The sequence below is a fragment of the Rhodovulum sp. 12E13 genome, assembly GCF_003340565.1.
Classification (GTDB): domain Bacteria; phylum Pseudomonadota; class Alphaproteobacteria; order Rhodobacterales; family Rhodobacteraceae; genus HLUCCA09.
Genome location: NZ_QPLK01000001.1, coordinates 1 through 110,310, shown reverse-complemented (window position 1 = coordinate 110,310; position 110,310 = coordinate 1). Strand labels below are relative to the sequence as shown.

General features: G+C 71.4%; 103 protein-coding genes and 1 pseudogene (1 of these 104 only partly in view). 60 read left to right on the top strand and 44 right to left on the bottom strand.

The features are described 5' to 3' along the window. Window positions 1-3,775: the 3' portion of a translocation/assembly module TamB domain-containing protein gene (locus DLJ49_RS00515; protein ID WP_115391556.1), read on the top strand. The gene continues 791 nt to the left of window position 1, outside the view; only the last 3,775 of its 4,566 coding nucleotides appear in the window; the start codon falls outside the window, past its left edge; the stop codon is at window positions 3,773-3,775. Window positions 3,776-3,894: 119 nt separating this feature from the next. Here DLJ49_RS00515 and DLJ49_RS00510 read toward each other — a convergent pair whose 3' ends face one another. From DLJ49_RS00510 to DLJ49_RS00495, 4 genes are all read right to left on the bottom strand, one after another. After that, complete coding sequence (locus DLJ49_RS00510) at window positions 3,895-4,659, bottom strand: heparan-alpha-glucosaminide N-acetyltransferase (RefSeq protein ID WP_115391555.1); 765 nt, start codon at window positions 4,657-4,659, stop codon at window positions 3,895-3,897. Continuing rightward, window positions 4,610-6,430 (bottom strand): ABC transporter transmembrane domain-containing protein, encoded by a 1,821-nt coding sequence (locus DLJ49_RS00505; RefSeq protein WP_115391554.1) that lies wholly within the window; start codon window positions 6,428-6,430, stop codon window positions 4,610-4,612. The genes DLJ49_RS00510 and DLJ49_RS00505 overlap by 50 nt, the downstream gene beginning before the upstream one ends. 132 nt (window positions 6,431-6,562) lie before the next feature. Next, window positions 6,563-6,946, bottom strand: a complete 384-nt coding sequence (locus DLJ49_RS00500) for a phage holin family protein (protein ID WP_115391553.1) — start codon at window positions 6,944-6,946, stop codon at window positions 6,563-6,565. Window positions 6,947-7,111: 165 nt separating this feature from the next. Next, window positions 7,112-7,975, bottom strand: coding sequence for a dienelactone hydrolase family protein (locus tag DLJ49_RS00495; RefSeq protein ID WP_158547356.1), 864 nt, complete (start codon window positions 7,973-7,975; stop codon window positions 7,112-7,114). A gap of 127 nt (window positions 7,976-8,102) precedes the next feature. On the opposite strand from DLJ49_RS00495, the gene DLJ49_RS00490 reads away from it, so the two are divergent. Genes DLJ49_RS00490 through DLJ49_RS00475 form a run of 4 tightly spaced genes read left to right on the top strand, consistent with a single transcriptional unit; the run spans window position 8,103 to window position 10,898 of the window. Continuing rightward, window positions 8,103-8,468, top strand: coding sequence for a potassium channel family protein (locus tag DLJ49_RS00490; protein ID WP_115391551.1), 366 nt, complete (start codon window positions 8,103-8,105; stop codon window positions 8,466-8,468). Then, window positions 8,452-9,009 (top strand): alpha/beta-hydrolase N-terminal domain-containing protein, encoded by a 558-nt coding sequence (locus DLJ49_RS00485; protein WP_115391550.1) that lies wholly within the window; start codon window positions 8,452-8,454, stop codon window positions 9,007-9,009. Before DLJ49_RS00490 ends, DLJ49_RS00485 begins: the two co-directional genes overlap by 17 nt. After that, a complete protein-coding gene (locus DLJ49_RS00480) occupies window positions 9,006-9,818 on the top strand; it encodes a fructosamine kinase family protein (RefSeq protein ID WP_115391772.1) in 813 nt (270 codons plus the stop codon). The genes DLJ49_RS00485 and DLJ49_RS00480 overlap by 4 nt, the downstream gene beginning before the upstream one ends. Window positions 9,819-9,866: 48 nt before the next feature. Next, window positions 9,867-10,898 (top strand): AbrB family transcriptional regulator, encoded by a 1,032-nt coding sequence (locus DLJ49_RS00475; RefSeq protein ID WP_115391549.1) that lies wholly within the window; start codon window positions 9,867-9,869, stop codon window positions 10,896-10,898. 249 nt (window positions 10,899-11,147) lie between these two features. On the opposite strand, the gene DLJ49_RS00470 is transcribed toward DLJ49_RS00475, so the two are convergent. Both DLJ49_RS00470 and DLJ49_RS00465 read right to left on the bottom strand, forming a co-directional pair. Then, complete coding sequence (locus tag DLJ49_RS00470) at window positions 11,148-11,825, bottom strand: GntR family transcriptional regulator (RefSeq protein ID WP_115391548.1); 678 nt, start codon at window positions 11,823-11,825, stop codon at window positions 11,148-11,150. Between the two features lie 46 nt (window positions 11,826-11,871). Continuing rightward, window positions 11,872-12,573, bottom strand: a complete 702-nt coding sequence (locus DLJ49_RS00465; RefSeq protein WP_115391547.1) for a M48 family metallopeptidase — start codon at window positions 12,571-12,573, stop codon at window positions 11,872-11,874. 248 nt (window positions 12,574-12,821) lie between these two features. On the opposite strand from DLJ49_RS00465, the gene DLJ49_RS00460 reads away from it, so the two are divergent. Both DLJ49_RS00460 and DLJ49_RS00455 read left to right on the top strand, forming a co-directional pair. Continuing rightward, complete coding sequence (locus DLJ49_RS00460; RefSeq protein ID WP_115391546.1) at window positions 12,822-13,145, top strand: TIGR02300 family protein; 324 nt, start codon at window positions 12,822-12,824, stop codon at window positions 13,143-13,145. A gap of 158 nt (window positions 13,146-13,303) precedes the next feature. Beyond that, entirely contained in the window at window positions 13,304-13,729 is a 426-nt protein-coding gene (locus DLJ49_RS00455) for a tellurite resistance TerB family protein (protein ID WP_115391545.1), read from the top strand. Window positions 13,730-13,893: 164 nt separating this feature from the next. Here DLJ49_RS00455 and dacB read toward each other — a convergent pair whose 3' ends face one another. The 3 genes from dacB to DLJ49_RS00440 all read right to left on the bottom strand — a co-directional run bounded on the left by dacB (window position 13,894) and on the right by DLJ49_RS00440 (window position 16,892). Continuing rightward, a complete protein-coding gene (gene dacB, locus DLJ49_RS00450; RefSeq protein WP_115391544.1) occupies window positions 13,894-15,507 on the bottom strand; it encodes a D-alanyl-D-alanine carboxypeptidase/D-alanyl-D-alanine endopeptidase in 1,614 nt (537 codons plus the stop codon). Window positions 15,508-15,748: 241 nt separating this feature from the next. Next, the gene (locus DLJ49_RS00445) at window positions 15,749-16,141 is read right to left on the bottom strand and encodes a hypothetical protein (protein WP_115391543.1); all 393 of its coding nucleotides are present in this window, start codon (window positions 16,139-16,141) and stop codon (window positions 15,749-15,751) included. A gap of 115 nt (window positions 16,142-16,256) precedes the next feature. Continuing rightward, window positions 16,257-16,892, bottom strand: coding sequence for a nicotinate-nucleotide adenylyltransferase (locus DLJ49_RS00440; protein WP_115391542.1), 636 nt, complete (start codon window positions 16,890-16,892; stop codon window positions 16,257-16,259). Between the two features lie 326 nt (window positions 16,893-17,218). On the opposite strand from DLJ49_RS00440, the gene DLJ49_RS00435 reads away from it, so the two are divergent. The 5 genes from DLJ49_RS00435 (at window position 17,219) to DLJ49_RS00420 (ending at window position 22,295) form a co-directional block, all read left to right on the top strand. Continuing rightward, window positions 17,219-18,151: a serine protease family protein gene (locus DLJ49_RS00435; RefSeq protein WP_115391541.1), complete on the top strand. Its 933-nt coding sequence runs from the start codon at window positions 17,219-17,221 to the stop codon at window positions 18,149-18,151. A gap of 327 nt (window positions 18,152-18,478) precedes the next feature. Then, window positions 18,479-20,131: an energy-dependent translational throttle protein EttA gene (ettA, locus tag DLJ49_RS00430; RefSeq protein WP_115391540.1), complete on the top strand. Its 1,653-nt coding sequence runs from the start codon at window positions 18,479-18,481 to the stop codon at window positions 20,129-20,131. Window positions 20,132-20,135: 4 nt separating this feature from the next. Next, on the top strand, window positions 20,136-21,479 hold the full coding sequence (locus DLJ49_RS00425) for an AAA family ATPase (protein WP_158547355.1): 1,344 nt from the start codon (window positions 20,136-20,138) through the stop codon (window positions 21,477-21,479). Further along, window positions 21,479-21,916 (top strand): hypothetical protein, encoded by a 438-nt coding sequence (locus tag DLJ49_RS21395; protein WP_147277245.1) that lies wholly within the window; start codon window positions 21,479-21,481, stop codon window positions 21,914-21,916. The genes DLJ49_RS00425 and DLJ49_RS21395 overlap by 1 nt, the downstream gene beginning before the upstream one ends. A 172-nt stretch (window positions 21,917-22,088) precedes the next feature. Continuing rightward, a complete protein-coding gene (locus DLJ49_RS00420; protein WP_115391538.1) occupies window positions 22,089-22,295 on the top strand; it encodes a cold-shock protein in 207 nt (68 codons plus the stop codon). A gap of 100 nt (window positions 22,296-22,395) precedes the next feature. Here DLJ49_RS00420 and DLJ49_RS00415 read toward each other — a convergent pair whose 3' ends face one another. Further along, window positions 22,396-22,599 carry a dodecin family protein gene (locus DLJ49_RS00415; RefSeq protein ID WP_115391537.1) on the bottom strand — a complete coding sequence of 68 codons (204 nt, stop codon included), beginning with the start codon at window positions 22,597-22,599 and terminating at the stop codon, window positions 22,396-22,398. Window positions 22,600-22,765: 166 nt separating this feature from the next. Here DLJ49_RS00415 and DLJ49_RS00410 point away from each other — a divergent pair, with 166 nt between their 5' ends. Next, window positions 22,766-23,350 (top strand): transglycosylase SLT domain-containing protein, encoded by a 585-nt coding sequence (locus DLJ49_RS00410; RefSeq protein WP_115391536.1) that lies wholly within the window; start codon window positions 22,766-22,768, stop codon window positions 23,348-23,350. Window positions 23,351-23,548: 198 nt separating this feature from the next. Here the strand turns inward: DLJ49_RS00410 and DLJ49_RS00405 are convergent, their stop codons facing one another. The 4 genes from DLJ49_RS00405 to DLJ49_RS00390 form a co-directional block, all read right to left on the bottom strand. Then, window positions 23,549-24,154: a LolA family protein gene (locus DLJ49_RS00405; protein WP_115391771.1), complete on the bottom strand. Its 606-nt coding sequence runs from the start codon at window positions 24,152-24,154 to the stop codon at window positions 23,549-23,551. Window positions 24,155-24,295: 141 nt separating this feature from the next. After that, a complete protein-coding gene (locus DLJ49_RS00400) occupies window positions 24,296-27,151 on the bottom strand; it encodes a DNA translocase FtsK (protein ID WP_115391535.1) in 2,856 nt (951 codons plus the stop codon). Further along, window positions 27,151-28,365: an aminotransferase class I/II-fold pyridoxal phosphate-dependent enzyme gene (locus DLJ49_RS00395; protein ID WP_115391534.1), complete on the bottom strand. Its 1,215-nt coding sequence runs from the start codon at window positions 28,363-28,365 to the stop codon at window positions 27,151-27,153. The genes DLJ49_RS00400 and DLJ49_RS00395 overlap by 1 nt, the downstream gene beginning before the upstream one ends. 134 nt (window positions 28,366-28,499) lie before the next feature. Further along, window positions 28,500-29,828 (bottom strand): amidase, encoded by a 1,329-nt coding sequence (locus tag DLJ49_RS00390; protein ID WP_115391533.1) that lies wholly within the window; start codon window positions 29,826-29,828, stop codon window positions 28,500-28,502. A 106-nt stretch (window positions 29,829-29,934) separates the two neighbouring features. On the opposite strand from DLJ49_RS00390, the gene DLJ49_RS00385 reads away from it, so the two are divergent. Continuing rightward, entirely contained in the window at window positions 29,935-31,161 is a 1,227-nt protein-coding gene (locus DLJ49_RS00385; protein ID WP_115391532.1) for a UbiH/UbiF/VisC/COQ6 family ubiquinone biosynthesis hydroxylase, read from the top strand. A gap of 21 nt (window positions 31,162-31,182) precedes the next feature. On the opposite strand, the gene DLJ49_RS00380 is transcribed toward DLJ49_RS00385, so the two are convergent. From DLJ49_RS00380 to DLJ49_RS00360, 5 genes are all read right to left on the bottom strand, one after another. Further along, on the bottom strand, window positions 31,183-31,500 hold the full coding sequence (locus DLJ49_RS00380) for a hypothetical protein (RefSeq protein WP_115391531.1): 318 nt from the start codon (window positions 31,498-31,500) through the stop codon (window positions 31,183-31,185). Window positions 31,501-31,617: 117 nt separating this feature from the next. Next, the gene (locus tag DLJ49_RS00375; RefSeq protein WP_233488609.1) at window positions 31,618-31,770 is read right to left on the bottom strand and encodes a Trm112 family protein; all 153 of its coding nucleotides are present in this window, start codon (window positions 31,768-31,770) and stop codon (window positions 31,618-31,620) included. A gap of 71 nt (window positions 31,771-31,841) precedes the next feature. Then, window positions 31,842-32,492, bottom strand: coding sequence for an LON peptidase substrate-binding domain-containing protein (locus DLJ49_RS00370; RefSeq protein WP_115391770.1), 651 nt, complete (start codon window positions 32,490-32,492; stop codon window positions 31,842-31,844). Between the two features lie 38 nt (window positions 32,493-32,530). Then, window positions 32,531-33,460, bottom strand: a complete 930-nt coding sequence (gene trxA / locus DLJ49_RS00365; RefSeq protein ID WP_115391529.1) for a thioredoxin — start codon at window positions 33,458-33,460, stop codon at window positions 32,531-32,533. Window positions 33,461-33,632: 172 nt separating this feature from the next. Continuing rightward, a complete protein-coding gene (locus tag DLJ49_RS00360) occupies window positions 33,633-34,088 on the bottom strand; it encodes a DsrE family protein (protein ID WP_158547354.1) in 456 nt (151 codons plus the stop codon). 200 nt (window positions 34,089-34,288) lie between these two features. Here DLJ49_RS00360 and DLJ49_RS00355 point away from each other — a divergent pair, with 200 nt between their 5' ends. After that, complete coding sequence (locus DLJ49_RS00355; protein WP_115391527.1) at window positions 34,289-34,624, top strand: c-type cytochrome; 336 nt, start codon at window positions 34,289-34,291, stop codon at window positions 34,622-34,624. A gap of 147 nt (window positions 34,625-34,771) precedes the next feature. Beyond that, window positions 34,772-36,052 (top strand): PQQ-dependent sugar dehydrogenase, encoded by a 1,281-nt coding sequence (locus tag DLJ49_RS00350; protein ID WP_233488569.1) that lies wholly within the window; start codon window positions 34,772-34,774, stop codon window positions 36,050-36,052. A 58-nt stretch (window positions 36,053-36,110) separates the two neighbouring features. On the opposite strand, the gene DLJ49_RS00345 is transcribed toward DLJ49_RS00350, so the two are convergent. Beyond that, window positions 36,111-36,893 carry an exodeoxyribonuclease III gene (locus tag DLJ49_RS00345; protein ID WP_115391526.1) on the bottom strand — a complete coding sequence of 261 codons (783 nt, stop codon included), beginning with the start codon at window positions 36,891-36,893 and terminating at the stop codon, window positions 36,111-36,113. Between the two features lie 252 nt (window positions 36,894-37,145). Next, window positions 37,146-37,910, bottom strand: a complete 765-nt coding sequence (locus DLJ49_RS00340; protein WP_115391525.1) for a hypothetical protein — start codon at window positions 37,908-37,910, stop codon at window positions 37,146-37,148. A 150-nt stretch (window positions 37,911-38,060) separates the two neighbouring features. On the opposite strand from DLJ49_RS00340, the gene DLJ49_RS00335 reads away from it, so the two are divergent. The 3 genes from DLJ49_RS00335 to DLJ49_RS00330 all read left to right on the top strand — a co-directional run bounded on the left by DLJ49_RS00335 (window position 38,061) and on the right by DLJ49_RS00330 (window position 40,604). Beyond that, on the top strand, window positions 38,061-38,609 hold the full coding sequence (locus tag DLJ49_RS00335; protein WP_115391524.1) for a hypothetical protein: 549 nt from the start codon (window positions 38,061-38,063) through the stop codon (window positions 38,607-38,609). A 534-nt stretch (window positions 38,610-39,143) separates the two neighbouring features. Next, a complete protein-coding gene (locus DLJ49_RS21390; RefSeq protein ID WP_147277244.1) occupies window positions 39,144-39,515 on the top strand; it encodes a hypothetical protein in 372 nt (123 codons plus the stop codon). A 342-nt stretch (window positions 39,516-39,857) separates the two neighbouring features. After that, window positions 39,858-40,604, top strand: a complete 747-nt coding sequence (locus DLJ49_RS00330) for a sulfite exporter TauE/SafE family protein (RefSeq protein WP_115391523.1) — start codon at window positions 39,858-39,860, stop codon at window positions 40,602-40,604. 30 nt (window positions 40,605-40,634) lie between these two features. On the opposite strand, the gene DLJ49_RS00325 is transcribed toward DLJ49_RS00330, so the two are convergent. Then, window positions 40,635-41,015 carry a VOC family protein gene (locus tag DLJ49_RS00325; protein ID WP_115391522.1) on the bottom strand — a complete coding sequence of 127 codons (381 nt, stop codon included), beginning with the start codon at window positions 41,013-41,015 and terminating at the stop codon, window positions 40,635-40,637. Between the two features lie 110 nt (window positions 41,016-41,125). On the opposite strand from DLJ49_RS00325, the gene DLJ49_RS00320 reads away from it, so the two are divergent. Then, window positions 41,126-41,686, top strand: a complete 561-nt coding sequence (locus DLJ49_RS00320) for a nuclear transport factor 2 family protein (RefSeq protein ID WP_115391521.1) — start codon at window positions 41,126-41,128, stop codon at window positions 41,684-41,686. Window positions 41,687-41,746: 60 nt separating this feature from the next. Here the strand turns inward: DLJ49_RS00320 and DLJ49_RS00315 are convergent, their stop codons facing one another. Together DLJ49_RS00315 and DLJ49_RS00310 are read right to left on the bottom strand one after the other, a co-directional pair. Then, a complete protein-coding gene (locus DLJ49_RS00315) occupies window positions 41,747-42,652 on the bottom strand; it encodes an isocitrate lyase/PEP mutase family protein (RefSeq protein ID WP_115391520.1) in 906 nt (301 codons plus the stop codon). Beyond that, entirely contained in the window at window positions 42,649-43,347 is a 699-nt protein-coding gene (locus DLJ49_RS00310; protein WP_115391519.1) for a GntR family transcriptional regulator, read from the bottom strand. The genes DLJ49_RS00315 and DLJ49_RS00310 overlap by 4 nt, the downstream gene beginning before the upstream one ends. A gap of 134 nt (window positions 43,348-43,481) precedes the next feature. On the opposite strand from DLJ49_RS00310, the gene DLJ49_RS00305 reads away from it, so the two are divergent. Further along, window positions 43,482-44,891, top strand: coding sequence for a dihydroorotase (locus DLJ49_RS00305; protein ID WP_115391518.1), 1,410 nt, complete (start codon window positions 43,482-43,484; stop codon window positions 44,889-44,891). On the opposite strand, the gene DLJ49_RS00300 is transcribed toward DLJ49_RS00305, so the two are convergent. Next, entirely contained in the window at window positions 44,872-46,332 is a 1,461-nt protein-coding gene (locus DLJ49_RS00300; RefSeq protein WP_158547353.1) for a nitroreductase family protein, read from the bottom strand. The two genes, DLJ49_RS00305 and DLJ49_RS00300, sit on opposite strands and share 20 nt — an antisense overlap. 243 nt (window positions 46,333-46,575) lie before the next feature. Between DLJ49_RS00300 and DLJ49_RS00290 the strand changes: the two genes are divergently transcribed. From DLJ49_RS00290 to DLJ49_RS00280, 3 genes are read left to right on the top strand one after another with little or no spacing between them, the layout of a single operon-like run. Further along, complete coding sequence (locus DLJ49_RS00290) at window positions 46,576-47,595, top strand: C4-dicarboxylate TRAP transporter substrate-binding protein (protein ID WP_158547352.1); 1,020 nt, start codon at window positions 46,576-46,578, stop codon at window positions 47,593-47,595. A gap of 51 nt (window positions 47,596-47,646) precedes the next feature. Continuing rightward, the gene (locus tag DLJ49_RS00285) at window positions 47,647-48,180 is read left to right on the top strand and encodes a TRAP transporter small permease subunit (RefSeq protein WP_115391514.1); all 534 of its coding nucleotides are present in this window, start codon (window positions 47,647-47,649) and stop codon (window positions 48,178-48,180) included. 16 nt (window positions 48,181-48,196) lie between these two features. After that, window positions 48,197-49,507 (top strand): TRAP transporter large permease, encoded by a 1,311-nt coding sequence (locus tag DLJ49_RS00280; protein WP_115391513.1) that lies wholly within the window; start codon window positions 48,197-48,199, stop codon window positions 49,505-49,507. Window positions 49,508-49,509: 2 nt separating this feature from the next. Here DLJ49_RS00280 and DLJ49_RS00275 read toward each other — a convergent pair whose 3' ends face one another. From DLJ49_RS00275 to DLJ49_RS00260, 4 genes are read right to left on the bottom strand one after another with little or no spacing between them, the layout of a single operon-like run. Continuing rightward, complete coding sequence (locus tag DLJ49_RS00275; RefSeq protein ID WP_115391512.1) at window positions 49,510-50,898, bottom strand: MmgE/PrpD family protein; 1,389 nt, start codon at window positions 50,896-50,898, stop codon at window positions 49,510-49,512. An 11-nt stretch (window positions 50,899-50,909) separates the two neighbouring features. Then, window positions 50,910-52,271, bottom strand: coding sequence for an FAD-dependent oxidoreductase (locus DLJ49_RS00270; protein ID WP_115391511.1), 1,362 nt, complete (start codon window positions 52,269-52,271; stop codon window positions 50,910-50,912). Further along, window positions 52,268-53,659 (bottom strand): MmgE/PrpD family protein, encoded by a 1,392-nt coding sequence (locus DLJ49_RS00265; RefSeq protein WP_115391510.1) that lies wholly within the window; start codon window positions 53,657-53,659, stop codon window positions 52,268-52,270. Before DLJ49_RS00265 ends, DLJ49_RS00270 begins: the two co-directional genes overlap by 4 nt. Then, window positions 53,656-54,345 (bottom strand): isochorismatase family protein, encoded by a 690-nt coding sequence (locus DLJ49_RS00260; protein ID WP_115391509.1) that lies wholly within the window; start codon window positions 54,343-54,345, stop codon window positions 53,656-53,658. The genes DLJ49_RS00265 and DLJ49_RS00260 overlap by 4 nt, the downstream gene beginning before the upstream one ends. Window positions 54,346-54,436: 91 nt before the next feature. On the opposite strand from DLJ49_RS00260, the gene DLJ49_RS00255 reads away from it, so the two are divergent. The 3 genes from DLJ49_RS00255 to DLJ49_RS00245 are packed head-to-tail and all read left to right on the top strand — an operon-like array spanning window position 54,437 to window position 56,087. After that, window positions 54,437-55,324, top strand: coding sequence for a polysaccharide deacetylase family protein (locus DLJ49_RS00255; RefSeq protein ID WP_115391508.1), 888 nt, complete (start codon window positions 54,437-54,439; stop codon window positions 55,322-55,324). After that, complete coding sequence (locus DLJ49_RS00250) at window positions 55,321-55,707, top strand: nuclear transport factor 2 family protein (protein WP_158547351.1); 387 nt, start codon at window positions 55,321-55,323, stop codon at window positions 55,705-55,707. Before DLJ49_RS00255 ends, DLJ49_RS00250 begins: the two co-directional genes overlap by 4 nt. After that, window positions 55,704-56,087 carry a nuclear transport factor 2 family protein gene (locus tag DLJ49_RS00245; RefSeq protein ID WP_115391507.1) on the top strand — a complete coding sequence of 128 codons (384 nt, stop codon included), beginning with the start codon at window positions 55,704-55,706 and terminating at the stop codon, window positions 56,085-56,087. Before DLJ49_RS00250 ends, DLJ49_RS00245 begins: the two co-directional genes overlap by 4 nt. 90 nt (window positions 56,088-56,177) lie before the next feature. On the opposite strand, the gene DLJ49_RS00240 is transcribed toward DLJ49_RS00245, so the two are convergent. Together DLJ49_RS00240 and DLJ49_RS00235 are read right to left on the bottom strand one after the other, a co-directional pair. After that, window positions 56,178-57,116: an N-carbamoyl-D-amino-acid hydrolase gene (locus DLJ49_RS00240; RefSeq protein ID WP_115391506.1), complete on the bottom strand. Its 939-nt coding sequence runs from the start codon at window positions 57,114-57,116 to the stop codon at window positions 56,178-56,180. Next, window positions 57,116-58,483, bottom strand: coding sequence for an MmgE/PrpD family protein (locus tag DLJ49_RS00235; RefSeq protein ID WP_115391505.1), 1,368 nt, complete (start codon window positions 58,481-58,483; stop codon window positions 57,116-57,118). Before DLJ49_RS00235 ends, DLJ49_RS00240 begins: the two co-directional genes overlap by 1 nt. Window positions 58,484-58,550: 67 nt before the next feature. Between DLJ49_RS00235 and DLJ49_RS00230 the strand changes: the two genes are divergently transcribed. The 9 genes from DLJ49_RS00230 to DLJ49_RS00190 are packed head-to-tail and all read left to right on the top strand — an operon-like array spanning window position 58,551 to window position 68,619. After that, window positions 58,551-59,315: an aspartate/glutamate racemase family protein gene (locus DLJ49_RS00230; protein WP_115391504.1), complete on the top strand. Its 765-nt coding sequence runs from the start codon at window positions 58,551-58,553 to the stop codon at window positions 59,313-59,315. Between the two features lie 32 nt (window positions 59,316-59,347). After that, window positions 59,348-60,223, top strand: a complete 876-nt coding sequence (locus DLJ49_RS00225) for a GntR family transcriptional regulator (RefSeq protein ID WP_115391503.1) — start codon at window positions 59,348-59,350, stop codon at window positions 60,221-60,223. Next, a complete protein-coding gene (locus tag DLJ49_RS00220; RefSeq protein ID WP_115391502.1) occupies window positions 60,220-61,494 on the top strand; it encodes a 3-isopropylmalate dehydratase large subunit in 1,275 nt (424 codons plus the stop codon). Before DLJ49_RS00225 ends, DLJ49_RS00220 begins: the two co-directional genes overlap by 4 nt. Continuing rightward, a complete protein-coding gene (locus DLJ49_RS00215; RefSeq protein WP_115391501.1) occupies window positions 61,491-61,991 on the top strand; it encodes a LeuD/DmdB family oxidoreductase small subunit in 501 nt (166 codons plus the stop codon). The genes DLJ49_RS00220 and DLJ49_RS00215 overlap by 4 nt, the downstream gene beginning before the upstream one ends. Next, window positions 61,988-62,848, top strand: a complete 861-nt coding sequence (locus DLJ49_RS00210; RefSeq protein WP_115391500.1) for an isocitrate lyase/PEP mutase family protein — start codon at window positions 61,988-61,990, stop codon at window positions 62,846-62,848. Before DLJ49_RS00215 ends, DLJ49_RS00210 begins: the two co-directional genes overlap by 4 nt. Further along, entirely contained in the window at window positions 62,845-64,572 is a 1,728-nt protein-coding gene (locus DLJ49_RS00205) for a hydantoinase B/oxoprolinase family protein (RefSeq protein ID WP_115391499.1), read from the top strand. The genes DLJ49_RS00210 and DLJ49_RS00205 overlap by 4 nt, the downstream gene beginning before the upstream one ends. Then, on the top strand, window positions 64,569-66,611 hold the full coding sequence (locus DLJ49_RS00200) for a hydantoinase/oxoprolinase family protein (protein ID WP_115391498.1): 2,043 nt from the start codon (window positions 64,569-64,571) through the stop codon (window positions 66,609-66,611). Before DLJ49_RS00205 ends, DLJ49_RS00200 begins: the two co-directional genes overlap by 4 nt. After that, entirely contained in the window at window positions 66,608-67,225 is a 618-nt protein-coding gene (locus DLJ49_RS00195) for a cysteine hydrolase family protein (protein WP_115391497.1), read from the top strand. The genes DLJ49_RS00200 and DLJ49_RS00195 overlap by 4 nt, the downstream gene beginning before the upstream one ends. Further along, window positions 67,225-68,619, top strand: coding sequence for an FAD-dependent oxidoreductase (locus DLJ49_RS00190; protein WP_115391496.1), 1,395 nt, complete (start codon window positions 67,225-67,227; stop codon window positions 68,617-68,619). Before DLJ49_RS00195 ends, DLJ49_RS00190 begins: the two co-directional genes overlap by 1 nt. 88 nt (window positions 68,620-68,707) lie before the next feature. Here DLJ49_RS00190 and ade read toward each other — a convergent pair whose 3' ends face one another. Next, window positions 68,708-70,402 carry an adenine deaminase gene (gene ade / locus DLJ49_RS00185; RefSeq protein WP_115391495.1) on the bottom strand — a complete coding sequence of 565 codons (1,695 nt, stop codon included), beginning with the start codon at window positions 70,400-70,402 and terminating at the stop codon, window positions 68,708-68,710. 179 nt (window positions 70,403-70,581) lie between these two features. On the opposite strand from ade, the gene DLJ49_RS00180 reads away from it, so the two are divergent. Both DLJ49_RS00180 and DLJ49_RS00175 read left to right on the top strand, forming a co-directional pair. Next, window positions 70,582-71,622 (top strand): mandelate racemase/muconate lactonizing enzyme family protein, encoded by a 1,041-nt coding sequence (locus tag DLJ49_RS00180; protein WP_115391494.1) that lies wholly within the window; start codon window positions 70,582-70,584, stop codon window positions 71,620-71,622. Then, window positions 71,615-72,649 (top strand): N-acetyltransferase DgcN family protein, encoded by a 1,035-nt coding sequence (locus DLJ49_RS00175; RefSeq protein WP_115391493.1) that lies wholly within the window; start codon window positions 71,615-71,617, stop codon window positions 72,647-72,649. The genes DLJ49_RS00180 and DLJ49_RS00175 overlap by 8 nt, the downstream gene beginning before the upstream one ends. 145 nt (window positions 72,650-72,794) lie before the next feature. Here the strand turns inward: DLJ49_RS00175 and DLJ49_RS00170 are convergent, their stop codons facing one another. The 8 genes from DLJ49_RS00170 to DLJ49_RS00135 form a co-directional block, all read right to left on the bottom strand. Then, window positions 72,795-73,880: a flagellar basal body P-ring protein FlgI gene (locus tag DLJ49_RS00170; protein WP_115391492.1), complete on the bottom strand. Its 1,086-nt coding sequence runs from the start codon at window positions 73,878-73,880 to the stop codon at window positions 72,795-72,797. A gap of 152 nt (window positions 73,881-74,032) precedes the next feature. Next, on the bottom strand, window positions 74,033-75,040 hold the full coding sequence (locus DLJ49_RS00165; protein ID WP_115391491.1) for a flagellin: 1,008 nt from the start codon (window positions 75,038-75,040) through the stop codon (window positions 74,033-74,035). Window position 75,041: 1 nt separating this feature from the next. Next, window positions 75,042-76,529: a FlgK family flagellar hook-associated protein gene (locus DLJ49_RS00160; RefSeq protein WP_115391490.1), complete on the bottom strand. Its 1,488-nt coding sequence runs from the start codon at window positions 76,527-76,529 to the stop codon at window positions 75,042-75,044. Between the two features lie 23 nt (window positions 76,530-76,552). After that, window positions 76,553-77,998 (bottom strand): flagellar hook protein FlgE, encoded by a 1,446-nt coding sequence (locus DLJ49_RS00155; protein ID WP_115391489.1) that lies wholly within the window; start codon window positions 77,996-77,998, stop codon window positions 76,553-76,555. Between the two features lie 120 nt (window positions 77,999-78,118). Further along, a complete protein-coding gene (locus DLJ49_RS00150; protein WP_115391488.1) occupies window positions 78,119-78,931 on the bottom strand; it encodes a flagellar motor protein MotB in 813 nt (270 codons plus the stop codon). 67 nt (window positions 78,932-78,998) lie between these two features. Next, on the bottom strand, window positions 78,999-79,670 hold the full coding sequence (locus tag DLJ49_RS00145) for a CpsD/CapB family tyrosine-protein kinase (protein ID WP_158547350.1): 672 nt from the start codon (window positions 79,668-79,670) through the stop codon (window positions 78,999-79,001). 308 nt (window positions 79,671-79,978) lie between these two features. Next, the gene (locus tag DLJ49_RS00140; protein ID WP_115391486.1) at window positions 79,979-81,517 is read right to left on the bottom strand and encodes a GumC family protein; all 1,539 of its coding nucleotides are present in this window, start codon (window positions 81,515-81,517) and stop codon (window positions 79,979-79,981) included. Next, entirely contained in the window at window positions 81,514-82,368 is an 855-nt protein-coding gene (locus DLJ49_RS00135; RefSeq protein WP_233488568.1) for an ExeA family protein, read from the bottom strand. Before DLJ49_RS00135 ends, DLJ49_RS00140 begins: the two co-directional genes overlap by 4 nt. A 292-nt stretch (window positions 82,369-82,660) precedes the next feature. Between DLJ49_RS00135 and DLJ49_RS00130 the strand changes: the two genes are divergently transcribed. The 16 genes from DLJ49_RS00130 (at window position 82,661) to DLJ49_RS00055 (ending at window position 100,454) form a co-directional block, all read left to right on the top strand. Beyond that, on the top strand, window positions 82,661-83,362 hold the full coding sequence (locus DLJ49_RS00130) for a sugar transferase (RefSeq protein WP_233488567.1): 702 nt from the start codon (window positions 82,661-82,663) through the stop codon (window positions 83,360-83,362). Between the two features lie 234 nt (window positions 83,363-83,596). Beyond that, on the top strand, window positions 83,597-86,107 hold the full coding sequence (locus DLJ49_RS00125; protein ID WP_115391483.1) for a tetratricopeptide repeat protein: 2,511 nt from the start codon (window positions 83,597-83,599) through the stop codon (window positions 86,105-86,107). Window positions 86,108-86,179: 72 nt separating this feature from the next. Further along, window positions 86,180-86,794: a polysaccharide biosynthesis/export family protein gene (locus DLJ49_RS00120; protein ID WP_115391482.1), complete on the top strand. Its 615-nt coding sequence runs from the start codon at window positions 86,180-86,182 to the stop codon at window positions 86,792-86,794. Window positions 86,795-86,801: 7 nt separating this feature from the next. Further along, complete coding sequence (locus DLJ49_RS00115; protein ID WP_115391481.1) at window positions 86,802-88,226, top strand: porin family protein; 1,425 nt, start codon at window positions 86,802-86,804, stop codon at window positions 88,224-88,226. A 56-nt stretch (window positions 88,227-88,282) separates the two neighbouring features. Next, the gene (locus tag DLJ49_RS00110; RefSeq protein WP_233488566.1) at window positions 88,283-88,957 is read left to right on the top strand and encodes a rhomboid family intramembrane serine protease; all 675 of its coding nucleotides are present in this window, start codon (window positions 88,283-88,285) and stop codon (window positions 88,955-88,957) included. Continuing rightward, window positions 88,954-89,721, top strand: coding sequence for a metallophosphoesterase (locus tag DLJ49_RS00105; RefSeq protein ID WP_115391480.1), 768 nt, complete (start codon window positions 88,954-88,956; stop codon window positions 89,719-89,721). The genes DLJ49_RS00110 and DLJ49_RS00105 overlap by 4 nt, the downstream gene beginning before the upstream one ends. Before the next feature lie 148 nt (window positions 89,722-89,869). Then, entirely contained in the window at window positions 89,870-91,300 is a 1,431-nt protein-coding gene (locus tag DLJ49_RS00100) for a mannose-1-phosphate guanylyltransferase/mannose-6-phosphate isomerase (protein ID WP_115391479.1), read from the top strand. A gap of 119 nt (window positions 91,301-91,419) precedes the next feature. Then, the gene (locus DLJ49_RS00095; RefSeq protein ID WP_115391478.1) at window positions 91,420-91,761 is read left to right on the top strand and encodes a DUF2853 family protein; all 342 of its coding nucleotides are present in this window, start codon (window positions 91,420-91,422) and stop codon (window positions 91,759-91,761) included. 330 nt (window positions 91,762-92,091) lie between these two features. Next, window positions 92,092-93,240, top strand: a complete 1,149-nt coding sequence (locus DLJ49_RS00090; protein ID WP_115391477.1) for a LacI family DNA-binding transcriptional regulator — start codon at window positions 92,092-92,094, stop codon at window positions 93,238-93,240. After that, window positions 93,237-94,592, top strand: coding sequence for an ABC transporter substrate-binding protein (locus tag DLJ49_RS00085; RefSeq protein ID WP_199533250.1), 1,356 nt, complete (start codon window positions 93,237-93,239; stop codon window positions 94,590-94,592). Before DLJ49_RS00090 ends, DLJ49_RS00085 begins: the two co-directional genes overlap by 4 nt. Before the next feature lie 58 nt (window positions 94,593-94,650). Continuing rightward, window positions 94,651-95,958 carry a sugar ABC transporter permease gene (locus tag DLJ49_RS00080; protein ID WP_115391476.1) on the top strand — a complete coding sequence of 436 codons (1,308 nt, stop codon included), beginning with the start codon at window positions 94,651-94,653 and terminating at the stop codon, window positions 95,956-95,958. A 103-nt stretch (window positions 95,959-96,061) separates the two neighbouring features. Continuing rightward, window positions 96,062-97,264: a carbohydrate ABC transporter permease gene (locus tag DLJ49_RS00075; RefSeq protein WP_115391475.1), complete on the top strand. Its 1,203-nt coding sequence runs from the start codon at window positions 96,062-96,064 to the stop codon at window positions 97,262-97,264. Between the two features lie 25 nt (window positions 97,265-97,289). After that, window positions 97,290-98,561 (top strand): MGH1-like glycoside hydrolase domain-containing protein, encoded by a 1,272-nt coding sequence (locus tag DLJ49_RS00070; RefSeq protein WP_199533248.1) that lies wholly within the window; start codon window positions 97,290-97,292, stop codon window positions 98,559-98,561. Window positions 98,562-98,563: 2 nt separating this feature from the next. Beyond that, window positions 98,564-99,607 (top strand): ABC transporter ATP-binding protein, encoded by a 1,044-nt coding sequence (locus tag DLJ49_RS00065; RefSeq protein WP_115391764.1) that lies wholly within the window; start codon window positions 98,564-98,566, stop codon window positions 99,605-99,607. 440 nt (window positions 99,608-100,047) lie between these two features. After that, window positions 100,048-100,266: a hypothetical protein gene (locus tag DLJ49_RS22000; protein ID WP_199533246.1), complete on the top strand. Its 219-nt coding sequence runs from the start codon at window positions 100,048-100,050 to the stop codon at window positions 100,264-100,266. Further along, window positions 100,263-100,454, top strand: a complete 192-nt coding sequence (locus DLJ49_RS00055) for a hypothetical protein (protein ID WP_115391474.1) — start codon at window positions 100,263-100,265, stop codon at window positions 100,452-100,454. Before DLJ49_RS22000 ends, DLJ49_RS00055 begins: the two co-directional genes overlap by 4 nt. A 112-nt stretch (window positions 100,455-100,566) precedes the next feature. Here DLJ49_RS00055 and DLJ49_RS00050 read toward each other — a convergent pair whose 3' ends face one another. Next, on the bottom strand, window positions 100,567-102,924 hold the full coding sequence (locus DLJ49_RS00050; RefSeq protein WP_115391473.1) for a Tex family protein: 2,358 nt from the start codon (window positions 102,922-102,924) through the stop codon (window positions 100,567-100,569). Window positions 102,925-103,190: 266 nt separating this feature from the next. Here DLJ49_RS00050 and DLJ49_RS00045 point away from each other — a divergent pair, with 266 nt between their 5' ends. From DLJ49_RS00045 to DLJ49_RS00020, 6 genes are read left to right on the top strand one after another with little or no spacing between them, the layout of a single operon-like run. Next, window positions 103,191-103,673 carry a hypothetical protein gene (locus DLJ49_RS00045; protein ID WP_115391472.1) on the top strand — a complete coding sequence of 161 codons (483 nt, stop codon included), beginning with the start codon at window positions 103,191-103,193 and terminating at the stop codon, window positions 103,671-103,673. Window positions 103,674-103,708: 35 nt separating this feature from the next. Further along, entirely contained in the window at window positions 103,709-104,017 is a 309-nt protein-coding gene (locus DLJ49_RS00040) for a hypothetical protein (protein ID WP_147277243.1), read from the top strand. Window positions 104,018-104,074: 57 nt separating this feature from the next. Then, window positions 104,075-105,202, top strand: coding sequence for an MlaE family lipid ABC transporter permease subunit (locus DLJ49_RS00035; protein ID WP_115391470.1), 1,128 nt, complete (start codon window positions 104,075-104,077; stop codon window positions 105,200-105,202). A 38-nt stretch (window positions 105,203-105,240) separates the two neighbouring features. After that, window positions 105,241-105,990, top strand: a complete 750-nt coding sequence (locus tag DLJ49_RS00030) for an ABC transporter ATP-binding protein (protein ID WP_115391763.1) — start codon at window positions 105,241-105,243, stop codon at window positions 105,988-105,990. 9 nt (window positions 105,991-105,999) lie between these two features. Beyond that, window positions 106,000-107,736, top strand: coding sequence for an MlaD family protein (locus DLJ49_RS00025; protein ID WP_115391469.1), 1,737 nt, complete (start codon window positions 106,000-106,002; stop codon window positions 107,734-107,736). Window positions 107,737-107,744: 8 nt separating this feature from the next. Beyond that, window positions 107,745-108,350 (top strand): ABC-type transport auxiliary lipoprotein family protein, encoded by a 606-nt coding sequence (locus DLJ49_RS00020; RefSeq protein WP_158547349.1) that lies wholly within the window; start codon window positions 107,745-107,747, stop codon window positions 108,348-108,350. A 208-nt stretch (window positions 108,351-108,558) separates the two neighbouring features. On the opposite strand, the gene DLJ49_RS00015 is transcribed toward DLJ49_RS00020, so the two are convergent. From DLJ49_RS00015 to DLJ49_RS22265, 3 genes and pseudogenes are all read right to left on the bottom strand, one after another. Beyond that, window positions 108,559-109,629 (bottom strand): 5-(carboxyamino)imidazole ribonucleotide synthase, encoded by a 1,071-nt coding sequence (locus DLJ49_RS00015; RefSeq protein ID WP_115391467.1) that lies wholly within the window; start codon window positions 109,627-109,629, stop codon window positions 108,559-108,561. Beyond that, window positions 109,622-110,107 (bottom strand): 5-(carboxyamino)imidazole ribonucleotide mutase, encoded by a 486-nt coding sequence (gene purE / locus DLJ49_RS00010; RefSeq protein ID WP_115391466.1) that lies wholly within the window; start codon window positions 110,105-110,107, stop codon window positions 109,622-109,624. Before purE ends, DLJ49_RS00015 begins: the two co-directional genes overlap by 8 nt. A gap of 76 nt (window positions 110,108-110,183) precedes the next feature. Next, window positions 110,184-110,310, bottom strand: a pseudogene (locus tag DLJ49_RS22265) (IS5/IS1182 family transposase); the annotation flags it as partial.

Here is a 110,310-nt window from a genome sequence, read left to right as displayed (position 1 = left end):
CACCGACGCGGGCGGCCTGCGCTTTTCGGCGGACGTGGGCGGCGACGTCACGCCGCTCGTGGCGCCCTCCTACACCGAGTTCTTCGGCCCCGACGTGCAGCTTTCGCTCGACGGGATGCGGGGCGAGGACGGCGCGCTCGACATCGACACCCTGTCGCTTCGGGCGCGAAGCCTTGCGCTCGACGGTGCGCTCGCGCTCTCGGCGGGCGGCGTGCCCGAGAGCTTTTCGCTGACGGGGCGGCTGGCCGACCCGGAGAACGGCCCGGTGCGCCTGCCCGTCGCCGCGCCGCTGACCATCGGCGCGGCCGACCTCGCCGCCCGCTACGACGCGGCCGAAGGCGAGCGGTGGACGCTCGACCTCGAGGCGCGCGACGTGACCGCAGAGGCGGCCGATATCGGCGCGCTGACGCTCGCGGGCGGCGGCACCATCTCGGGCGGGCCGGGCGACCTGCGCGTGACCGCCGCGCTCGACTACGCCGCATCCGGCCTCGACCTGGCCGACGAGGCGCTCGCCGAGGCGCTGGGCGCGCGGATCGGCGGCGAGGCGCGGATTGCCTGGGCCGCCGACGCGCCGCTGTCGGTCGAGCGCTTCACCCTCGGCGGGTCGGATTACGGCCTGACCGTGCAGGGCGACGCCACCACCGCCGAGCGCACGCTGTCGCTCGACGGCGCGGCCGCGCTCACTGCCGACGACCTGTCGCGCTTCGCCGCCCTCGCCGGGCGCCCGCTGGAGGGGGCGGCCGAGCTGCGCGTCGAGGGTCAGGGCGACGTGCTCGGCGGCACCTTCGACCTCGCGCTCGACGTCGCGGGCGAGGGGCTGGCCATCGGGCAGGAGGTGGCCGACCGCTTCCTCGAGGGGCCGGTGACGATCTCGGCCGCCGCGCGGCGCGATCTGGAGGGCACGTCGCTGGAGCGTTTCAGCCTCGACAGCACCGGGCTCTCGGCCAGTGCCGCTGGCCGCGTGGGCGGCGCCGACGGCACGCTGACCTTCGACGCGACGCTGGCCGATCTGGGCCTGATCCGCGACGACCTGGAAGGGCCGCTCGACGTGACCGGCGAGGCGACCGAGAGCGCGCCGGGCCTCTGGACCGGCGCGGTGGACATCGCCGGCGCCTACGGTCTTGAAGGGCGCATCGCGGGCGAGGTGGGCGTCGGCGACGCTGCGGGCGAGAGCGCCGTGACGCTCGACGTCGCGCTGCCGGACATCGCGCCACTCGTTCCCGCGCTCCAGGGCGGCGTCGCCGTGACCGGCTCTGCCGAAGAGGCGCGCGGCGGCCTCTGGCAGGTCGATCTCGAGATCGACGCGCCGGCCGGCGCTCGGGTGGCGGTCGAGGGCCTGATCGGCGGCGAGGAGACCGACGTCGACCTGCGGGTCGAGGTGCCCGATGTCGCCGCCTTCGCCCCCGGCGTGCCGGGTGCGGCGGTGCTCCAGGGCAACGCCGCGGCCTATGCGCCGGGCGGCTTCGCCGTGACCTTCGACGCCCAGCTGCCCTACGGCGCGACGGCCGATATCGCCGGCCGCGTCGGCGCCTCGCGCTCGGCAGTGACCTATGCGCTGCGGGTGCCCGACCTGTCGGCGATCTCGCCCGCCCTCTCTGGTCCGGCCACGGCCGAGGGCCGCGTGGTGCAGCAACCCTCGGGCCAGATCGCCGTGACGGCCGATGCATCGGGGCCCTACGACGCAACGGCCGACATTCGCGCCCTCGTCGGCACTGCGGCCGACGGCGCGCGCACCCGCGCCGAGGCGACGATCCGCCTGCCCGACACCGGCGCGCTGGCGCCGCAACTCTCCGGCCCCCTCGTGGCCGAGGTCGCGGCGGCGCAGCGGGAGGACGGCGGCTGGGCCGTCGATCTCGACGCGGATGGCCCCTACGGCGCGAGCCTCGCCGCCGAGGCCCGGCTTGCCGAGACGACCGAGGTGCGGGCCCGTCTCTCCGTGCCCGACGTTCAGCCGATCGTTCCCGCGCTGTCGGGCGGGCTGACGGCGACCGTGGCCGCCACCCGGCAGGGCGACGGCCCGTGGCAGCTCGACCTTGCGGGCGACGGCCCCTACGGCGCGACATTCGCCGCCGAGGCGCAGGCGGGCGCGGGGCCGCTCTCGGCCGACCTGCAGGCGCGCCTGCCCAATGTCGCCCCCCTCGTGCCGCGCTTCTCGGGCGCCGTCGCGCTCGACGCCAGCATCCAGCAGCCAGAGGCGGGCGCGCCCCTGCAGGTGACCGCCGACGCCGCCCTGCCCTACGGCGCGAGCGCCGAGGTGACGGGCCAAGTGGGCCAGGGCGCGGGCCGGCTGCGCTTCGCCCTCGGCGTTCCGAACATCGCGCCCCTCGCCCGCGGCCTCTCGGGCAGCCTGCGCGTCACCGGCACGGCGACGGAGCGGCCGGAGGGCTGGGCCCTCGACGTGCAGACGGCCGGGCCCGGCGCGGCGGCGGCCTCGGTCATCGGCGTGCTCGCACCGGGCGGGGCGACCTCGCTCCGGGCGCAGGGCACCGCGCCGCTCGGCCTTGTCAACGGCATCCTCGCGCCGCAGCGCCTCGACGGCGACCTGCGGTTCGATCTCGCCTTCGACGGCACGCCGTCGCTGCAGAACCTCTCGGGCACGCTCTCGACCAGCGGCGCGCGCCTCTCGATCCCGGCGGCCAACCTCGCGTTCCAGAACATCGACCTGACGGCCGACATCGCAAGCGGCCGCCTGCGGCTGAACGGTCAGGCGACCTCGCCCGAGGGCGGCTCGCTCTCCGTGTCGGGGCCGATCGACCTCGGCGCGCGCTTTCCCGCCGACCTGACGCTGACACTGAACGGGCTGACCCTGACCGACCCCTCGCTCTACAGCACCACGCTGAACGGCCAGGTCAGCGTGTCCGGCCCGCTGACCGGCGGCGGCGGCGCCATCGCGGGCCGGATCGACGTGGGCGAGACCGAACTGCGCATCCCCTCGGGCGGCGTCGGCTTCGGCGCCAACATCCCGCGGGTGACCCATGTGGGCGAGGCGGCGGCGGTGCGGCAGACGCGCGTCCGGGCCGGCCTCGTCAACGAGCGGCGCGACGAGCGGATCGCCGAGGGACGGCCCGGCAACGTCTTTTCGCTGGACCTCGCGATCAACGCGCCCAACCGGATCTTCGTGCGCGGCCGAGGGCTCGACGCCGAACTCGGCGGCGCGTTCACCGTGGGCGGCACCACGCGCAACCCCGCGCCGGTGGGCGGCATCGAGGTGATCCGCGGGCGGCTCGACATCCTCGGGCGGCGGCTGGAGCTGGCCGAGGACGGGCGGATGACCCTGGGGGGCGACCTCGTGCCCTTCCTCGATCTCGCGGCGACCTCGGACGACGCGGAGGACTTCACCATCATCATCCGCATCGAGGGGCCGGTGAACGAGCCGACCTTCGCCTTCGAATCGCAGCCGCCCCTGCCGGGAGACGAGGTGCTGGCACGCTTCTTCTTCGGCAAGGGCCTCGCCAACCTTTCCGCGCTGGAGGCCGCCCAGCTCGCGGCGTCCGTAGCGCGGCTGACCGGGCGGGGCGGCAACGGGCTGCTGGGCGGGCTGCGCGAGAGCCTCGGAGTGAGCGACCTCGACCTGGTGACCGACGACGAGGGCGACGCGGCGCTGCAGATCGGCACCTACCTGTCGGAGAACATCTATACCGACGTGACCACGTCGACCGGCGGCGAGACCGAGTTGAACATCAACATCGACATCACCGACGACGTGACGGTGCAGGGCAGCGCCGACAACGAGGGCGAGACCTCGATCGGCATCTTCTACCAGCGCGATTACTGAGCGTCGGCGCCCCCGGCGCGGGGCGGAGGGGGGCCGTCTGCCCCCCGCGCGCCGTCGGCGCGCCCCCCCGAGAGTATTGCGGCCAAGATGATGGACCGGGCGATGGCGGGTCGCGCGGCTCAGACCAGCCGGCCGGCGGCCCAGATCGCCCCGATCAGCACCGGCTGGTGGACGAGGTAGACGGCCAGGCTGTGGCGCCCCGGCCACGCCAGGGCACGCAGGACGGGCCCGTGGGGCTCGGCCCGGGCGAGGCGATCGAAGAGGCCCGCGCGCTCGGCCACTCGCGCCGCGGCGATGCCGGCAAGGCACGGGGCGAGCCAGGGAAAGAGCGGCACGAAATCCATCGAGAGCGGCGTCCAGGTGGACAGGCCCAGCCAGAGGAGCGGCCGGGCGTCGAACGCACCGGTCGAGAAGAGCGACGGCGCGGCGAGGGCGAAAGCGGCGGCCGCCAGCGTGACGGCCGCCGGCAGGCGGAGGAAGGCGAGGCCCACCACGCTCGCCGCCGCGATGGAATGCAGGATGCCGAAGAACACGTAGCGGTCGGGCATGGCCGCCCACGTGGCCAGGCTGATACCCGCCGCAGCCACCGCCAGCACCGCCAGCCGCCGCAGGAACGGGCGCCAGCGGATGCCGTGGCCATGCGCGAGCCACAGGCTGACACCCGCGACGAAGAGAAAGCTGCCGGCGACGAGGCGCGCCAGCACCACCCAGCCGCCCGACAGGGACGTGCCGGGCGGCACGTGGCCGAAGAGCTCGAGATCGACGACGAAGTGGAACACGACCATGCCCGCCAGCGCCGCCGTGCGGGCGAGGTCGACCGTGGCGAGGCGCGCGCTACTCGGCCGCGACGCCGTCGGTGAACTGGAGGCGGGCGAGCCGGGCATAGAGGCCGCCCTGGGTGACGAGCTGGTCATGACTCCCCTCCGCCACGATGCGCCCCTCCTCGAAGACGAGGATGCGGTCTGCCTGCTTCACCGTGGCGAGCCGGTGGGCGACGATGATCGTCGTGCGGTCGGCCGCCATCTCGGCCACGGCGTGCTGCACGGCCTGCTCGCTCTCGGCGTCGAGGGCCGAGGTCGCCTCGTCGAGCAGCAGCACCGGCGCATCGCGCAGGATGGCGCGGGCGATGGCGATGCGCTGCTTTTGCCCGCCCGAGAGCATCACCCCACGCTCGCCGACGAAGGTATCGTAGCCCTGCGGCAGCCTCGCCACGAAGTCGTGGGCGGCGGCGGCGCGGGCGGCGGCCTCGACCTGGGCGTCGGTGGCGTCGGGCCGACCGAAGCGGATGTTCTCGCGCGCAGTATCGCCGAAGATCACCGGGTCCTGCGGAACGAGGGCGAGCGTCCTGCGGAAGTCGGACCGCGCCATCGCGTCGATCGGCATGCCGTCGAGCGTGATGCGCCCCGCCTGGGGATCGTAGAAGCGCAGGAGCAGCTGAAGGATGGTCGACTTGCCCGCGCCGGAGGGACCGACGAGCGCGACCGTCTCGCCGGGTCTGACGGTGAACGAGACATCGTGCAGCGCAGCCGTTTCGGGACGGGCGGGATAGCGGAACGTCACACCGTCGAAGGCGAGTGCGCCCTGCACCGGCGTCGGCACGGGCTGCGGCACCGGCGGGTCCTGCACGCTGTCCACCGCGCCCAGCAGCTCCACCAGGCGCTCGGTCGCGCCCGCGGCGCGCTGCAGCTCGCCCCAGATTTCCGACAGCGCGGCGACCGAGCCCGCCATGATCCCGGCATAGATGACGAACTGCACCAGCTCGCCGGGGCTCATGCCGCCCGCGCGCACGTCGCGCGCGCCCATCCACAGCACGCCGAGGATGCCCGAGAACACCACGAAGATGATGATCGCCGTCATCGCCGCCCGCACCGTGATCCGCTTCTTGGCGCTCTCGAAGCTCTTCTCGGTGACGTCGGCAAAGCGCCCCATCGAGGCTGCCTCATGGGTATAGGCCTGCACCGTCTGCACCGACAGCAGCGCCTCGGAGGCGTTGCCCGACGATTGCGCGATCCAGTCCTGGTTCTCGCGCGAGAGGCGCCGCAGCCGGCGGCCGAGAGCGAGGATCGGCACGATCACCACGGGGATCAGCGCCAGCACCATGCCCGTCAGCTTGGCCGAGGTGACCAGCATCATCGCCAGCCCGCCCACGAACAGCAGCACGTTGCGCAGGAACCACGAGACCGACGACGAGACGACCGACAGGATCAGGGTCGTGTCGGTGGTGATGCGCGACAGCACTTCGCCGGTCATCAGCCGCTCGTAGTATTCCGGCGACATGCCGATCATCCGGTCGAACACGGACTTGCGGATGTCGGCCACCACGCGCTCGCCCAGCCGCGTCACCATCCAGTAGCGCGCCGCCGTGCCGAGGGCGAAGACCCCGGCAAGAAGGATCGCCCCGAAGAAGTAGCGGTCGAGCAGTTCCACCTCTCCGGTGGCGAACCCGTCGACCACCCGGCGCGCGGCGATGGGCAGCGTCAGCGAGACGGCGGCGGTCAGCACCAGCGCGAAGGCGGCGAAGGCCACCCAGCCGCGATAGGGCACGAAGAACGGGAACAGCGCCCGCAGCGCGCCGATGCGCTTCGACCCCGCCCGCTCGGACGGCGAATGCGTGGGCGCCGGCTGCGGCCCTGCCTGCGCCTCGGCGTCGGCCATGGCTGTCGTCTCCTCCTGTTCCGCTTGGGCTTAGCGCCCGGGGCGAGGGCGGGCAACCCGGCCGCCCGCGCCATCTGCCGCAGGCCCGGCGCCGCGCCGCAGGGGGGTTTGGAAGACCAGGGCCGCGGCCGGTCAGGCGTGCGGCGGCTTGAGCTCCTTGAAGACGTAGATCGGCAGGAGGATCTGCGCGAGCAGGCTGCCGAGCCAGACGAGAAGCGTCGCCGCCAGCCAGTTGGCGATGCCGCCGATCTCCATCCCCGGCATGATCAGCGCGGTGACGAGCAGGCCCAGCGCCACCACGGCGAGCGCGATCCCGCCGGCAAGCTGCGGCACATAGCGCTGCGACAGCTTCTCCACCAGGGGCGTGAGCAGCGCCGTGGCGACGGAGAATACGAGCACGGCGAGCAGGAACGCCATGAAATCGATCCGGAAGCCTTCGAGCAGCAGGAGTGCAAGAAGCAGCCCCACCGAACTCGCGACCAGATAGGCCAGAATGGAAATGGCACGCTTTCGCATCTGTCGTCTCCCTTGCCGCCGGGGTGCCTCCGCCCCGGCTCTCTCCTACCAGACATGCAGGACGATGGCACCAGTGCAGAGGGCGGCGCCCGGGCGGCGCGGGTGGGCGGGTGGGGCGACGGCCGGGCGCCGGCCCGGGTGCCGAAGGCGCACCCGGCGCCCGGCTCAGCGTCCGATGGCGCGGTCGAGAAAGGCGGTGCCGCGCGCCAGCGCATCCGCCGTCACATCGGGGAAGTAGCCGAGCGTCGAGAGCGGCGCCTTCTCCTGCTGGTCGAAGCCGTGGGTGACGCCCGCGTAGACATGCGTGTCGATCGGCAGGCCCCGCCGCGCCTCCCGGGCCGCCACCTCGAGGCACGGCTTCTCCGAGGCGATGCTGTCGCCCTCGGCCAGAAGGAACAGCACCGGCAGCGCCGTCTCCCAGCCACGTCGGCTCGCCCGCGACAGACCGCCGCAATAGGGGTAGAGCAGCAGCGCGGCCTGCACCCCGTCGAGCGGCGCGGGGCCCTCGGGCCAGCCGGTCAGCGTGAGCGGCACCTGCCCGTGATCGGCCATCGACAGGTATTCGAGGATCGCCCATCCCCCATGCGACGCCCCGATCAGCGCCAGCCGCGTCTCGTCGACCTGCGGCATCGCGCGGGCGTCGGCGAGCGCCACGGCGATGTCGCCGGCCCGCTCGGCCCCGGTGAGCAACTGCCCCGCACAGACCAGCCGCCACAGCTCGAACTCGGTGAAGCCGCGCGGCCCGTGACTGTCCACCGAGAGCGAGGCCCAGCCCGCCTCCGCCAGCGCCTGCGCCCATGTCTCGAGATTGTCGCGCGGCCCGTCGCAGCCCGACAGCAGCAGCGCGGTCGGAAACGGCCCCTCCCCCTCGTCGGGCACTGTCAGCCGGTAGGCGGGGCGCAAGAGCGACGACAGCGTCTCGGGCGGCATCCGCGGCACGGTCAGCCCGGTATACCGGCCCACGGTATTCGCCGCGACGAGCAGGACGAGCCCCGCCACGACACCGCCCGCCACCAGCCATCCGATCATGCGCAATCCCATCCGCCTGCCTTTCGCCGCGCGCGCACCCTGCCACGGGCCGCCGCCCCGCGTCTTGACCTTTCCGGCGCGGATTGGCCACCTCGCGCAAGGGAAACGGCGCGGAAGGGAAGACGGCATGGCGCGGACGCGGCTGGGTCCCCTCTGGCTGATCGTGGGCGGCGTCGCCGCGGCGCTGCGCAACCGGCGGGTGCGGTGGCTGCTTCAGCTCGCCGGCTCGGCCATCCTGATCGCCACGATCTTCTACCGCTGGGTCGAGGGGTGGGGCTGGCTCGACGCGCTGTTCTTCTCGGTCGTCACGATCTCGACCGTGGGCTACGGCGACCTCGTGCCCGAGACCGCGGCAGGCAAGATCTTCACGATGGTGTACATCTTCTGCGGCATCGGCCTGTTCGTGGCGGCGGCGGGCGCGATGGCCGACGAGCTGATCCGCCGCACCCGCGAGCGTGCGGAAGAGGGAGGGGGCGATGAGCCCGACGCTTGACGATCTCGAAGACGAGAGACGTGGCCTGGCCGAGCCGCGCTGGTGGCGGCTCTCGGGATTCGCGCTGGCGGTGGGGGCGCTGTTCTTCGTGGCCTCGCTCACCCTCTCGCTGATCCCGCGGCCCGCCGCGCGGCAGGGGGCGCTGTCGGGCGCCTCGGCGGCGCTCGGCTACGCGGCGGGGGCGGTGCTGCTCTGGCTGTGGCCGATCATGCGCCTGCCCGAGGCCGACGACGACGACGCGCGCCGCTTCCGCACGGCGTTTGTCGTCATCGCTCTGGCGCTGTGCGGCCGGGGCCTCTGGCAGGCGGCCGACTGGCAGAACGCGACGCGCCGGTCCATGGAGCTGCCGCCGGTCGACACCATCCACCCCCTCGTCGTCGCGCCGACCGCGGCTTTGGTCTTCGCGCTTCTGTGGCTCGTGGGCAGCACCTTCACGATGGTGGTGCGCCGTGCGGGGCGGGCGCTGTCGCCGCCCGGCTGGTCGGATGCGCGGGCGGCCGAACTCAAGGCGCTCTGGTCCACGCGCCCGCTCCCGTGGTGAGCGCGGCGCGCGCCGCCCGACTCGCCGCCGGCCTGCTCGGCGCAGAAGTCGCCGAGGCTCGCCCCCTCCACGGCGGCGACCTGTCCGAGGTGGTGCGCCTGCGCATGGCCGACGGGCGGCGTGCCGTGGCCAAGACCGGCGCGACCGCCCGCGCCGAGGCCGAGATGCTCGAGGCCATCGCCGCCGCAGGCGCCCCGGCCCCGGCCGTGCTCGCCGTCGCCCACGACCTTCTGGTCCTGGAGGATCTCGGCGACGAGACCGGCCTTTCCGGCGCCTGGGAGGCCCTGGGCAGGGTGCTCGCGACGCTGCACGCCGACACCGGCGACGCCTATGGATGGCCGCGCGACCATGCCTTCGGCCCGGTCGCCATCCCCAATGCGGCGACCGACACCTGGCCCGCCTTCTGGGCCGAGCGTCGGCTGCTGCCCTCGGTGCCGCACTTGCCCGCGCCCCTGGCGCGGCGCGTCGAGATGCTTGCCGCCCGCCTGCCCGACCTGCTGCCCGAGCGGCCGCCCGCCGCGCTGCTGCACGGCGATCTCTGGACGGGGAACGTCATGGCGCGGGGCGCGCGCCTGCTCGGCCTGATCGACCCCGCCTGCTATCGCGGCCACGCCGAGGTCGACCTTGCCATGCTGCACCTGTTCGGCCGGCCCGGCCCCGCCTTCCACGTCGCCTACGGGCAGCCCGAGCCGGGGGAAGACACGCGGCGGCCGATCTACACGCTCTGGCCTGCGCTGGTGCACCTGCGCCTGTTCGGTCCGGGCTATCGCGGCCTCGTGGAGCGCTGCCTCGACGCTGCCCGGGGGTGACCCCGGCGCTCTCTTCCCCTTTTCACGGGGGGCGGCTATGCCCACGCCATGACACCACGCGCCCGCGACGCCGCCGGCTTCGCCGTGGCCTGCGCCGGGGCCGTGGCAGGCGGCGGGGCAGCCCATGCGATCGGCTTTCCCGCGCCGTTTCTCACCGGCTCGGCCACCGTCGTCACCCTGCTGGCGCTCGCGGGGGCGCCGCTGCACGTGCCAGGCCTCGTGCGTCAGGCCGCCTTCCTCGTGCTGGGGATCGGCATCGGCACGGGCGTGACGCCCGAGGTCGTCTCGTCTCTCGCAGAGTGGCCGCTCTCGCTCGCGGTGCTGACGGCCTCGCTCGCGGCCTCGCTGCTGGCAGGCAGCGTGCTCATGGAGAGGATGGGCTTCGACCGGCTGTCGGCCGTGCTCGCCGCCACGCCGGGGCATCTGAGCTACGTCATCGGCTACGCGACCGAGCGCGGCCTCGACGTGCCGCGCATCGCCGTGGTGCAGGCGATGCGCGTGTTGCTGCTGACGCTTCTCGTGCCGCCGTTGCTGGTGCTGTGGGGCGAACCCGGCGACGCGGCGGTGGCCGCGCTGCCCCCCATGTCGCCGCTCTCGCTCGCCGCGCTGGCCGGGCTGGGCGCGGCGGCGGGCCTCGTGCTGCTGCGGCTGCGGGTGCCGGCGGCGCTGCTGTTGGCGGGCATGTGCGTCTCGGCGGTCGGTCACGCCGCGGACCTGACACCGGGCGTGCTGCCGCCATGGCTGGCGCTGTCCGCCTTCGCCCTGCTCGGCACGCTCGTCGGCATCCGGTTTCGCGGGGTGCCCCTGCGGATCGTGCAGCGGGCGCTGGCGGCCGGGCTCGCCGTCACCGCGTTGACCTGCGCGATCACCGTGGCCGCGATGGCGCTCGCCGTGGCCCTCACGGGCCTCGCGCCGACGCTGCTGCTGGTGGCCTACGCGCCGGGCGGTGTCGAGGCGATGGCCGCGATGGCCGTGCAGCTCGGCCTCGCGCCGGCCTTCGTGGCGGCTCACCACGTCGCGCGGCTCCTGGTGTTGACCGTGATCGTGCCCGCGTTTCTCGCCCGGCGGGCGCGCTCCTGACGGTGGCGGCGCCGCGCGCGCTGCCGACGCCCGCAGCGGCCGACGGCCAGCCCGCCGGCGGATGCGCCAATCGGCCATGAGCGCCAGAGCCGCCTTCTCGGCCGAGGACGGACGAAACGGGGACAGCATGGCGTGGGTGCATCGAGGCCGATCAATGGCGTGGAGCGCCCTCCCCGATCAGAGCGCGCAGGGCGGCGGCCCGGGGCGGCGCGGCCGGTGCCTGCCTTTCCGGCGCTTTCCCGCCTGCCATCACTGGGCGAGCAGGCGCAGCCCCTGGGTGACGTCGGCACGCACGGCGAGCTTGAGCGACGGCTCGTCGCCCGCCTCGAGCCCGGCGATGATCAGGCGGTGGCCGCGAGGCGCCTCCGTTCGCCCGAGCCGGCCGTAGAGCGCCCGCATCGTGGGCCCGAGTTGCAGCCAGACGGTCTCGGCCAGCGCGAGCATCGCCGGGGCCTGGGCTCGCAGGTAGAGGGTGCGGTGGAACTCGAGATTGGTGCGGATATAGGCCGGCGCGTCGCGCCGCGCGATTGCCTCGGCGATGGACTGATTGATCGTGCGCAGCCGGTCGATCAGGGCGGGATGCGCACGCGGCATCGCCCGCGCGGCGAGCTCGGGCTCGAGCAGGGCGCGCACCGCGGCGAGCTCTTCGAGCCGGTCTGCGCCAAGCGTGGGCGTCGCCACCCGGCCCGATGGCGAGAGCGTCAGCGCCCCCTCGGCCGCCAGCCGCCGCACCGCCTCGCGCGCGGGCGTCATCGACACGCCGAACTCGCGCCCGAGGCCGCGCAGCGTGAGCGCCTCGCCCGGACCGATCTCGCCATGCATGATGCGGGTGCGCAGCGCACGATACACCCGCTCGTGCGCGGAAGGGGCCGCGGCGGGCTGGGCCGCCGGCGCCGTCACGTCAGAGGGGCGGGAGGTGTAGAGCATGGGGGCGATCCTGCGCGCGGGGGCGCTTCCGGTCAATCCGCCGCGGTCACTGCGCGACCGCCGAGAAGCGGGGGCGGTGCAGCTCCTGCCCGTGCTCGCGCAACCAGCGGCGGTGCGCCTCGAAGCCGGGGCAAAGCCCCCGGACCACCGCCCAGTAGCGTGGCGAATGGTCCATCACGGCGAGATGGGCGACCTCGTGCGCGGCGACGTAGTCGAGCACGTCGGGCGGCGCCATCGCCAGCCGCCACGAATACATCAGCGCCCCTGCCTCGGTGCAGGAGCCCCAGCGCGAGCGGGTGTCGCGCAAGGTGATCCGGCTGTAGGGCCGGCCGAGCCGCGCGGCATGGGCGTCGGAGGCCGCGGTCAGCCGCGCCCGCGCCAGCGCCTTGACGAGCCCGGCCACCGTTCCGGGCACCGAGGCCACCCGCGCCGACACCTCGATCACGCCGGCCTCGGGGCGAAGCGCGCTGCGCGGCCCCGCGATCACCGAGCACGGCCGCCCCTCGACGGGCAGCACGCTGCCCCAGCCGACGAGCTCGGGGGCCCCGATCTCGGCAAGGTGGCCGCGGATCCAACTCGCCCGTTCATCGGCAAAGGCGATGGCGGCGGGCAGCGGCACCCCGCGCGGCAGGGTCAGTGTCACGCGCCCGTCGAGGCGCGAGACGCGCAGGCTGAGCCGCCGCGCCCTCGAAGAGCGGCGCAGGTGCACGCGCACGGGCGGCGCGCCCTCCAGGTCGTGGTGCTCCATGCGCCTGTCTCGCGTTACCCTTGCGCCGTCCCCGTTCCGCCGTACTCGTTCCGCAGTCCCCGTGCCGTCGCGCTTGCCGCCCCGGCCGGACAGACGCGGCGCGCCCCCGGACACGTCACCCCGGACACGTCAGCCCGACACGTCACCCCGGAGACGTCACCGGGCAAAGGCTCGAGAGGGGTTGATCGCCCCGCGCCCCTGTGGCATGCGCCGCGCTCGATCTTCCAGAAACCATGAGGACCCTGCGCATGCCCAAGGAAGAATGGGGAGTCAAGCGCGTCTGCCCGACCACCGGCAAGCGATTCTACGACCTCAACAAGAGACCCGTCGTCAGCCCCTATACCGGCGAGGAGGTGCCGCTCGAGGACGGGCCGAAGGCACGCGTGGCCATCCCGGAGGAGAAGAAGACGAAGACGAAGACCGAGGAGGCCGAGGTCATCGACGAGGGCGACGTGCTCGAGGAAGACGACACCGATGTGGACCTCGGCGACGACGTCCTCGAGGACGACGACGAGGACAGCGTCTCGCTCGACGATATCGCCGACGTGGGCTCCGACGACGACGAGAGCTGAAAGGGAGAGTCGGGGGCGCCCCGCACCCGGCCCGCCTCGGCCGGGTGCCTGACGGCGGGGCCGGGGAGGGCGCGCGCCGCCGCCGGCCGGGCCGCCGGGAGGCGCTTGCCGCGCGCCGCGGCGCAGCCTATTTCGACGGCGAACCGTGCGAGGCCCCCATGACCGACAAGCCAGAGCAGCCCCTTTCTCCGCAGGACGCGCTCGTCGCGCTGATGATCGCCACCTCCGCCTCGGACGATACGGTGCGCACGGCCGAGCTGGTCACCATCGAGCGGATCGTGAATCACCTGCCGGTCTTCGCCGAGTACGACGTCGACCGGACGCGCCTCGTCGCCAACCTCGTCTTCGAGCTCTTCGAGGAAGAGGACGGGCTGGCCGCCCTCTTCGGCATCGTGCGCAACGCCCTGCCCGAAAGGCTGCATGAGACGGCCTACGCGATGGCCTGCGACGTGGCGGCCGCCGACGGCGTGCTGGGCCAGCCGGAGCTGCGGATGCTCGAGGAGATCCGCTACGAGCTCGACATTCCCCGCCTGCACGCCGCCGCGATCGAGCAGGGCGCCCGCGCCCGCCACCTCACGCTCTGAGCCCTTCACGGGGCGCCCCTGCCCCGCGTCGCACGCAGCGGCAGCGCGGGCGCAGGGCGTATTTGCAACAGAAAGAAGCCGGGGGCAGGCGCCTGGGACGGCCGTCCCGGAGGCGGCTTGACCGGGGTTACGGGGCGGGCTGCGAGCCGGGGCGGCGGGGCCGCTCAGCACCCGGTGCAGGCGAGCGAGGCGGGGCGGGGCCGGGGGCGCAGGCGCAGGCCCTCGGGCGGCACCTCGCCGTAGAGCGTCGTCCAGCGGTCGATCAGCCGGTGCTGGAGAACGCGTGCGCGCCGGGCCCAGCCGGCTGCGCCATCGGGGCGATCGCGCTGCGCGCGCGGGATCGCCGCGCGGCGCGGCAGATCGGCGGCGAACACCGCGAAGGCGAGGTCGCGCCCGCCGAGCGGCCGGACATAGCCCGACAGCCCCGAGACGAAGTTGAGCGTGCCGGTCTTGGCGCGCACCCGCGCCGGGTGATCGGGGATCACGCGGTAATCCTCGCCGCGCACGGGGATCTCCTCAAGCAGGTCGGCCAGCCCCGCCTCGGGCCCGAGCGCGACGAGCGCGCGCACCATGTCGGAGGGCGCGAGGCGCGAGCGGTCGCCGAGGCCGGAATGGTCGACGAAGTCGGGCCGGCGCCCGCCGATCCCGTCGGCGAACCAGTCCGCCATCCGCCCGGCCGAGGCGGCGAGGGTGTCCACCCCCGGCCCCAGGGCTGCCGAGGCGGCGAGGCCCACCGACTCTGCGGTGATGTTGGTCGAGTAGTCGAGCATGTCGGACAGGAGCGGGCGGAGACCCGCGCTCTCGACCTGGGCGAGGGCCCGCGCGCGCGCGGGCGGCGCGGCGGCGCGCGACAGCCCGCCCGTGGCGATGCCCTGCGCCCGCAGGAAGGTGGCGAAGACCTCGCCCGCATACAGCGCGGGCTCGCGCACCGGCAGCCAACGCGAGCCGCCGCCGCCGAGCGCTCCGGCGGCAACCGTCCACTCGTCGACATCGCCGATGTCGGCGTAGGTGTAGACGGGTGCGGCGCGCGAGACGACCTGCATGCGCGACACGGTCACCGCGGGGCGGTAGCGGTCGGAGCGGGCATCCATCGACACGTCCCAGCCGCCGCCCGAGCGCCGCCACTCGAAATGCACGCGATTGAAATTGAGGTTGAGCCCCGAGACCGCCGGGTTGTAGCCCACATGGTCGGGCTGGCCGGCGTCGATGCGATCGATGCGGGGCAAGGCGCCGTCCCATACCTTCAGCTCGCCCGCCACCTCGACGATGCCCGCCGCCTTGACCCGTTCGGCAAGATCGGCCAGCGCGTTGGTCTGCAGCGTCGGGTCGCCCGAGCCCGCGAGGACGAGATCGCCCTCGAGCCGGCCGCCCTCGACCGGGCCGGTGGCCAGCGCGCGGGTGGCGAAGCGGTGGCCGTGGCCCAGCGCATCGAGCGCGTAGAGCGCCGTCACCGCCTTCATCACCGAGGCGGGGGGCAGCGGCAGGAGGGGGGCGCGGGCCTCGAGCACCTCGCCCGTGCGGGCATCGGCGACGACGTAGGCGACCTTGGCGCCGGCGCCCAGACGCGCCTGCTGCACGAGCCGCCGCGCCTCGGCCGCGCGCAGCGTCTCGGCCGCGCGCCCGGCGGCATCGGCGGCGCGCGGCGCAGGCCGCGGGGAGACATCGGGCGCGCGGGCCAGAGCCGGCGCCGCGGAGAGCCCGGCCAGCCCGCCGAGCAACGCCCGTCGCCCCAGCACGGCGCGGCTCCCCTGCTCCCGGTTTTCCCCCTGATCCGACATGCGCGCAGCCAAGCAGATGCCCCGCGCCCGGGCAAGCCCGGCCCGTGCTCGGCCGGCCCCGATCACGAAGATGTCGCCGGGGCGCTCGCCTCCGGTGGATCGGTCGCGCCCGGGGCGCCCCGCGGCGCCTGCGACGATTGCCCGGCCAGTGCACCGGCGAGCGGGCGGGCACCCGCGCCAGCTCGGCCATCGGGGGGTGGGTGACCTGTCGAGGCGACCGGCGGGCGCCGATCCGGCGCGGTCAGTCCGAAGGGGGGCGGGGCACGGAAAAGAGCGTCCAGTTCGCCGTGCGCCCGACCTGCCGGGCGCCGCGGTCGGCGACCAGCGCCACGCCCGGCGAATGGCCCGCGCGGCAGGCAACGAGGTCGGCCCCCGTCTCGAACAAGGGGAGCGTGAACTCGGTCTCGGCCACCGGCACGCAGCCGGCCCGGCGGCGCGGCGCCTCTGCGAGAAAGGCAAGGCCCGGATCCGGCAGCGCCTCGACCCGGCCGCGCGGCTCGCCGCTGCCGCAGCCGGCCAGCAGGGCCCCGGCGGCCAGCAGGGCGGCGAGCGGACCCGCGGAGACCGGCAGGACGGTAGCCCGCGCGGGTGACGCGGGCGCGGATCGGTCGGGGCGAAGACGGCGCGTTCTCACGATCCATTCCTCGTGCTTTGGCAACTCACGGCGCGGGGGGCACCATCGCGCAGAGCGACCCGGCGCGCCACCCGATTCCCGCCCGCGGGGCGCGCGGTGTGGCCGTGACGCGCCCTCACCATTCGCCCCGAGCCCGGATCGCGGTGGAGGACTCGCCTCGCATCGGCACGTTGACGAAACACCAGGCGGGGGGCGCCGTCTCGGCCAGCAGCGGCGCGCACCGGGCGGGCAGCCGGCGGTCGGCGTAGCGCGCGGCGGCCACGGAGGCGCGGGCGGGCAGGCGGTGCCCGGGCCGGGCCAGCACGCCCACGGGGACGTGGCGCATGATCCATACCCACCTGTCCCAGCGGTGGAACTGGGCGAGATTGTCGGCGCCCATCAGCCAGATGAAGCGCTGCCGGGGCCGCGCGCGCAGAAGGTGCTCGAGCGTTTGAGCGGTGTAGCGGGTGCCGATGCGCGCCTCGACGTCGGTGACATGCACCCTCGGATGGCGGATCGCCCGCCGGGCGGCCGCCATCCGCTGCGCGAGCGGCGCGGGGCCGTCGGCCTTGAGCGGGTTGCCGGGGCTCACGAGCCACCACACCGCATCGAGCCGAAAGCGCTTGAGGGCCTCCAGGGTGATGTGGACATGGCCCGTATGGGGCGGATCGAACGAGCCGCCCAGCAGGCCGATGCGCTGGCCCGGCCCGGCGAGGGGCAGGCCGAGGGCCGCGCCGCGCGCGGCTCCGGCAGAGGGTCGGGCTGATGGCATGGCTCGCCCTCCGCGGCGGCATTGCGCGTTCGAAGGGTCGTCTTGCGGCGCGGGCGCCCCGGTGTCAACGCGCCCTCCCGAGCGACGGCGGCGCCGAGGGCGCGCAGGGCGCGGGCCGCCCCTCCGTGTCGCGCCGCTCCTTATCCCCCCTGCCCTGTATCCCCGTGCTCCGGGCCCTCCTCCTCCGGGTCTGCCTGCTCCGCTCACCTCCTTGCCCGCCTCACCTCGCCGCCAGCTGCCCCGGCGCCCGGCCGGCCTGCCCTCGCCCCGACGCGCCCCGCAACACGCTGGACGGGCGACACCCTGCCGCCTAGCATCCGCCGCCGATGATCCGCCCGCCCCTGCATCTGTGCCGCTCCGCCGCGTTCGCCCTTGCGCTCGTCCTTGCGTGGGTACACGCCGCCCCGACACGGGCGGAGGGACCTGTCGCGCGGCTCTCCGACGCCGACCGGCTGGCGCCCGATGCCGCCGGCCTCGCGCGCAACGCCGTCGTTGCCGTAGGCGGGTGTGCGGGCGCCCTGATCGCCCCCGACAAGGTGCTCACGGCCGCCCATTGCTTCGGCCCGTCCAGGCGGCTGCCGCGGCCCACCGGCGCCCCGCTGCAGGAATGCGGGCCGCTGGCCGATCACGAGCGCGTGCAGGGCCCCACATGGGAAGACGGCTACCGCTGGTATGACGCGCAGGGCACGCCGCGCATCCGTGTCGGCGTGTCGAGCGTGGCGCCCGATTTCGAGACGCGGGTCGCCGGCTACTCGCTGCCCCGCTGCGCCGACATGGCGCTCCTGCGTCTGGCGGATCCGGTGCCGCCGGATATCGCCCGCCCTCTGCCGGTGCTGACCGGAATGCCCCCCGGCGGCCGCCTGCCCGAGCGCACCGGCCTGCGCCACGCCAGCTACGCAAGGCAGGAAGGCGACCCGCCCCCCGCCAGGCACCGCGCCACCGGGCCCGTCGCCTACTGGGGCGAAAACGCCTGCGTGATCCTCGGCCTGCCGCCCGTGCGGGCCGACGGGTATCGCCTTGCGACCGGAGATTCGGGCGCGCCGCTGCTCATGCGCGACCGCGACGGCGCCGAGGTCGTGGCGGGCGTGCTGTTCGTCATCGGCCAGCCCGACCGCGCGGCCTGCGGCGAGATCCGCCCGGCCCCGCGCGAGCAATACGGGTCATGGACCCCGACCTGGCGCCCGCCCGTCCCCGGCACGCCCTCGCTCGACATCGGCGCCTGGCTGCGCCGCATGGCGCCCGAGGCCGAGCACCGGTGATCCCGGCCACAGGAGGGAGCCGCAGACGCGCCGCCCCAGCCTGCCGCCCGCGCGATCGCCATCCGACCGGGGGGGCGCGACGGGATCGGCCCTCTCGACGCCGGCACGCGGGACCGGCGCCGACCTGCGCGACGATCCGGCTGTCGCGCCCGCCCGGCCCGAAGCTGGCCGTCGGCCGCACACGCCCGGCCATGTCGCCCGGCGTGTCGCGCCTTGCGTCGGGCACTCGTGCACCCCGAGCGGCCGCACCCCGTCGGCGATCCGCCCCCGTTGCCCTCGCCCCGGCGCCCGTCTATCTGCGGAGTGTTCAACCCAGCGGAGGAAGGCATGGCCCAGAAGTTCGTCTACCATATGGATGGCGTGTCCAAGACCTATCCGGGCGGCAAGACCACCTTCGAGAACATCCGGCTCAACTTCCTGCCCGGCGTGAAGATCGGCGTCGTGGGCGTCAACGGCGCCGGCAAGTCGACCCTGCTGCGGATCATGGCCGGCTGGGACACCGACTTCAGTGGCGAGGCCTGGGCGGCCGAGGGCGCCAAGGTGGGCTACCTCCCGCAGGAGCCCGAGCTCGACCCCGCCCTCAACGTCCGTGGCAACGTGATGGAAGGGGTGGCCGACAAGCGCGCCAAGCTGGAGCGCTTCAACGAGCTGGCCATGAACTACTCCGACGAGACGGCCGACGAGATGGCCCAGCTCCAGGACGAGATCGACAGCCAGAACCTGTGGGATCTCGACAGCCAGATCGACGTCGCGATGGAGGCGCTGCGCTGCCCCCCCGACGAGGCGATGCCCGACAACCTCTCGGGCGGCGAGCGCCGCCGCGTCGCGCTCTGCAAGCTCCTGCTTGAAGCGCCCGACATGCTGCTCCTCGACGAGCCCACCAACCACCTCGACGCCGAGACGGTCGCCTGGCTGCAGCAGCACCTGATCGACTACAAGGGCACCTGCCTGATCGTCACCCACGACCGCTACTTCCTCGACGACATCACCGGCTGGATCCTCGAGCTCGACCGCGGCCGCGGCATCCCCTACGAGGGCAACTACTCCTCCTGGCTCGAGCAGAAGGCCAAGCGGCTCGCCCAGGAGGCGCGAGAGGACAAGGCCCGGCAGAAGACGCTCGAGCGCGAGCTCGAATGGATCCGCGCCGGCGCCAAGGCCCGGCAGGCAAAGTCCAAGGCCCGCATCGCCTCGTACGAGAAGATGGCCGCCCAGTCAGAGCGCGAGCGCGTCGGCAAGGCGCAGATCGTCATCCCCAACGGCCCCCGCCTCGGCGCCAAGGTGATCGAGGTGGAAAACCTCTCCAAGGCCTACGGCGACCGCCTGCTGATCGAGAACCTGTCGTTCTCGCTCCCCCCCGGCGGCATCGTCGGCGTGATCGGCCCCAACGGCGCCGGCAAGTCGACCCTCTTCCGCATGCTCACCGGGCAGGAGCAGCCCGATTCGGGCACCATCGAGACGGGCGACACCGTGCAGCTCTCCTATGTCGACCAGTCGCGCGACGCGCTCGACGCCGACCACACGGTGTGGGAAGAGATCTCGGGCGGCGCCGAGCTGATCGACCTCGGCGACGCGCAGATGAACTCCCGCGCCTATTGCGGGGCGTTCAACTTCAAGGGCGGCGACCAGCAGAAGAAGGTGGGGCTGCTCTCGGGCGGCGAGCGCAACCGCGTCCACATGGCCAAGCTGCTGAAATCGGGCGGCAACGTGCTGCTGCTCGACGAGCCCACCAACGACCTCGACGTCGAGACGCTGCGGGCGCTGGAAGACGCGCTGGAGGATTTCGCCGGCTGCGCCGTGATCATCAGCCACGACCGCTTCTTCCTCGACCGCCTCTGCACCCACATCCTCGCCTTCGAGGGCGAGGCCCACGTGGAGTGGTTCGAGGGCAACTTCGAGGCTTACGAAGAAGACAAGATCCGCCGGCTGGGCCCCGACGCGGTGGAGCCGACGCGGGTGAAGTACAAGAAGTTTGCGAGGTAGGACGTTGGCTTTTGAAGTGGCTTTTCAGAACTTCCGTGGCTTTCACCACCAGAAGTTTTCGAGCGTACGCCCAATTACCATCCTTGTTGGCGAGAATAGCGCAGGAAAAACTTCTTTTCTGGCCGGCGTCAAATATCTTTTGGATTTTGTGTCCACTAACAAAGAGCCAGACTTTAACGCCGACCCCTTCCAACTAGGCACATTTGACCAAATATCGCATTTCCGTGGCGGCCGAGGCGGAAGGGCAAGATCGTTCTCCCTTGTCCTGCGGCAAACACTAGTCCTCCGAAAGTCAAGGAGATCGGAGACATCCGGTCGCTTCGAAGTCACTCTTACATTGAGTTTTTCTAGCGCGGACTCCAATGCAGCCCTAAGCTCAGTAAAGATCGAGTCCAACGGAAAAGCCATTGAAGCCACCAGCACGCCAGAAGGGCTTCGAATTTCTTTCGTCTCGAAGAGGAATGAGAGATTTCTTTTGGACGAACCCTCTTCGCTACCTCCAGTGACACGTTTTGAGCTTGCCCGGTATTGGCCGTTTCTCATTAGAGACATTCGGTACAGAATTGGAAGGAGAGAAACGGCGCAGGCTGACTTCGTTCGTGACGACATTGAGCGATCAATTTCTGAGCTCTCCGATCTAGCAGATGCAATAACGATGCGCTCTACCCCGGTTGGGGACGCTACTTCTGCAATTCGAACCAAGCCGCACCGCACATATACTCCAGGGACGGAGAGCGAAGATGGCGAAGGCTCACATGTTCCTTACGAAATCGCCAGGCTTTACCGATCGCGAAACAGAAATGAGGAAGACTGGAATGAGCTCAAGACCGCGATTGAGAAATTCGGTCAGCAATCAGAAATGTTCAGGGAGTTTCATGTAAAATCGTTTGGGCAAACGGCTAGCGATCCGTTTCAGCTTCAGTTTTCCAACGACGGCCCGCGAATGAACTTGATGGACCTTGGCTATGGGACCAGTCAAGTTCTGCCAATCCTGTACGGCGTAGAGCGCCTAAAACGGCGAAACTATTACCTAGTACAGCAACCCGAAGTTCACCTTCATCCGAAAGCCCAAGCCGCGCTGGGGCAGTATTTTGTCGAGGCCCATGCGAAAAGAGGTATTAACTTCATTATTGAGACACATAGCGATTATATCCTTGATCGGATCAGAATGGCTGTCGCGAGAAACGAGATCGACTCCGAAGACATTTCGCTTCTATTCTTCCGCCGAAATCGTCTAGATAACGCCATTGAAGAAATAGGAATCGACGAGAATGGCGATCCGGTGTCGCCCCCAGAGGAGTATCGCTCGTTCTTTAGGGATGAACAATTGAGATCGCTTGGCCTCTGATGCCAATCATCATCGACAACAACAGGCGTTCAGACTTCACTGATACGCCATGCAATGCGGCGGTCACGGTTCTCCGCAGAATTGCGCAAAAGCGGGTGCGCATTTCAGTGTGTAGAGCACTACTGCAAGAGTTCTCTTGTGACCAAAAGTTCGTCGCGCTTCTCGCAGAGTGGGCCCGCCAAGGGCTCTTGGACAGAGTAGACGAACGACTTTACGAAGTGGAGTACGATAAAGTGGTAAAACTTGGGCATCGGTCAGACGATGAGCATATTCTTGCACTGGCAAGGGCATGCGGAACCCGGCTCCTCTATACCGAAGATGGAGACTTAATCGCGGATTTCAAGGATCGGTCGATAATATGCCCCCGCGGGAAAGTCTTCCAATCCTCAACTCGCCGCGACATCGTTTTGTCGCTGATTGATCGGTTAGGTAGTTGACGCGATAACTGACGCTGACCGCTTGCCAACCGCCCCCTAACCTGCCATACCTCTCCTCGCTACGTTACGCCTTTCGATCTCCTGCCTCTCTTCCCGAGCGTCAGTTCTGTCGACAGCCCTGACGCGCCGGGCCGCCGCATCCTGCGGGCGGCAGAGTATAGGAGAAATCACGATGGCCACTGGCACCGTGAAATGGTTCAACACCACCAAAGGCTTCGGCTTCATCCAGCCCGACCAGGGCGGCAAGGACGTGTTCGTCCACATCAGCGCCGTCGAGCGCTCGGGCCTGACCGGCCTCGCCGACGACCAAAAGGTCACCTATGACCTCGAGACGGGCCGCGACGGCCGCCAGTCGGCCGGCAACCTCGCTCTCGCCTGATCCTCGCGCCGCCGCGCCCCCGGCGCGGCCGCAGCGCACGCAATGATCGCCGCGCCCGGCCCCCGGGCGCGGCGTTATCGTCTCCGGCCGGGCCGCGCGCTCAGTCGTCGAGCACGAAGGTCACGGCCATGTTGACCCTGTAGCCCTTGACCGCGCCATTCTCGACCTGGACGTTCATGTCCTTGATCCAGCAGCCCTCGACGTTGCGGAGCGTCTTGTTGGCCCGCTCGATGCCCGCCTTCACCGCCTCGTCGAAGCTCTCGGGCGAGGTCGCCGAGATTTCCGTCACGCGCGCTACCGACATGGGTCTTCCTCCTTCTCGCTCTGCTGTCGCAGCGGCAACGGCCGGCGGCCCCCCTTGTTCCGTGCCCGGCGGCGTCGCGGGGCAGCGTGCGTCGTTTCCTTCGCGGCCGATCTGGGCTAGACTGGCCCGAGAAGAATCCGGTCACGCAAGAACACGGACAGGCAGGATGAGCAGACATTACGTGGTGCTGGCGCTCGCGCTGGCCCTCATGGGCTGCGGCGGCGGCAGCAAGACCCCGCCCAGCGACCTCGACAACGCGTGCAACATCGTCGCCGAGCGGCCCCAGTACCTGCGCGCGATGAAGCGCACCGAGCGCAACTGGGGCGTGCCTGTGCCGGTGCAGATGGCGATCATCCACCAGGAGAGCAAGTTCGACGGCGACGCCGAGACGCCCTTCCGGTGGGAGCTCGGCGTGATCCCCGTCGGCCGGGTCTCGACCGCCTACGGCTATTCGCAGGCCCTCGATGGGACGTGGGACGAGTATCGCGAGCTGACCGGCAACCGCCGCGCCCGGCGCGACCGCATCCGCGACGCGACAGACTTCATGGGCTGGTACATGACCGAGACCGAGCGGCGCCTCGGCATCCCCCTGTCCGACACGCGGCGGCAATACCTCGCCTATCACGACGGCTGGACGGGCTATGCAAGGGGCACCTACAACGCGAAAGGCTGGCTGTTGAACGTGTCGAACCGGGTCGCCGCCCGCGCCCAGACCTACGAATCGCAACTGCGGGCCTGCCGCAGGCTTTAGGCGGACCAACGCCGTCGCCCGGCCCCTGCCGCGCCGGCAGGGGCGCCGCCGGTCAGCGAGGCGGTCGGGTCGCCCGGGCGGACGGGCGCCAGCGGCGAGCGTTACCTTTCCGCTCTGCGCGGCGATGGCGGTGGTCTGCTTCGGCGCGTCCTTGCACGTCGGCCGGGCGAGCGGGCCACTCGCCGCCAGCCGCGCGCCCTAGCGCAAGCCGCGGGCCTGCGCCTCCTGCACGATGTTGAACATCCGCGAGCCGAGGCTCACCCCGGTCTCGAGGCGCCCGAGCACCACGGTCGTCTCCTGCCCCGCCTCGTCGGTGATGACCCACTGGCGCAGCTCCACCGGATCGTCGGTGAAGACGAGGCGGATCGTGCCGATCTCCGGGCGCTCTGGATCCTGCGCGGTGACCGAGGTCGTGGTGCCGTCGCTCGCATGCGCCACGACCATCCCCGAGCGGCCGAGGTCGACCTGGCGCGCCAGGATCAGGTTGAGCGGCGTCTGACGCAGGGGGAACTGCTCTGGCCCGGTGTTCGACTTGCCGTCGAAGATGGCGACCTGCCCGCCGCCGGCCATCACCAGGCTCTCGTCGGGCGGCGCATATTCGAACCGGACGCGGCCGGGCCGGCGGATGAAGATCGTGCCGGTCGAGATCGTGCCGTCGGCGTTGATCTGGGTGAATTCGCCCCGCGCCGTCTCGATGGCGTTGAGATAGGCCGAGAGCTCGGCGAGGGGAATCTTCGCCGCCGCCGCCCGTGGCAGGGCGGCGAAAGCGGCCGTGGCGGCGAGGAGCCTTCTGCGCGTCAACATGATGCGAAGATAGGGGATGGGTCGGGCGCGCGCATCCCCGTCGTTCATCACGGGCAGGTCAGCGAGCGGAAAGGCGCGCGAGCGCCGAGCCGCCTCGACATTCGGACGGTGCGGGCCGCGGGCGCCTCGCCACCGCCCGGATCAGGGCTCAGGGACGAGGATCTCGCGCTTGCCGACGGAGTTGGACGGGCCGACGACGCCGTTTTCCTCCATCTGCTCCACGAGGCGCGCAGCCTTGTTGTAGCCTATGGCGAGCTTGCGCTGGATGTAGGAGGTCGAGCACTTCCGGTCCTTGGCGACGATGGCCACCGCCTGGTCGTAGAGCGCGTCGTCGCCTCCGGTGTTGCCGCCGGTCGAAAGCCCCAGCACCGCGTCGATGTCGCTCTCGCGGTCCTCGTCGGGGCCCTCGAGCACGCTGCCCACATAGACGGGCGGCCCCCACGCCTTGAGGTGGCTCACGATCTCCTCCACCTCCTCGTCCGACACGAAGGGGCCGTGCACGCGGCTGATCCGCCCGCCGCCGGCCATGTGGAGCATGTCGCCCATGCCCAGAAGTTGCTCGGCCCCCATCTCGCCCAGGATGGTGCGGCTGTCGATCTTCGACGTCACCTGGAAGGAGATGCGCGTGGGGAAGTTGGCCTTGATCGTCCCGGTGATGACGTCGACCGAGGGGCGCTGCGTGGCCATGATGAGATGGATGCCCGAGGCGCGCGCCATCTGCGCCAGGCGCTGGATGCAGGCCTCGATCTCCTTGCCGGCGACCATCATCAGGTCGGCCATCTCGTCGACGATGACCACGATGTAGGGCAGCTTCTCCGGCGCGAACTCTTCCGTTTCGAACACGGGCTCGCCGGTCTCGTCGTCGAAGCCGGTCTGCACGGTGCGGGAGAACATCTCGCCGCGGTCGAGCGCGTCCTGCACCCGGCCGTTGTAGCCCTCGATGTTGCGAACCCCCATCTTCGACATCTTGCGGTAACGCTCCTCCATCTCGGCCACGACCCATTTCAGGGCCACGACAGCCTTCTTGGGGTCCGTCACGACGGGAGAGAGCAGGTGCGGGATGCCGTCGTAGACGGACAGTTCCAGCATCTTGGGGTCGATCATGATGAGGCGGCACTCGTCGGGCGTCAGGCGATAGAGCAGCGAGAGGATCATCGTGTTGATCGCCACCGACTTGCCCGAGCCGGTGGTGCCCGCGATCAGCAGGTGGGGCATCTTGGCGAGGTTGGCCACGACCGGCGTGCCGTCGATGTTCTTGCCCAGCGCGAGCGGCAGCTTGGCCGAGCTGTCGCCGTAGTCGCGCGTCGACAGGAGCTCGCGCAGCAGCACCTTCTCGCGATGGGCGTTGGGCAGCTCGATCCCGATCACCGAGCGGCCCGGCACGGTCGAGACGCGGGCCGAGAGCGCCGACATCGAGCGCGCGATGTCGTCGGCCAGCCCGATCACGCGGCTGGCCTTGAGGCCCGGCGCGGGCTCGAGCTCGTACATCGTCACGACCGGGCCGGGTCGGACCGACACGATCTCGCCCTTGACGCCGTAATCGTCGAGCACCGTCTCGAGCATGCGGGCGTTTTCCTCGAGCGCCTCGTCGGGCAGGACGTGGCGGACCACCTTGTCGGGGCTCGTCAGCAGCGAGAGCGGCGGCACTTCGTAGGCGGCCTCGCCCGGGTCAAAGGCCAGCGCGGGCTGCGCCTCCTGCTGGGCCCGGCGTGACGGGGCGGGGCTGCGCCGCGGCGGGTGCTGGACGACGGCCCTCGGCTCCGGGGCGGGCGCGACGCGGGGCGCGGCAGCGACCGGCGGCTCGATCGGCTCTGTTCCGGCGGGCGCGTCTTCCCCGATGTCGGCCGGCTCGGGCACGGGAGCGGGGCGGGTGAGCGGCGGCTCGTCGACATCGAGCTGCGCCATCGGGGCCGAGGGCACGGCGCCCGGCACCTTGACCAGAAGCGGCTCCGGGCGGCGCGCACGCTGAACGGGCGGCTCGACCCGGCCGACCGGCTCGGGCTTGACGTTGCGGCCCGTGCGGGCGCGGGCGCGGATCGCGTCGGAGATGCGCGCGCGGATGCGGTCGTCGGTTGGCGCGTCTTCGTCGTCCATCGCCGGCGGCTCGGGGCGGGGCGGCAGCTCGGGCTCGGGCGGGCGGCGCACCAGGGTCGAGACCGAGGCGATGAGCCCGCCGCGGCCGCCCTTCTCGCGGCGCGTGACCGGCGGCTCGGCAGCGGGGGCGCGCAGCGGCGGCGCGGAGAAATCCTCTTCCGTGTCGGCCAATGCGCGCTCGGCCGGCTCGGGCTCGGCCGCGGCGCGCTCGGCCCGGCGGGCGGCGAGGCCCCGGGCGGCGTCGCGCGTCCTCGACATGCCGAGGCCGAGCATGTGGCGCACCCCGGCATAGGCCAGAACGAGGCCGTAGAGCGTGAAGCGGCCGGCCCGCCCGAGCTCGGCCCTGGTAAAGCCGGTGACGAAGAGCGACAGCGCGAGCGTCCCCAGCCCGATCGGCACCGCGAGCAGGCGCAGCCCCTCGGCCGCCTGCACCGGCAGGATGTTGAGCAGCGCGCCCAGCACCGTGTCGCCAAACAGCCCGCCGAGGCCGAAGGAATGCACCCACCCTGCGGCGGGCACCAGCGTCGAGGCGTAGACCGAGGCTGCCGCCACCGCGATCGGGGCGAAGATCGCCCGCGAGAGCGCCCGGTCGGCGCCGACATTGGCCAGCAGGCGCGCGCCCCAGACACCGAGCGTCGCCGCGATCAGCCACGCCCCGAACCCCACGATCAGAAACAGCGGCGCCGCCACGGAGGCGCCGAAACGGCCCAGCCAGTTCTCGGCGGGCGCGTCGGTCGCCGAAAAGAACGAAGCGTCATCGGGCACGTAGCTGACGAGCGCCCCCGCGCAGGCCAGCCCCCCGCCCAGGAGGATCAGGCCGAGGAGTTCGCGCCCCCGCTTCTCGATGGCCGCCTGCATGGCGCTGTCGAGGAGCGGATCGCGCTGGTTCGTCGGATAAGCCATCACCCTGTCCCTTCGGTCTCGAACACCTCGCGCAGGGCGGTGAGGCCCCGCGCCACCTCGTCCGCGCCGGCCACCATCGCCACGCGAACGTATCTCTCCCCCGGGTTGCCCCGCGCCGTGTCGCGGCTGAGATAGGTGCCCGGCAGCACCCGCACCCCGGCCCTCTCCCACGCCGCGAGCGTGGCCGCCTCGCCGTCGGCGAAGCCCTGCGGCACCGGCAGCCAGAGGAAAAAGCCGCCCGCCGGCGCGTGGTAGCCCGGCCAGTCGCCCCAGATCCCGTCGGCCAGCCGGAACTTCTCGTGGTAGAGCGCCAGCGAGGCCGCGACATGCGCCTCGTCGCGCCACGCCGCCTCGGCCGCGTGCTGGATGGGCAGCGGCAGCGGCGCGCCGGCATAGCTGCGCAACTGCCGGATGCGGGCGATATTGGCGGCACCCGAGGCGAGGAAGCCTGCGCGCAGGCCCGGCAGGTTCGACCGCTTCGACAGCGAATGGAAGATCACCACGCGCTCGCGCGGCAGGCCCATTCCCTCGGCCACCTGCCATGCCCCGGGCGGCGGGGCGTCACGCCAGATTTCGGAATAGCACTCGTCGGCGAAGACGAGGAAGTCATGCTTTTCGGCGAGCCCGAGCAGGCGCCGCCAATAGGCCTCGTCGGCCACGGCGCCCTGCGGGTTCGACGGCGAGCAGAGCCAGGCGATGGCGGTGCGGTCGAGCACATCTTCCGGCAAGCTCTCGAAATCCGGCAGAAAGCCCGTCTCGGCGGTGGCGTTGACATAGACGGGCTCGGCGCCCACCGCGAGCGCGGCCACCGCGTAGACCTGGTAGAACGGGTTCGGGATGAGCATGGCGGGCGTGCCGCCCTTCCGCTCCGGGCAAAGCGCCAGCGCGGCGTTGAACAGCCCCTCGCGGGTGCCATTGACGACCTGCACTTCTGTCTCGGGATCGGCCGGCACGCCGTAGCGGCGGCCCAGCCATTCGCCGATCGCGCCGCGCAGCCCCGGCGTGCCCTCGTTCGGCGGATACTTCGCAAAGCCCGCCGCCTCGCGCGCCAGCACGTCGGGCACGAAGGCGGGCATCGGGTGGCGCGGCTCGCCGATGGTCATGTCGACGGGAGCGGCGCCCGAGGCACGACCGGGCGCACGGTCGCCCAGAAGGCGCCGCAGACGCGGAAACGCGTATTCCGGCAGGTCCGAGAACCGCTCAGGGGCCATCATGGGCGCAGGGCACCGCTCATCTTTGAAAACTGCCTCACAGCCGGGGCTTGTGCCGCCCCGTGCCGCGTCACCCTAGCCGCGCGGGCGGCGCCGGTCCAGCTTTGCGATGCGCGCGCGCCACCCTCTTGTGGCAATTAGGTCAGGAGGGGGGCGAGCGCCGCGCCGAGGCGCAGCAACCTCTTCTCCGACCGGGGCGGGCCCATCAGCGACAGCCCGCACGAGGGGTGGCCCGTGGGCAGGGTGAGCACGGCAAGGCCCATCAGGTTGCCGATGCGGGTATTGCGGAGGGTCAGAAGGTTCTCGGAGGTGAAGAGCGCATGGTCGCCCGCGACGTCGGCCTGCTTGGGCGGCAGCAGTGCGGCCGTGGGCACCACCACCGCGTCATGGCCCGCCGTGGCAGCGGCATAGGCGGCGCGCAGGCGGTCGAGCCTGTGCCACGCGGCGACGTAGTCGGCCGCGCCGTGGGCCTTGCCCGCGCGAAACCGCTCGCGCACGGGGGGGAACATCGCGTCGGGGTCGGTCTCGATCAGATGCCCCCAGGTGCCGTAGGTCTCGGGCGTGTAGAGGATGCCGGCGAGGTCCATCGCCTCGGCCACCTCGGGAACCGCCCCGTCCTCCACCGTCACGCCCCCGGCGCGCAGGCGGGAGAGGGCGTCGTCATGGGCGCGGGCCGGGGCCTCGCGGATATCCTCTTGCGCGCTTGTGGTCAGGTTCATCAGCCTGACCCCCGTGGCAGAGACCCCGCGCAGATCGGCCGGCCTGTCCCCCTCCAGCGCCGCGAGCAGCAGCGCGGCATCCTCGACCGTCCGGGTGAGCGGCCCCACGGTATCGAACCGCGCGGCGAGCGGCACCACGCCATCGAGCGGCAGGCGGCCCGAGGTGGTCTTGAGCCCCACGAGGTCGTTCCAGGCGGCCGGCACCCGCACCGATCCGCCGGTGTCGGAACCGATGCCGGCCGCGGCCAGCCCGAAGGCGACCGAGGCCGCCGCCCCGGAGGACGAGCCGCCCGACACCGCCTCGTGGTCGTTCACGCAGGGCGGGCTCTCGGTGACGGGGTTCAGTCCGAGGCCGGAGAAGGCGAGCTCTGTCATGTGGGTCTTGCCGAGGCAGATCAGGCCCTGCGCCGTGGCCGTCTGCAGCACCTGTGCGTCACGGTCGGGCGTGCGCCCCTTCAGCAGCGCCGTGCCGGCCTCGGTGGCGATCCCCGCCGTATCGAACAGGTCCTTCCAGCTGATCGGCACGCCGTCGAGCGGCGACTTTCGCAGGCCGCGCCGCGCCCGCTCGCGCGCCGCCTCGGCCTCGGCCCGGGCGCGGGCGGGGGTCGCACGAGCGTAGATGCGGCGGCGGAAGGGGTGCCCGTCGATGGCGTCGAGGAAGGCGTCGGTCAGCTCGACCGGGTCGATCCGCCCCGCCTCGATCCCGCGGCCGAGTTCCGCCGCGCTCATGCCCTGCCAGTCGCCCATGCGGCCTCTCCCTTGCTGCAGCCGCGACGCTAGCCGTCGCCACGATCGGGGACAATGCCGCACCGAGCGGCTTGGACATCGCGCGGCGCGGGCGTATGTCTCACGCATGGCATACGACCGCGACATCGTCATCGTGGGGGGCGGGCTGAACGGCTGCGCCCTCGCCCTCGCCTGCGCCCGTGCGGGCCTGTCTTCGGTCGTGATCGACCGGCTGCCGGCCGAGGTGCGGGGGGGCGACCGCTTCGACGGTCGCTCCTACGCGCTGGCGGCCGCCTCGCAGCGCCTGCTGGCGGCACTCGGGCTCTGGGCCCCGCTGCAGGGCGAGGCGCAGCCGATCCTCGAGATCAAGGCGAGCGACGGGCGGCCGGGCGAGGGCGCGGCGCCGTTCTTCCTGCATTTCGACGCGGCCGAGCTGGACGAAGGCCCGATGGGCTGGATGGTGGAGGATCGTCACCTGCGCCGTGCGCTCCTCGCCGCGATGGCGGAGGAGCCCCTGGTCGAGCATCGGCCCGGCGAGACGGTGGTGGCGCAATCGGTCGAGGGGATGGCCGCGGGCGTCGTGCTCGGGAGCGGCGTGCGGCTGACCGCGCCGCTGGTCGTGGGCGCCGACGGCAAGGCGAGCGGCACGGCCGAGCGCGCCGGGATACGGCGCACGGGCTGGGATTACGGGCAGACGGCGCTCGTCTGCGCGGTGGCGCACGAGCGGCCGCATCACGGTTGCGCGCATCAATTCTTCATGCCGGGCGGGCCGCTCGCGATCCTGCCGCTCACCGGCAACCGCTCCTCCATAGTGTGGAGCGAGCGGCGGGGGCTTGCGGAGCATATCGCGGGGCTGGACGATGCGGGCTTCCTCGAGGCGCTGCGCCCCCGTTTCGGCGACTTCCTGGGCGCGATCTCGCTGGCGGGCGACCGCTACTCCTACCCGCTCGGCCTCAGCCTCGCCGACCGGATCGTGGGCGAGCGGCTGGCGCTGGTGGGCGATGCCGCACAGAGCGTCCACCCCATCGCCGGGCAGGGCCTGAACCAGGGGCTGCGCGATATCGGCACGCTGGCCGAGGTGCTGGCCGAAGCGCGGCGGCGCGGCGAGGATATCGGCGCCGGCCAGGTGCTCGAGCGGCACCGGCGCTGGCGCAGCTTCGACCGGGCGGCGCTGGCGCTGGCGACCGATGGCTTCAACCGCCTGTTCTCCAACGACAACGCGCTGCTGCGCCTGGGCCGCGACCTCGGCATGGGCGTGCTGGGCCACCTGCCCGGGCTGCGCCGCCGTTTCGTGCGCGAGGCGGCCGGGCTCGCCGGCGACATGCCCCGCCTGCTGAAGGGTCAGCCGCTCTAGCGGCCCCTGCCCCGCGTTGGCTCAGGCGGGTTCGATCAGCCTGAGCGCATCCTCGCGCCTCGGGGCGGCCATCATCCCGTCGCCGTCGCGCGGCACGACCGTCACCCTATGGGTGACCTGCGTCTCCCAGAGAGCCGGGTCGCAGAGCACCGTATCGGGCAGCCGCTCGCGCCGGAAGACCGCGCGGCGAAAGCTCTGCACCTTTACCGTCGAGTCGACGCCCTCGACGGGCGCAGTGCCCGTCAGGAACTGCTCCCTGAGCGCCGCCTCGCGCTGGGCAAGACGGCGGATCTCGCCGCGGAGCCATGCCAGCTCGTCGGCCGGGTGCATGTTGTCCATCGCGCGCTCCTTACGCTGACCGGCCGGCTTCACCGGCATGACAACGGCAGGGTGCGCGATTCGCGGTTAACAGGAGGTTTCCGACGGGCGGGCACAGCGTCGCGCCCCGCGCTGCGCTCAATCGAGCTGGCGGGCCTCGTCGACCAGCATGACGGGGATGCCGCCGCGGATCGGGTAGGCGAGATGAGCGGCGCGAGAAATCAGCTCCTGCCGCTCGGCGTCGTAGCGCAGCGGCGCGTGGGTCTGCGGGCAGACCAGCGCCTCGAGCATCTTGCGGTCGTAGGGACTGCGGTGCAGGTCGTCGCCCCCGGCCTCGCCTTGCTCCTCCGGCGGCGCGTCGCTCATTGCACCACCTCGCCGCTCTGGTTGCCGCCGCCCCGCAGGGCGAACTCGATCAGGGTCACCAGCGTCTCGCGCCGGGTGGGCAGCGACGGCGCCTCGAGCAGGGCCTGCTTGTCCTCGACGTCGAAGGGGCAGAGCATCGAGAGCGAGTTGATCAGCAGCTCGTCCTCGGCCTCCTTCAGGCTGTCCCAGTCGGTCGAGAGCGAGCGCGCCGAAAAGAAGCGTGCCAGAAGATCGAGGAAGCGCTCGCGCTTGAAACCAGGGTCGTCCTCGGCGCCGCCGAGGTCGCGCTCGAAGCCCGACCACTCGACCTCGGCGCGCATGTAGGGTGTGAAGCCGTCGACCTCGTGAAGAAGCCGGAACCGCGATATGCCGGTCAGGGTAATCATGTAACGCCCGTCCTCCGTCTCGGAGAAGCCTGTGAGACGGCCGGCGCACCCGATCGTGTGAAGCCGGCGCTCGGCGCCATCGGGCACCTCGCGCGGCTGGACCATGCCGATCAGGCGTTCCTTGGTCTTCATGCAATCGTCGAGCATGGCAAGGTAGCGCGGCTCGAAGATGTGCAGCGGCAGGCGGGCACGCGGCAACAGCAGCGCACCGGGGAGGGGAAAGACCGGGATGGTCTGCGGCAGGTCGGCGGCGGAAATCATGGACATGAGGTAGCTGCCCCGCCGTGCGGGGCAAACGCTCAGGCGAAGATCATCGACGACAGGCGCCGGCGGCCCCGGAGCACGATCGGATCCTGTGCGGGCAGCGCCTCGAAGATCTTGAAGAGCTGGCCCTTGGCCGCCTCTCCGTTCCACTCCCGGTCGCGGCGGAAGAGCTCGAGCAGCTCGTCGACCGCGGCCTCGGTCTCGCCGGCCGCGTGCAGCGCCGTGGCGAGGTCGAAGCGCGCCTGGTGGTCGTCGGGGTCGGCCTCGAGGCGCGCGCGCAACTCGTCGGCAGGGCCCGCCTTCTCGGCCTGCCGGGCGAGCTCGACCTGGGCGCGCACGGCCTCGAGCTCGGGCGCATCGAAGATTGCCTCGGGCGCGGTGGTCAGCAGCCCCTCGGCCTTGTCGATCTCGCCCATGGCGAGGTGGGCACGGGCGAGCCCGGCGAGCGCGGGGGCGTTGTTGGCATCTTCCCCGAGCACGGCGGCGAAGGTCTGCGCGGCGTCGACCACGGCGCCCTGCGCGAGCATCTCCTCGGCGGCGGCGACGGCCTCCTCCAGCCCGCCGCCCTGCTGCGCCCCCTCGCCGCCGGCGAGCTGCGTCAGCCGGTCGACGAAGGCCTTGATCTCCGACTGGGGCACCGCCCCCTGGAAACCGTCGACCGGTTGGCCCTGCCAGAAGGCATAGACGGTGGGGATCGACTGGATGCGCAGCTGCGCGGCGATCTGCTGGTTCCGGTCGACATCGACCTTCACCATCCTCACCGCGCCACCCGCGGCCTTGACCGCGTCTTCCAGCATCGGGCCGAGCGTGCGGCAGGGGCCACACCACGTCGCCCAGAAATCGACGATGACAGGCACCTGCATGGAGGCGTCCACGACATCGGCCATGAAGGTGGCTTCGGTGGTCTCCTTTATCAGGTCGCCGCCGCCGGCGGGGGCGGCCTTGCTCTGTCCCAGTTCGATCATGGTGCGGTCCCCGGCTGTCGGTGTCGCGTGCGTGAGCGTTCCTGCGTTAGATGGCGCATGGGGGGGGCGTTCGCAAGGCACCGCCGACCCGCGCGTCCTGTCCCTGCTCCCCGCCCGCGCGACCCGGGAAGACCGGAGCTGCGCGAGTGAGGATGGGCCGGCCCGGCGTCGCTCAGTAACTCAGCACGATCGTGTCCGGGGCCGTGAGCGCGGTGAAGGTCAGCTCCGGCCCCGAAATCTCGGCGCCCTCGATCAGTTCATCCTTCATCACCCCGCCCGCGACCATGCACATGCCGCAGACCAGCACGGAGTGTCCGTCGTCGATCAGGTCGCCGAGCATGTCCCGCGGCGAGCGCGCGGTGACGCTGAACCCGCCCTGCGCCGAGTTCGTCTCGGCCAGGTGCACGCCGCGCACGCTCAGGATCACCGTGACGTCGTGGCCGCGCTCCGAGGCGACGACCGCCTGCGTCAGCGCGGATCCGACAGTCCAGGCATCGTCGCTGGTGATGTGGAACACGAAGTGATGCGGCGTGTCCTCGGCCGTAGCCGGCGGTGCAGACACTGTCACCGCCGTTGCCAGCGCGAGCCCGAGTGCCGCGCTCCTGATCACCTTCATGAAGATCCCCATGCGCTCCTCCCGACCTGGGTTCCCGTTCGCCGCGCCTCTCCGGAGCGGGCACTGCCACGATGTTCGGTGCCCGCGGCGTTGGCAAGCGCCGTGCGAGCCCGGGCCTGCCGAAGGCGCGGAATTGACAACCCCCCCGCGCTGCCTACGGTGCCTCGGCGTCGGCCCATAACAAGAAACCATGAGGGGGGAGGATTTCGACCATGACCGACAGGCTCAGGATCATCGTCGCCGGGGTCGCGCTGGCGGTCTGCGCGGGCGCGACGGCCGCCACCGGCACGCAGGCGGCAGACCTCGCCGCTGGCGAGAAACGCTACAACGTCAACTGCGTGAACTGCCATGGCAAGGCAGGACAGGGCATGGCGAGTTTTCCGGCGCTGAAGGGCCGGGAGGCCGCCTATATTGCAGAGAAGCTTCAGACGTATCGCGCGCGCGAGATGGTCGGACCGAACTCCGCCATCATGATGTCGCTCTCCAGCGATCTGACGGACGAGGATATCGCCAACCTCGCCGCATACATCGCCGACCGGTTCCAGTAAGCCGGACCGGCCGGGGGGAGCCTGGCCGGCCTGCACCGGTGCTGACGCGACAGATTCTCCTTGCGCATGCCCCCGGCGCCGCTACCGTCCTTGATGCAGATCAAGCTGCGTCGAAAACGCGCACTGCAAATTGGGAGGACTATCCGAATGACGATGAAGACCAGCGGACGCACCGCGTCCTGCGTATTTGCCATGGGCGCGGCCGCGGTGATGCTCGGCACCACCGCCATGGCGAACACCAACGCCACCACGATGACCGCCGAGGTCATCCTGACCGGGCTGCAGAGCCCTTGGGACATGGCGCTGCTCGACGATGGCACGATGTTCTTCACCGAGAAGTGCCACGGCCTGTCGGTGCGGATGCCCACGGGCGAGGTGACCCCGCTTCTGGGCATGACCGGGACCGAGGGCTACCCCGAGACCGCGGACGACCTGTTCTGCGAGGGGCAGGCCGGCATGCAGGGCGTGGCCATCGACCCGAACTTCTCGGAAAACCGCCAGATCTACGTCTACTCGACCTCGAGCATGACCGCGCCCGGCACCAACCGCGTGCTGCGGATGACCGTCAACGAGGACTTCACCGGCGTCTCCGACCGCACCGATATCGTCGAGGACATCTCCTACAAGCCCGAGGCGAGCGACCAGCCCTTCGGCGGCCCCGGCGCGCATAACGGCGGGCGCATCCGCTTCGGCCCCGAGGGCTTCTTGTGGGTGACGACGGGCGACATCCACGGCGGGACGGTGCCGCAGAGCCCGACGGAGCTTGGCGGCAAGGTGCTGCGCATCGACACCGACGGCAACGCCCATCCCGACAATGCCGCGCCCGAGGGCTTCGACGACCGCATCTACACCTACGGGCACCGCAACGTGCAGGGCATCGCCTTCCACCCCGAGACGGGCGCGGCGATCACCGCCGAGCACGGGCCGTGGCATTCCGACGAGATCACGGTGCTGGAGAACGGCGGGAACGCCGGCTGGGATCCGGCGCCGAACACCGCCGGGCGCGGCGACTGCCCCTCAAATTACTGTGGCTACGAGCCCAACCAGTTCGAGGGCATGAACCGCTACGAGCGCGCGGCCTACATGCCGATGACGGACCTCGAGTCCTACCCCGACGCAATGGTGCCGATCTGGGATAACAACGGCTGGTCGCAGGGCACCTCCTCGGCAGCCTTTCTCGAAGGCTCCCAGTGGGGCGCCTGGGAAGGCGCACTCGTCGTGGGGATCATGGGCATCGGCTTCGGCGGCACGCCGATCGGCCAGCGCATCGACGTGATCGAGCTGAACGAGGACGCCAGCGCGGTCGTCGACGTCACCGAGATGACGCTGCCGATCCCGTCGGGCCGCTTCCGCTCGGTGGTCAGCGGCCCCGACGGCGCGCTCTACGTCGCCCAGGATGCCGGCACCATTCACAAGCTGATGCCGTAACGCGCCCTTGTCGGGACAGGTGGCGGCGGCGCTCGGAAGGGCGCCGCCGCCTGCCGTTTCAAAGATCGAAGCTCGCGAAGACGGGCGCGTGGTCCGACGGCTTCTCCCAGCCGCGGGCGTCGCGCAGGATGCGCGAGCCGTGTGCGGCGCCGGCGATGTCGGGCGAGGCCCACACATGATCGAGCCGCCGACCCTTGTCGGCCGCCGCCCAGTCGGGCGAGCGATAGGACCACCACGAATAGAGCTGTCCGTCGGGGATGTCGGCCCGGGTGACGTCGACCCAGCCGCCCGCCTCCTGCGCGCGGCCGAGATGGTCGACCTCGACCGGCGTGTGCGAGACGACCTTCAGGAGCTGCTTGTGCGACCAGACATCGTCTTCCCGCGGGGCGATGTTCAGGTCGCCCACGAGGATCGCCCGCGCCGGGCGGTCGCCGCGCGCCCAGTCAGCCATGTCGGAGACATAGTCGAGCTTCTGGCCGAACTTCGCGTTCTTCTCGCGGTCGGGCACGTCGCCGCCCGCCGGCACGTAGAAGTTGTGGATCACCACGCCCGACTCGAGCTCGGCGGCGACGTGGCGGGCATGGCCGAGGCCGGCGAAATCCAGGCTGCCCGCCTCGCGCAGCGGCAGCTTCGACAGGATCGCGACGCCATTATAGCCCTTTTCGCCGCGCGCGACCCGCCAGCCATAGCCGAGGTCGGCAAAGTCGGGCATCTTCTCGACCGGGCTCTTGCATTCCTGCAGGCAGAGGATGTCGGGCGCCTCCGCTTCCAGCAGGCGACGCACCAGCCCCTCGCGCAGGCGGACCGAGTTGATGTTCCAGGTGGCGAGGGTGAAAGGCATGTGCGGGCTCCGGGTGGCAGGGGGCGTGCCGAAGCGTTCAACCATTCGCCACCGGGCGGCGCAAGCTGCGCCGTGACCGGCCGCCCGCTCGCCACCCGTCAACCGTGACGCAGGCGGGAGGCGGCGGGGCGACCGGGATGCGCCGGGCCTGCCGCCACGCCAGGCCGGCGCGGCGCCTGCCCGGGCGGCACCGAGACGTGATCCCGCAACGGGCGCCGCATCGCGCGGGCGGGCGGCGTATGCCGGTGCGCCTCAGCCGCGCCGCGACCGCCGGCGCAGCGCGCCCAGGGCGGCAACACCGGTGACGAGCAGCACCGCCGGAGCCGGGCCCGGCACGACCGGCGGCGTCCCGGCGAGCTCGACATGCACCGCGAAGACATCGGCCGCCGCGAGGCTCGTCCCGGCACTGCTGTACGTGATCGCGGTATCCTCGGCCGAATACAGGAACGCGCGATCGCCCAGTCCGGCCCCGCTGCGGTCGTTCATCCAGGCGCAGGCATCGCTCGTGCCACCGTCGCGCACGACCATCCATCCCGCGTCGTTCGAGCAACCACCGTATTGCCGGTGGACGAACCAGTGACGATTCTCCACGTCATGGCCAGGAATCGAAAAGTATCTGAATGACTCGGCCGAGGCCAGGTCGGTCCAGCTCGACGCCGCGACGTTGCCGGGCGCGAAGAAATCGGTCTTGGAGGTGCCGCTGGCGTCGAACTCGATGAACGCGACCTCGGACCCGGCGGAATACATCGACACCCGCACCGACAGCACGTCGCCCCACGACGCGTCGACGAACGGATCCTTGTAGTCGACCCCGTTATTGGCCAGCGACGTCGCGCCGGCGACACCCACGTTGAAGCCGCCCGTGCCGGTCCAGTCGAGGTAGGGGTCGATCCGCCCCGCCGAGCCCGTTGCGGGGGCGAGATCGCTCACCTTCATGGCGAGAAGGTCGTAGGTGGCCGCCTGCACGGGCGGGGCCAGCAAGGCCGCCAGCCCGGCGGCCGCGGCGATCGTGCGCACTCCTTACATTGCCTGTCGTCCCTCGCTGTCGTCTTCGGGCAGACGTTAACCAGCACATCCGGCAGAGAGACTTGATGCAGATCAGTCAGCCCCGGGAACAGGGCGCTGCGTGCCGGATTGCCCTCCTGCCGACTGCGCAAAGGAGGATGGATGACACGCGCGCTCACGCTCACCCTGCCCGGCGCTCTTCTCGCCGCCGCCCTGCCCGCCGCGGCTCTCGCGCAGGCCGGCGCCGGAGCAGGCACCGTCACGGGAACGCTCGACCTCGACGACGCCCGCTGGATCGTGGCCGGCGCCGATGGCGACCCGTCCAGCACGTGGCGCGAGGAAGACGGGAGATGGGACATCCGCCTCGTCGCCACGCCCGAGGCCGGCGGGGTGTCCGGCCCAGGCACCCTGACCATCGAGTTCACCGCCGAGGCCGGCGCAACCGAAGCCGACGTGACCGAGGCGCGCGTCACGATGGAGGCCGGCAGCCGCGACTACATCGCCGAGGACGAGAACGTCGACCTGTCGCTCACGGCGGTCGAGGCCGAGGGATCCGACATGGTGATCGCCGGCAGCTTTCAGGCAACGATGACGCCGGGGGGCGCCACCGGCCTCGTGATCGAGACGCAGGCCGGCCGGGTGGTCGACGGCAATTTCCAGGCGACGGTGCCGGCCGCGTCGGGCGGCAGCGGCGGCGACGAGGCAGACTGACGGGGGCCGGGTGACGCCACGCTGCCAACGGCAAAAGGGCCTTTGCACGCGGAGGGTGGGCTTGCCGGCACGCCGCGTCGCCATTGCACGCCGGAATTCCGATTGCCGCCGTCTCATGTCGATCCGCGGCATGGGCGCGATTGCCGCGCCATCGGTCGTCGCCCCCATCGAGGGCCCGGCCGAATTCGGAACTTCATGCTCTGTCGGGACACCGTCGGGGCCTGAGCGGCCCTTTCGATCCAATTGGCGCCACGCAATTATTACGTTATAGCGTATTGTCAAGCTGAAGGGTGCTCGCCGGGCAGCACGAGCACTTTCGACATGGCCGGAAGGGAGAGGGGCATAGCGAAAGCTGCGGATGATACGCCGATGCTGGCGGTGGGCGACACGCCTGATGCACCCCGCCCCCTTGCCCGCCGGGCCACCCGGCACGATCGGCCGTCCCGCACGAAACGGGGTCGTCTCCTTCCATCGGTCGTCTCGGCCCTGTTCTGCGCCCTTGCACCCCTCGCTGCGAGGGGCGCGACGCTCGACATGATGAGCATCGACCGAAGCTTCGGAGTGACCCTCTCGACCGCTTCCGGGAGCAGAGCGCCCGTGTTTCAGGTAATAGACGACGCAAGCGGTCGTCATCCGCTGATCACCATCCGGGCCGAAGGGGAGGATGGACGTACCGCTCTGGGCGGTGCGGAGCCTTGGCCGATTGCCGGGCCGGGTGGAAGGACGCTCTTCCCTGTCTTTCTTTACCGGACGTCCGACGACAACCCCACATGGGCCGGTCCAAATTCGTGGGGGAACGTGTTGATCAACGTGAATGAACAGCAGTTCACCTTCGGGCGCGTTCTCGCCGGCCATGGAAACGACGAGATGCACATCCTTTTCAGAATGTTACAAGATAGCAACTGATCAGCCAAAAGCCGCCAACCGCCGCTTGCGCACGAGTCGCGGGCGGCGCGGAACGTCCGGAGCGGTCCGGCGGCTCAGGAAGACGGGCGCAGCCGACCCAGGGATCGGCCCGTTCGGAGCCGGCGAGGCGGTCGATGCGCGACGGCCGATCCCCCCAGAGACCGGCGGATGGCGAAGCGCCCCTCGGCTATACACCGGCCGGGGCGGCTGCTAGTCGGAGCCGGGTCTGCGCCGTGGCCGGCGCATTCGCCCCATCCCCGCCCGGAAGGAGCGCATGGACCGCCCACACGCCCCGCTGCCAGTGCCGCTGCCCGTGCCGCACCGCCGAAGGCCCCGTCGCCGATGAGCGCCGAGATCCTCGTGTTCCTCGCCGCGGGCCTGCTCGGCGGCGCGGTCAATGCCGCCGCGGGGGGCGCGAAGCTCTTCGTCTTTCCTCTGCTGCTGGCATCGGGTCTGCCGCCGATCGCGGCGAACGTCACTCAGGGTGTCGCGCTGTGGCCCGCGCAGCTGCCGGCTGTCTGGGTCTACCGGCGCGAGTTGCGCCGTGACCTGAGGGCGCTCGGGCGGCAGATGCTCCCCGCGATGGCGGGCGCGCTCGCCGGGGCGCTTGTCATGGTCAATTCCTCCGACGAGGCGTTCCTGCGGGTGGTTCCGGTGCTGCTCGGGCTAAGTGTGGTCGCCATCGCGCTCGGCCCCCGCGCGGCCGACCTGATGCGCCGCGCCTTCCCGGGCGGGCGGTTGGGTGTCGCCACGGGCGTCCTGCTGGGGGCGATCGGCTTCTATGGCGGGTTCTTCGGCGCCGGCATGGGCTTCATGCTGCTCGCGGTGCTGGCGGCGTCGGCCGGCAGCGGCATCGGACAGGTGAACGGGGCGAAGAATCTCTTCGCGGTCGCCATCCAGTCCGTCGCCGTGGTGCCGATGATGCTTTCGGGGCTGGTCGACTGGGTCGCGGCCGGCTTCGTGCTGGCGGGCGGCATCGCCGGCGGCTGGGTCGGCGCGACGCTGGTGCGCCGGCTGCCCGAGCGCGTGGTCCGCTGGGGCGTGGCGGCGCTGGGGCTCGTGCTGACCGTCTCGTTCCTTCTGTCCTGAAGCGTCCTCCGCGCCGGAAGAAGGGACGTGTCAGCCCTCTGCCGGCCCCTTCAGCTCGATCGTGTTGCCGTCGGGATCGTCGAAATAGAGCGACGGCCCCACCCCCTCGGCCCCGAAGCGCGGCCGCACCTCGCCGGGCACGATCCCGTGAGCGGCGAGATGGGCCGCCAGCCGTTCAGGTTCCCACGGGTCGATCCGCAGCGCGACGTGATCGACGTTGCGCCCCTCGATGCCCGCGGGCCGGGCAACGAGGTCGATCATGCCGTCGCCCGCCCGCAGGTGGACGATGCCGGCCGCTTCGTTGACGCGCACGACGGTGCAGCCCAGCACCTCCTCGTAGAAGCGCGTCGATCGCGCCTGGTCGGCAACATAGAGCACGACGTGGTCGATCCGGCGGATGGCAAAACTCATGGCGGCCCTCCCTCTCGCAAGCCTAGCGCAGGGGCCGGCGCCATGGCGAGGCCCTTGCGCACGACCGCCAGTCGCCCCAACGTGGCGCCGCACGACGGGGAGAGATGCCGATGCCCATTGTCAGGGTCACGCTCATCGAGGGCTACGACGACGCCACGATCCGCACGCTTTCGGGCCGGTTGACCGACGCGGTGCGGGCGACCATCGCCGCCCCACCCGCCGGCATCACCGTGGTGACGGAAAACGTGCGCCCGGCCTGCTACATGCGCGGCGGCGAGAGCAGGACACCCGGCCCCCCCGCACCCTCGGCGGTGGACGTGGTGAAGGACTTCCTCGCGCGGCTCGAGGCGCGCGACCTTGCCGGCGCCACGGCGCTGACCGCCGACGGCTTCGAGATGGTGTTCCCCTCGGGCAAGCGGATGCGCGACCTGGAGACGCTGGTGGAGTGGAGCCGCACGCGCTACGCGCATGTCCGCAAGCAGTTCGACGGGTTCGACGAGGCGTTCTCGGGCGACCGCGCCGTCGTGTGGTGCCGCGGCACGCTCGAGGGCGCGTGGACCGACGGCACCCCCTTCGAGGGCATCCGGTTCTGCGACCGGTTCGAGCTTTCGGGCGGGCGGATCGTGTTCCAGGAGGTGTGGAACGACCTTGCGGAGTGGCGCCCGCGCTGAGCCCTGCGCGCGCCGCCATTCGGTTGCACCCGGGGGCCGCCCTGCCCCGCTTCGACCCGCTCAGCCGTCGCGGTAGCGCGCCTCGCGTGCATCCCAGGTGGCCTTGTCGACCATCGCCTGCCGCTCGTCGAAGCCGGCGAGACGGTCGATCACGCGCGACACGTCGCCATCCGCCTTCAGCGTGCCGAGCACCTCGGCCATGGCCCGCATGGCCGCCTGCAGCGCCGCGTTGGCGTAGAGCGCCACGCCGAATCCCATATCGGCGAGGTCTGCCTGTGGCAGAAGCGGCGTGCGCCCGCCCACCACCATGTTGGCCACCTGCGGCACCGGCAGCGCCGCCGCCCGCGCCAGCTCCTGCCGGCTCGCCGGCGCCTCGACGAAGGTCATGTCGGCGCCCGCCTCGACGAAGGCGGCCGCCCGCTCCAGCGCCGCCTCGAAGCCCTCGACGGCGGCCGCGTCGGTGCGGGCGATGACCATCAGCCCGGAATCCTCGCGGGCGTCGAGCGCGGCGCGCAGCTTGGCCAGCGCGTCCGGCAGCGGGATCACCGCCTTGCCGTCGAAATGCCCGCAGCGCTTGGGAAAGACCTGGTCTTCCAGTTGCACGGCGGCGGCGCCGGCCCGCTCCATCGCGCGCATCGTGCGGTGCAGGTTGAGCGCGTTGCCGAAGCCGGTGTCGATGTCGACCACCAGCGGCAGCGCGCAGACATCCGAGATCGCGGCGACCGTTCCGGCCAGCTCGGTCAGGGTGACGAGGCCGAGATCGGGCGCACCGAGCAGGGTGTTGGCCACCCCCGCCCCCGTGACGTAGCAGGCCGAAAAGCCCGCCTGCTCGATGGCGCGCGCCGTCAGCGCGTTGGCCGCGCCAGGCAGCAGCACCGCCTGCCGCGCCTCGACCATCGCGCGCAGCGCCTGCCGCTTGCCCGCTGCGGTGCCGTCGGTCGGCCCGGGCCAGACCCCCTCGCTCATGCGCTCTCCGCCTCCACCGGTCCGGGGCCGCGCCCCTCCTCGAGAGCCTGTCTCGCAGCCCGGACATGGGCGCGCATCGCCTCCTCCGCGCGATCGGGGTGACGGGCGGAGAGCGCCTCGAGGATCGCGCGGTGTTCCGCGAGCGCCTCGGCCGGCCGGCCGGGCCGCATCGACAACCGGTGCCGGTAGAGGCGCAGGAGCGGGTAGAGTTCCGACCCGAGCTGCACCGCCAGCCGCCGGTTGCCGCTGGCCCGCAGGATCAGCTGGTGAAAGTCGCGGTCGCCCGTCCCCTGGAAGTAGCCCCGCCCCGACACGATCGGCTCGGCCTGTGCATGCGCCTCGAGCAGAGCGGCCAGGCGGGCGAGGTCCGGCTCGGCCATCCGCTCGGCAGCGAGGCGGCAGGCCATCCCCTCCAGCGCCTCGCGCACCACCATCAGGTCGATCAGGTCGGGCGTGTCGAGCGCCACGACCCGCGCGCCCTGGTTCGACACCCGCTCGACGAGGCCGCGCCCCTCGAGCTGGCCGATCGCCTCGCGCAGCGGCCCCCGCGAGATGCCGAAGCGGCGGGCAAGGCCGCTCTCGCTGAGGCGCTCGCCGGGGGGCAGGTCACCTTCCATGATCGCGCGCTCCAGCCGTTCGTAGGCGAGGGTCGCGAGGTTCTGCGCCACGAGCGGCGCGGCGAAATCGTCGCTCATCGGCGGGTCTCCCGTGCGATTTCCGGTGCGCCCCCCTGTGCGGTCCGGGCGCCGCCCTGTGCGGTCCGGGCGCCTTGCGCCCGGCGCGCGGACAGGGTCAAGGTGCGCGCGCATCCGGCAGGGAGGGACGAGGCATGGGGCAGGCGGATCTGGTTTTGCGCGGCGGCACGGTGCATCTGCCCGACGGCGCGCTGGTCGAGGCCGACGTGCTGGTGGCGGGCGGACGCATCGCCGGCATCGTGGCGCCAGGCGCCGGCGAGGCGGCCGAAAGCGTCGACGTGGGCGGGCTGACGGTGCTGCCCGGCGCGGTCGACGCCCACCTGCATCTCGGCCACGGCATGAGCATCGCGCGCCCGAAGGTGCCCGACGATGCGAAGACGGAGACGGGCGCGGCGGCCACGGGCGGCGTCAGCTGCTTCATCCCCTTCGTGATGAGCGCCGATCCCTATTTGCCCGTCTTCGACGAGCTTGTCGGCATCACCGAGGCCGGCGCGCGCATCGACTTCTCGTGGCATTTCGTGATCGCCACCGACGCGCAGATGGCAGAGCTGCCCACGCTCGTCGCGCACGGCGCCCCGACGGCGAAGCTGTTCATGAACATCCGCGGCGACGAAGGCGCGCGGCTCGGCCTTCCCGGCATCGACGACGGCTTCATGTTCCGCCTGCTCGAGACGCTGGCTGCCACGGGCGGGATGCTCTGCCCCCACCCCGAGAACATCGAGGTGGCGTGGGTGCTGCGCGACCGGGTGCGCGCGGCCGACCCCGAGGGGGAGGGGGGGCTGGCGACGTGGAACGCCACGCGCCCGCCGCATGTCGAGGCCGACGCGCTCGCCCGCGCCTGCCGCGCCGCCCGCGTCACCGGTGCGCCGCTCCATGCCGTGCATACGTCGTCCGCCGAGGCGCTGCGCGCCGCGCTCGCCGAGCGAGCGCAGGGCTCCGACGTCTCCATCGAGACGTGCCTGCACTACCTCACCCATGACGAGACCTCCGATGTGGGCGCCGTCGGCAAGGTCAACCCGCCGCTGCGCGCGCCGGAAGACCGCGAGGCGCTGTGGGCGGCTCTCGCCGCGGGGCAGATCGACACGGTGGGCACCGATCACATTCACCGCCCGATCGCCTCGAAAGACGGCGGGATCTGGAAGGCGCAGCCCGGCTTTCCCGGCCTCGACGCCTTCCTGCCCGTCTATCTCACCGAGGGGCACCACCGCCGCGGGCTGCCGCTGTCGCGCCTGATCCCGCTCGTCACCGCCAATCCCGCGCGCCGCATGGGCCTGTCGCAAAAGGGCGCGCTGCGGGTCGGAATGGATGCCGACATCGCCGTGGTCGACCTTCACGCCGACTGGACGGTCACCAGGGAAAACCTCGCCACCGACGCGGGCTTCTCGATCTGGGAGGGGCAGCGCATGGGCGTGCGCGTGGTGCACACGCTCAGCCGCGGCCGGTTCGCCCTGCGCGACGGCGCGCTGACCGACGACAGCGTCGGCCAGGGCCGCTTCGTGGCGCGGCACCTGGAGGGGGCGCCGCTCAGTCACGCCGCGCCCTGACGGCCCAGAGCCGCCCCTTCAGCAGGTCATCGCCGGTCACCGGCGCCGCGTCGCCTACCGCCTCGCGGCCAATCCCCAGCTCCGCCTCGATGGCGAAGCGCTCGGCCACCCAGCTGCGCACGGTCGCGGCCGGCAGCGGCGTGAAGGGCCCCTGGTTGGGCACCTGCGCGCGGCTCTCCACCTCGCGCCAGTGGGCGCCGTAGGCCGAGTCGGCGTTGCGCAAGCTTGCCACCAGCCAGCCGCCGGGCTTGAGCACGCGCGCCGCCTCGCCAAGCAGCCGGCGCGGATCGGGGGCATGCTCCAGCACCTGCGGCAGCACGACGAGATCGGACACGCCGTCCTCCATCGGCAAGCGCCCGTCGGCCATCACCGCAAAGCGCGCGGTATCCCCCAGCCCCTCCTGCCGCAGCCGCTCGCGGATGAAGGTGACGTTGTGCTCCGACAGCTCTGCCACCGTCAGCCGGACGCCGGGCAGCCGGCGGACCAGCTCGGCCGTGGTTGTGCCGCCCCAGGGCATCACCTCGATCGCCTTGGCCCCCGGCGCGAGATCGGGCAGCAGTCCATGCTCGCGCGCCAGCGCGTCGCCCTGCCGGCGCGAGACGTAGACGCCCGCCAGCGGCGACTTGGCCCAGACGGAATAGCCGCGGAAATCGGCCACCTGCGCCCATGTCCAGCGCGCGGGGTTCCACTCCGCGTACGGGTTGTCGTCGTTGCGGATGGCGAAGAACGGGTAAGCGTCGGCCGGTTTCGCCGGATAGACCGCATGGGCCGGCCGGTCGAACCGTTCCCACGACATCACCTCGGCGGGCGGGCGGCGGGGCGCCTTCATCGGCGGAGCGTCGGGCAGCGGCTTGCCGATGGCCAGCGCGCCCTGCACCTCGAACGTCTGCGGCAGGCCCAGCATATCGCGAAGCGCGGCGTGATCGCCGATTCCGGCGTTCCAGATGCAACGCCAGCCGCGCAGATGCGCCGAGAGCATCATGTGGTAGCAGGCCCCTGCGACCGACTGCACGATCGAGAAGTTGCCGTGCGTCCACCCTTTCTGGAAGCACAGATAGACCAGTGCCGCGCAGTCCGAGAAATGCGGGTTGCCCCCCGCGACCTCGCGCGCCCTGTCCTTGCGCGCCTGATCCGTCACGAGCACGAAATGCCAGTTCTGATGGTTGCACGAGGAGGGCGCCTGCAACCCGTCCGTCACGATCGCCTCGAGCTCGTCCGGCGTGATAGGACTGCCGTCGAACGCCCGGCACGAGGCGCGCGCGGCCAGCCGGGCGAGCATGGCCGCCGCCCCGGGAGCGGCCCCGGGCGGCTCGGACACCGGCGTCGCGGACACCGGGGTGTGGGGCGCGGGCGTGTCGGGCGCGGGCGTGTCGGGCACGGGCGTGTCGGGCACGGGCGTGTCGGGCACGGGCGGTGCATCCTGTCGGGCGGCGCGGGCCATCGCACTCCTTCCGCCGCGGGATGCGGCAATTGACATTAGTTTCGCCTGCTGAATAACTGTCAACAGTTGACCGGTCCGGCAAGGGAAGAACGCCTCACCCGCGCGCTTGCGCCGCGTTGACGAGGCGCTACCGTGATCGGCGACGGCCCGGGGCGACGTGCCGCCGGGCGGGCCCGACGCGGCCGTCACGACCAAAGAGACCGGCGCACCGCGAAAATGGTGCGCGATAACAGGGAGTCGATCATGTTCCACCGCTTCAGCAGCCTGGCGGCAAGCGCCGCGGCGCTCGCCCTCGTGGCGACGGCCGCCTCCGCGCAGACGACGCTCCGCTGGGGGCACTACCTCGCCGATTCGGAGTATCTTCAGGTCGAGAAGGATTTCGCAGCCGCCGTCGCCGAGCGCACCGACGGCCGCGTGAACATCGAGATCACCTATTCGGGCGGCCTCGGCGCGGGCAACGAGATCCTGACGCTCGCGGGCCGCGGCGCCATCGACATGGCCTCGGTCGTGCCGGGCTACTACGCCGACCAACTGCTGTTCTGGCGCGCCTACCAGATCCCCTTCGTGTTCGACACCCCGCGCCAGGCGATGGAGATCTCGGCCCAGGCCTACGAGGATCTGCCCTACTTCCAGGAGGAGCTCGACAAGTTCAACGTCGAGTTCCTGTTCCACCAGCCGCTCGGCGCATACTACCTCACCGGCCCCGACGAGAACTGCGACAGCGTCGCCGCGCTCGAGGGCAAGAAGCTGCGCTCGTTCGGCGCCGACATCCCCAAGGCGCACGAGGCGATCGGCGCGGTGCCGGTCTCGGTCGGGGTGGGCGACGTCTACGAGGCCCTGCAGCGCGGCTCGCTCGACTACTCGTTCCTCAACCGCGGCAACATCCTGGCCAACCGCCTCTACGAGCCCGGCCCCTATTCCTGCGGCCCGGTCATGGCCATCGCCGGCCACCTGATCGTCATCAACAAGGACGTTCTGGCCGACCTCTCGGACGAGGACCGCGCCGTCGTGCTCGAAGAGGCCGCCAAGGCCAACGAGGCCTATATCGGCGCCATCGACGCCATCGAGGAAGAGGCCGGCGAACAGATCGTCGCCGCCGGCGGCACCATCAAGCCCTTCCCCGACGCGGAACTGGCCAAGTGGAAGGAAACGGCCCCCGACCTGCTCCAGAACTGGGTCGAGGACATGGAAGGCCGCGGCCTGGCCGAGGAAGCGAACGAAACCGCCGACTACTGGCGCTCGAAGATCGCCGGCGAGAGCTGATCCTCGCCACGCGGCGGGCCTCCGGGCCCGCCGCCCGCATTCAGGGGCAAGATGCACCTCATCCAGAAGATCGTGGAACGACTGGCCCTCGCCGTGCTGATGATCGGCGGGCTTGGGATGTTGTTCTCCATGTTCCTCGGCGTGGCCGACGTGGTGGGCACCAACCTGCTGCTGGTGCCCGTGCCGGGGCCGCGCGAACTGACCGAGAGCACGATGGTGCTGATCGTGTTCGGCGCACTGGCCTATGCCCAGATCCGCCGGGCGCACATCCGGGTCGAGATCGTCTACCTTCGCATGTCGCCCCGCGTGCGCGCGGCGATGGACGTGCTGACCGATCTCTGCGCCATCGTCTTCTTCGGGCTGATCCTCTGGCAGGGATGGGGCGAGGCGCTCTACTCCTACCAGATCGGCGAGGCGACGGTGGGTCTGATCCGCTTCCCGCTCTGGCCCGCACGCTTCGTGCTCTGCGCGGGCTGCGCCCTGATGATCCTGCAACTCGTGCTGCACCTGATCGTCGATCTGGGCCGCATCCGCACCGGCGCACCGCTGGAGACGGACGTGGTCGACCTGTCCGGCTCCCAGTAACCTTCCGGAGACCCCGATGCTCGATCCTGCCACCACCGGCCTGATCGTCGCCGCCATGCTCGTCTTCATGCTGGTCTGCGGCGTGAACATCGGGGTGGGGCTGGGCCTGTCGGGCTTCACCGGCATCCTGCTTTCGATCAACGACCGGGCCGCGCTGGCGCAGGTCGCCACGGTCCCGTTCTCGACGACGAACTCTTTCACCCTCGCGGTGATCCCGCTGTTCATCCTGATGGGGGCGCTCGCCACGCAAGCGGGGCTGACAACAGACCTCTACAGGGCCGCCTACAACTGGATGGGCAAGGTGCGCGGGGGGCTCGCCATGGCGACCACGCTCGCCTCGGCGGCGTTCGGCGCGGCCTGCGGCTCGACCATCGTCAACGCCGCGGTCTTCACCAAGATGGCGATGCCCGAGATGACGAAGTTCGGCTACGACAAGCGGCTCTCGGCGGGCTGCATCGCGGCCTCGGGCACGCTGGCCTCGCTGATCCCGCCCTCTATCCTGATGATCGTCTATGCCGTCATCACCGAGCAGTCGGTGGCACGGCTTCTGGTGGCGGGGCTCTTGCCGGGGCTGCTGTCGGCGGGCGTCTACCTGCTGGGCATCTACCTGATCGCCGTGCGCTATCCCCACCTCGCCCCCGTGCCCGATGTCACCATCACCCGGCGCGAGAAGTGGGAATCGCTCAAGGGCGTGTGGGGCATCACGTTCCTCTTCGTGCTGGTGATCGGCGGCATCTACCTCGGCTTCTTCGTGCCGACCTATGCCGGCGCCATCGGGGCCTTCGGCGCCTTCCTGATCGTGCTGGCCAAGCGGCGGCTCAACCGCGCCACCCTGATCGAGACGTTCAAGGACGCCGGCATCACCACCTCGACGATCTTCATCATCGTCATCGGCGGGATCATCTTCGCCCGCTTCCTCACCTATACGGGCCTCGTCGGCGACATCTCGGAGTGGATGCTGGCGCTCGGCTGGCCGCCCATCGCCTACCTGGCCGGCTTCGCCGTGCTCTACCTGATCCTCGGCATGCTGATCGATCCGATCGCGATCATGGTGATGACGTTGCCGATCATGTTCCCGATCATGACGAGCGTCGGCTACGACCCGATCTGGCTGGGCGTCATCGCCATCAAGCTGGCCGAGATCAGCCTCATCACGCCGCCCGTGGGCCTCAACGTCTATGTCGTGCGTTCGGCCTCGCCGGTGCCCATGTCGCTCGAGCAGGTCTTCGCCGGCGTCACGCCGTTCCTGCTGATGGACGTGGTGACGCTGGGGCTGCTGATCGCCTTCCCCTCGATCGTGCTGTTCCTGCCCTCGCTGATGGGCTGAGATCAGCCGAGGGCCGCCGTCAGCTCCGACAGGTCGGGCGCCTCGGCCAGCCCGAGCAGCGCGGCCTCGAGCCGGTCGACAGAGGGGGGCGGAAGACGGCGCGCGGCGTTCGCGCGGAACTTGGCACGGATCGCCTCGTCCGGGACAGGCCGGCCCGGACCGCCGAGCACCGACGCTACCTCGGCCACATGCCGGCCCGAGACCGTCTCGACCTCGATCCGCGCGGCAAAGCGGTCGGGGAAGCCGTGGCCGGCCATCGCGACCCACTCCATCCGCCGCGCCAGCGCGGTCACCTCGGCGCGCGGGGCCGCTTCGAAGCTCTCGACCGTCACCGCCCCGTCGGTCAGCAGCACGGCAAGACACCAGGGCAACCCCCACTTGCCGTCATATCCCGTGGCGGGCGCCTGCCGCCGCGCCCACGGCTCGCAGATCAGCGGCACCATCGGCGGAGGAACGTGGACGGTGAGGGAAAGGATGTCGGGTGCAGCGAGGCCCTCTCTCACAAGCCCGCCGAGCGCCTCGAGAAAGGGGTGAATGTAATGGCAGCAGGGCCAGAGCTTGAACGCCGCGTCGGGCAGATGCCACCTGTCACCCAAGTCCGACAGCTCGGTGCCGAGCCCGTCCTCGATACCGGCAAAGGCGGCCATCACGCCGAAGCGGCCCTCGAGTATGTCGGCCGGCCCGGTCATCCCCACCTCGGCCAGCCGCGCCGCCGTCAGCCCCGTCCGCGCCGCCCAGCCTGGGTTCAGCGCCTTTACGGTGGCGCCGTCCGACAGGAAGGCGAGGGTGCCCGATGCCTCGCTGCCCGCGATGCCGAGCGCCGACACGATGCGCACCGGGTCGAGCCCGCGCAGGAAGGCCGATGCCGCCGCCGCGCCCACCGCGCCGCCCACCGTCGTCGCCTGGAACCCGCGGGCCTGGAACGCCCCGGGCGCCGCTCGCCCGATCCGCACCGCCACCTCCCACGCGAGCACGCTGGCAAGCAGCGCCTCCCGGCCCGTCGCGCCCGCCTCGGCCCCTGCGGCAAGCGCCGCAGGCGCGGCCACGGCGCTGCCGTGCACGACCGAGCCGGTATGCGTGTCGTCGTATTCGAGAGCGTGGATCAGCGCACCGTTGAGCATCGCCGCCGAGCCCGGCGATGCCGTGCCCCCCGAGAGCAGAGGCACCGCCCCCGGCTCTGCCGCCCCCGCCCAGCCCGCGCAATGCGGCGCGGCCGAGGCGGCGAGGCCCACGCCCACGGCGTCGAGCAAATGAAGCGTCGCGGCGTGCAGCACCGGCTCGGGCACGCCCGCCCCGCGCAGCCCGACGGCGAAGGCCGCAATCCGCTCGGCCGCCGTTCCCTCGGGTGCCGCCTTCGGGGCGTCGGCCTGTGCCGCCTGGTCCTCCGCCATGCGAGCCTCCGCTATGCCGGTTGTACCGCTGCCGACGCAGCGGCGAGGCCCGCCCGCCGGCCGAGCACCAGCGCCGTCACCAGCCCGTTGCCCGAGGCGTAGCCCGACGCGCCCTCGCGCCCGCTGATCCCTGCCGCCGCGCCTCCACCGGCGTAGAGGCCCGGCACCACGCCGCCGCCGCGCCGCCGCACCCGCGCGTCGCGGTCGACCAGCAGCCCCCCCTGCGTGTGGAACAAGCCCGGCTGCACCTTCACGGCTCCATAGGGCGGCACGAGGGGCGCCAGCCCGAAGTCGCGCCGCCCGAAACGGTCGGGCGATGCGCCCGCCGCAGCGCGGTTGTAGTCGGTGACGGACGGCGCAAGGCAAGCCGCGCACAGTCCCGTTGCCTCGGCCAGCCCTTCGAGCGTGTCGGCCCAGGTCACCGCGCCCATCGCGGCCATCTCGGCGTATTCCTCCTCGGCCTCGGCGATGGCGTGGATGCGCGCGTCGTAGATCGCCCAGGCGACCTCTCCCTGCGCCATGACCGCGGGGGCGAAGCCCGAATAGCCGCGCGACTCGTCGCCGAAGCGCTGGCCATCGCGGGCGACCAGGATGCCGCCCTTCTCGATCGTCGTCCAGGACAGGAGCTGCCCCTGCGGAACGGCCACCGCGGCATAGCCCTGGTAAGCGCCCATGTTGGCCAGCTGCGCGCCGAGCTCCTCGCCCCAGAGCACCGCCTCGCCGGTGGAGCCCGGGGCCCCATAGTAGGTGGCCGGCGCGATCTCGGGACAGAAGCGCGCAACCAGCCCCCGGTCGGCGGCGAAGCCGTTGGTGGCGAGCAGGACGGCCCGCGCGCGGATCTCCTCGCCCGCCACCACCGCGCCCGTCACAGCGCCGCCCTCCGCGATCAGGCGCTCGGCCGCCTGCCCCAGTGCCAGCGGGATCTCGCGCTCGGCCACGAAGCGCAGCAGGTCGTCGACCAGATCCTGCCCGCGGCGGGATTTCGGCGCGTGCAGCCGCTCCACCGAGTGGCCGATATGCTTGTAGGCCGAGATGAACTCCATCCGCGCGCCGAGGTCGTCGATCAGCCACTCGCAAAGGGCCGCGCTCTCCTCGGCGATCAGGCGCGTGAGATCCTCCGCCTCGTGGGGGCCGGCCGTGCGCATCAGGTCGGCCACCATGCGCTCGGGGCTGTCCGCGACCCCGCCGGCCTTCTGGTACTTCGACCCGGCGCCGGGGATCGAGCCGGTGGAGAGGGACGAGTTGCCCCCCGGCCGGTCGCGCTTTTCCACGATCGCGACGGTGGCGCCCGCGTCGTGCGCCGCGATCGCCGCGGCGAGGCCGCAGGCCCCCGCGCCGATCACCAGCAGGTCGAGCTCGGCCTCGGCGCTCACGCCGTCATCGCCGCCGCGGCGCGGTCCCAGCTTTCGGCCAGCACCGCATCGTCGAGCGCCAGCAGCGCGTCGAGCGCGGCGGGCATCGCCGGGTAGGGTGCGGCCACGATCGCCTGCGCCTTGGCGCGGATCTCGTCCGGCGTGAACGGCAGGTCGGGGCCGCCGCGCGCCGACAGCACCTCTTCCGAGACGGTCGAGCCGTCGTCGAGCTCCCACGTCACGCGGGTCGGGCGGTCGTTGGGCCACTCTGGCACCGGCTCCCACGCGGCGATCTGCACCTTGTGGCGCAGCTCGGCCACGCGCGGATGCGAGAGCGACGCCGCCGAGAACGCCTCCGCCCCGCCCGAGCCATGCACCGCCGCCGTCGCCGCGATGTGCTGGATCGAGAACTTGGCGCCGATGGTCGTGGGCGGGTCGGGGTTGTCCATCACCCGCGCCTTGTAGTGGGTGTCGAGCCGGATCGACCGGATGCGTTCCTGCGGGGTCTGCTCCAGTAGCTTGAGCGTCGCCTCGATGGTCGCGTGGCCATACTGGCAGCAGGCAAAGACCTTGTGATAGCCGTCCGAGATCGCCCATTCCTCGCCGAGCCCGCCGTCGAGCTGCGACGCATCGGGCGTGGCGCCGAAGGCGTCGGCGTAGACGTCGTGCAGCGCGGTCGGCAGGCCGGCAATGCCGATGCCGGCCCAGTCGACCGCCCGCAGCCCGGTCTGCGCCGCCACGCCCGGCCAGACGTTGCGCACCAGCGAGCCCTCGATCGGGTGGGTGTAAGGGCCGGGCAGCACCATGGTCGCGGCCGACGAGATCGCGGCCACCGCGTGATCCGCCGGCACGCGGCGCAGGAAGGCCACCGCCGCCGCCGCGCCCACCGCCGCGAGCGAGCCATGCGGGTGCAGCACGAGGTTGGGAAAGATGAAGCAGCGCGCCACCCGAGCCGCCACCTCGTACCCCAGCACCAGCGCGCGCAGCATGTCGCGCGTGGCGTGCCCCTCGGCCTCGCCCTCGGCGAGCAGCGCCGGCAGGCAGTAGAGGCCGGCATGGCAGATCACTCGCCGGTAGCCTTCGTCGAGTTCGGCCCAGTCGCCCGCGCAGCCATTGGCCAGGGCCGCCGAGTAGCGGTCGAGCCGCATCCCCCGCCCGTTGAACACCGTCGCCTCCGCCGGGCCGGCGGCTCGGGCCAGGCCGTCGTGCAGCGCGACCACCTCGGGCTCGTCCCGCGCGGCGACCATCGCCGCGAGATCGTCGGCCATGACCAGGGCGGCCCGCGTGCGCACCGCCTCGGGCAGGTCGTCCCACCCGGTCGCCGCCAGGTGCGCCACCAGCCGGCTTAGCGCCGCGCCCACCGCTGCCGCCGCGTCCGGCGCCGCGCTCGTCGTCTCGCGCATGTTCATGCCGTGGTCTCCACTCGTCCGATGACATCCATGACCGCGTCGGTCGGCATCACGTCGGCATATTTGCCGTTCATGTCCCACAGGTTGACCGCGTGCGAGGTAGGCGCGCGGTCGTACACCGCATCCTCGGGCACGACGACGTGAAAGTTGTATGCGAAGGCGTCGGTCACCGAGGCGCGCACGCAGCCCGACGTGGTGCAGCCCGTCACAACGAGCGTGTCGGCGCGCAGGTCGATCAGGTGGCTGACCAGCGGCGTGCCGAAAAAGGCCGAGGGGTGCTTCTTGGGGAGCAGCACGTCGCCCGGTTGCGGCGCGACCTCTGCCACGAAGTCGTAGCCCTTGGCGTCGATCCCCATGATCGAGGGAATCTTCTCGGCCAGCCGCCCCGCATCGGTCGCCACGTTCTTGGGGGCGACATGGGGGTAGAGCACCGGGAACCCCTTCTCGCGGAACAGCGCGAGCAGCTCTGCGATCCGCGCCACGGCCGCCCAGCCGACGTCGCCGCAGGATGTGGGGTATTCCTCGATCGCCTCCCAGTAGGGGCGCGGCTCGGTGCCGACCGTCCGGTATTGCACGTCGATGATCAGCAGGGCGGGCCGCGTCCCGATGGCGCCCGCGCCGCCGAAGCCCGCCCGTTCGTAGCGCCGCTCCTCCTCGTCGGTGACGATGCCGCCCCAGACAGCCATGATGCGCCTCCGCGGAAAACTGTCGACAGTTGACGGCTGCGCCCGGTCGTTGTCAAGGTCGCGCCCAGCGTTGACCGACGGGAGGGAGCGCATGGAGATCGCCCGGCACGATCGCTACGACTACGTGCCCCTGTCCGACCGGGCAGACTACACGTGGCCGGGCGGCAGGCGGCTGGCCGTCTGCCTTTGCAACAACGTCGAATGGTTCAGCTTCATGACCGGGCTCGGCAGCGACCATACCGTGCCCGGCGCCGCCCAGACCACGCGCAACTACGCCTGGCGCGACTATGGCAACCGCGTGGGCATGTGGTATCTCTTCGACCTGCTCGACGATCTGGGCCTGCCCTGCTCGCACAACCTCAATGCCGAGGCGATCCGCAACGCGCCGCAGATCGTGGAACGGATCAGGGCGCGCGGCGACGAGCCCATCGGCCACGGCCGCACCAATTCCGAGCGGCAGGACGTGATGGGCGAGGACGAGGAACGCGCGCTCATCGCAGAGACGACAGAGGCGATCGCGAGCGCCTTCGGCACGCCGCCCCGGGGCTGGCTCGGCCCCTACATCGTGCAGTCGCCCGTCACGCTCGACCTGCTGAAGGAGGCGGGCTACGCCTACCACCTCGACTGGCCGGCCGACGACCAGCCGTTCCGGATGCGCACGCGCTCCGGGCCTATCCTGTCGGTGCCCTATTCCATCGAGGTCAACGACTCGCCCGCCCTCGTCTTTCGCCACGAGACGGCGCGCGATTTCGAGGCGATGATGATCGACCAGTTCGACGAGATGCTGGCCCAATCGGCGCGCCGCCCGCTGGTCTATACCGCCGTGCTGCACCCCTTCGTCATCGGCCAGCCTTTCCGCCTGCGGGCGCTGCGGCGGGCGCTGACGCATATCCTCGCGCACCGCGACGATATCTGGCTGGCGACGCCGGGGCAGGTGGCCGAGCATGTGGCGGGCCTTCCCGAGGGGGTGGTGCCGTGACCCGCGCAGAGCAGATCGCGCTGGTCGAGCGTTATTTCGCCGCCGTCGACGGCGAGGACGAAGCGGCCCTGCTCGCCACGCTGACGGAGGACTGCGCGTTCACCGTCGAGACCCACGGTGTGCGGCTGCAGCGCCACGCGCAGATCGCCGCCATGTTCCGCCGTCTGTGGGCCGAGCATGCGGCGGTTCGCCACCATCGCTTCACCCACGTCCCCGAACCTGGGGGCGGGCGCATCGCCTCGCGCTTTTCGGTCGAGAACACCGAGCGCGACGGCGCGCTCACCCGGAAATCCAACTGCAATTTCTTCGAGATCGCGGGCGAGCGCTTCTCGGCGGTGGCCGTCTACATGGCGGGGCCGAACACGCTGAAAGGCGAGACATGACCGACGCCGAGGCGATCGCCCTCGCCGAGGCGTGGTTCGCCGCGCTCGACGCGTTCGACGCGCAGGCGCTGGCCGATGTGCTGACCGACGACTGCGTGCTGACGATCGAGACGCACGGCACCCGCACCGAGGGCCGCGCCGCCATCGCGGAGCTGTTCGCCGCGCGATGGGCTGGCGACGGGCCTCGGGCGCAGCACCATGCCTTCATCCACACGCCCGCGCCAGCGCACGGCCGGATCGCGAGCCAGTTCAGGGTGACCTACACGCAGGGCGGCGAGGTCGTGGACGAGAAATCGAACGCCAACGTCTTCACCCTGCGCGATGCCCGGATCGCCGCGGTGCAGGTCTACATGGCCGGCGCGAACAGCATCGGCACCTGAGGCGCGGCGGTGCCGCCGGGCGGAAGGCGCTTGCAAGCGCCTTCCCGCGCCGCGCGGCGCGGGACAACGCCGTTGCAACGGCGTTGCGCCCTACCCTGCCGTGCCGTCGGGGTGGATCACCCCAGTCTGGGCGGCGATCCTCGTGTAGTGCTCGATCCGACGATGGCGCTTGAAGTCAAAGATGGTCGACTTTCCGAATACGGTCGCGTCCATGTCGCAGGGGTGGACGACCAGCTCGTCTCCCTCCGTCTCGCCGCGCGCCACGATCACTCCGTTCGGATCGACGATCACGGTGCCCGCGTTCAGCGGGTGGCCGTCCTCCACCCCCGCCTTGGCGACCGAGACGACCCAGGTCGCGTTCTGGTAGGCGCCCGCCTGCACCGACAGGTCGGAGTGGAAGCGGCGCATTTCCGGCCCCTCGCCCGCGTTCTGCGAGTTCACCGAGGGCGTGTTGAAGCCGAGCATCACCAGCTCTACCCCCTGAAGGCCCATCTCGCGGTAGGCCTCGGGCCAGCGCCGGTCGTTGCAGATCAGCATCCCCATCCACGCGCCCAGGTTGCGGAAGACGGGAAAACCCAGATCGCCCGGCTCGAAATAGCACTTCTCGAGGTGCTGGAACGCGCGCTCGGGGTCGAACTCGGCATGGCCCGGCAGGTGGACCTTGCGGTACTTGCCGACGATCCTGCCCGCGCGGTCGGTCAGGATCTGGGTGTTGAAATGGCACCCCTCCGGCGTCAACTCGGCATAGCCGAGCGACAGCGCGATCCCGTGCTCCCGCGCCCGGTCGAAGAGCGGCTGCGTCGCCGCGTTGGGCATCTCGCGCTCGAACCACGCGTCGACCTCGGCCTGATCCTCCATCACCCAGCGCGGGAAGAAGGTGGTCAGGCACAACTCGGGATAGACGACCAGATCGCACCCCGCCGCCTTCGCCCGGTCGAGCAAGGCGACGAGGCGCGCGACCACCGCCGCGCGCGGCTCGGCCCGCTGGATGGGGCCCAACTGGGCGGCACCGATGACAATCTCGCGCATCAGACCGCCTCCGTCTCGGGCGTCGCGGCGCGTGCCATGCGCGTGAAAAGCGCGTCGGCCTCGCCCCCCGACAGGCCCGTCAGATCGTCCCAAACGGCAATCGCCGCGCCTTCGGGCCAGAGGCGACGGGTAAGCGAGAGATACTTGTCGCGAATCTCGCCGGGCGGGTAGGGGTCGGCCCAGTCGCCCCGGTTGGTCTCGGTCGCCGCGGTCAGCGTCTCTCCGCCCGCGAGGTGCAGCGTGACCAGCGCCGGGCGCTTGTCCGGCAGCGCAGCGGTCATGCCCTTGTCCTCGCGCACGCCGACGCGTGAAGCCAGCGCCCGGATCTCGGGATCGTCGACCCGCTCCTGGGTAAAGCTCTCCACCCCGGTCGAGCCCGTCACCAGCGCCGTCGCCACCGCGAAGGGCACGGAGAACTTCGCCCCCAGCACGTTGGCCGGCGCCGGATCGTCGAGTTCGACCGCCAGCGAATAGGTCGCCACCTCGACCCGCTCGATCTCGTCCGGCGACAGGCCCGGCCGCTCTGCCCTGATCTGCGCCAGCGCGTCGAGGGCGGCGTGGTTGTAGCGGCAGCAGGAGTGCATCTTGAAGTAGTTGCGCGCCACCTCCCACCGCACGCCGAGCGAGACGGTCAGCGCGCCCGCGTCGAAGCTCGACCCGGCGACGTGGCCGTAGACATGCGCGACGCCCTCCGCGTCTGCGGTGAAGCCCGCCGCCACCATGTCGCCCACGATCACGCCGGCCTGCGCGGCAAGACCAGTGAAGGCGTTGCGCACCGTCCCCCCCTCGAGCATCGTGCGGCGCGAGGTGGTCAGCCCGAGGCTCGCCGCCATGTTCATCGCCGTCCGCATCTGCGCCGCGTTGGCCCCCATGAGCCGCTGCACGGCGACCGCCGCGCCGATCGCGCCCCATGTGCCGTGGGGGTGCATCGCGGGGTTGGGCCGCGTGGCGATGCCAACCCGGGCGGCGGCCTCGTAGCCGAGCGCGACCGCGGCCAGCAGATCGCGCCCTGACACCGCGCCCCGCGCGGCGGCGAGCGAGAGCGCGGCGGGAACGACGTGCATGCCGGGATGCCCGCGGGCGAACTGGTTGCCCTCGTCCATCTCCAGCACGGTGCCCGCGGTCCCGTTGATCAGCGCGGCGGCGGCGGGCGTGGTCGTCACCTCCGTGCCCAGCAGCAGCGCCGGGCCGGGCGGCGCGAGGAAGGGCCGGGCGCGCAGGGCGGCGATGTCGGGCTCGGCCGCGCCGCCAACGATGGCGCCGACCGAATCCGCCAGGATCAGCGCCGTCCGCGTCAGCACGTCGGCAGGAATCGCCTCGGACGGGGTCTCGGCGCAGAAGGCCGCGAGCGTGCCCAGATGGTCCATCCTTGTATCTCCCCGCCTCTCCTGCTTCGTTCGGGGACGTTAGGGGCAGCCGGTGGGGAGGCACAAGATGAAGCGGGTTCTGGTGATCGTGCCCTTCCCGATGGACGAGCGGAACCTTGCCCAGCGCCGCGCGCAGCTCGACGCGGTGGAACTCGGCCCCGACATCGCGTTCGAGTTTCGCCCGGTTCGGGCGGCGCCGAAGAACTACGTCTCGGCCTCCGACATGGTGCTGGCCGAGGTCGGCGCGCTCGAGGCCGGGCTCGAGGCCGAGGCAGAGGGCTACGACGCCGTCTGCATCGACACGATGAGCGACAGCGGGCTGGCGGCGCTGCGGGCGGAACTGTCGATTCCCGTGATCGGGCCGGGCCGCGCCTCGGTTCTCATGGCGATGATGCTGGGCAAGCGGTTCTCCTACGTCGCCATGTGGCCGCACTGGAAGCACCTTTACGAGAAGGTGCTGGGCGAGTTGGGCGTGGCCCATGCCTGCGCCTCGATCCGCTGGATCGACGCGACGCCCGACAACCAGTCGCTTCTGGCTGGCAAGGAGAGCGAGATCTTCCCGCAGCTCGAGGCCGTTGCCCGCCGCTGCATCGAGGAAGACGGCGCCGACGTGATCCTGCTCGGGTCGACCACGATGCACGAGGCGCACGGCTACCTCGCCGAGCGGTTGCCCGTGCCGGTGGTGAACCCCGGCCCGCTGACCTACAAGCTGGCCGAGGCAGTGCTGGGGCTGGGGCTGACCCACAGCCGCGCCGCATGGCCGGCCAGCCCGGCGCCCCGGCGCGACGTGCTGCACGCGATGCTCGACGCGGTGGCGGCGAAATCCGCTTGACTGAATGACCTGTTGATATATCAACCCGCGTCATGGGTGACGTGGTGCAGAAGCCGGCGCGACCGGCCAGGGGCGATGGGGCGGCCGCCGGCGCGACGGGCGCCGGCGGCCCTGCGCTCGACCCTTCCAGCCCGCTGCCCCTCTACCAGCAGATCGTCGCCGTGCTGACGAGCCGCATCGCGGCCGGCGAGTGGGAGGTGGGCGCGCGGATGCCGGGCGAGCACGACCTCTCGGAGGAATTCGGCGTCTCGCGCATCACCGCCAAGCGCGCCCTCGACGAGCTGGCCGGGGCGGGGCTTGTCACCCGCGAGCGGGGTCGCGGCACGCGCCTGCTCGCGCCGACATCGGCGCCGCCGATGCAGAGCTCGATCGAGGGCTGGCTCGACCAGATGGCGCACATGCAGCGCACGACCGAGGTGCGCCTGCTCGACTTCGGGCCGGCCGCGGCGCCGCCTTCGGTCACCGGGGCGCTCGGGGTGGCGCCGGGGGCGCGGCTGCTGCGCACGGTGCGGGTGCGCTCGCTCGACGGTGCGCCTCTCTCGCATCTCACGGCATGGCTGCCGGAACCCGTCGCAGAGGGCATCACCGCGGCCGATCTCGAGGCCGTGCCGCTGCTCAAGCTGATCGAACGAGCAGGCGTGAGGGTGAACGCGGCCCGGCAGACCGTCTCGGCCACGCTCGCCGCGCCAGACGTCGCGCAGGCCCTGACACTCTACGCCGGTGCGCCGCTGCTCGAGGTGCGCCGGGTGGTGAGCGACGCCGAAGGGCGGGCGGTCCAGTATCTGCGCGCGCTCTACCACCCCGACCGCTACCAGATGGCCATGACGATGACCCGGATCGAGGGCGACGGCGGCATGCAGTGGTCGCCGGCCCCAGCCCTTCCGGGCCATGCAGGAGGCGAGGAATGACCGCGACGCTGGCGCAAAAGATCATCGCCCGCGCCTGCGGGCGCGAGAGCGTGACCGCAGGGGATGTGGTGACCGCTCGGGTCGACCTCGCGATGATCCACGACTCGGGCGGGCCGCGGCGCGTCGAGCCGATCCTCAAGGAGCTTGGCGTCGGGCTGTTCGACCCGGCGAAGGTCGTGCTGATCTCCGACCATTTCGTGCCGGGCGACACCGACGAGGGCGCGCGCATTCTCGACCTGACGCGCGCCTGGGCGCGGGAGAAGGGCGTGCGCTTCCACGACGGGGTGGGCATCTGCCACGTCGTGCTGCCCGAGAGCGGCGCGCTCAGGCCCGGCATGTTCGTCGTGGGCGGCGACAGTCATTCACCCACCGGCGGGGCCTTCGGCGCCTACATGTTCGGCATCGGCGCGACCGAGATGGCCGGCGTGCTGGCCACCGGCGAGATCTGGGTGCGCGTGCCCGGCACGATCCTGATCGAGTGGCAGGGGCGGCTTGGCCCCGGCGTGATGGCCAAGGACATGATGCTCGCACTCTGCGGGCGTCTGGGCATGGACGGCGGCAAGTACCAGGCGGTGGAATATACCGGCGAGGCCGTCGCCGCGCTGTCGATGCAGGAGCGGATGACAATGGCCAACATGGCCGCCGAACTGGGCGGTCAGACAGGCATGATCGCCCCCGACGCCGAGACCGCGCGCTTCCTTCGCGGCACCGGCGCCGACGTGACCGGCTGGGAGCAGGACTGGGCGTGGCTGCGCACCGATCCGGGGGCCGAACTGCAGGAGCACCACGTCTTCGACGCGGCCGCCCTGCCACCGCAGGTCGCCGCGCCGCATTCGCCCGCCAACGCCATGCCGGCGACGGAGGCCGGGAAGACAGCCGTGAACGTCGCCTATATCGGCGCCTGCACCGGCGCGAAATACGACGATCTCGCCGCCGCCGCCTCGATCCTGAAGGGCCGCACGGCCGCGCCGGGGGTCGAGATCCTGGTCGCGCCGTCTTCGAGGCGCGACCAGGACAGGGCGGCGGACGACGGCACGCTGGGCGTGCTGGAAGCGGCGGGGGCGAAGCTCCTGCCCAACGCCTGCGGCATTTGCGCGGGCTACGGCGCGCACCGGCTGGGCGCCGAGGTAACGTGCATCTCGTCGACCGCGCGCAACTTCAAGGGCCGCATGGGCGACCCGGAGTCGAAGGTCTGGCTGGGCTCGCCGCTGACCGTCGCCGCCTCGGCCGTGACGGGCCGCATCACCGACCCCCGCGAGGTGACGGAATGACCGAGACCCAACCGGGCCGCGTCTGGCTCTTCGGCGACGACATCGACACCGATCAGCTCGCCCCCGGCCGCTACATGCGCGGCGGCATCGAGCAGCTGGCCGCCCACTGCCTCGAGGCCGCCCGGCCCGATTTCGCCGCGGGCGTGCGGCCGGGCGACATCCTCGTGGCGGGGAAGAACTTCGGCATGGGCTCCTCGCGCGAGCAGGCGGCCGAAGCCCTGCGCCATCTCGGCCTCGCCGGCGTCGTCGCCCGCTCCTTCGCCGGGATCTTCTACCGCAACGCCATCAATCTCGGCCTGCCGGTGCTGACCGCGCCCGACCTCGCGGGCGTGGCAGACGGCGACCGCGCGACGCTCGCCCCCGAGACAGGCATGCTGCGGCTGACGGAGAAGGGCATCGACATCCCGACCGAGCCGATCCCGGAGAACCTGCGCGGCATCATCGCCGACGGTGGCCTCGTGCCCCACCTCAAGAAACGCTTCGCGGCGGCGCCATGAGCCTGCGCGAGATGCTGCAAGGCCCGGGCATCACTCTCGCCCCGGGCGTCCATGACGCGCTGACCGCGCTGATCGCCGAGCAGGCGGGGGCGCGGGCCGCCTACCTGTCGGGCGCGGCCATCGCCTATACCCGCTTCGGCCGGCCCGATATCGGCCTCGTCTCGATGGCCGAGGTGGCCGACACCATCGCCGCGATCCGCGACCGGGTGGACCTGCCGCTGATCGTCGACGCCGACAACGGCTACGGCAACGCGCTGAACGTGCAGCGCACGATGCGCGCCTTCGAGCGGGCGGGCGCCGCGGCGATCCAGCTGGAAGACCAGACGCTGCCCAAGCGGTGCGGCCACCTCGACGGCAAGACGCTCGTCTCGCCGCAGGAGATGGCCGGCAAGATCCGCGCCGCGGTGGACGCGCGGGCCGAGACGCTGGTGATCGGGCGGACAGACGCCATCGCGGTGGAGGGGTTCGACCGGGCGCTAGAGCGGGCCGAGCTGATCGTCGAGGCCGGCGCCGACGTGCTGTTCGTCGAGGCGCCGCAATCGGTCGACCAGCTCCGCACCATCGTGGAGCGGTTCGGGGATCGGGTGCCGCTGATGGCCAACATGGTGGAGGGGGGCAAGACCCCCCTGCAGGACACGAAGGGCCTTGAGGAAATGGGCTTTTCGCTCGTGATCTTCCCGGGCGGCATCGTCCGCGCGCTGGCCCGCACCGCGCAGGACTATTACGGCAACCTCGTCGCCACCGGCTCCAACGACGGCTTCCGCGACCGGATGCACGATTTCGCCGGGCTGAACGCGGTGCTGGGCACCGACGCCATGCTGGCGCTCGGCAAGACATACGATGGAGGGGGTGCATGATCGACCCGGTTACGCTCGCGATCCTCAAGGGCCGCTTCGAGCAGATCGCCGACGAGATGGACGCCACGCTGTTCCGCTCGGCCTTCAACCCGATCATCGCCGAGGCGCACGACGCCTCGCACGGCCTGTATGACGCGCAGACAGGCGAGACCCTGGTCCAGGGCAAGTCGGGCCTGCCGATCTTCGTGGGCGTCATGGCCTTCGCGGTGAAGGCGGTGATCGAGAAGGCGGCGGAGCGCGACGGCGTGGCCGAGGGCGACGTCTGGATCTTCAACGACCCCTACGACGGCGGCACGCACCTGTCGGATTTCCGACTGGTGAAGCCGGTGTTCCGCGACGGGCGGCTCTTCTGCTGGCTCGCCTCGGTCGGCCACTGGCACGACGTGGGCGGCAACGTGCCGGGCAACTACAACCCCGCCGCGACCGAGAGCTTCCAGGAGGGGATGCTGATCCCGCCGGTGAAACTCTACGACAGGGGCACGTTCCGGCAGGACGTGGTGGACATCCTCTCGGCCAATTCGCGCCTGCCGCTGTCGCTCTACGGCGACCTCAACGGGCAGATCAACGCGCTGGAGCTGGGCGAGCGGCGCCTGCACGAGCTGCTCGACGAATACGGGCGCGACCGGGCCGAGGAGGCGCTGGCCGCGCTGAAGGACCGCGCCGCGACGATGATGCGCGCCCAGATCGCACAGCTCCCGGACGGCACGGTGTCGGCCGAGGACTGGCTCGACAACGACGGGATCACCGACGAGCCTCTCAGGATCGCGCTCGACCTGCGGATCGAGGGCGACCGGATGGTGATGGATTTCTCCCGCTCCTCGCCCGCCTGCGCGGGGCCGGTGAACATCTCGCGCTCGACCTGCGTGGCGGCCTGCTACGTCGCGCTCAAGCACATCTTCGGCGAGGTGCCGGCCAATGCCGGGGTGCTGGAGCCGGTAGACTTCGTGATCGACGAGGGCTCGCTCCTTTCGGTGACCGCGCCCAAGCCCGTGGGCGGCTATACCGAGACGATCCTGCGCCTGATCGACGTGGTGTTCCAGGCGGTGGCGCAGATCGCGCCCGGGCCGGCGATGGCCTGCGCCTACGGCACGATCAACGCGCTGTCGCTGGCCGGCCACCGGGCCGACGGTCGGCGCTGGGTGATGTTCTCGTTCTTCGGCGGCGGGCACGGGGCGCACGGCGCCGGCGACGGGCTGAACCACGGCAACGCGCCGATCTCCACCGCCACGATCCCCCCGCTGGAGATCCTCGAGGCGGCCTACCCGGTGCGCTTCACCCAGTGGGCCTTGCGGGAGGATTCGGGGGGGCCGGGGCGCTGGCGCGGCGGCCTGGGCGCGGTCTACGAGATAGAACTGCTGGAGGAGAGGGCCGACGTGTTCCTCTTCGGCGAGCGGGGCAAGGTGCCGCCGCGCGGCGTGGTCGGCGGCGACGAGGGGGCGCCCAACCGCTTCTTCTACCAGCAGGCGGACGGCGAGCATTCGCCGCCGATGGTGTCGAAGATGATCGGCATCCACATCGCGCGCGGCCAGCGCGTGCGGCTCGAGACGCCCGGCGGCGGCGGCTACGGCGACGCCTTCGCGCGGCCGGCCGACGAGGTGCTGGCCGACGTGGCACGGGGCTACGTGAGCGAGGCCGCGGCGCGCGACCTCTACGGCGTGGCGATCTCGGGCGGCGCGGTGGACGACGCGGCAACCAAGACTATCCGCAAGGAGGCGGCGGAATGAGCGCCTACGTCATCGGCGTCGATGTCGGCGGCACCTTTACCGACGTTTTCGTGTGGGACGAGGCCGAGGGCCGCGTGACCACCACCAAGGTGCCCTCCACCCGCGGCGACCAGTCGAAAGGCTTCATCGAGGGGATCGGCCAGCTCGTGGCCACCTTTGGCGACATTCGCACGGTCGTTCACGGCACCACGGTCGGCACCAACGCCCTGCTCGAGCGCAAGGGCGCGCGCACGGGGATCGTGACCACGACAGGCTTCCGCGACGTGCTGGAGATGCGCCGCCGCGACCGGCCCACCACCTGGGGCCTGCGGGGCGCCTACACGCCCGTCGTCGACCGCCCCGACCGCCGCGAGGTGGCCGAGCGCGTGCTGGCCGACGGCACGGTGATGGAAAAGGTCAGCCCCGACGCCGTGAAGGCCGAGGCGCAGGCGCTGCGCGAGGCCGGGTGCGAGGCGCTCTGCGTCTTCTTCGTCAACGGCTACGCCAACGCCGAGAACGAGCGCATCGCGGTCGAGGCCGTCCGCTCCGTCTGGCCCAACGCCTATGTCACGGCGGCGACCGAGATCCTGCCCGAGATCCGCGAGTTCGAGCGGCTCTCGACCGCCACGCTCAACGCCTACCTCCAGCCCGTCGTGTCGTCCTACCTCGACCGGCTGGAGAGCGGCCTCGACGCGCAGGGGTTTGCTGGGCAGGTGCTGATCGTGCAGTCGAACGGCGGCGTGATGAGCGTGGGCAGCGCCAAGCGCACGCCGGTGCGCACCGCGCTGTCCGGCCCCGCCGCGGGGGTGATCGCCGCGCAGGCCATCGCCACGGCCGCGGGCGTCGAGAACATCGTGACCTGCGACATGGGCGGCACCTCCTTCGACGTCTCGCTCGTGGCGGGCGGCACCCCGGCGCTCGCGCCGCAGACCGCCATCGACTTCGGCCTCGTCGTGCGCTCGCCGATGATCGAGATCACCACCATCGGCGCGGGCGGCGGCTCGATCGCCACGGTCGACGCCTCCGGTCTGCTGCGCGTCGGCCCCGAAAGCGCGGGGTCCGACCCCGGCCCCGTCTGCTACGGGCTCGGCAACGACCGGCCCACCGTGACCGACGCGAACCTCGTGCTCGGCCGCATCAACCCCGACCGTCCCATCGGCGGCAAGCTCGACCGGCTCGACATCGACGCCGCCCGCGCCGCCATCGCCCGCGACGTGGCCGAGCCGCTGGGCATTTCGGTCGAGGCGGCGGCCGAGGCGATCCTGGCTCTGGCCAACGCCAAGATGGCCGGCGCGATCCGCCTCGTCTCCATCGAGAAGGGCCACGACCCGGCGAAGTTCTCGGCCATGCCCTTCGGCGGGGGCGGCTCGCTCCATACCGGGGCGCTCATCAAGGATGTCGGCCTGCGCTCGGCCCTCGTGCCGCGCTTTCCGGGCGTGACCTCGGCCTTGGGCTGCGTGGTGGCCGACATGCGCCACGACCGGGTGCAGACGGTGAACCGCCTGCTGCCGGAGATCGACGCGGGCGCGCTGGGCGCCGAGATGGCGCAGGCGGCGGACGAGACCGAGGCGCTGGTGCTGGCCTCCGGCACCACCTTCGACCGCATCGACCGCGCCTACGAGTTCGACATGCTCTATCTCGGGCAGACGCACACGGTGGCGGTGCCGGTCGAGATGGGCGAGGGGCTGACGCGCGAGGCCATGCAGGCCGCCTTCGATGCCGCTTACCGCACCGCCTTCGGCCGCCTGCTCGAGGGCATCCCGATGCGGGTGATGAACTACCGCGTGACGGTGATAGGGCGCCGCCCCGCCTTCGACATGGCCCTGTTCGCGCCAGAGGGCGGCGTCGGCGCGGCCGAGGCCCGCACCGGCACGCGGCGGGTCTGGGCCGAGGGGGCATGGCACGAGGCGGGCATCTATGACCGCCTGTCGCTCGCCACGGGCGAGGCGATCGCCGGCCCCGCGATCCTCGAACAGCCCGACACGACCATCTTCGTCGATCCCGGGCTGACCGCCCGGGTCGACCGCTTCGGCAACCTGGTCATCGAGAGGACCGCATGAGCACGCTCGAGAGCATCGACCCAGCCACCACGGCCCTGCTGATCGTCGATCTGCAGAACGACTTCCTGCACGCGCAAGGCGCCTATGCCCGCGGCGGCCAGACGTCGGAGGCCATCGCGGCGCTCCCCGCCCGCGTGCTGCCGGTCGCGGAGGCGCTGCGCGAGAAGGGCGGCTGGGTCGTCTCCACCCAGTTCACTCTGGTGCCGGGCAAGGGGGGCGTGCCTTTCATCTCGCCGCATCTGAAGGCGCTGCGCCCCTTTCTCGGCACGGGGGATTTCGCGCCGGGCGAGTGGGGCCACCGGCTGGTGGACGAGTTGCAGCCGGCCGACATCGTGGTGGAAAAGGTCGCCTATTCCGCCTTCTACCAGACGCGGATGGAGTTCGTTCTTCGCAAGGCCGGCATCGATACGCTGCTGGTCTGCGGCATCGTCACAAACGGCGGCGTCGCCTCCACCGTCCGCTCGGCGCATGTGCGCGATTTCCGCGTGGCGGTGCTGTCGGACGGCTGCGCGGCCTTCAAGCCGGAGGTGCACGAGCGCTCCATCGCCGACCTCTCCACCATCGGCCCGGTGATAACCTGCGCCGAGGCGCGGGCGCTGGTCGAGGCCGCCTGATGCCCCGCGTGGTGGAGGGGGCCCCCGACACGGCGTTTGCAGCCGACGTGGTGGTGATCGGCGCCGGTGCGTGCGGGCTCACGGCGGCGCTGCGCGCAGCGTCGCAGGGCGCCGAGGTGGTGGTGCTGGAGCGCGACGCCTCGCCGTCGGGCTCCACCTCCATGTCGTCGGGCTTCGTGCCGGCGGGCGGCACGCGCTTTCAGGCGGACAAGGGGATAGAGGACAGCCCCGAGCGGCTGGAGGCCGACATCCTCGCCAAGTCGTACGACACCTCCGATGCCCGCCTCGCCCGCCTCGCCGCGACCCATATCGGCCCGGCGCTCGAATGGCTCGACGACACCGCGGGCACCGAGTGGCACGTGCTCGACGACTTTCTCTATCCCGGCCATTCCCGCCACCGCATGCACGCGGTGCCGGAGAAGACCGGCGCGGCGCTCGAGGCCCGCCTGCTGGCCGCCGTGGCAGAGGCAGGGATCCCCGTGGTGACGGAGGCCCGCGCCGAGACGCTTTACACCGAGGGCGACCGGATCGCCGCTATTGGCGCCCTCCGCCCCGATGGCTCGGAAGAAGTCGTCGGCGCGGGGGCGGTGATCCTCGCCTGCAACGGTTACGGCGGAAACACCGAGATGGTCGCCCGCCACGCCCCCGAGATCGCCGCCGGCACCTATTACGGCCATGCCGGCAACACGGGCCATGCCGTCAGCTGGGGCGAGGCGCTCGGCGCGCAGCTCCAGCATCTGTCAGGCTACCAGGGCCACGGCTCGCTCGCGCACCCGCACGGCATCCTGATCTCCTGGGCGCTGATGATGCAGGGCGGGGTGCAGGTGAACGCCGAAGGGCGCCGCTTCGCCGCCGAGACGGGCGGGTATTCCGAGGCCGCCGTCAAGGTGCTGGCGCAGCCCGGCGGCGTCGCGTGGGACGTCTACGACGAGGCGCGCCACCGGTTCGGGCTGGAGGGCTTCCCCGACTACAGCGAGGCGGTGGAGGCGGGCGCGGTGCGCAGCGGAGCGGATGCGGCGGAACTGGCCGCCGCCTGCGGGCTGCCCGGGGACGCGCTGGCCGAGACGCTGGAGGAGGTCGCCCGCCTCGCCAGAGAGGGCGGCACCGACGCCTTCGGCCGCGACTGGTCGGGTATCGCGCCACCCCGGCCGCCCTTTCACGCGGTCAAGGTCACGGGCGCCCTTTTCCACACCCAGGGCGGCCTCGTGATCGGCGACGATGCCCGCGTTCTTCGCAAGGACGGTGCCGCCTTCCCCAACCTCTTCGCCGGCGGCGGCGCGGCCTGTGGCGTCTCGGGTCCGCAGGTCGAGGGCTATCTCAGCGGCAACGGCCTGCTCACCGCCATCTCCTTCGGCTGGCTCGCCGGCACCCACGCAGCGGCCGTCCGCCCCTGACGGAGCGGGCCGGGCGGAAGGCGCTTGCAAGCGCCTTGTCACGCGCCGCGCGGCGCGTGCAACGCCCTTCCAAGGGCGTTGTCCGGTCTCACCCGATGACCTCGAAGCGCTCCACGTCGACCATGCCGCGGTCGGTGATCTTGAGCGCCGGGATCACCGGCAGGGCGAGGAAGGCCAGTTGCAGGAAGGGCTCCTCCAGCGTCACCCCGAGCGACCGCGCCGCGCCGCGCAACTCGCGCAGGCGCGCCTCGACCTCCTCGAAGGGCGCGAGGCTCATCAGCCCCGCCACCGGCAGCGCCAGCTCGGCCAGCACCGCGCCGCCGTGTGCCACGACGAAGCCGCCTTCGATCTCGCCCAGCCGGTTCGCCGCCAGAGCCATGTCGGCATAGTCGACGCCGACGCAGGCGATGTTGTGGTGATCGTGGCAGACGGTCGAGGCGATGGCCCCCGACTTCAGCCCGAACCCCTTGACGAAGCCACAGGCGATGTTGCCGGTCTTCCCGTGCCGCTCCACCACGGCAATCCGCACGAGATCGCGCGCCGGGTCGGGGCACTTGTCGCCGTCGACGGGCTCGACCTGCTCCAGGAGGTGATCGGTCAGGATCTGCCCCTCGCGGATGCCGATCACATGCGTCTCGGCCCGGTTCGACCGGTCGGCGAAGCTCTCGGCCGAGACGCGCGGCGCCTTGACCGAGGCGCGGCCGACCGCCGCCACCTCCTCCCGCATGGCGAAGGCGGCGGCGTCGGCCACGCGCCCCCCGGCCAGCACCAGCACGGCCCGGCAGTCTTCGAGCGACGGCAGCGCCACGATATCGGCGCGCTTTCCGGGCGCGATCTGCCCCCGGTCCTTCAGCCCGAACGCCTCGGCCGCCGACAGGGTCGCCGCGCGGTAGGCCGCGAGCGGCGGGGTGCCGAGCGCGATCAGCGTGCGGATCATGTAGTCGAGATGCCCGTGCTCGGCGATGTCGAGCGGGTTCCGGTCGTCGGTGCACAGGCACATGTAGGCGCTCGTCCGCTCCGTGAGCAGCGGCTGGAGCGCGTGCAGGTCCTTCGAGACCGAGCCCTCGCGGATCAGCACGCGCATCCCCTTGACCAGCTTCTCGCGCGCCTCCTCCGCGCTCGTCGCCTCGTGCTCGGTGCGGATGCCGGCAGCGATGTAGGCGTTGAGGTCGCGGCCTGCGAGAAGCGGGCAGTGCCCGTCGACATGCGCCCCCTCGAACAGCGCCAGCTTGGCCATCGCGCCCGCGTCGCGGTGGATCACGCCGGGATAATTCATGAATTCCGCCAGCCCGATCCCCGCGGGGTGGCCCCTGAGCCCGGCGAGATCGTCGGCCGTCAGCTCGGCGCCGGCCGTCTCCATGTGGGTCGACGGCACGCAGGACGAGAGCTGCACGCGGATGTCCATCAGCGTGTGCCCGCTTGCCTCCTGGAAGTAGCGTACGCCCTCGGCCCCGATCACGTTGGCGATCTCGTGGGGGTCGCAGATCGCGGTGGTCACGCCGCGCGGCGTCACGCAGCGGTCGAACTCGAGCGGCGTGACAAGGGAGGATTCGATGTGCAGGTGCGTGTCGATGAAGCCGGGCACGAGGATCAGCCCCGAGACGTCGATCACCTCGCGCCCCTCGTAAGGCGCGCAGGTGCCCACGATCGTGTCGCCGCAGATCGCCACGTCACCCTCCAGCATGTCTCCCGTCACGACATCGAACACCCGCCCGCCCCGGAGCACGAGGTCGGCCGCCTCGTCGCCTCGCCCCTGCGCGATCCTGCGTTCCAGTTGCGCCATGCGCCCGCCTCCGCTCCCGGCCTGATCGCTTGCAGCATCCCCGAGCGTGGGCGCCCCGTCCAGCGGCCTGCGCCTCACGAGGGTCGCCGGCGCGGTCGGTGCGCCCGGCGGCCCCTCGCGCTCGCCGCCAGAGGCCGTTAAGGAGAAGGGGCGGAGGGCAGCAGGGAGGGACAGCACGCATGGATGTCGGCTTTCGGACCCTGCACCTGCACAAGCGGTTCCCGCTCGCGATCAGCCGCGGCACGATCACCGGGTCCGACAACCTGTTCGTCTCGGTCTCGGAGGGCGGCCTGACGGGCTGGGGCGAGATGGCGCCCGGCGACACGGAGGGCGCGGGCAGCCCCGACGAGGGCGAGCGCCAGCTTCGCGCCTTCGTGGCCGATGGTGGGCTCGACGCCGGGTCGATCCACGCGACATGGGCGACGATGCGCGCGGCCGGAGTGGCGCCCTGCGCGATGGCGGCGCTCGACATGGCGCTCTGGGATCTGCGCGCGAAGCAGGCGGGCCTGCCGCTCTACCGTCTGCTGGGCCTTGGCCGGCGGGCCGTGCCCACATCGCTGACGGTCGGCATCAACCCGCCCGAAGTGGTGCGCGAGCGCGTGCCCCTCCTGCTCGCCCAGGGCGCCCGCGCGCTCAAGATCAAGCTCGGCGTGCCCGAAGGGCTCGACGCCGACAAGGCCATGTTCGCCGCCGTCCTCGAGGCCGCCGCGGGTTCCGGCGTCGTCCTGAGGGTCGACGCCAATGGCGGCTGGTCGCTGGAACAGGCGCGGCACATGATGGCGTGGCTCGCCGAGCGCGGCGTCGAGTATGTCGAGCAACCTCTGGTGCGGGGGGCGGAGGATCAGCTTCCCGCCCTGTTCGCGAACCGTCCCCTGCCGATCTTCGTCGACGAATCCTGCCGCATGTCGGGCGACATTCCGGCCTTCGCGCAGGCCGTCGACGGGGTGAACCTCAAGCTGATGAAATGCGGCGGCCTCACCGAGGCGCTGCGCATCGTCGCCACGGCCCGCGCCCATGGGCTGGAGACGATGATCGGCTGCATGGGCGAAAGCTCGATCTCCATCGCCGCCGGCGCCGCCCTGTCGGAACTGTTCGATTACATCGACCTCGACTCCCACCTCAACCTCGCCCCGGATCCCGCGACCGGCGTGCCCCTCGAGGGCGGCCGCGTGCTGCCGGGCGAGAGACCCGGCCACGGAGGGCGCCTGCACGATGCTTGACCCCGACCTGCGCATCGCCCTCTTCACCGAGGCCACCCTCGGCCAGCTGAACGCCAAGATGTCGGAGGGCATCGTTCGCTACGGGAAAAACCCGGTCGCCGCGGTGATCGACAGCCACGCCGCGGGCCGCACGGCCGGCGATTTCTTCGGGGTGGGCCACGACATCCCCGTGGTCGCCGCGCTGTCGGAGGCGATCGACCGGGGGGCGCAGGTGCTCGTGCTCGGCACCGCGCCCTCGGGCGGACGGCTGCCGCCCGACTGGGTCGCGATGCTGGACGAGGCGGTGGCGCGGGGCCTGTCGGTCGTCAACGGGCTGCACGACGCGCTCGCGCCGCGGTTCGAGGGCCGCCTGCGCCACGGCCAGTGGGTATGGGACATCCGCACGCCGCCGGGCGAGCCGCCGCCCATCGCCTCGGGCCGGGCGGCAGGGCTCGGCAATATCCGCTGTCTCATGGTCGGCACCGACATGGCCATCGGCAAGATGACCGCGGGGCTCGAGCTCTGGCGCTGCCTGCGCGAGCGGGGCGACGATGCGGCGTTTCTCGCCACCGGCCAGATCGGCATCGCGATCAGCGGCGGTGGCATCCCGCTCGACGCCTTCCGCGTGGATCACGCCAGCGGCGCGGTCGAGCGCATGGTGCTCGAGGCGGGCGAGCGCGCCATCCAGATCATCGAGGGGCAGGGCTCGCTCCTGCACCCGGGCTCGACGGCGACGCTGCCCTTGCTGCGCGGCTCCTGCGCGAACCGGATGATCCTGTGCCACCGCGCCCACATGGAGCATCTCGACACGCTGGAGCATGTGCGCGTGCCGCCGCTACCGGAGGTGGTCGCCCTCTACGAGGCGCTGGCCGGTGCGGCCGGGGCGCTGACGCAGGCGCGCGTCGTCGGCATCGCGCTCAACACCCGTGGCCTGTCTGACGAGGAGGCCTGGCAGGCGACCGAACGGGTGACCGCGCAGACCGGACTGCCCGCGACCGACCCGGTGCGCTTCGGCGCCGCCCCGCTGGCCGATGCCCTGGCCGGGTGATCCCGCGCGATTCAGGCCCTCGGCACGCGCGGACCCGGCCCGGCCGGCCGAAGCCCGATACCGCAGACCGGCGCCCGCACGATCGGTGCAGGGACGCGCCACCGGCGTCGCACGCCGCATCCGCGCCGCACGCGGGCCGCGACCGTCACCGCACGATGAACTCGGCGTGCAGGGCGCCCGCGGCCTTGATGCTCTTGAGGATGTCGATCATGTCGCGAGGCCCCACGCCCAGCGCATTCAGGCCCTCGACCACGTCCGACAGCGAGGTGGTCGTCGGCACCTCGGCGAGACCGATCCCCGGTTCCTCCTCGATCTGGGCCTGCGTGCGCGGCACAATCACGGTCTGGCCGGGCGCGAAGGGGTTGGGCTGCACGGCGAGCGGCGTCTCCTCGATGCGGAGGGTGAGGTTGCCCTGGGCGACCGCCACGCGGCTGATCCGCACGTCCTCGCCCATCACGATCGTGCCCGAACGCTGGTCGACGACGACGCGCGCGCGCCGTTGCGGCTCGACGGCAAGGTTCTCGATCAGGCCGATCGCGTGGGCGGGGGAGCGCGCGCCGGTCGACAACACGTCGACCTGAACGGTGCCGGCGTCGAGCATCCGGGCCACCGGCGCGCCGAAGGCCCCGTTGATGACCGTCTCGATCCGGCCGGCAGTGGTGAAATCGGGCTCGCGCAGGGCCAGCCGCATGGTCGCGAGTTGCGAGAAATCGAAGTCGATCTCGCGCTCGACTCGCGCGCCGGCAGGGATCACGCCGGAAGTTGGCACGCCTTGTACCACTGCGGCTGCCTCGCCCTCGGCCGCCGCGCCACCGGCGATCACCGTACCCTGGCTCACCGCGTAGATCTGGCCGTCGGCCGCGGTGAGCGGCGTCATCACGAGCGTTCCGCCGAGCAGGCTCGACGCATCGCCTATGGCAGAGACGGTCACGTCGATCTGCGAGCCGGCGCGGGCGAAGGGCGGCAGGGTCGCCGTGACGAAGACCGCAGCCACGTTGGCGGGCCGGAACTGCTCGCCTGTCACGTTCACCCCGAGGCGCTCGAGGATGTTCGACATGATCTCTTCGGTGTAGGGCGAGTTGCGGATACCGTCGCCCGTGCCGTTGAGACCGACGACGAGACCGTACCCCACGAGGTCGTTGCCGCGCACGCCGTCGAATTCCACGAGGTCCTTCAGGCGGATGGGCGAGGCCGTCGCGGCCGCCGACCACACGGCGAGAGCGAGGCACATCCGCGCGGCCACCGCCGCCGCTGTCGCAATCTGCCGCCAGAGAGGGCGCGACGTGCGACCCTCTGCAGGTATCGTTCCATATCGCATCGGCGATGCCCCCTTTCTGGAAGCGTGCCGGTCCCGCGTGGCGGGCCGGCGACAGGTGTCGGGCCTCAGAGCGCGGAGACCAGGCTCAGCCGGGCGCTGCGCGCGGTGATGGCATAGAGCAGCTCGAGCTGGCCCTGGACCGCCTCGAGTTCGGTCGCCTTGTCGTAGATGTCGACGTCGGTCAGGCCGCTGCGGGCGATCTCGAGAGCCGAGGTCTCGGCGGCGTTGCGGGTCGCCACCTCGTCGAGTCGCGCCTCGCCGGCGCCGATACGGCCGCGCAGCTCCGACAGGCCCGTCTGCGCGTCGTGCAGCGCAAGGCCTGCGTTGACGAGGCGCTCCTGCTGTGCCGATGGCGAGCCGGCCATCGGACCGGTGCCCGAAAACGCCGCAACTGCGAGCGCGGCGAGCGTGTTGCGGATCGTTGCATCCTCGGCCGTGACCGACAGGCCAAGCCGCGCGCCCGGGCCGATCGGCTGGTCGGGCACGGGCGTCGTATCGCCAAGATAGCCCGCCGTGTCGAACCCACCGCCGGGAGCGAACCAGTCGCGGACGGCGCTCTCGGCCGAGGCAGGATCCGGCGCGGCCGATACAAGCGCCTCGAGCGTCGCGAGCATGCCTTCCGCCGGGGCGAGTGCCGGGCCGTCGGTGGCGATGCCGGCAAAGACCGTCCGCCCGGCGACCGTGGTGTTCAGCCGCGAGACCGTCGCCTCGAAACGGCCGCGCGCGTCGTCGGCCAGAACGTCGAGGCCCAGCGCCTGGCCGATGGGCGCGTTCATGAGGTCCCCGGCGAAGGCCTTGGTGTCGTCCTGCACGCTGCCGAGCGCACGTTGCGCGGCCTCCATCCGCATGCGCAATTCGGCGCCCGCGGTCTCGAAGGCGGCGAGATCGGCGAGGTCGCGCTCGAACGCGGCGAGGCGGGTGAAGTCGCCGCGCAGCGCGCCGGGCAGGTCGGCCGTCTTTCCGCTGCCGGTCTCGGCGAGCAGGCGATCCATCTGGGCGCGCACCTCGGCGTTCTGGCGGCGCTGGACGAGCTGGCGGGCGTAATCACCCACGGTCATGAAGTCGGGCGTCACGTCAGATCCTCCTCAATTCGTCCATCAGCAGGTCGATCGTCTGGATCACCCGGGCGTTGGCAGCATAGTTCTGCTCGATCACCAGCAGCTTCTGCATCTCGTCGTCGGTATCGACGCCGCCGGCCGCCTCGGCCTCGCGATAGCCGGCGAGGCGGGCCCCCTCGAACGCGGCCTCGCCCTCGCGGGCCTGCCGCGTCGTGGCGACGCCGCTGAGGAAAAGCGCGACCTGCTCGGCGAAGCCGCGTTCCTGCCCCTGCTGGGGGCCGGACGCGACCGGCCTGGCCTCGCCCAGGCGCTCGCCGAGCGCGACGATCAGCGATGGGTCGCCCACCGGCCCGGGTGCCGCCGCCGGCCCGAGGCCGTCGCGCAGTCGCCAGACCTCGTCCGCCCCGTCGGCGGCGATGCGGGGGTTGATCGACAACCGCTGCGCCAGCCCTTCCTCGGGATAGGGGCGCGGCAACGGCGGCGGCGGAGCGGCGGGGTCGAAGGCAAGGCCCCCATCGGTAAAGAGGCCGGGCACGCCCGCACCGAGGCTGGGGTCGACCGCGGGATCCTGGAACCGTTCGACGAGATCGCGGGCGATCGCGTCGATGGCGCGCTGCGCCTCCGGGCCGGCAATGTCGCGCAGCTCGAACTGGGCCATCAGCGCGCCCGCGCCGAGGAGGGAGCGGTCGCCGGTCGGGTCGACCGACACACCCCCGATGGTGAGGCTGGAGAGCGCCCCGGCCTCCACCGTCATCTCGGGCTGGACCGTGCCGGCCGCGGTGAAGCCGAGCTCCCAGACGCGGCCGTCGAGCAGGGTGGCGCCGTTGCCCGTGAAGAGCGCGACCGCCCCGTTGGCGCGCTGCACTTCACGGATCGGCAGGATCTCGGCGATGGAATCGATCGCCTGCTGGCGCGCCTCCTGCAGGGCGGAGCTGTCGCGCGATTTCGCGCCGAGGCGCAGGATCTGGTCGTTGAGCGTGTCGACCTGCTGCAGCGCCGTGTTCACCCGCTCGACCATCCCCGCGATCGAGGTGTCCGCACGGCTCCGCATCTGCTGTATCGCGGCACCGGTCGAGGCGACCCCCTCTGCCAGCCCGCGTGCCGCGGCGACCGCCTGGCGCAGGCGCAACTCCGAGTCCGGCTGGCTCGACGCTTCGATCAGTCGAGACGAGAACCGCGCGACCAGCTCGGACAGGGAACCCGGGTCGGAGGGCTCGCCGATGGCCTGCTCGACCGACTTGAGCGCCCGGGCGAGCGTGTCGGCGCGGCCGGCACCGGCCTCGGCCAGACGCCGGTCGGCCAGCACGACCGGATCGACGACCCGCGAGATGCCCGAGACGCGCACGCCGCCATTGCCGCCCACGATATCGGTCGTGAGCATCAGTTCGCGCCGGGCGTAGCCGGGCGTGAGAGCGTTGGCGACGTTGCCCGAGACGAGTTCGGCCGCGCGCCCCTGGGCACGCAGGCCGCTCGCGGCGTTGAACAGGGCGAAGGACAGGCTCATGAATCACCCCCGGGGCTGGCGGATCACCGCTTGATGTTGGTGGTCTCCTGCAGCATCTCGTCGACGGTCTGGATGACCTTGGCGTTCGACGAGTAGGCGCGCTGCGTCTCGATCAGGGCGGTGAGTTCGCCCGCGACGTCGGTGGCCGATTCCTCGAGAGCGTAGCTCACGATGTCGCCGGTGGCGCCATCGCCTGCCCGCCAGAGGAAGAAACTGCCCGAATCGGTGGACGGCAGGTAGGTCTGCCCGTCCTGCGGCACCAGGCCGTTGGGATTGGGCATGTCGACGAGCGGAATCTGGAAGACCGTGCGCGTCAGCCCGTTGTCGAAGTTGGCCTTGACGAAGCCGTTGCGATCGACCTCGACGTTCTGCAGGCCGCCCACCGGGGAGCCGTCCTTGCCGACGAAATTCGGCGAGAAACTCTCGGAATACTGGGTCAGCTTGCCGGGCTCTTCGGGCGCGCCGATGTTGAGGGTGATCGGCCCGCCGATGATGCCCTGGGCGACATCGTTCGTCGCGCCTACGTTGATCGACAGGTCGCCGTTCGCCGTGTCCCATGTCCAGTCGACGGTGGGGCCGCCCGCGAGGGTCGCCGGCAAGTCGGCAGCGGCCAGGGCGGTGCCGTCCTCGTAGGCGTTCACCGCGGTCACGTTGTCGATCGTGCCGCCGGTCGCACGGTCGTTGTTGAATTCGACCCGGAAGAGCCCGACGATGGCGTTGCCGTTGGGGTCGGCGTTCGACGTCGAGGCACTGTCGCGGATCGTCAGGTTCCAGACGTTGGTCGCAGGGTCGCCGGCCGCTGCGGGCTGTGACGGCAGGAACTCCATGCTCAGCGTCTGAGAACGGCCGAGGTTGTCGAAGTATTCCACCGGAAGCACGAATGGCTCGAGGGGGCCGGTCAGCGGGTTTTCCGGAAACTCGGTTTCCGTGGCCGGCAGATTCAGCCCGAGAGAGACCTCGGTCGTCGGCTCCCCCGTGGCCTGGTTGACGTTGATCTGCACCGGGCGCAGCCCGTCGCCGGTATCGCGCGCGAAATCGGGGATCGAGCCGTCGGCGGCGGCGGGCCAGCCCATCAGGACGAAACCCGTGTCCGTCACGAGGTAACCCTCGTCGTCGGTCCGGAAGGAGCCTGTGGTCGCAAGGTTGAGCGGGTAATTCGCGAGCGGCGTGCCGAGGCTCGAGATCGGCGTGACCGGCAGGAAGCCGCGGCCGCGCACGGCGAGATCGGTAGAGTTCGACGTGGTGCGCAGCCCCGCCTCCTGGTCGATCGCGCGGCTCGTGACCACGCTGACCCCGCCCGCCGTGTAGCTGCCCGATCCCGGCGAGGTGACGAGCGCGCGAAACGTCGTCTCGGCGCGCTTGTAGCCGATCGTGCTGGAATTGGCGATGTTGTCGGAGATCGTGGAAAGCCGGCTGGCGTTGCTCGCCAGGCCAGAGACGCCGGCGTTGAGCGAGGAGGAAATGGTCATCGGGACGCCTTTCTTGCGTTGGCCTCGGACACCTCCCTTATGGCGACCGGGCGCTTAAGGCCGCACTAACAGCTAAACTTCGTCGGAGTTTGCGCCCCGGTTTCGCCGTGTCCGCGCCACTCACTCGACGTCGCTGCGCAACAGCGTCATCTCGAGCCTGTCGTTGCGAACGGCCATGGGCGGGGCGATCGCCGGGCGCCGGTCGGCATGGCCGGTCACCCGGTGGATGCGATCATCGGCGATGCGGGCCTCGAGCGCGTCGCGTGCCCCTTCCGCGCGCTCTATCGAGAGTTCCCACACCGGATTGTCGCGCAGAACGACGGGGCGCGCGCGGCTGTAGCCATCGACCGCGACGCGGTTGCTGGCCATCGCGAAGAGCCGGCCCACGACGTCGAGCAGCCTGTCGAGCAGCTCGGTCGGCGCCTCGGTCTCGGGGTCGAAGATCGGCGCGCCGGGCAGCGAGAACACCTCCACGACCAGACCGGCATCGGTGATGCGCGTCACGATGTGGCGCAGTTCGTTCTCGGTCAGCAGCGCCTCGGCGCCGCGGCCGAGCAGCGTCTTCTCAAGCTCCTCGAACGCGGCCTCCTCGGTCGCACGGATGTCGGCGGCGTTGCGCTCGAACTCCTGGGGGCTGGTCGCACCGACTCCCATCCGCGCGAGCGTCTCCTCCGTGAAGACGCTATCGCCGCCAAGCGCGCCGTCGCCCCCGCCGGTCACGCGCGCGATCGGCACCGTCGGATTGAAGTGATCCGCCAGCCCCTTGCGCTGTTTCTCGGTGGTCGCGTTGAGCAACCACATCAGAAGGAAGAACGCCATCATCGCGGTCACGAAGTCGGCATAGGCGACCTTCCAGGCACCGCCGTGGTGCCCCTCGCCTGCGACGACCTTCTTGCGCTTGATGACGATCGGCGCATTCGCGTTCGCGCCCATATCACCACCTCTTCACACACCCACCGCAAGGGCTAGGCGCGAGGGGTGAAGATTGGATTAGCGCGCGTCAGTCGTCGCCGTAGGCATAGTAGTAGCGATAATAGCCGTCGGAGAAGAAGCGGCACTTGTTGAGCACGACGCCCAGCACGTTGGTCTGCTCCGCAAGTTCCTTTTCGCAGACATCGACCTGGGAGATCGTCGTGGCGCCCGCCTCGGCGACCATGAGGGCGCAGTCGACATTGCGCAGGAACGCCGAGGCATCGTCGTTGACCAGCAGCGGCGGCATGTCGAACAGGATCAGGTCGGGGCGATAGGTGGCCTCGATCTCGTCGAGCACCTCCGACGTGCGGGCGCGCAGGAACAGGTCGGAGGGGTCGCGCAGGGCGGCGAAGTTCATCGCGACGGCGAGGTTGTCGCCCAGCCGGCGGGCCTGTCGCCCGAAGCTCTCACGCCCCTCCAGCACCGGCGCCACGCCCGTCTTGCCGGAAATGCCCAGCGAGCGGGCAACCGCCGGGCGACGCATGTCGAGATCGATGAGGATGATGCGCAGGTCCACCTGACGGGCCAGCGCCACCGCCAGGTTGATCGACGTGGTGGTCTTGCCCGATCCCGGCAGCGGAGAGGTTATGGCGACGCGCTTCCACCCGTTGGCGCCCGTCAACTGCAGCACCTTGGTGCGCAGCACGTCGAAGGCGGTGGCCTCGGCCTGCCGACCGAACGAGATCAGGCGCCTCTTCACCAGGCGGCGGGTGTCGATCTCCGACTTCTGGATATCCGCCCACGCCGCCTCCACGGCCCCGGACGAACCCGTGGACGGGCCAGTGGACGGGGCCGCCCCGGAGCCTGCGGCCTGCGGGCCACGCACCGCACCGGCAACGGCACCGGCCTGTCCGGCGCCGCGCCGCGCGGGATTCGCCGCCGGCTCGGGGCGCGCTCCGGATGCGGGCGCCGGGGCTGCCGTTGCGGCGCGGGTCTCTCGCGCCTTGTCGAGCGCGGCCTTCAGACGTTCCATCCCGGCTCAGATCCTCTCCACGGCCGCGCACCTCGTCAGGGCAGGATTTCCGACAGGATCCTGTCATAGACGAGGTCGAGCGGCATCACCTCGTAATGCACGAACCACAACCCCGCGGGAATGCCCGCAAGAACCACCAGCACAAACAGGAGGCCGACGAGCCGCTTGCGGAGCCGCTCCCACGGCGTTGCGATGTAGGGAACGGTCGCGATCGGCGTGATGCCGAGCCGGTTCGTCAGGTCGACAGGGCGACGGATCGACCGGTTGAGAAGCTCGAGCAGCACCACGAGGGCGCTGCCGAGCCCGATCCCCATCGCGGCCCCCATCCCCGCGATCAGAGGCCGGTTCGGGTCGGAGGGCTCGCTGGGCGCGGTCGCTTGCTCGATCACCGTGATGCGCTGCCCCTTCCGGAGCGTCTCGATCCGCTCGCCGGTCGAGGCCTGGGCCAGACGCGCCTGCGCCCCCTGGTATTGCTGCAGAACGTGATCGTAGTCGCGGCGCAGCGCCTCGAGGGTGATGGCGTTGGAGGGCGTGCGGTCGATCGTGCGCTCGAGTCGCGCGAGCTCGGTCTGCAACCGCGCGAGTTCCCCGTCGATGCGCTCGACCTCGGTGTCGATCCCGTCGATCTCGAGCTGTATCGGGTCGATCCGGGTTTCGCCGTCGGCAGATGCAAGATCGACCGCCACTTGCGCGTCGATCTGCTCCTCCAGCGTCTCGATCCGCGTCCGCAGCAGGCGGACCCGCGGGCTCTCTTCCGCATAGATGGCGCGGATCGAGGTCAGCTCGTTACGCAGGCTGGCCAGTTGACGCTCCTGCGGCGTGGCCTGCCCGCCATCGAGAGGGGCGCGCGACACGCCGGATTGCTGCAACTCGAACAGGCGGGCGCGCTGTTGCTCGAGCGTGGAACGGTCGCGCTGCAGCTGGGCGACGCGCTCCTGCAGGTTGGCCTGCTGGCTCAGCCGGTAAGACAGGGTCGAGGGCAGCGCCTCGCGGTTCTCGTTCTGGAAGCGCAGCATCTCCTCGTTGCGCAGGGCGAGTTCCGTCTCCAGCCGTTCGACCTCCTGCTGGAAGAAGCTGAGGGTCTCGCTGGCGCGAGACTGGCGTTGGGTGGCGTTCACGGCGAGGATTCGCGTGATGAAGTCGTTGGTGACGTCGGCGGCGATCTCGCCCGTGCGCGCCTCGAACCTGATGTCCATCAGGGTCGCCGAGTTGCGCCGCCCGCTCACGGCGAACCGGCTGTCGGCCCGCATGCGCGAGACGATCTCATCGGCGTTCATCTCGGAGATCCCCTCATAAACCTCATGCTCGCGGGCAACCTCGAGCAGGATCGTGCGCGTCAGGACCCGCTGCTGGAGAATGGCCAGCTGCTCCTGCTCGTTGACCTGGACGGTCGATCTGGCGAGGCTGTCGGGGATCTGCGCATCCTCCACCAGAAGCCGTCCCTGCGCGGTGTAGATCGTCGGCAGGATGACGGCGATGGCGAAGCCGACAGACGTCACCGTGAGCGACACCAGCAGGAAGAGAGGCAGCCGCCTCAAGGCGATGGAGAGGTAGTATCTGATTTCGGCGTTCATTCGGCGGCCTTTCCGCTTTCGATGAACCCGGTCACGAAGATCCCGTCGTCGACGACCTGCCGGACCGTCTCCATCGTTACCGGATCCTCCTCGTTTATCGCACCGTAGACGAGGCAGAATTCACACAACTTGTTGATCAGGCGCGGCACACCGGCCGTGAGGCGCGATATCTCCTGAAGCGCCGAATCGGAGAACAAGTCCGCGCGCCCGCCCGCGTGTGCCAGCCGGAAACGCACATAGGCGGCCGTGGCGGCGTGGTCCAGCGGCAGCAGGTGGTAGGCGGCCACGATCCGCTGCGCGAACTGCTGCAGTTCGGGGCGCATGATGCGGTTGCGCAACTCCGACTGCCCCACGAGAATCAATTGCAGCAGCTCGTCCTTGCCCGAGTTGATGTTGGTCAGCATCCGGAGCTCTTCGAGCGCCTCGACAGTGAGGTTCTGCGCCTCGTCGATGATCACCGTGACGAAGCGCCCGGCCGCGTATTCCTCGACCAGAAAGTCCTGCAGCCCCTGGAAGAGCGACACGTAATCGGCCCCGGGCTCGGGCCGCAGACCGAGGGCGTTGGTGATCCAGCGCAGCATCTCGGCACGGCCGCCCTGCGCGTTCGAGACAAGCGCGACCGTGGTGGATTCATCGAGCTGCTCCAGGAGCTTGCGCAGCACCGTCGTCTTTCCGACCCCGATCTCGCCGGTGAGCACGGTGATCGGGGCGCGCGAGACGATACCGTATTCGAGGACCGTGAACGCCGCCGTGTGCCCGTCGGCCCAGTACAGCGCGTCGGGATCCGGCAATAGAGTGAAGGGGCGCTCCGAGAACCCGTAGAACCCCTGGTAAATGTCACCGCCTAACACGTGAGCCCCTCGCAATATCGGGTCGCCCGCCCTGCGCCCGCCACCCGCATTGGGCCGACGGCGGTGCGTCGTCGACGACGGGCGTAATGACCGGCTCAGCCGTTGTATATAGCAGGCTTCTACATGGAGCGAGGTTCTGGACGCAACACGGCAAGAGCCGCCTTCGTGAACATCAGTGCCGCCAAATGCTGCACGTGCAGGTTTGCGACCGGGGCATTCCAGAAAAACCTTTACCCATGGGCCACGCTGCGCAACAAGGCGGTGGGAGACCACGTTCGTTGAGGGGTATGCCGTGACCGACACCGTAGATGTCGCCGCTCGCCAAGGTGTCGGGGCCATGCATGGCCGGTCGTCCACCGCCGCATCGCAGACCGCGGCCCCCGCGCCGCGGCTCTATCGCGATTTCGGGAAGCGCGCGCTCGACCTGGTCGCCGTCATCGCCCTCGCGCCGCTCGTGGCGCCGCTGCTGGGCCTGCTGTTTCTCGTCGTCGCCCTTGACGGGGGCACACCCCTCTTTCGGCAGAAGCGCGTGGGGCGCGACGGTCGCCCCTTCACCATCATGAAGCTGCGCACGATGGTGCCCGATGCAGAGCGGGCGCTTCACGACCTCATCCAGCGAGACCCCGACGCGGCCGCCGAGTGGAAAGAGCGCCAGAAGCTGCGCCGGGATCCGCGGGTAACCCGCTTCGGGGCCTTCCTCCGCCGGACCTCGCTCGACGAACTGCCGCAGCTTTGGAACGTGCTGCGCGGAGACATGTCGCTCGTCGGCCCCCGCCCGATGATGCCGAACCAGCGGTCGCTTTACCCCGGCCGTGCCTACTACTCGCTTCGGCCCGGAATCACCGGGCTTTGGCAGGTCTCGGAGCGCAACGACAACAGCTTCGCCAGCAGGGCCTGCTATGACGATCTCTACGCCGCCGAGTTGTCGCTCAGGCTGGACGTCGCGACGCTCGCCCGCACGCTCGTGGTGGTTGTGCGCGGCACGGGGTGCTGACCCCCACCCTGCCCGGTCAACCCCCATGTCGCCGGGACGCGGCCCGTATGCGCTGGCTTGCCAGATCGCTCGCCGGCCTGCGAAAAGCGCGCCCGCGGCCCGCCGATCGGCGGGGTCGGAGCCCACGCACGAAACCGTGATCCACGGCGCCGGCGTCCCGCCCGACGGCATGGTCGCGCGATATGGAAATTCGCCAGGACACCTGCGATAGTCGCGCCGAAGTTGGAGGGTTCCATGAGTTCTCGATCCGTATCCAGGCGCGTCCGCACGCTCGTCGGCTGCGGCGCGCTCGCCCTGTTCCTTGCCGCGTGCGACACCGCCGAAGAGCGAGCCGAGGCGCATTTCCAGAATGCCCTCGCCCTGATCGACGACGGTGACATCGCGCGCGCCAAGGTCGAGCTTCGCAGTGTCTTCGAGCTCGATCCGCGCCACCGCGACGCCCGGGCGACGATCGCTCGCCTGCTGCTCGACGAGGGCGCCACCGACGCGGCGGCGCAGCAATACCTTCGGCTCGTCGAGCAGTTCCCCAACGATGTCGAGGCGCGGCTCATCCTGTCGGAGCTGAGCCTGCTCGCCAACGATTTCGAAACCGCTCGCGTGCATGGCGAGACGGTGGTCGAACTCGCCCCCGAGAGCGTGCGCGCCCGGGTCATCTCGGCCGCGCTCGACTACCAGGAGGCGGTCGTGAACGAGTCGCCCGCCGCCCGGCGCGAGGCGGCGCGTCGCGCCGAGGCGCTGCGCGACGAGCTGCCCGACAGCGTGATCAACCGGGCCGTGATCATCGACAACCTGATGCTCGAGAACGAGTTCGCCGCGGCGCTCGAGGAAATCGACGAAGTCCAGGAGCTGGCGCCGCGCGACCGGCGCTTCTTCCAGATGCGCCTCGGCATATACGGGCAGTTGCAGGACGACGACGGGATCGAGGAGACGCTGCGCGACATGATCCGCGTCTTTCCCGAGGACCGGGAGCTGCCGCGCTCGCTGATGCAGTTCTATGCCAGCCGGGGCAACCTCGACGGCGCCGAGCGCTTCCTGCGCGACCGCATCGTGCCCGGGCAGGAGAACGACGAGGCGCGCCTGTCGCTGCTGCAGTTCCTCACCGAGACGCGCGGGCCCGAGGCGGCGATGGAAGAGGCGGAGACCTTCGTGCAGGAGGGCACGAACGACGACCTGTTCCGGTCGCTGCGCGCCTCCCTGCTCTACGACGAGGGGCGGCGGGACGAGGCGCTGCGCGAGTTCGAGGACATCGTCGCCAACGCCGAGCCGGGCCCCCAGACCAACGACATCAAGGCGTCCTACGCCCGGCTTCTCGGGCGCGACGGCAACGAGGTGGGCGCCCGCGCGATCATCGAGGACGTTCTCGAGGCCGATCCGTCGCATGTCGCGTCGCTCGTGATGCGGGCGGAGTGGATGATCGAGGCCGACCTCGTCGACGAGGCGATCGTCGCGCTGCGCCGCGCGCAGGACCAGGAACCCGAAAACGCCGAGATCTTCTCGCGTCTCGCCGAAGCGCATCTGCGCAACGGCGACCGCGACCTGGCGGGCGAGATGCTGGCACTGGCTACCGAGGCGTCGAACCGCTCGCCGGAGACCTCGCTCGTCTACGCGCGCTTCCTCGTCTCGGAGGACCGGTACAAGCCGGCCGAAGCCGTGCTGATCGACGCGCTGCGGATCACGCCGCAGAACGCCCAGCTCCTGGCCGAGCTGGGCAACGTCTACGTCGCCCTGCGCGACTGGGACCGGGCCGAGAGCGTCGAGCAGGCGCTGCGCGGCCTGCCGGGCGAGGCGGCGCGGCTGACCGCCGACCAGCTGCGCCTGACCGTGCTGCGCGCGCAGCGCCGCGACGAGGAGGCGATCGGTTTCCTGCGTGAGCTCGCCGACAACCAGGACGGCTATCGCGCCGCGGAAATCGCCATCGTCACCACCCAGCTCGAACGCGGCAATATCGACGACGCGCGCGCCTACCTCGAACGCCTGCTCGACGAGAGCCCCGACGACCCCGCCCTGCGCTTCCTGCTCGCCACGATCGAGACGGCCGACGGCAATCTCGCGGCGGCCGAGGCCGGCTTCCGCGGCCTGATCGAGGACGGCGCGGGCGGCGAGCGCGTCTGGCTCGAGCTGATCCGCACCCTGAACGAGGCGGGCAAGGCCGACGAAGCGCGCGAGGCCCTCGAGGCGGGCCTGACGGCCATCCCCGAGGCGGCCGACCTGATGTGGATGCGCGCCACCTTCCTCGAGCGCCAGCACGACTATGATGCGGCGATCGACATCTACGAGGAGCTTTACGCCCGCAACACCGCGACCAGCGTGATCGCCAACAACCTCGCAAGCCTGCTCTCGACCCAGCGCGAGGACGCCGAGAGCCTCGATCGCGCGGCGCGCATCGCCCGGCGCCTGAGGGGCACGGAATTCCCACCCTACCAGGACACCTACGGCTGGATCCAGTTCCGCCTCGGGAACTACGAGGCGGCGCTCGAATACCTTCGCCCTGCGGCCCGCGGCCTGCCAGACGATCCCCTGGTGCAATACCATCTCGGCCGCACCTATGCGGCGCTCGAGCGCCCCGACGACGCGATTCGCCAGCTGGAACGAGCGATCGAGCTCGCCGGGGCCGACCCGAGACCGGCCTTCGACGAGGCGCGGGCGCTGCTGCAGGAGTTGCAAAACCGCGATACCGGGGAGGGTTCTTCCGCGGAGACGCTCGACGCCCTTCCGCAGGCGACTCCCGGCGTTGTAGTCGAGTAGGCACTCGCCGCGCGCGCGGCGGCGTCCGTGCCCGCCTCGTGCGGCCCTCGCAACGGAAGCCGGAGGCACTTCATGGTTCGCGCTTTGCTCGTCTTCATGGTGACGGCCTGCACCCTCGTCTGGGCGAGCCTCGCCGCCGCGCAGGGCGGCAACTACCAGATCCAGCCGGGCGATCAGCTTGCCATCGAGGTTCTCGAGGATCCCAACCTCAACCGGCAGGTGCTGATCCTGCCCGACGGTCGCTTCAGCTTCCCGCTCGCCGGCACCGTCGCCGCCGGGGGGCGCACGGTCGGTCAGGTCGAGCGGGCGCTCTCGTCGGCGCTTTCCCCCAATTTCACCAATCCGCCAACCGTGTTCGTGTCCGTCGCCCGCGTCTCCGAGAGCGACGCGGAGGCCGAGGCCGACGAGACGCTCACCGTCTACCTTCTGGGCGAGGTCAACGCGCCGGGGCCGAAGGCCGTGCTGCCGGGCACCAGCGTGCTGCAACTCCTGTCGCAGTCGGGCGGGTTCACCCCCTTCGCGGCGACGAAGCGTCTGCAGTTGCGCCGCAGCGATCCGCAGACCGGCGCGCAGCGTCTCTTCGTGATCGACTACCGGGCCATCTCGCGTGGCGCCAGGATCGTCAACGAGCCGCTGCTGCGCGAGGGCGATGTCCTCCTCGTGCCCGAGCGCCGCCTGTTCGAGTGACCCGCCCATGACCATGGCGGCGCGGCGCCCGGAACGACGCCCCCGCTCGCGCGGCGTGCTGACCCTCGCCGTGGTGCTGGCCGCGCTGCCGGCGGCCGCCCAGCAGGGCGCCGAAACCGTGCCCGGCCCTGTCCTGCGGCTCAACGTGACAAGCGGCGTCACCGCCTCGGACAACATCGACCGCGAACGCGAGCCGGCCGGCACCTCGGTGCTCTCGCAGACCAATCTGCGCGCGACCTACGATTCTCGCACGCGCACCGAGCGGCTGACGATCTCGGGCGGGGTGCAGCTCGAATTCGGCGCTTACGCCGACGAGGAAATCGCCGATCCGGGGCTGAGGTCGCCGTTCCTGCGCGTCGCCTACCAGCGCCAGACCCGATCCGCGCAGCTTTCGCTCGATGCCGCCTACTCGGTCACCGATGTCGGCCGAGAGCGCGTCGAGTTCGGGGATCTCGACGGCGACGGCGAGCCCGAGGACCTCATCCTCGACCGCGGCACCCGCGCCGACACGCGCCTCGGCGCGGCGCTCGTCCTCGGCCGCGACGGGCCGGCCACATACTCTGTCGAGCTCGACTATTCCGACAAGCGCTATTCCGACACGACCGACCCCGACCTGAACGATTCCGTCACCCTCTCTTTCGACCAGGGCCTGAGCCTCGCGCTCACGCGCACCACACGCCTGCTGCTCGATCTCGACTACCGCGAGCGCGACGAGGACGACGCCGAGGACACGTTCGAGTCGAACATCGCGGCGACGGTCGGGCTGAGCCATGCCTGGAACACGGGGCTGAGAGCCTCGGCGCGCTTCGGCTACTCCATCGAGGAGATTACCCGCACGCGCGACGGCGCGCGCACCACCGAGCGGCAGGATGCGCCGGTCTTTTCCCTGTCGCTCAACCAGCAGCGGCCGAACGGCGCGATCTCGGCCAGCCTGTCGCGCCAGCTCGGCGAGCAGGGCACGCGCACGACCCTGCGCTTCGGACGCGCGCTGGAGCTGCCGCGCAGCAGCATCGACGCGACCCTCGGGATCAGCGGGGGAGAATCGGACGACGAGCTCCGCCTCGTCGGCACCCTCGACTATTCCCGGCCGACCCGGAGCGGCGCACTGACGCTGCGCCTGTCGCAGCAGGTCTCCTCGGACGAGGATACCGACATCCTCTCGACCACGGCCAACCTCGGCTACCGGCACGAGCTTTCACGGCTGTCGCAGGTGTCGCTCTCTCTCGGGCTCGCCGCGACCGACGCGGTCGACCCCGACGAGACCGACCGCCAGCGCACCAGCCTGCAGGTCGCGTATTCTCGGCGCCTGACGGAGGACTGGAACGTCAACCTCGGCCTGCGCCACTCCACCTCGCGCGAAAGCGGACTCGACCCGATCATCGAGAACGCGGTCTTTGCCACCGTGTCGCGCCGGTTCGACCTGCTGCCCTGAGCGGCGCTGCGCCGCGTCCCCTTGCCGCCGGCGCCGCCTGCCCCCAATGATCTCCCATGACGTGGCGCGCATCCCTCATGATCGACCGCGGCGGCCCGGCCGGGCACGGGCCTGACAGGGCCGGCCTGGCGATCCTCGCCGGCCTGACCGTGATATGCGTCGGCGTCGAGCTGGCGCTCGTGGCAGGCGACGAGGGGCTGCTCGGCAGGCCCCGCCTGCGCGGCTGGGCCTACGAGCATGGCGCCTTCTGGCCGGGGCTCCTGCGCGACTGGCAGGCGAATTACCCCGGGCAGACCGAGGCGATGTTCCTGACCTACGCCTTCCTGCACGGCGGGCTGGGGCACCTCGCGCTCAACATGGTCACGCTCTGGTCGCTCGGCCTCGCCACGCTGGAGCGCGTGGGCCCTTGGCGCTTCTCGGCCATCTATCTCGGCGCGGCGGTCGGGGGCGCCGGCGTGTTCGGCCTTCTGGCGCAGTCGGGGCAGCCGATGGTCGGCGCCTCGGGCGCCCTGTTCGGCCTCGCGGGCGCCCTGCTCGCGTGGATGTGGGAAGACCAGCCCACGCTCCGCGACGCCCTTCGCTTCGCCGGGCGCGCGGTTCTGCTGCTGCTGGCGGTCAACGTGGCGCTGCACGTGCTGCTCGCGGGACAACTTGCCTGGCAGACCCACCTCGGCGGCTTCCTCGCGGGCTGGGTGCTGGGCATCGCGCTCGATCAGGGGCCGGCGCGATGATCCTGCGCCGGCTCCTGTCACGGCGCGCGGCGCCCCCGCCCCGGCCGCCCCGCCCCGCGCGACCGACCTACGCGGTGGGCGACCTGCACGGCCGGCTCGACCTGCTCGAGGCGATGCTCGAGGCGGTGGCCGACGATGCCGGCGGGGCGCCCCACGACCTCGTCTTTCTCGGCGACTACATCGACCGCGGCCCCGACAGCGCCGCCCTGCTCGACCGATTGAAGGCGGTCGACGAGGCCGCGGCGCATGTCACGTGCCTCGCGGGAAACCACGACCGGATGCTGCTTGCCTTCCTCGACGACCCCGAGGCCGCGGCGCACTGGCTCGCGGTCGGCGGGCAGGAGACGGTCTACAGCTATGGCCTCCTCCCCGGCCGGGCCGCGTCAGATGCAGGGGAGGCCGCGCACCTCGCCGCGCGCCTCGCCGGGGCGCTGGGCGACGACCTCCGGGCGTGGCTCGCCGGGCGGCCGCTCTGGTGGCGCTCGGGCGACCTTGTGGCGGTGCATGCGCTGACCGATCCGGAAAAGCCGATGGAGGCGCAGGACCCCGAAACGCTGACCTGGGCGCGGCCCGGGCGCAGCCCGGTCGCCCGGACCGACGGGGCCTGGGTGGTGCACGGACACACCATCGTGCCCGAGCCGCGGGTGCGCGCCGGGCATGTCGCCGTCGACACGGGCGCGTGGCGGTCGGGGCGGCTGACGGCGGCGGTGTTCACGCCCGATGGCGCCCCGCCGCGATTCCTGCAGACCGGAGCGGATGAGTGAGCACCGGGCGAACGCGGCCGGCGGGGCCGAAAGGGGCCGCCGCTGCAACGGACAGCGCCCTACCGCCCACGCCGGCAGCCCTGCAGGGTGACAGCGCAGCCGGGTCGTGGCATTGGCAGCCGGAAGCGGCACGGCGAAGGAAGGCCACATGATCCACCCCGTCATTCTCTGCGGCGGCTCAGGCACGCGGCTCTGGCCTGCCTCGCGCAAGGCGTTCCCGAAGCAGTTCGCGCCGCTTCTCGGGCAGGAGAGCCTCTACCAGTCGACGCTCCGCCGCCTCGCCGGGCCCGACTTCACCCGCCCTGTCGCCATCACCAACGTCGATTTCCGCTTTCTCGCCGCGCAGCAGGCGGCCGGGATCGGCCAGACCGACGCCCGCGTCGTGGTCGAGCCGGTGGGCCGCGACACGGCGCCCGCCATCCTCGCCGCCGCGCTGATGATCGCCCGCGAGGCCGAGGAAGGCGAGGACGCGCTGATGCTCGTCGCCCCCTCCGACCACGTCATCGGCGCGCCCGAGCGTTTCGCCGCGGCGGTCGCGGCCGGGGCCGAGGCCGCGCGCGAGGGTGTCCTCGTTACCTTCGGCATCGCGCCCGACCGGCCCGAGACGGGCTACGGCTATCTCGAACTTTCGGCCGCGCCCGCGGGCTGCACGCCCATTCCGCTCAAGAGCTTCCGCGAAAAGCCCGATGCCGAGACGGCAGGCCGTTTCCTCGCCGCTGGCACCTATCTCTGGAACGCGGGCATCTTCCTGTTCCGGGTGCGGGACCTTCTCGCAGCCTTCGACGCGCACGCGCCCGACCTCGTGGCGCCGGTGCGCGCGGCCGTCGAGAGCGGCGAGGACGACCTGTCGATCTTCCGTCTCGCCGAGGAGCCGTTCCGGCAGGCGCGCGCCATCTCCATCGACTTCGCCATCATGGAGAAGGCCGAGCGCGTCGCAGCCGTTCCGCTCGACTGCCCCTGGTCCGATCTCGGGGCGTGGGACGCGCTCTGGCAGGCCGCGGAGCCGGAGGCCGACGGCGACGGCAACGTGACCCTCGGCCCGGCGACCGCACTCGGCTGCACCGGGTCCTACCTGCGCTCGGAAGAGCCGGGCATGCACCTTGTCGGCCTTGGCCTGCAGGATGTGGTTGCCGTGGCGATGCGCGACGCGGTGCTGGTGGCCGACCGTCACCGCGCGCAGGAGGTCAAGCAGGTCGTCTCGGCCCTGCGCGACGCGCAGGTGCGGCAGGCCGACGACTATCCCCGCTTTCACCGACCGTGGGGGTGGTACGAGACGCTGTGCATCGACGCCCGCTTTCAGGTGAAGCGGATCATGGTGCGTCCGGGCGGCGTGCTGTCGCTGCAATCGCACATGCACCGCTCCGAGCACTGGGTGGTGGTCGCGGGCACCGCCGAGGTCACGATCGGCGACGAGACCCGCCTGCTGAGCGAGAACCAGTCGGTCTACATCCCGCTCGGCATGGTGCACCGCATGGCCAACCCCGGGCGCCTGCCGATGTATCTCATCGAGGTGCAGACCGGCTCCTACCTCGGCGAGGACGACATCGTGCGCTACGAAGACGTCTACGGCCGCGGCTGAGCCCGCGCCCCGCCCACGCCGAATTCCGCCGGAGGATTGCATTAACGCTTGAGCGAGCGATTCGTGGCGGTCATTCTTGCCCCTGCGGCAAGGCTGCCGGTCAAGGGAGATCAGAGACAATGAGCCAGCGCGACGAATTGATCGAGAAGTACGCGGGCGACCTGCGCACGAAATGCGGGGTCGAGCCCGACATGGACCTGCTGACCAAGGTGGTCATCGGTCTCGGCCCCTCGATCTACAACGCCGATTCCGAGACGGTGGCGGCCACGCAGCCGGGCGAGATCGAGACGGTGCGCAAGAACTTCCTGATCGGCAAGCTCGGCCTGCCCGACGGCCCCGAGCTCGACGCCGCCATCGACACGGTGATTGAACTCTACGGCAAATCGGAGCGCAACAAGTATCGCGCGGTGGTCTATTATCTGTTGACGACGCATTTCGGCAAGCAAGGCGTATACGCCTGACAGCCCGCACGACGGGGCGCGCCGAACATACTGGAATCGCGTCAAATTCGACGCAGCGCAGCTTTGCAATCTCCGGGAGAGTGCAGTACCTCTGACAGGACCCGATCAGTATGGTGGGCCTTTCAGAGTGCGTTCGGTGCGAGGACGCGTGGGAGAAGGGTCGACCGCGAGGTCGGCCCTTCACCTTTTTCTGCCGTCTCTCTGCCCGTGCGCCGCTGGCCCGGTGCCCTTCGGGAACCGTGCTGCTGTCTCGCCGCGAGGCTAATCCCACATTTGCCCCTTGCCGAAACCGGTTTCGGTGCGAACAGTCGCAGTCAGGGAGGAAGACGGATGCTCACCGACGCGCCGCCGAACGGCGTGCGGAGCGGGCAGCCCGCCGCCGGCGCACGGCGCGCGACGATCACCGACGTCGCCGAGGCGCTGGGGGTATCCAAGGGCACCGTGTCGCGCGCGCTGAACGGCTACCCCGACATCTCGGACCGCACGCGGCAGCGTGTCCGCCAGGCGGCCGAGCGGATGGGCTACCTCCCCTCGGCGCAGGCCAAGGCGATCCGCACCGGGCGTGTGGGCGCCATAGGTCTGGTCCTGCAGGTGGGCGAGCCCGACGAGCAGCGCCCCTTCCTCGCCGATTTCCTTGCGGGGCTGACCACCGCGGCGAGCGCCGAGAACTGCTCGCTCACCATCGCCACGGCGCAGGACGACGGCGAAACCCGCGCGGTGCTCACCCGGCTGATCGCCGAGCGGAAGGCCGACGGATTCATCCTGCCGCGCACCCGGCTCTCCGACCCGCGAATCGACCTGCTGCGCGCCGCCGGCGTGCCCTTCGTGCTGTTCGGGCGCACCGGCGACCCGACCGGCTGCGCCTGGTTCGACCTGCTCGGCGAGGCCGCGATGGACGAGGCGGTGCGCCGCCTGCATGCCCACGGCCACCAGCGGATCGGCTATCTCGGCGGCGGCGCGGGGCTGGCCTACAACGCGCTGCGCCTCGAGGGTTACCGCCGCGCGCTGGCCACGCTCGGGCTGCCATGCGACCCCGCGCTCGAGACCCACGGCGCCACCACGATGGAAACGGGGGCCGCCGGCACCGCGCGCCTGCTCGCAGGGGCCGAGCCGCCCACCGCGCTCGTCTGCGCCACCGACATGGGCGCGCTCGGCGCCCACCGGGCCGCACGCGAGGCCGGCCTGATGGTGGGCCGCGACCTGTCGCTGATCGGCTATGACGGGGTGCCCGAGGGCGCGTGGGTCGCGCCACCGCTCACCACCTTCGAGGTCGACAACCGCGCCGCAGGGGCACGCCTCGCCGCGCTGCTGATCCGTCGCATCCGGGGCGAGCCGCCCGAGGCCCTGCGCGAGACCGCCCGCGCCCGGCTCTGCCCCCGCGGCTCGGACGGGCCGCCGGCCCTGAGCTCCGCGGCGCTCGCCCGGCGAGTCGCCGCCACCACATCAAGACATCACGACACCAAGGGAGGACGACCATGAACGCATCCAGACCGACCCTCGCGCGCCTGATGGGCGGCGCGGCCATGGCGCTGGCGCTGAGCGCCGGCTCCGCCGCCGCCGACATCCGCTTCTGGACGACCGAGGAACAGCCCGAGCGGCTGGCCAAGCAGGAAGAGATGGCCGCCGTCTTCGAGGAGCAGACCGGCATCGCCGTCGAGGTGATCCCGGTGACCGAGAGCGATCTCGGCACGCGCGCCACCGCCGCCTTCGCTGCGGGCGACCTGCCCGACGTGATCTACCACACGCTGCAATACGCCCTGCCCTGGGCCGAGGCGGGTATCCTCGATACCGAGGCCGCGACCGACGTGATCGAGGATCTGGGCGCCGGCACCTTCGCATCCGGCGCGCTCGAGATGGCCGCGGTCGAGGGCGGCTACGCCTCGGTGCCCGTCGACGGCTGGACGCAGATGATCGTCTATCGCAAGGACCTGTTCGACGAGGCGGGCCTCGAGCCGCCGAACAGCTACGCCAACGTGCTCGCCGCCGTCGAGGCCCTGCACAACCCGCCCGAGATGTACGGCTTCGTGGCCGCTACCAAGGTCGACGAGAATTTCATGTCCCAGGTGCTCGAGCACGTCTTCCTCGCCAACGGCGTCTCGCCGGTCGACGAGAACGGCTTCGCACCCCTCGACGAGGCCGCGACGACCGAGGTGCTCGAGTTCTACAAGGCGATCGCAGAGGCTTCGCCGCCGGGCGAGCTCTACTGGGACCAGTCGCGCACGCTCTACTTCGCAGGCGACGCGGCGATGATCATCTGGTCGCCCTTCATCCTCGACGAGCTCGCCGGCCTGCGCGACAGCGCGCCCCCCACGATCAACGACGACCCGACCTCGCCCGAGCTGGCCTCGCGCACGGGCATCGTCACCAACTTCGCGGGCCCGTCGAACGAGGGTGGCGCGGCCTGGGCCGACATCCGCTATTTCGGGATCACGGCCGATGCCGACACGGATGCCGCGATGGACTTCGTGAAGTTCTCGATGGACGAGGGCTATACCCAGACGCTTTCGATCGCGCCCGAGGGCAAGTTCCCCGTGCGGAAGGGCACGCCCGACGACCCCGACAGGTTCGAGCAGGCCTGGGCGACGCTGCCCGTGGGCGTCGACCGCAAGGCGCCGCTGGGCGATCTCTACGAGGCGTCGATGATCGAGGAAATCGTCGGCGGCCTCGACGTGGCGCAGCGCTGGGGCGTGGCCGAGGGGCAGCTGGCGCTGGCCTCGAAGATGATCAACAGCCAGGCGATCAACCGCATCGTGCGGCAGTACATCGACGGCCAGATCGACGCCCGGGCCGCCGTGGCGGCGATGAACGAGGAGCTGGGCGCCATCGAGTGACGCCGCGTGGGGCGCGGCGGCGCAGCCCGCCGCGCCCCGTCCGGCCGGAGGGCGGGCCATGACCGACACGATCCCCGACGGCGACGCGCCACCGAGCGGGGCCGACCGCTACGCGGCCGCCGTCGCCGCACCCGTGCCGCCCGCGGGCACCGGCCCGCTCGCGCGGCGCGAGGCGCGACTGGCCTGGGGGATGCTGTTTCCCACGCTGTTCATCGTGGCGATGGTGGTGGTGCTGCCGCTGCTCGCCGTGTTCTGGATCTCGTTCAAGCCGGTGGGCCTGGCCGACCTGCGCCCGCCCGAGGTGGTGATGCGCGAGGATCTGCGCGGCCGGCCCGAGGCGCCGGGCGACGCGGCCGAGATCCGCTATCGCCTGCGCAACTCGAGCCAGGATGCCGAGATCCGCGGCGTCATGCTAACCGACACGCTGCCCCCCGGGCTGGAGGTCGCCGGCCCCGTGCCCGAGCCCTGCACCCTGGAGGGCGTGCGCCTCACCTGCGACTTCGGCACCGTCGAGGGCGGCTGGCGCGCGACGGTCGAGATCCCAGTGACCGTGGGCGCGGCCTATCTCGACGGCGGCGACGTCGCGGCGAGCGCACCGCGCCTGACGGGCACCGCCGACAACGTGCTGACCAATCTCGACTTCACGCTCGACAACTTCGCCCGCGTCTTCGACGGCGGCGAATTCTGGCGGACGCTCGGCATCACGCTGTTCTACACCTTCTTCGGCACGATCGGCGCCATCGTGCTCGGCCTCTTCGCCGCGCTGCTGCTCGACCGCGACGTGCGGGGGCAGGGCCTGCTGCGGGGGCTCTTCCTGTTTCCCTACGTGGCGCCGATCATCGCGGTGGCCTTCACCTGGGTGATCCTGTTCGACCCCTTCTCGGGCTCGGTCAACGCGCTGCTGATCCAGATGGGCGTGACGGCCGAGGCGATCAACTTCTTCGGTCAGCGCCCCTTCGCGCTGATCATGGTCACCGTCTTCGCGATGTGGAGCTACTTTCCGCTCTGCTTCCTGTTCATCCTAGCCCGGATGCAGTCGTTGCCCGACGACATCTACGAGGCCGCCGACATGGACGGCGCCTCGCCCTTCCAGAAATTCTGGTATCTGTCGCTGCCGCAGCTGATGGGCATCCTGACGGTTCTGTTCCTGCTGCGCTTCATCTGGACCTTCAACAAGTTCGACGACATCTTCCTGCTGACGGGCGGCAACGCGGGCACCCGCACGCTGACCGTCAACGTCTACGAGCAGGCCTTCGCGGTGTCGAACATCGGCGCCGGGGCGGCCGTGGCGGTGGTGATCTTCCTGTGCCTGCTGCTCTTCTCGGTTCTGTTCTTCCGCTACATCAGCCGGGAGGAAGGGCTGTGAGCGCCCGCCCGGCGGCTCCGACGGCGGGGGCGCCGCCCCCGTCGCCGCGTACCGCGGCGACTCCCCCGGGATATTTGGAGCAAGAAGAAGACGGGGGCGCGGCATGGGCCTGATCCGTCGGGGATACGTGGCCGCGCCGGGCATCGGGGTGGTCTGGACATGGGTCATCGCGCTGACCGTCGCGGTGACGCTCGCCTTCGCCACGGGAGGCGCCTTCCGCCCCTCGGGCCTGTGGTCGCTGGCCTGGGGCGCGGCGCTGGGCGCGGCCGCCCTTCACGGGCGCGGGCCGGCCGCCGTGGCCGCCGCGCTGATGGCGGGCGCCGGCATCGCCGGGCTCGGGCCGCTGCAGACGGGCGCGGCCGCGCCGTGGGCGGCTTTCGCGGGCCATGCCGCCACCGCCGGCGTCGCCCTCGCCGGCACGCTGCGCATGACGCGGGGCCTCGCCCCCGGCGCGCTGACACGGCACGAGGTCGAGGCCGCGCTCATCCGCCTGCTGACCGGCGTCGGCACGATCTTCTTCGTCGCGATCGTGCTGATCCCCTTCTACGTCATGGTGATGACCAGCCTGAAGAACCAGGCGGAGCTGCTGGCCAACCCCCTCGACTTCTCGATCGACATCTCGCGGGGCTGGGCGCTGTTCCGCGCCTATGGGGAGCTGTTCCGCGACTTCAACTTCGGCACCTACCTCTGGACGTCGACCTACGTCTCGCTCCTGACGGTGATCCTGACGCTGCTGTTCTCGATCCCCGGCGCCTACGCGGTGGCGCGGCTGCGGTTCAGGGGGCGCGCGGCGTTCTCGCGCTCGATCCTGCTGATCTACATGGTGCCGATGATCGTGCTGGCGCTGCCGATCTACATCGCCTTCTCGATGACGGGGCTGCGCAACACGATCCTCGGGCTGGTGATGATCTACCCGGTCACGACCATCCCGGTCGCGCTCTACATGCTGCAGGGCTATTTCCGGGGCCTGCCGGCCGAGGTCGAGGAGGCCGGCCTGATGGACGGGCTGAGCCGCCTGCAGGTGATCTGGAAGATCACGCTGCCCCTGTCGCTGCCCGCGCTCGCCTCCGTCTCGCTCTACGTGTTCATGATCGCGTGGAACGAGTTCCTGCTCGCCTTCATGCTGCTCGACGATCCCTCGATCTTCACTCTCACGCGGGGCGTCGCCGCGCTCGACAGCTCCGAGGTGCCCCGGCAGAACCTGATGGCGGGCGCGGTCGTCGCCACCGTGCCCATCATGGTCGTCTTCCTCGCGCTCGAGCGGTTCATGACGAAGGGCCTGACGGCGGGGAGCGTGAAGGGATGAGGCCCCCCGACAGACGGAACCGACCATGACCGAATGCGACCTGAACGACGTGCAGGCGCTCGACGCGCGCGCCCGCGAGATCCTGCTCCTGAACGACCGGGGCGGCTACACCGTGCCGACCGACGGCCTCTATCCCTACCAGTGGAACTGGGATTCGATGGTCGCGGCCTGGGGCTTCGCCGCGTTCGATCTCGACCGCGCCTGGCAGGAGGTGGAGCGGCTGTTCTCGGGCCAGTGGCCGAACGGGATGGTGCCGCACATCCTGTTCCACAGGCCCGACCCCGGCTATTTTCCCGGGCCGGACGTGTGGGGGACGGCGGGGCGCGGCCCCCTGCCCTCGTCCGGCATCACCCAGCCGCCGGTCGCCGCGAGCTTCGTGCGGCGCTTGTGGGAGAAGGACCGCGGGCGCCCCGAGGCAGAGGCGCTCTTCGAGCCGCTGCTCGCGTGGCACCGCTGGTTCATGGAGTGGCGCTGCGAGGGCGGCGCGATCTTCGTCACCCATCCCTGGGAGGCGGGCCGCGACAACGCCCCCGACTGGGACGGGGCGATGGCCGCCATCGAGCCCGCGGGCGTGCAGCCCTACACCCGCCGCGACACCGCCCATGTCGATGCCTCGATGCGGCCCACCAGGGCCGATTACGACCGCTACATCTGGCTGGTCGAGCGGGGACGGCGGCTGGGCTGGGACGAGGCCGCCATGGCGGAGGGCGCGCCCTTTCGCGTGGCCGATCCCGGCATGACCTTCATCCTGATGGGCGCCTGCCGCGACCTCGCGGCCCTCGGCCGGGGCCTGGGGCGCGACGTGGCCGAGATCGGGGAGTGGATCGGCACGCTGGAGCGCGGCGCCGAAAGCCTGTGGAACCCCGCCATCGGTGCCTATGACGGGCGCGACCTCGGCACCGGCGCCTTCGCCGGCGCGCTGACCAACGCCTCGTATCTCTGCTGGCTGGGCGGCGTCGACGACGAGCGGATGCTGGCCAAGTTCGACGGGATGCTCGGCCGCGTGCCCTACCCTGTGGCCAGCCTCGACCCCGCGGATCCAAGGTTCGACGCGCGCCGCTACTGGCGGGGGCCGACCTGGGCGATCATGAACGCGCTGATCGGGCTGGGGCTGGCCGAAATGGGCCATGCCGCGCAGGCGCAGGCGCTTCGCCGCCGCACCGCGCAACTGATCGCCGAGCACGCCTTCGCGGAGTATTTCGACCCTCTGACGGGCGCGCCCGCCGGCGGCGGCACCTTTACCTGGACGGCGGCGGTCTGGCTCGCATGGGCCTCGCCCCGCGCGAGGGGGGCGTGAGCATGGGGGCGATCCGGCTCGAGGGCGTCGAGAAGTGGTTCGGCGACGTGCAGGTGATCAAGGGCGTCGACCTCGAGATCGGCGACGGCGAATTCGTCATCTTCGTCGGCCCCTCGGGCTGCGGGAAATCGACCCTGCTGCGCATGATCGGCGGGCTCGAGGAGATCAGCCGCGGCCGGCTGACCATCGACGGCCGCGACGTGACAGCCGACCCGCCGTCGAAGCGCGGGTTGACGATGGTGTTCCAGTCCTACGCGCTCTACCCGCACATGAGCGTGCGCGAGAACATGGGCTTCGCGCTCAAGACCGCCGGGCGGCCCAGGGCCGAGATCGACGAGAAGGTCCTCGAGGCCGCGCGCATCCTCAAGCTGGGCGACTATCTCGACCGGCGGCCAAAGGCGCTGTCGGGCGGGCAGCGGCAGCGGGTGGCGATCGGCCGCTCGATCGTGCGCGACCCGACCGCCTTCCTCTTCGACGAGCCGCTGTCGAACCTCGACGCGGCCCTGCGCGTCGAGATGCGCTACGAGATCGCCAAGCTGCACCAGTCGCTGACCCGGACGATGATCTACGTCACCCACGACCAGGTCGAGGCGATGACGCTGGCCGACCGCATCGTGGTCCTCGACTTCGGCCGGATTGCGCAGGTCGGCAGCCCGCGCGAGCTGTACGACCGGCCGGCCAATCTCTTCGTCGCGCAGTTCATCGGATCGCCCCGGATGAACGTGATGCCCTGCCGCACAGAGGGAGGCCGCTACCTGCTCGAGGGCGGGCGCGGCGGCGCCTTCGACCGCCCCGGCGCGGCGGCGCATGTGGGCGTGCGGCCCGAGCATGTGCGCCTCGTGGCCGAGGGTGAGGGCGCCTGCGACGGCGAGGTCGATCTTGTAGAATTCCTCGGCGCCGACACGTTCGTCATCGTGGAGGCAGGGCCACTCGGCCGGATCACCGCGCGCCTCGGGGGCGGCACCGACCTGCGGCCGGGGGTGCGCGTCGGCCTCGCGTTCGACGGGCCGGTGCATTTCTTCGACGCGGACGGCCTGCGTGTCTGACGTCCGGGCCTTGCCGGGCAAGCCGGCGCGCCTTGGCAAATCGCATCGTCTGCCACGGCAGCGAGCGGGAGCAGAATGGCGACGCGACACGAAACAGATGTCGGGATCGCGGCCGTGATGATCGACATCGACGACAGCGCGGCCGATGCCGCGCCAGGCTCGCAGGGCGATGCGCCTGTCGCTGTTGCAGACGCAGCGCCGGATGCCCCTGGGGCCGCCTGCGCTCTCGGCGCCGCGCGGGCCCTGCGCGACATCGAAGGCCGTGCATGGCAATCGCACCGGGGCGGTCCGCTGCAGGTCGCTGCCGCGAGGAAGCCTGGCCGCGCTTCTGCCTTGCCCTCGAGGTGCCGGCGCACTTCACTGCCGACGCGCGCAGCACGCTCTGCTAGGATCACCCGGCGGGCACGGTTGCCGAAAGGGAGGCCGAGATCGACCGGTTGATGGCGGGCACCGGCCCGAAGACGATACTCCTGGCCGACACCGGCCGCGTGTCCGGGGGCGGCGACCCCGCGGTGGCGGGCGCGCGGCAGATGGCGCGCGCCGGGCGCATCCACGCCGTGCCGCGCCTTGGCGTGGCCGCCCTGCGGCCCGCGCTCCGGTTGGCCGCCGCCTTTGCCCGCGCGCGCGCCGGTCGGGCAGCGCGGCGGGTGCTCCGATGAAGCTGCTCGACCCGTCTCACCCGTTCTTCCGGCCCAAGTGGCGGCGCGTCGCGCTTGTCGTGGTCAGTTTCGGCTGGGCGGGGGTGGAAGCGAGCCTCGGCAATTCCGGCTGGGCCATCATTTTTGCCGCGATCGGCGGCTACCTCGCCTGGATGCTGCTCATTACCTACAGGGACGACGAGACCTGAGCCGGCCCGCGCGCAAGCGCGCGGACACGGACTGCCATGTGGCCGCCGCACGTGCGAATCGGCCGGGGCCGCGCGACGCGGGCCGGGGCCGCCGACGAGACGATCGCTGCCGTCAGTCCTTTCCCTTGAGGGCGTCACGCAGGGCGGCGCCGAACGCACCTTGCGCCTCCTCTGCCGCGCGTGGCGTGCCTCCGCCCTTGCCTGGCCCACCCCGGCCCGGCCCTGCCTTGCCGCGGCCCTTGTCGCGCGCCCCATCGCGTGTCTCGCCGCGGCCGCCATCGCGCTTTCGCGCGCCGGCCTCGGCCTGGCTCCGCATGGACAGGCCGATGCGCTTGCGGGCGATGTCGATCTCGAGCACGCGCACCTTCACCACGTCGCCCGCCTTCACCACCTCGTGCGGGTCCTTCACGAACCGGTCGGCGAGCTGGCTGACATGCACCAGCCCGTCCTGGTGCACGCCGATATCGACGAAGGCGCCGAAGGCCGCGACGTTGGTCACCGTGCCTTCGAGCAGCATCCCCGGCTTCAGGTCGCCGATCTCTTCCACGCCGTCGGCAAAGGCAGCGGTCTTGAAGCTGGGGCGCGGGTCGCGGCCCGGCTTTTCCAGCTCGGCGAGGATGTCGCGCACGGTGGGCAGACCGAACTTGTCGTCGACGAAGTCCCCCGCGCGCAGCCCCCGCAGCGCCGCGCCGTCGCCCATGATCTCGCGCAGGTCGCGCCCGCAGGCGGCCACGATCCGCCGGGCGAGGCCGTAGGCCTCGGGGTGGACGGCGGAGGCGTCGAGCGGCTCGTCTCCGCCGGTGATCCGCAGGAAGCCCGCCGCCTGCTCGAAGGCCTTGGGCCCGAGGCCCGCGACCTTGAGCAGGGCCTTGCGCGTGGGGAAGGCGCCGTGCGCGTCGCGGTGGGCGACAACCGCCTCGGCCAGCCGCGGCGACAGGCCGGCGACGTGCGAGAGCAGCGCGGCCGACGCGGTGTTGAGATCGACGCCGACGGCGTTCACCGCATCCTCGACCACGGCCTCGAGCGCCTGCGCCAGACGCCGCTGGTCGACGTCGTGCTGATACTGTCCGACGCCGATCGACTGCGGCTCGATCTTGACCAGCTCCGCCAGCGGATCCTGCAGGCGGCGGGCGATCGAGACGGCGCCGCGCAGCGACACGTCGAGATCGGGAAACTCGCGCGCCGCGAGTTCGGAGGCGGAATAGACCGACGCGCCCGCCTCGGAGACGATCACCTTGACGGGCCGCGACATGCCCTCGGGCAACAGCCGCAGCGTGTCGGCGACGAAACGCTCGGTCTCGCGGCTGGCGGTGCCGTTGCCGATGGCGATCAGTTCCACCCCGTGCCGGCGCACCATGTCGAGCACCGCGGCCTCGGCGCCGCGCACGTCCTGCCGCGGCTTGAAGGGGTAGAGCGTGGCGGTTTCGATCACCTTGCCGGTGGCGTCGACCACCGCCGCCTTGACCCCGGTGCGGATGCCGGGGTCGAGGCCGAGCGTGGGGCGCGGGCCGGCCGGCGCGGCGAGCAGCAGATCCTTGAGGTTCCGGGCGAAGACGGCGATGGCCTCTTCGTGGGCGCGGCGGCGCATCTCGCCCATGAGATCCATGTACATGGCAAGCGACAGCTTCACCCGCCAGGTCCAGGCGGCGGCCTCGCGCAGCCAGCGGTCGCCGGGCGCGTCGCCCCCGGTACCGATCTCGGCCGCGATCATGCCCACCGCGCGCGCCGTTCCAGCCTCGTCGGGCGGCACGATGCCCACCGTCACCACCTCTTCCTTCGAGGCGCGCAGGATGGCGAGCGCCCGGTGCGAAGGAATCGTCGCCCATGCCTCGCGGTGGTCGAAATAGTCGGAGAACTTGGCGCCGGCCTCCTCCTTGCCGGGCACGACGGTCGCCGTGACAACCGCCTCGGCCTGCATGAAGGCGCGCAGCCGCCCCAGCAGCCCCGCATTCTCGGCCAGTTCCTCGGCGAGGATGTCGCGCGCGCCGGTCAGCGCCTCCTTCGCCGTGGGCACGGCCTCCGACACATACCCCTCGGCCAGTGCCGCGGGCTCGGCCGCCCGATCGGCTTGGATGGCGCGCAGCAGCGGCTCGAGCCCGTTCTCGCGGGCGATCATCGCCTTGGTGCGGCGCTTGGGCTTGTAAGGCAGGTAGATGTCTTCGAGCGCCGCCTTCGTCTCGGCCCCGGCGATGGCACGGGAGAGCTCGTCGGTCAGCTTTCCCTGCTCGCGGATCGAGGAAAGGATCGTCTCGCGCCGCGCCTCCATCTCCCGCAGGTAGGCCAGACGGTCGGCCAGCACGCGAAGCTGCGTGTCGTCGAGACCGCCGGTCGCCTCCTTGCGATAGCGCGCGACGAAGGGCACCGTCGCACCCTCGTCGAGCAGCGCGACGGCAGCCGCGACCTGCGCGGGCGCCGCCGCGATCTCTGCGGCAATGGTGCGGGCGATGTTGGTCTCTGCGGTGCTCGTCATGCGGCCTCCGGAACGCGGGTCGAGCGACCGCAATAATCCGAGCCTGCCGCGCCGCCAAGCCGTGCCCGGACGTCACGTCAGCCCCATGCGGATGGCGCAGCACGCGACGTGACGCCAGAGGCGCAAAACGGCCAGCGCAGACTGTCGATCGACCCGTGCAGCGGGCGCGTCACCCCGGCCGCCCCGACGCCGGCCCGGAGGGCACCGGACAGCGCGACCGGGGCGCCCACGTTTGCCATTTCAGCCAATTGTAATACGTTTGCGACATGCAGCAGACGCTCGACGACCTTCTGGCGGGCGACGATCCTGCCGAACTCGGTCGCGCCGAGGCAGCTCTCGCGGGCTGCGACGGGCGCGACAGCGACCTCGACGCGGCGCTCACTGCGCTGATCTGGCGCCGGCGGGCGCAAGGGCCCCGGGGCATCGTGGAGACGTTGATACGCCCCGATTGCGTGGAACGGCTCGACCGCATCGCCACCGATCTCGAGCGGGTGGGCGCCCGCGACGCCGCCACGGCCTTCCGCCGGCTGCGCCGGGCCTGTCCGCTCGCCGACGCGCAACTCGGCCCGGGCGTGATCGACTGGCTCGACACCGAGTTCGACTTTGCCCGCACCGCTCGCCGCATCGAGACCGATCTCGACGACATCGCGCCCGATGTCTGGGCGTTCCTGCGGCGGCGGCGGTCGGCCTGCGCCGGCGTTCCCCTGCCCCCCGAGCGCCGGGGCCTTCTGGCGCGGCTGTTCGGATGAGCCGCGCCCGGGCATGCGCCGGGCACGTCGCGGCGATGCTCGGACTCGCGGCGCTCGCCGCCGGGCCTGCCGGGGCGAGCTATAGCGACGCGGAGCTGTGCAGCCCCGGCTTCGCGCTGGAGCGTCTGGCACGCAGCGACATGAAGACGCTCATCGACACGGCCGATGCGACGGCAACCGGCGGTGACATCCTTGCCCGGGTCTACGAGCGATGGGGCGTGCTGGGGCACTATCTCAAGGCGCGCGACGCCGTGGCCGACAGCACGGAGGGCGTCGGTGCCGCCGACATCGACGCTGCCGTGCGCGACGCGCTGCGCCGGGCCTGCGACGACGCCTCGGGCTAGCCCCTCCGCCGGCGGAGGCGCTTTCCCTCCTGCCCGCGGGCGGCGTAGAACGGCGCAATGAGCAAGGCACAGGCGGCGGGGCGGATCGAGACCGGGGCGGGGGAGCAGAGCCTCAGCCTTTCGGGCGAGGTCGGCCTTGCCGACCTTCCCGAGATCGAGAGCCGGCTGTCGGGATGGCACGCCAGGGCGCCTGCCGAGATCGACCTCTCGGGCGCCGGGCGCATCGACACCAGCGTGGCCTGGGCGCTGCTCTCCACCGCCGACCGGATGGAGGACGGCGGCGGGCAGCTTGCCATCGTCGGCGCCAACGACTCGGTCGCGCGCATCCTCGAGACCGTCCGGCAGGCGATGCCCGTACCGGCGACCGAGGCGCCGGGCCGGCGTGGTTTCGCGGCCTGGCTGGAGCGGGTGGGGCGCGAGGTGGTCGATACGGCGCAGGCGGCGGCCGCCTTCACCGGCGTGCTCGGCCTCTTCGTCGCGCGGCTGGCGCGGTGCGTGATCCGCCCGCGCGAACTGCGGCTCACCGCCCTTGTCCACCATTGCCAGGACGCGGGCGTGCGGGCGGTGCCCATCGTGGCGCTCATGGCCTTCCTGATCGGCATCGTCCTCGCCTTCCAGGGGGCGGCGCAGCTCAGGCCCTTCGGGGCCGAGGTCTTCGTGGTCGAACTGATCTCGATCTCGATCCTGCGCGAACTGGGCATCCTGCTGACCGCGATCATCGTGGCGGGGCGGACGGCCTCGTCCTATACTGCCGCCATCGGCTCGATGAAGATGCGCCAGGAGATCGACGCGATGCGCACGCTGGGCATCGACCCCGGGCAGGCGCTGATCGTGCCGCGCATCCTGGCTCTCGTGCTCATGCTGCCGATCCTCGGCCTTGTCGCCAACCTGGCGGGCCTCTTCGGCGGCGGCCTGATGGCGTGGCTCGAGCTCGGCATCTCGCCGGCGATGTTCGTCACCCGGCTGGCCGAGGGCACGGACGTGTCGAACCTGACCGTCGGCATGATCAAGGCACCCGTCTTCGCCGTGCTGATCGGGGTGATCGGCTGCGAGGCGGGGCTGCGGGTGGGCGACACGGCCGAATCGCTGGGGCGGATGACCTCGGCCGCGGTGGTGGCGGCGATCTTTGCCGTCATCGTCGCCGACGCGCTGTTCTCGATCTTCTTCGAACAGGTCGGGATGTGAGCGGGGCGGAGACGGTGATCGAGGTGCGCGACCTGCGCATGCAGTTCGGCCGGCACGTGGTGCATGACGGGCTCGACCTCGACGTGCGGCGCGGCGAGATCCTGGGCGTGGTCGGCGGCTCGGGCACCGGCAAGTCGGTTCTGCTGCGCGCCATCGCGGGGCTGGAGCGCCCCGCCGCCGGCCGAATCACGCTCCTGGGCACCGATGTGCTGGCCGGCGACGAGGCCGCGCGCGAGGCGCTGTCGCACCGGATCGGGGTGATGTTCCAGGACGGGGCGCTGTTCTCCTCGCTCACGGTGGTCGAGAACGTCGAGGTGCCGCTGCGCTCGGTCGCGGGCCTCTCGGCCGAGACGCGGCACGGCCTCGCGCGGTTCCGCATCGCGCTGTCGGGCCTGCCCTGGAATGCAGGCGACAAGTACCCTGCCGAGCTGTCGGGCGGCATGCGCAAGCGGGCGGGGCTGGCGCGCGCTCTGGCCCACGACCCCGAGATCGTGTTCCTCGACGAGCCGACCGCGGGCCTCGACCCGATCGGGGCTGCGGCTTTCGACGCGTTGATCCGCGACCTGTCGCATTCGCTGGGGCTGACGGTGTTCCTCGTCACGCACGACCTCGACACGCTCTATGCCGCCTGCGACCGGGTGGCGGTGCTGGCCGAAAAGCGTGTGCTCGCGGCCGGCACCCTCGACGACATGCTGGAGGTCGACCATCCGTGGGTTCAGGAGTATTTTCGCGGCCCGCGCGCCCGCGCCGCGCGCAAGGAGGATGCGCCGCGGACGGGGATGAGGTAGGCGAGGCCGATGGAAACCCGCGCCAACTACCTGCTGATCGGGGCGTTCACGCTCGCCGGCTTCCTCGGAATGCTCGGCTTTTTCCTCTGGTTCGCGCGCGTCGAGCTCGACCGGCAGTTCGACTATTACGACGTGCTGTTCACCTCGGTTTCGGGCCTGTCCAACGCCTCGGAGGTGCGCTTCGCTGGGCTGCCCGTGGGGCAGGTCGTCGAGGTGGCGCTCGATGAGGAACAGACGGGGCTGGTGCGCGTGCGGATCGAGATACAGGCCGGAACGCCGGTCCGCACGTCGAGCGTGGCAACAGTGGAGAGCCTCGGGGTGACCGGCGTCTCGCACGTGGCGATCTCGGCGGGCAATCCGCGCGATCCGCTGCTCGCGGAGGTTTCCGAAGACCCGATCCCCGACATCCCCTCGTCCCGCTCGCCGCTGCAGACGCTCACCGAGGACGCCCCGCTGATCTTCGAGGAGGTGCTCGACATCACGCGCAGCATTTCCGACCTGCTGGGCCCCGAAACGCAGGACCAGGTGAGCGCCATCCTCGAGAACGTGGCCTCCTCGTCGGCCAATTTCGACCGCGCGCTCGAAGACTTCTCGTCCGTCACGCAGACGGTCGCCGAGGCCACGGACGATATCGCGCGCTTCACCGAGGGGCTCGACGCCCTGTCGGCGCGCACGACCGCCACGCTGGAATCGGCCGACGCGACCATGGCGCAGGTGCGCGAGCTCGCCGCGCGCACCGAGCAGACGCTGGCCGCCGGCGAGTCGGCTCTGGCCAGCGCCGAGGCAACGTTCGACGCGGCGGAGGGCTTCGTCACGCAGGATCTGCCGCGCCTGTCCACCTCTGCCGAGGAGACGATGGCCGCGCTGCGGGCCGAGGCCGAGGCGGTGGCGGCCGAGGCGCGCACCGCGCTCGACGAGGTGCGGAGCGCGGGCACGCTCGCCTCCGAGCGCCTGCGCGAGGCCGAGGCCACCATCGCCGCCGCCGACGACGCCCTCGCCGCCTCGACGGAGGCCGCCGCCTCTGTCGAGGCGGCGGCGGTGAGCGTCGAGACGCTGGTGAGCGGGGCGGGCACCGAGGCGGTGGCCGAGGCCCGCGACCTGATCGCCGACGCCGACGCGGTCGCCGAAGCGGCCCTCGCCGTGGCCGAGACCGAGCTGCCCGCCATCCTCGACGACGTGCGGCAGGCCACCGCCACCGCCGCCGAGGCCGTCGAGAGCGTCAGCGCCGACCTGTCGTCTGCCGCGAGCCGGGCCGAGGCGATCTCGTCCGACGTGTCGGAGACGCTCGCCACCGTGGCCGACACGTTCGAGCGGGCCAACGGCACGCTCGCCCGGCTCGACTCCGCGCTCGAGACCGGCGAGGCGGCGCTGACCACGGCCGAGGGCGCCTTTGCATCTGCCGACCGGGTGCTGAACGAGGAGGTGGGCGCGCTCGCGGGCGATCTGCGCGCCACGCTCGCCAGCCTCGACGACGCCATCGCCAGCGTGACCGAGGATGCGCCCGTCATCGCCGAGGAGCTGCGCGCGGCGGCAGAAAGCGCGAGCTCGGCCTTCGGCCGGCTGGAGCGGGCGGCGGGCGAGGTCGCGCCGCCGCTCGGCGCCTTCGCCTCCGAGGGCCTGCCGCAATACACCCGCCTCGCCCGGGAGGCGCGCGAACTGGTCGACCGCCTCGACGACCTCGTGCGCCAGATCGAGCGCGACCCCGCCCGCTTCCTCGGCCGCGGCGAGCCGGCCTTCAGACGATGAGACGCGCCATGATCCGCCTGTTGCCTCTTCTGGCCCCCCTTGCCCTGTCGGGCTGCGCCGCCCTCGCCGCGCTCGACCGCGCGTCCGCCCCGCAGGACGTGCACGAATTGCGCGCTCCGGCCGAGGTGCCCACGGGGCGCGCCACCGGCCTCGAACTCACGGTCGAGCCGTTCGCGACGGGGGGCGCCATCGACACCGAAAGCATTCTCGTGCGCCCCGGGCCGACGCAGGTCGCCTACCTGCCCGAGGCGCGGTGGAGCGCGCCAGCCCCCGAGATGCTGCGCACCGCGACGGTCGAGACCGCGCTGCGCACCGGCGCGTTCGCGCATGTCGGACGCGCGCCGCTGGCGGCGACGGGCGACCTCGCGCTCGTGGCGACGCTGCTCGATTTCGGGGCGGTGGTGGCGCCGGGGGGCGAGGCCGCAACGGTGGAGGTGACGCTGGTCGCCCGGCTCGTGCGCGAGCGCGACGCCGCCGTGATCGCGAGCCGCACCTTCCGCCAAGCGGTGCCGGTGCCCGACACCTCGGCTGAGGCGATCCTCGATGGCTACTCCACCGCCTCCGACGCGGTGCTGGGCGAACTCGCCGGCTGGCTGCTGGATCGGGCGCGCTGACCGGGGGCGCTGACCACGGGCACTGACCGGGGGCGGCTGGCCGCCTCGTCGCCTCGTGCAGAGCGCCGGCGGCCGCGCTCTTTCGGTCGGGGCCGTTCCCCGCCCGGTGGGCGCGACGGCCAGCCGACGCCCGGCGCGAGCGCCTGTCACGCGCCGCCGATCCTCGCCCCGTTGCCCGCCCTGCGCAGGCATCGGGCGGTGGCGCGGGCTAGGCGCGAGGCATGATGCGGTTGACGTGCCCCATCTTGCGGCCCGGCCGCGCTTCGGCCTTGCCGTAGAGGTGAAGCGCCGTGCCCGGCTCGGCGGCGAGCGCCGGCACGCGGAACACGTCGTCGCCGATCAGGTTCTCCATCGTCACGTCGGCATGCCGCCGTCCATCGCCGAGCGGCCAGCCCGCTATGGCCCGGATGTGCTGCTCGAACTGGTCGACCGCGCAGCCGTTCTGCGTCCAGTGACCCGAGTTGTGAACTCGCGGCGCGATCTCGTTGACCACGAGGCCGGCGGGCGTGACGAACAGCTCGACGCCCATCACGCCGACGTAGTCGAGCGCAGTGGCGATCCGTCCCGCCAGCAGCACCGCATCGGTGCGCCGCGCGGTCGTGAGGCGGGCGGGCACGGTCGTGCGGCGCAGGATTCCGCCCTCGTGCACGTTCTCGCCCGGGTCGTAGGCCGCGACCTCGCCTGAAAGGCCCCGCGCCACGATGACCGACACCTCGGCGGAGAACGGCACGACCCCTTCGAGGATCGCCGGCGCCCCCTCGATCGCGGCGAGCGCCGCGGTCGCGTCGTCGGCGCGGTCGATGCGCGCCTGCCCCTTGCCGTCATAGCCCAGCCGGCGCGTCTTGAGGATGGCGGGTGTCCCGATCCGCTCCAGGGCGGCGTCGAGCGAGGCGGCGTCATCGACAGGGGCATACGGCGCGACGGTGAGGCCGAGACCGGCGAGAAAGGTCTTTTCGTCCAGCCGGTCCTGCGCGGTGGCGAGGGCGCGGCGGCCGGGGCGCAGGGGCACCCGCGCCTCGAGCGCGTCGAGCGCGGCTGCGGGCACGTTCTCGAACTCGTAGGTCGCGACGTCGATCGCGCCGGCGAAGGCGGCGAGCGCCGAATCGTCCTCGTAGGGTGCGCGGGTGACCACATGGGCCACGTCGGCGGCGGGCGCGGCACCCGGCTCGTAGACGTGGCAGCGGTAGCCAAGGCGCGCGGCCGCGACCGAGAGCATCCGTCCAAGCTGCCCGCCGCCGAGGATGCCGATCATGCTGCCCGGGGCAAGCGGCTCACTCATCGACGGGCTCCTCGGGGATCGAGTCGGTCAGCGCCGCGCGCCACGCCTCGATCCGCCCGGCGAGCGCCGGGTCGGACAGCGCCACGATCTGTGCCGCCATCAGCCCGGCATTCACCGCGCCGGCGGCGCCGATCGCCATGGTCGCGACGGGGTAGCCGCGGGGCATCTGCACGATGGACAGCAGGGAATCGAGCCCGCCCAGCGCCCTGGTCTGGACCGGCACGCCGATCACCGGCACCCGTGTCTTCGAGGCGACCATGCCCGGCAGGTGGGCCGCGCCGCCCGCCCCGGCGACGATGGCCATCAGCCCGCGCCCGGCCGCTTGGTCTCCGTAGCGCCAGAGCCGGTCAGGGGTGCGGTGGGCCGAGACGATCCGCGCCTCGTGCGGCACGTCGAGCTCGGCGAGGATGTCGGCCGCGCCGCGCAGGGTGGGCCAGTCGGACTGGCTGCCCATGATGATTCCGACCTTCGGCGCCATGGCCCCTCCCCCGGTGGAGCGCGCACCTTACCCGCGCAGCCCACAGGCACAAGGGCGGGGCCGGGGCCGGCACGGCCTAGGATGCGGACTCATAATGCCTGGCCCAGAGCCTGGAGCAGGCAATCAGGACCGCGGCGAGGTAGTTGGTGGCCGACTTCTCGTAGCGGGTCGCGATCTTTCGGAAATGCTTGAGCTTGTTGAAG

What these genes read in the sequence shown, in the direction of transcription:
- DLJ49_RS00510 (WP_115391555.1), bottom strand. Translation starts at nt 4,659, where the DNA reads ATGCCCGGCTCGCCCGCCTCCAGTTCACCGACGGCGTCGCGGCCGAGT.
- DLJ49_RS00505 (WP_115391554.1), bottom strand. Translation starts at nt 6,430, where the DNA reads ATGGCCGACGCCGAGGCGCAGGCAGGGCCGCAGCCGGCGCCCACGCAT.
- DLJ49_RS00500 (WP_115391553.1), bottom strand. Translation starts at nt 6,946, where the DNA reads ATGCGAAAGCGTGCCATTTCCATTCTGGCCTATCTGGTCGCGAGTTCG.
- DLJ49_RS00495 (WP_158547356.1), bottom strand. Translation starts at nt 7,975, where the DNA reads ATGATCGGATGGCTGGTGGCGGGCGGTGTCGTGGCGGGGCTCGTCCTG.
- DLJ49_RS00490 (WP_115391551.1), top strand. Translation starts at nt 8,103, where the DNA reads ATGGCGCGGACGCGGCTGGGTCCCCTCTGGCTGATCGTGGGCGGCGTC.
- DLJ49_RS00485 (WP_115391550.1), top strand. Translation starts at nt 8,452, where the DNA reads ATGAGCCCGACGCTTGACGATCTCGAAGACGAGAGACGTGGCCTGGCC.
- DLJ49_RS00475 (WP_115391549.1), top strand. Translation starts at nt 9,867, where the DNA reads ATGACACCACGCGCCCGCGACGCCGCCGGCTTCGCCGTGGCCTGCGCC.
- DLJ49_RS00470 (WP_115391548.1), bottom strand. Translation starts at nt 11,825, where the DNA reads ATGCTCTACACCTCCCGCCCCTCTGACGTGACGGCGCCGGCGGCCCAG.
- DLJ49_RS00465 (WP_115391547.1), bottom strand. Translation starts at nt 12,573, where the DNA reads ATGGAGCACCACGACCTGGAGGGCGCGCCGCCCGTGCGCGTGCACCTG.
- DLJ49_RS00460 (WP_115391546.1), top strand. Translation starts at nt 12,822, where the DNA reads ATGCCCAAGGAAGAATGGGGAGTCAAGCGCGTCTGCCCGACCACCGGC.
- DLJ49_RS00455 (WP_115391545.1), top strand. Translation starts at nt 13,304, where the DNA reads ATGACCGACAAGCCAGAGCAGCCCCTTTCTCCGCAGGACGCGCTCGTC.
- dacB (WP_115391544.1), bottom strand. Translation starts at nt 15,507, where the DNA reads ATGTCGGATCAGGGGGAAAACCGGGAGCAGGGGAGCCGCGCCGTGCTG.
- DLJ49_RS00440 (WP_115391542.1), bottom strand. Translation starts at nt 16,892, where the DNA reads ATGCCATCAGCCCGACCCTCTGCCGGAGCCGCGCGCGGCGCGGCCCTC.
- DLJ49_RS00435 (WP_115391541.1), top strand. Translation starts at nt 17,219, where the DNA reads ATGATCCGCCCGCCCCTGCATCTGTGCCGCTCCGCCGCGTTCGCCCTT.
- ettA (WP_115391540.1), top strand. Translation starts at nt 18,479, where the DNA reads ATGGCCCAGAAGTTCGTCTACCATATGGATGGCGTGTCCAAGACCTAT.
- DLJ49_RS21395 (WP_147277245.1), top strand. Translation starts at nt 21,479, where the DNA reads ATGCCAATCATCATCGACAACAACAGGCGTTCAGACTTCACTGATACG.
- DLJ49_RS00420 (WP_115391538.1), top strand. Translation starts at nt 22,089, where the DNA reads ATGGCCACTGGCACCGTGAAATGGTTCAACACCACCAAAGGCTTCGGC.
- DLJ49_RS00415 (WP_115391537.1), bottom strand. Translation starts at nt 22,599, where the DNA reads ATGTCGGTAGCGCGCGTGACGGAAATCTCGGCGACCTCGCCCGAGAGC.
- DLJ49_RS00410 (WP_115391536.1), top strand. Translation starts at nt 22,766, where the DNA reads ATGAGCAGACATTACGTGGTGCTGGCGCTCGCGCTGGCCCTCATGGGC.
- DLJ49_RS00405 (WP_115391771.1), bottom strand. Translation starts at nt 24,154, where the DNA reads ATGTTGACGCGCAGAAGGCTCCTCGCCGCCACGGCCGCTTTCGCCGCC.
- DLJ49_RS00400 (WP_115391535.1), bottom strand. Translation starts at nt 27,151, where the DNA reads ATGGCTTATCCGACGAACCAGCGCGATCCGCTCCTCGACAGCGCCATG.
- DLJ49_RS00395 (WP_115391534.1), bottom strand. Translation starts at nt 28,365, where the DNA reads ATGATGGCCCCTGAGCGGTTCTCGGACCTGCCGGAATACGCGTTTCCG.
- DLJ49_RS00390 (WP_115391533.1), bottom strand. Translation starts at nt 29,828, where the DNA reads ATGGGCGACTGGCAGGGCATGAGCGCGGCGGAACTCGGCCGCGGGATC.
- DLJ49_RS00385 (WP_115391532.1), top strand. Translation starts at nt 29,935, where the DNA reads ATGGCATACGACCGCGACATCGTCATCGTGGGGGGCGGGCTGAACGGC.
- DLJ49_RS00380 (WP_115391531.1), bottom strand. Translation starts at nt 31,500, where the DNA reads ATGGACAACATGCACCCGGCCGACGAGCTGGCATGGCTCCGCGGCGAG.
- DLJ49_RS00375 (WP_233488609.1), bottom strand. Translation starts at nt 31,770, where the DNA reads ATGCTCGAGGCGCTGGTCTGCCCGCAGACCCACGCGCCGCTGCGCTAC.
- DLJ49_RS00370 (WP_115391770.1), bottom strand. Translation starts at nt 32,492, where the DNA reads ATGATTTCCGCCGCCGACCTGCCGCAGACCATCCCGGTCTTTCCCCTC.
- trxA (WP_115391529.1), bottom strand. Translation starts at nt 33,460, where the DNA reads ATGATCGAACTGGGACAGAGCAAGGCCGCCCCCGCCGGCGGCGGCGAC.
- DLJ49_RS00360 (WP_158547354.1), bottom strand. Translation starts at nt 34,088, where the DNA reads ATGGGGATCTTCATGAAGGTGATCAGGAGCGCGGCACTCGGGCTCGCG.
- DLJ49_RS00355 (WP_115391527.1), top strand. Translation starts at nt 34,289, where the DNA reads ATGACCGACAGGCTCAGGATCATCGTCGCCGGGGTCGCGCTGGCGGTC.
- DLJ49_RS00350 (WP_233488569.1), top strand. Translation starts at nt 34,772, where the DNA reads ATGACGATGAAGACCAGCGGACGCACCGCGTCCTGCGTATTTGCCATG.
- DLJ49_RS00345 (WP_115391526.1), bottom strand. Translation starts at nt 36,893, where the DNA reads ATGCCTTTCACCCTCGCCACCTGGAACATCAACTCGGTCCGCCTGCGC.
- DLJ49_RS00335 (WP_115391524.1), top strand. Translation starts at nt 38,061, where the DNA reads ATGACACGCGCGCTCACGCTCACCCTGCCCGGCGCTCTTCTCGCCGCC.
- DLJ49_RS21390 (WP_147277244.1), top strand. Translation starts at nt 39,144, where the DNA reads ATGATGAGCATCGACCGAAGCTTCGGAGTGACCCTCTCGACCGCTTCC.
- DLJ49_RS00330 (WP_115391523.1), top strand. Translation starts at nt 39,858, where the DNA reads ATGAGCGCCGAGATCCTCGTGTTCCTCGCCGCGGGCCTGCTCGGCGGC.
- DLJ49_RS00325 (WP_115391522.1), bottom strand. Translation starts at nt 41,015, where the DNA reads ATGAGTTTTGCCATCCGCCGGATCGACCACGTCGTGCTCTATGTTGCC.
- DLJ49_RS00320 (WP_115391521.1), top strand. Translation starts at nt 41,126, where the DNA reads ATGCCCATTGTCAGGGTCACGCTCATCGAGGGCTACGACGACGCCACG.
- DLJ49_RS00315 (WP_115391520.1), bottom strand. Translation starts at nt 42,652, where the DNA reads ATGAGCGAGGGGGTCTGGCCCGGGCCGACCGACGGCACCGCAGCGGGC.
- DLJ49_RS00310 (WP_115391519.1), bottom strand. Translation starts at nt 43,347, where the DNA reads ATGAGCGACGATTTCGCCGCGCCGCTCGTGGCGCAGAACCTCGCGACC.
- DLJ49_RS00305 (WP_115391518.1), top strand. Translation starts at nt 43,482, where the DNA reads ATGGGGCAGGCGGATCTGGTTTTGCGCGGCGGCACGGTGCATCTGCCC.
- DLJ49_RS00300 (WP_158547353.1), bottom strand. Translation starts at nt 46,332, where the DNA reads ATGGCCCGCGCCGCCCGACAGGATGCACCGCCCGTGCCCGACACGCCC.
- DLJ49_RS00290 (WP_158547352.1), top strand. Translation starts at nt 46,576, where the DNA reads ATGTTCCACCGCTTCAGCAGCCTGGCGGCAAGCGCCGCGGCGCTCGCC.
- DLJ49_RS00285 (WP_115391514.1), top strand. Translation starts at nt 47,647, where the DNA reads ATGCACCTCATCCAGAAGATCGTGGAACGACTGGCCCTCGCCGTGCTG.
- DLJ49_RS00280 (WP_115391513.1), top strand. Translation starts at nt 48,197, where the DNA reads ATGCTCGATCCTGCCACCACCGGCCTGATCGTCGCCGCCATGCTCGTC.
- DLJ49_RS00275 (WP_115391512.1), bottom strand. Translation starts at nt 50,898, where the DNA reads ATGGCGGAGGACCAGGCGGCACAGGCCGACGCCCCGAAGGCGGCACCC.
- DLJ49_RS00265 (WP_115391510.1), bottom strand. Translation starts at nt 53,659, where the DNA reads ATGAACATGCGCGAGACGACGAGCGCGGCGCCGGACGCGGCGGCAGCG.
- DLJ49_RS00260 (WP_115391509.1), bottom strand. Translation starts at nt 54,345, where the DNA reads ATGGCTGTCTGGGGCGGCATCGTCACCGACGAGGAGGAGCGGCGCTAC.
- DLJ49_RS00255 (WP_115391508.1), top strand. Translation starts at nt 54,437, where the DNA reads ATGGAGATCGCCCGGCACGATCGCTACGACTACGTGCCCCTGTCCGAC.
- DLJ49_RS00245 (WP_115391507.1), top strand. Translation starts at nt 55,704, where the DNA reads ATGACCGACGCCGAGGCGATCGCCCTCGCCGAGGCGTGGTTCGCCGCG.
- DLJ49_RS00240 (WP_115391506.1), bottom strand. Translation starts at nt 57,116, where the DNA reads ATGCGCGAGATTGTCATCGGTGCCGCCCAGTTGGGCCCCATCCAGCGG.
- DLJ49_RS00235 (WP_115391505.1), bottom strand. Translation starts at nt 58,483, where the DNA reads ATGGACCATCTGGGCACGCTCGCGGCCTTCTGCGCCGAGACCCCGTCC.
- DLJ49_RS00230 (WP_115391504.1), top strand. Translation starts at nt 58,551, where the DNA reads ATGAAGCGGGTTCTGGTGATCGTGCCCTTCCCGATGGACGAGCGGAAC.
- DLJ49_RS00225 (WP_115391503.1), top strand. Translation starts at nt 59,348, where the DNA reads ATGGGTGACGTGGTGCAGAAGCCGGCGCGACCGGCCAGGGGCGATGGG.
- DLJ49_RS00220 (WP_115391502.1), top strand. Translation starts at nt 60,220, where the DNA reads ATGACCGCGACGCTGGCGCAAAAGATCATCGCCCGCGCCTGCGGGCGC.
- DLJ49_RS00215 (WP_115391501.1), top strand. Translation starts at nt 61,491, where the DNA reads ATGACCGAGACCCAACCGGGCCGCGTCTGGCTCTTCGGCGACGACATC.
- DLJ49_RS00210 (WP_115391500.1), top strand. Translation starts at nt 61,988, where the DNA reads ATGAGCCTGCGCGAGATGCTGCAAGGCCCGGGCATCACTCTCGCCCCG.
- DLJ49_RS00205 (WP_115391499.1), top strand. Translation starts at nt 62,845, where the DNA reads ATGATCGACCCGGTTACGCTCGCGATCCTCAAGGGCCGCTTCGAGCAG.
- DLJ49_RS00200 (WP_115391498.1), top strand. Translation starts at nt 64,569, where the DNA reads ATGAGCGCCTACGTCATCGGCGTCGATGTCGGCGGCACCTTTACCGAC.
- DLJ49_RS00195 (WP_115391497.1), top strand. Translation starts at nt 66,608, where the DNA reads ATGAGCACGCTCGAGAGCATCGACCCAGCCACCACGGCCCTGCTGATC.
- DLJ49_RS00190 (WP_115391496.1), top strand. Translation starts at nt 67,225, where the DNA reads ATGCCCCGCGTGGTGGAGGGGGCCCCCGACACGGCGTTTGCAGCCGAC.
- ade (WP_115391495.1), bottom strand. Translation starts at nt 70,402, where the DNA reads ATGGCGCAACTGGAACGCAGGATCGCGCAGGGGCGAGGCGACGAGGCG.
- DLJ49_RS00180 (WP_115391494.1), top strand. Translation starts at nt 70,582, where the DNA reads ATGGATGTCGGCTTTCGGACCCTGCACCTGCACAAGCGGTTCCCGCTC.
- DLJ49_RS00175 (WP_115391493.1), top strand. Translation starts at nt 71,615, where the DNA reads ATGCTTGACCCCGACCTGCGCATCGCCCTCTTCACCGAGGCCACCCTC.
- DLJ49_RS00170 (WP_115391492.1), bottom strand. Translation starts at nt 73,880, where the DNA reads ATGTGCCTCGCTCTCGCCGTGTGGTCGGCGGCCGCGACGGCCTCGCCC.
- DLJ49_RS00160 (WP_115391490.1), bottom strand. Translation starts at nt 76,529, where the DNA reads ATGAGCCTGTCCTTCGCCCTGTTCAACGCCGCGAGCGGCCTGCGTGCC.
- DLJ49_RS00155 (WP_115391489.1), bottom strand. Translation starts at nt 77,998, where the DNA reads ATGACCATTTCCTCCTCGCTCAACGCCGGCGTCTCTGGCCTGGCGAGC.
- DLJ49_RS00150 (WP_115391488.1), bottom strand. Translation starts at nt 78,931, where the DNA reads ATGGGCGCGAACGCGAATGCGCCGATCGTCATCAAGCGCAAGAAGGTC.
- DLJ49_RS00140 (WP_115391486.1), bottom strand. Translation starts at nt 81,517, where the DNA reads ATGAACGCCGAAATCAGATACTACCTCTCCATCGCCTTGAGGCGGCTG.
- DLJ49_RS00125 (WP_115391483.1), top strand. Translation starts at nt 83,597, where the DNA reads ATGAGTTCTCGATCCGTATCCAGGCGCGTCCGCACGCTCGTCGGCTGC.
- DLJ49_RS00120 (WP_115391482.1), top strand. Translation starts at nt 86,180, where the DNA reads ATGGTTCGCGCTTTGCTCGTCTTCATGGTGACGGCCTGCACCCTCGTC.
- DLJ49_RS00115 (WP_115391481.1), top strand. Translation starts at nt 86,802, where the DNA reads ATGACCATGGCGGCGCGGCGCCCGGAACGACGCCCCCGCTCGCGCGGC.
- DLJ49_RS00110 (WP_233488566.1), top strand. Translation starts at nt 88,283, where the DNA reads ATGACGTGGCGCGCATCCCTCATGATCGACCGCGGCGGCCCGGCCGGG.
- DLJ49_RS00105 (WP_115391480.1), top strand. Translation starts at nt 88,954, where the DNA reads ATGATCCTGCGCCGGCTCCTGTCACGGCGCGCGGCGCCCCCGCCCCGG.
- DLJ49_RS00100 (WP_115391479.1), top strand. Translation starts at nt 89,870, where the DNA reads ATGATCCACCCCGTCATTCTCTGCGGCGGCTCAGGCACGCGGCTCTGG.
- DLJ49_RS00095 (WP_115391478.1), top strand. Translation starts at nt 91,420, where the DNA reads ATGAGCCAGCGCGACGAATTGATCGAGAAGTACGCGGGCGACCTGCGC.
- DLJ49_RS00090 (WP_115391477.1), top strand. Translation starts at nt 92,092, where the DNA reads ATGCTCACCGACGCGCCGCCGAACGGCGTGCGGAGCGGGCAGCCCGCC.
- DLJ49_RS00085 (WP_199533250.1), top strand. Translation starts at nt 93,237, where the DNA reads ATGAACGCATCCAGACCGACCCTCGCGCGCCTGATGGGCGGCGCGGCC.
- DLJ49_RS00080 (WP_115391476.1), top strand. Translation starts at nt 94,651, where the DNA reads ATGACCGACACGATCCCCGACGGCGACGCGCCACCGAGCGGGGCCGAC.
- DLJ49_RS00075 (WP_115391475.1), top strand. Translation starts at nt 96,062, where the DNA reads ATGGGCCTGATCCGTCGGGGATACGTGGCCGCGCCGGGCATCGGGGTG.
- DLJ49_RS00070 (WP_199533248.1), top strand. Translation starts at nt 97,290, where the DNA reads ATGACCGAATGCGACCTGAACGACGTGCAGGCGCTCGACGCGCGCGCC.
- DLJ49_RS00065 (WP_115391764.1), top strand. Translation starts at nt 98,564, where the DNA reads ATGGGGGCGATCCGGCTCGAGGGCGTCGAGAAGTGGTTCGGCGACGTG.
- DLJ49_RS22000 (WP_199533246.1), top strand. Translation starts at nt 100,048, where the DNA reads ATGGCGGGCACCGGCCCGAAGACGATACTCCTGGCCGACACCGGCCGC.
- DLJ49_RS00055 (WP_115391474.1), top strand. Translation starts at nt 100,263, where the DNA reads ATGAAGCTGCTCGACCCGTCTCACCCGTTCTTCCGGCCCAAGTGGCGG.
- DLJ49_RS00050 (WP_115391473.1), bottom strand. Translation starts at nt 102,924, where the DNA reads ATGACGAGCACCGCAGAGACCAACATCGCCCGCACCATTGCCGCAGAG.
- DLJ49_RS00045 (WP_115391472.1), top strand. Translation starts at nt 103,191, where the DNA reads ATGCAGCAGACGCTCGACGACCTTCTGGCGGGCGACGATCCTGCCGAA.
- DLJ49_RS00040 (WP_147277243.1), top strand. Translation starts at nt 103,709, where the DNA reads ATGCTCGGACTCGCGGCGCTCGCCGCCGGGCCTGCCGGGGCGAGCTAT.
- DLJ49_RS00035 (WP_115391470.1), top strand. Translation starts at nt 104,075, where the DNA reads ATGAGCAAGGCACAGGCGGCGGGGCGGATCGAGACCGGGGCGGGGGAG.
- DLJ49_RS00030 (WP_115391763.1), top strand. Translation starts at nt 105,241, where the DNA reads ATGCAGTTCGGCCGGCACGTGGTGCATGACGGGCTCGACCTCGACGTG.
- DLJ49_RS00025 (WP_115391469.1), top strand. Translation starts at nt 106,000, where the DNA reads ATGGAAACCCGCGCCAACTACCTGCTGATCGGGGCGTTCACGCTCGCC.
- DLJ49_RS00020 (WP_158547349.1), top strand. Translation starts at nt 107,745, where the DNA reads ATGATCCGCCTGTTGCCTCTTCTGGCCCCCCTTGCCCTGTCGGGCTGC.
- DLJ49_RS00015 (WP_115391467.1), bottom strand. Translation starts at nt 109,629, where the DNA reads ATGAGTGAGCCGCTTGCCCCGGGCAGCATGATCGGCATCCTCGGCGGC.
- purE (WP_115391466.1), bottom strand. Translation starts at nt 110,107, where the DNA reads ATGGCGCCGAAGGTCGGAATCATCATGGGCAGCCAGTCCGACTGGCCC.